Raw genomic sequence first — 115,343 nt, 5'->3', positions numbered from 1 at the left:
TGCCTAACGAAACGGTACAGATGATCCCGAATGAAAGCAGTAATACATCCACTCAACCAACAGCTGATCCTCAAGAAGAAACTCAAACGAACACTCAAGCATTCACTAGAGTGGAAACTCAAACCGACACTCGGGAAGACACTCAGACAGACACTCAGAGAGACACTCAAACAGACACCACTTCAGTCCCATGGAATCTTGCAAAAATTGACGTACCACAAGTCTGGAAGATGGGCTTTGATGGTACGGGAACTGTAGTCGCTATTATCGATACAGGAGTCCAGTGGGATCACCCTGCTTTAAAAGAAAAGTATCGGGGTTACAACCCAGCCAATCCAGATCAACCTGACCATACCTTCAGCTGGTTTGATGCTGTTAATGGGAAGCCGACTCCATATGATGACTCTAAACAAGGTACCCGCGGCACAGGAATCATGGTAGGTTCTGAACCTAATGGTTCAAATCAAATTGGGGTTGCTCCAGGTGCAAAATGGATCGCTGTGAAAGCCACTAAAGGCTATGGTGGTAGCGGAACCCAAGTCGATCTACTGGAAGCCGGAGAATGGATTCTAGCTCCAAAAGATGCTGAGGGCAACCCACATCCAGAAAAAGCACCTGATGTAGTGAACAACTCATGGGGTTCAGTTATAGAAGGAGTCGATGAATGGTTCCGTCCAATGGTGCAAAACTGGCGTGCAGCTGAGATTTTCCCTGTGTTCGCTGCTGGAAATTCAAGCTATAAAGAAGGGTTAATCTGGACCCCAGCCAACTATCCGGAATCGTTTGCTGTTGGGTATACAGATAGTAATAATCTGCGGGGGTTTAACTCAGGACGCGGTCCTTCGACATTTGGAGTAATGAAGCCAGACATTTCCGCTCCAGGTGAGAACATTCGCTCTTCCGACCTAGGTGGCAGCTATTCGACTTTATCTTTCACTATGTGGGGTGCACCACACATTTCTGGAGTCGTTTCCTTGATGAAGCAGGCGAATCCATCTCTTACTGTTGATGAAATTGAAAAAATTTTAAAAGATTCAGCAACACCATTAACTGATTCCACCTATCCAACTTCACCAAACAATGGGTATGGTCATGGACTAGTAAACGCCTATATGGCTGTATCATCCATAACCAGCGGACTTGGCCTCGTTCAAGGACAAGTGGGCTATGAAGGTCAGGATACTGAGAATCCAACTTATGAGCATACCGCTCCAACTGAAAACTTTGCAAATATGACATTACCTCTTACTGTTCAAGTACAAGACAATGTCAGTGTTAGAAGAGTAGAGCTAGAATACCGTGCAAGCGAAACTGCCGAATGGCAAACAGTAGCAGCAACTCGTACCGCAGGTAACTATAAGAGCGGAACGTACCAAGCCGTGATTCCGGCTGATGCCATACAGGTTCCAACCCTTACCTATCGTTGGCACATCACGGACTATGGACAAAACCCGGTTACTTCTGACGATTACAAAGTACCAGTCAAAGCGGGTATTAGCACTGGTTATTATCAAGATTTTGAATCTATACCGAACGGCTGGACTTCTTATGGTACGAAAAACTCTTGGGAATGGGGAGTACCTGCCTACGACAATGGACCAGCAACGGCCGCTTCCGGTGAAAAAGTGTACGGTACCAAGTTAAGTGGTCAATATGACGCTAAAGCCAATATGAGCTTGATGATGCCTCGAATCATCGTGCCTGAAGGAAATACTTATCTGCAGTTTAAAGACTGGTATCAAATTGAAAGCGGTTACGATAATGGTTATGTGCTTGTGTCAACAGACAAACAAAACTGGCAACAGTTGTCCAGCATCACTGGTAACTCTCTTGAATGGACTCAACGCCAAATCGATCTAACCGCATATGCTGGTCAAGAAATCTATATCGCCTTTAACCTCACCACAGACAATTTGGGCCAAAGAGCAGGCTGGTATATCGATGATGTCGCCTTAAGCAATACTGCACTTACTACAGCCAATGTAGAACTAGAAGATGCAGGACAACTGGAAAACTCGGATACCATCAAAACAATAAAAACACAAAACGTGATGGCACCTACCGCCGCGATCACACCGGCAGCAGTCCAACCCATGACCCTGCCACTTGAGGCTACAGTGAGCGTGCTCGAATCAGGACGTTCTGCTATCACCAACCCAGTTGATGGTGGCTTTACCATGAGACATCCTGCTGGTGAGTTCACCTTACGCGCAGAGTCATATGGATATGTCTCTTCCGATCAACGAGTGAAGATTCCTAAAGAGGGTACGTTAGATGCCAACTTTACCTTAAAACCGGCATCGAAAGGAACGGTTAATGGAACGGTCACAAATAAGCAAACAGGTCAGCCGCTAGCTAACGCAACACTCTCTCTGATCGAAGACGCGGTCATTCAACCTGTACAAACAGATGAAAACGGACATTTCACTATCACTGCCTATGAAGGAACCTATACATTACATGTGTCCGCGCCTTTCTTTTTCGCCCAAGATATCACCATCTCCATCCCAGCAAACGGGCAGAGTGAACAAAATGTTGGGTTACCACCATTTGTAGGCTATTCAAGTGAGATAGGCTATGATGATGGGACAGCGGAAAATGCTAAATCTTGGAATGCTCCTGGAAATGCTTGGGCTGTAAAAATTTCTCTACCTGATGGCAAAAAAAGCGCCTTAGTCACTGCAGGTCTCGTCCGCTTCTGGGATAAAGGATGGCCGTCTCCAGGTGGAACAGACTTTAAGCTTGCCATCTATGATAATAGTGGAAATTTAGGTGCTCCTGGCAAACTAATAGCGGGTCCATTTGATTCGACTGCACTAACGAATGGGCAATGGTCGGCTGTCGATTTGTCAAATGAAAGCATCTTCGTAAACGACGACTTCTATTTTGTCTATATTCAAGAAGGCCTCTACCCGTATAGTCCAGGACTTGCTATTGATACAAACAGTAAAAGCGCGGGTCGGAGCTGGGAAATGTTAAGTGGAGTTTGGATACCGTTCTCTCAAGCTCAGGGAAACATTATGATTCGGGCACAGGTACAATATGAAGCGATGACTCCAGTGATTACAACACCAAAAGATGCAGCCATCACCAATCAATCTACTTTCACAGTAGAAGGGCAAGCTTCACCTGCTACCCAAGTTCATCTTTTCAATAAAGGGAAAGAAGAGGCTACCACAACAGCTAGAGAGGATGGCACTTTCTCTGTAGATGTGCCCCTTCAAAAAGGTGAAAACGTGCTGACAGCTATCTCTTCATCTAATCAAGGTAGTACGGATCCGTCCGAGCCAGTGAAGATCACCCTTGACCAGGAAAAACCAGAACTAACCATCACCAAACCTGCTGATGGTTTCAAAACAAATCAGAAGGCAGTTACGATTGAAGGAAAAGTGACCGACCTACATCTATCCGAAGTCACTATAAATGGTCAAAAAGTGAATGTCACAGAAGATGGCTCTTACTCCCTACGCCTGCTACTCAAAAATGGAAAAAATGAATTTACGGTCACAGCAAAGGACCGTGCTGGAAACGAAACTAGCAAAAGAGTCACTATTTACGCCAAGTTTACTCCACCTGCAATCACAAATTTAAAACCAGCTCAAGATGTGGTGATAAATAAGGGTAATAAGTTGACTGTCGAACTAGACAGTGAGCCAGGAATTAGTGGCTCTTTCATTGTTCGCTTACCTTCAACCTATGCAGCCGCAGCCACAACAACAAAAACAACAACAGCAACCGCCACTTCTGTTGAAATACCATTAACAGAGCAAGGAAAAGGTCACTATGTTGGTACCTGGACGGCTCCAAAAGACAAGATTAACGGTGCTGTAATCGAAGTGGTTATGAGAGACGATTACGGAAATGAATCTCGTCAAACAGCTGCTGGTAAAGTGTATGTCAACGTAAAACCTAGGTAAATCATAGATTGATAGATTCAATTTATAAAAGATTTATAAAAATAAAGAAAGTTGGTGGCCATCTACAACAGTTGGTGGCCATCTACAACAATTAAAAATACTGCTCCCTTACGCAAGTCTTAATGCAAGCAGATTTAAGGAGGATTCAAATTGATAAAAAGGAATAAACAAGGCCACGTCACATTTAGTTTTATTTTATGTGCATTATTGTTGATCTCTACTTTTTCACCAAATTTCGCTTTTGCTGAACCCAACTCCAAAGAAAGTATTTCTCTTCAGGAAAGTTCTGATGGAGAATCTAAGAATGTGGAAACAAAGATAGCCAAAAAACTGAACGATCAGTTTAATAAGAATGAAACCGTTACATTTTTATTAGAATTTAAAGATCAAGTGGATACAGAGCAAGTTGCAATCGAAACAGCTAAAAAAGCTAAAGCTCAAAAACAAACAGCAGCCAAAACCGAATTGATGAAACGCTCAGCTATCGTCTCCACTCTCCGAGCGAAAGCCAATGAAACTCAATACTCGGTCAAAACTTATCTAGAACAAGAAAAAGAGAAAGGAAATGTTAAAGAGTTTGAATCTTTCTATATCGTAAACGGCATGGCGGTAACAGGAACAAAACAAGTGATGGAAAAACTTGCTACCTTCCCTGAAGTCGAAGAAATTCTACCTAACGAAAAGGTACAGTTAATCCCATTTGAAAGCAGTAACAAATCCACTCAATCAATAGTTAATTCTCTCGATTCAACCGAATGGAATATGGCAAAAATCGAGGCACCACCAGTTTGGAATATGGGCATTGATGGTACAGGAATTGTAGTTGCTAGTATTGATTCAGGAGTCCAGTGGAATCACCCAGCTTTAAAAACAAAGTATCGGGGTTACGACCCAGCCAATCCAGATCAACCTGATAACACTTACAACTGGTTTGACGCTATTAATGGGAAAGCTGCACCTTATGATGATCATGGTCACGGAACTCACACCGTAGGTACGATGGTTGGTTCTGAGCCAAATGGCACGAACCAAATCGGTGTCGCTCCAGGTGCAAAATGGATTGCTGTAAAAGCCTTTACAACGGCAGGTGCAACCACTGATGATCTACTGGCAGCTGGAGAATGGGTTCTAGCTCCAAAGGATGCCCAGGGCAATCCGCATCCAGAAAAAGCACCAGACGTAGTGAACAACTCTTGGGGTTCCGGCCCTTTTATCGATGATTTTTACCGACAAATGGTGAAAAACTGGCGTGCAGCTGAAATTTTCCCTGCATTCTCTGCTGGAAATTCCGGTCCTGCTGATGGAACCGTCGGCTTGCCAGGCAATTATCCGGAATCGTTTGCTACTGGCGCAACAGATACTAATAATCAGATTGCTGGTTTCTCTTCACGTGGTCCTTCGGCATATGGAGTAATGAAGCCAGATATCTCTGCTCCAGGTGCGGGCATTCGCTCTTCTATACCAGGCAGCAACTATGGATTAATGAGCGGAACTTCGATGGCTTCACCAGCCCTTGCTGGAGTCGTTGCTTTGATGAAGCAGGCGAATAAATCTCTTTCCGTTGATGCTATTGAACAAATATTAATTGAAACGGCAATTCCATTAACTGACTCTAGATATCCAACTTCGCCAAACAATGGTTATGGTCATGGTCTAGTTAACGCCTATAACGCTGTCTCCTCCATTTTAACCGGAGTAGGCGGAGTTCAAGGTCAAGTGGATCATGAAGGTCAAGATACTGAAAATCCAACTTATGAGCATACCGCTCCAAAAGAAACCTATACGAATATGGTATTACCTCTAACTGTTCAAGCACAAGACAATGTCAGCGTAAAAAGTGTAGAGCTACAATACCGAGCAAGCGAAACTGCCGATTGGCAAACAGTAATGGCAACTCGTACTACAGGTAACTATAAAGGCGGAACATACCAAGCTGTAATTCCGGCTGAAGCAGTACAGAACTCAACCCTCACCTATCGTTGGAGCATCACAGATTTTGGTGCACACGTGGTTACATCTGATAATTACAACGTACCTGTCAAAACTGGAATCAGCACCGGATATTTTCAAGATTTTGAATCTACACCGAATGGTTGGATTTCTTATGGTACTCAAAATTCTTGGGAATGGGGAGTACCTACCGCTGGGCCACTAAAGGCCGCTTCTGGTGAAAAAGTGTACGGAACCAAGTTAAATGGTATTGTTGATTTCAATGCCAATATGAACTTGATGATGCCTCCAATCATCTTGCCTGAAGGTAACAGCTATCTTCAGTTTAAAGACTGGTATCAACTTGAAGACAATGGAAGCAAAGACTTTGGTAATGTGTTTGTGTCGACAGACAAACAAAACTGGCAACAGCTGTCTAGCTTTACTGGTAACTCTTCGACATGGACCCAACACCAAATCGATCTATCCGCATATGCTGGTAAACTAATTTATATCACCTTTAACGTCACCACAGACGATAAATTCATGACAACAGGGTGGTATATCGATGATGTCGCATTAAGTAATACAGCACTTACCACAGCAAATATAGATCTAGAAGATGTGCAATTGGAAAACTCGGAAGCAATCAAACCAACAGAAATCCAAGACGTGATGGCACCAACCGCCACGGTAACAGTAACGCCAACAGCAGACAAACCTATGTCCCTGCCACTTGGAGCTACAGTGAGCGTGCTTGAATCAGGACGTTCTGTAGCCACCAACCCAGCGGATGGCAGCTATGTTATGTCGACTCATCCTGCTGGTGAGTTCACCTTACGTGCGGAGTCATATGGATACTCCTCTTCAGATCAACGAGTGAAGATTGCTCCCAATGGGGAAGCAGAAGCCAATTTTACCTTAAAACCGCTTCCGCAAGGAACGATTAACGGAACGATCACGAACAAGCAAACAGGTCAGCCGATAGCTAACGCAACACTCTCTCTGATCGAAGACGCGATTGTTCAACCTGTACAAACAGATGAAAATGGACGCTTCTCTATCACTACCTATGAAGGGGACTATACCTTGCATGTGTCCGCGCCTTTCTATCTGAACCAAGATATCAGGATTATTGTCCCTGCAAACGGAAATATCGAACAAAATGTCTCGTTACAACCATTTGTCGGCTATCCTAGTGAGATAGGCTATGATGATGGGACAGCAGAAGCCCATCGCACATGGGATGCCGTTAATAGTGGTTATGCTGTAAAAATGTTTCTACCTGAAGGCAAAACTAGCGCCTTAGTCACTGCTGGTCTCTTCCGTTTCCAGGATTCATCTACCTCAGGTATAAAACCAGGTGGAACAGAATTTCAGGTTGCCATTTATGATAATAGTGGACCTGGAGTGAATGGTTCTCCTGGTAAAATAGTGGCGGGTCCATTTGATGCAACTGCTGTGCAAAATGGGGAATGGACGGTTGTCGATCTGTCAGACAAAGGAATCGTGGTAAAAGACAGATTCTATATGGTCTATATCCAAAAAAACGTCCGGCCGAATACACCAGCACTTTCATCTGATACAAGTACTACACCTGCGAGACACAGTTGGATACTGTATAATGGAGAGTTTGGACCAGCCCCTTACGAGAACATTATGATTCGGGCACAGGTAAAATATGAAGCAACGGCTCCAGTGATTACAACACCTAAAGATGCAGCCATCACCAATCAATCTACTATCACAGTAGAAGGGCAAGCTTCACCTGCTACCCAAGTTCATCTTTTCAATAAAGGGAAAGAAGAGGCTACCACAACAGCTAGAGAAGATGGCACTTTCTCTGTAGATGTTAACCTACAAAATGGTGAAAACGTACTGACAGCTACCTCTTCAACTGATCGAGGTAGTACGAAACCGTCCGATCCAGTGAAGATCACTCTTGACCAAGAAAAACCAAAACTAACCAACACCAAACCTGCTGATGGTTTTAAGACGAATCAACAAGCAGTTACAATCGAAGGAAAAGCGACCGACCTGCATCTATCCGAAGTCACAATTAATGGTCAAAAAGCAACTGTCACAGAAGATGGCTCCTACTCCTTAGATGTCCTGCTCAATAATGGAGAAAATAAATTTACAGTTGCCGCAAAAGACCGTGCAGGAAACGAAACTAGCAAGGAAGTCACTGTTTACGCCAAGTTTAATCCACCTGCGATCGAAAACTTAAAACCAAGTCAAAATGTGGTGATAAAAACGGGTGGTAAGTTAACCGTCGAACTAGACAGTGAGCCAGGAATGAGTGGTTTCTTCTCGTTCAGCGTGCCTTCTGCCAATGGAACCGAAAAAATAGCCGCCACCTCTTTTGAAATACCATTAAAAGAGCAAGGAAAAGGTCACTATGTTGGTACCTGGACGGCTCCAAAAGACAAGATTAACGGTGCTGTAATCGAAGTGGTTATGAGAGACGATTACGGAAATGAATCTCGTAAAACAGCTGCTGGTAAACTGTATGTCAACGTAAAACCTAGGTAAATCATAGATTGAATGAAGACAATAAAATCATCTTTCAAATACCCTTTTGGTGAAATTAGTACTCTAAAATGAATAAAGCCGGTAATTGGTTGATGGTTTTTTCCATTTACCAATTCCGGTTTTTTTTAATTTGACTTTCCATTCCTTTAATAAAAAAAGTGGTTAATGCTTTTTTTATTCGGTTCAGATACTTAAATCAACAGGGAAGATTAACATAGCTAAAAAATAAAAATAGAATATAGATTCAGAATTATCTTTACATTGTTCTTTTCAGCTAATACGATATAGAAGAATGTGGAAACCATTCAAAAATAATATAAGGAGGAGATACAAATGATGACAAAAATGACGAAAGTTGAAGGATACGAAAGGAATAGACAGGACGTAACCTAGTTGGGGAGGAAAAATAATGAATCAAATGACAAATACAATTTTGATTGAAGAATATCATGAAGGTTTAGCTGTTGGAATTGCAAAAATGTGGAACCTAAGCCGTGATAGCTGGGGTGGAGATACACGTGTCTATACTGAAGAGCAGATTAAATTAAAGGAAGCGAATTCAGGAAACATAGCTTTATACCTTGCTTTAGATGGTACCGAGGTTGTTGGATATTGTGGCTTGTCTGAATATAAAGAGGATACTGGTTCATTATATATCCCGCTACTCAATGTACGGCCTGATTATCATGGGAAGAAAATAGGGAAAATGCTTCTCATGAAAGCATTAAATAAAACAATTGAATTAGGATGGCCTCGCCTAGACTTATATACTTGGCCAGGAAATGTTAAGGCAGTCCCACTATATAAGAAATGTGGATTTTTTTGGGAAGATCGTGATGATACGACTCATTTAATGAATTTCATCCCTGCTGTATTCAATACACCATTATTAAAGCCGTTATTTTCACAGCTTGATTGGTATAATTCAAGTATTAGAGAAATAGAGGTTAAGCCAGATGCGGAAAAAGAGAATGGCTTTACTTTTTATGAGTATGCTTGGGAGAATGATCAAACAAAGGCAAGAGTGAGATTCGAACGGACAGGAAGAGGAATTAGTTTAATAGAAACAGATGATTATTTGCTTGAGCTTCGAATGATGGATCATGAAGTGATTGAAGAAGAAGCACAATTGTATGAGTTTAAGTTTGTAAATAAGACGGATAAACCAGTTTCATTGAAGGTGAAGGGAAATCAACATGAACGAGCAATATTCTCACTGAACGAGGAATTAGTCGTTGATGGTGAAGCAGTTATTACGAATGAGGTTGTCTTTTTGCAAGGTGATGAGCCAAGTGCTTGGAAGACACATCCGTATTTATCATTACATGTAGAAGTGAATGGAATGGAATGTGAATTAAGGCTTGGCGTGTTTCCGAAGCAGCCTGCAAAAATAACTGCAAAAACGAATGGTAAAATAAGTTTTCTAAATAATAAAGAAATAATAGAGCTTGAAATTGAAAATAGTCTGAAGGTAGATGCAGAATTTGAATTGAACTTTCCTGAAAGTGAATATGTTCAATTAATCAATTCCATTCACTATATCTCTTTAAAGAAAAATGAACGGAAATTAATTAAACTGCCTTTTATTGTTATAAAATTTGGCTTTTATCAGCCTACTCTTACTTGTAAAGCGAAAAAGGCGGACGGAGCGGAGCTTTCATTTACCAATCAATTTGTTGGGATTGCCTTAAAAGGCTTCGGTGAAAAATTTGGAGGAGAATCGAAGGAATATTGGCATATCTATAATGGTTTATGCCAAGTAAATATTCGTAAAATGGATTACTTGATGACAGCTGGTAAAGATCAGCTTACAGATCAGCCACTTGCCTTTTTTGTTCCAAAACTTGGGAAGCCATATTCAACAGAATTTTCAAAGCAGAAAGCGGATAATATTGAATGGTATTGTGAAAAAGAGTCCATTACTTTCAAATTAGAATTTACTTCAAAGGATTTTAAAGGTATTTCTATTCGGTTGTATACTTCACTCTATGGAGATGGAATTGTAAAAAAATGGGCTGTGATTAAAAACAATGGTATAGAGTCTTTTAGGCAGTTATACTTAAATCAAGCATTATACCATGAAAAAAGTCATGCCTATTTTCCTATAGATCATCATGTTGTTGAATTTTCAAATACAAAATACTTAGAATTTGGAGATATTCATCAAAGAAGTTTAACAGGTAATTGGTATTTTTCAGAGGATCATAATGGACCGATTGGCTTCTGCTGGCCAAAAGCTTGTACGGCGAATATTGACAGCTGGCAATTTTATTTAGAATACGAACTTGGATTACTTAATCCTGGGGATGAGGTTGAAATAGAACCTTGTATCTTATCAATTGGAGCGTTTCGTAATTGGCAGGAATGGGAAGCGTTTGTCAATTCGCAAACAGACCAGCAATGTTCAAGTTTAATTTCTGAGTTAGATCTTACATTTGAGGGAAAAAGTCCAGTATTTTCAAGTGATAATCAAGCAGCTTTCCAGTTAAAGTCTTTCCGAACCAATTATTTACAAGGTAGTCTCGAACTATTCTTAAATGATAAACGAAATCTTTCTGCCGTAATCTCGGAAAATGAGGAAATAACAACTTATACAAACTCGATTTCTCTTAAAGATGCTTCTGCAATTTCTCTATTAAAAGGGGTATTAAATTCTGGCAGTCAAAACAAAGAGATGCAAAAGATGCTTCTTATTACAAATGGAGCAGTGAAGGCTTATACAGAAGAAACTGATCAAATTACATCATATGTGTTAGAAAATGGTGTAATAAAAATCAAAGCAGCTCCTTCGTTTTATCCAGGATTGTATTCACTTAAATTAGAAAACCGCGAATGGTTCGATCATTCCTTTCCAGAGCGTATTGCTAAGGGCTGGTGGAACCCCTGGGCGGGAGGAATGAAAACGATTCCTTCGAAACTAAATTCCTTCTCATTAATGAAAGGGGAATCCATTGCAGAGTTTATAGATTTAGAGGATAATAGAGGAAATGTGTGGAAGTCTCTTGCCATTCATACAAAAATAATTAATCATGATATATGGAAAGGACTGCAATATACCCAATATTTTGCGATTCTTCCAGGTGTTCCGGTTATGGCTTATTTTGTTCAAGTTAAAGATTCTGGAGGAAAATCTCTTATTGGTGAAACATGGAATACCGATATATTTATTAAAGGGGATTCGTTAAACGATCTTTCAGTAACAACTTCAGAAAATACTGATGCGAAAAAGTATTTTGTAGGAAAGGAAGAGCAATTGCTTTTTATGAAGAAAGGCAGTTATATATCTTCTGAAAACAGACAGGAAAAAATGTACTTGGTCGAAGGGACAGATAGTCAGCATCTTGAGTGCTATATGAATAAAGAAGTTTTTCAAGTGAACAATATTCAGAAATCAACAGAGAAAACAAAGCCAGGATTTATTATATTTGATGAAAGAATCATATCTGAGTCTATACTGCGAGATCTTAGTCAAATTGAATTTTAGTTTTTTTTGAGGAGATTAAATGAAAATTATAGATGCACATATTCATTTTTCAGACATCCAATCATTTCATCAAACGGCCAATGAGCTTTCATTTGTCGACTACTCATACAGTGGTTATGTAAAAGAGTACAATGAAGCGAACGTCGTACTGAGTATTGCAATGGGGGTTACGGAAACGGATGAAATGGGCTTTCCAGATCATCATGCAGCAACTCCAATGGGAATTGATCTAGGTAACCGGATTCCTGATTCTGTTGTCTATTGTCTTGGGATAAATCCATACAACATGGATAGAGAAGCGATAAAGAGGCTAGAAACAGAAATACAAAAACCAAATGTAGTAGGTATAAAAATTTATTTAGGCTATTATCCTTTTTATGCTTACGATGAAGTATATGAGCCAGTCTATCGTTTAGCGGAAGAATACAGCCTTCCCGTTGTCTTCCATACGGGTGATACTTATTCAGAGAGAGGGCTTTTAAAGTATTCACATCCTCTTACAATAGATGAAGTCGCAGTTAAGCATCGAAAGGTCAATTTTATGATGGCTCATTTTGGGGATCCTTGGACATTAACAGGAGCAGAGCTTATTTATAAAAATTCCAATGTGTATGCTGACTTATCAGGATTAATCGTTGGTACCGATAGGGAGCTTAAAAAGCATAGTGAAGGCAGGTTTTTAGATCATTTAAGACATGCGCTTGTCTATAGTAATTCCTATGACAAATTGCTTTTTGGGACCGATTGGCCGCTGGTTCCGGTAGAACCTTACATTCATTTTATTAAAAATTTAATACCAAAAGAGCATCATGAAGATGTATTTTATAATAATGCTGTAAAAGTTTTTCCGAAAATAAAATCTTTTTTACGATAGTTAATTTGAGGAGGCTGTAGTAAAACGACAGTCTCCTTTCAACTATATTCCAATTTTTTAAAATGTAAAATAATTAGGGGGAAATTTTTTTGACAAAAATAGCTTGGGTTATTGATAGTACTGCATATTTAGAGGAAGAAATGATTAGTCATCCCGATGTCTATACGATCCCAATCACAATATTGCTTGATGGTGAAGAATTTTCTGAAGGGGTTGATTTAACTCCGTCACAGTTATACGAACGGTTGAAAACACTGAGTAGTCCACCGAAAACATCACAGCCATCCATTGGCGCATTCAAAGAATTATATGAGAGATTGGGAGAAACATATGATGTGATATTCTCTGTACATATTTCTAGTAAACTAAGCGGAACTGCTTCTTCGAGTGAACAAGCAGCGCAGCTTGTAGAGACTAAGGTAATCACGATAGATTCGAAAATACTAACGTACCCATTAACTCGTATTGCAAAAAAGGGAATGGAATGGGCAGACTCGGGAATGGGTATTGAAGAAATCAGATCGGGATTAAAAGCATTAAGTGATTCAGGCGAAACGTATGTTTTGATTGGAAGCCTTGAACAGCTTCATAGGAGTGGCCGAATGTCAGGAGTTCAATTTTTTCTGGGAAGCATGCTGAATATAAAACCAATTATTTCAATTGAAGATGGTGAATTAAGCGTAAAGGAAAAGGTAAGAAGTGAACGAAAGGCAAAGGATAAGATTTTTCAGCTATTGAGAAATGCACATATGCTAAAGCCAATAAAGGAAGCCTATATATTATACGGTCTACATGATGCAGAAGCGATAAAGTGGAAGGAAGAACTAGTTCAGTTATTCCCAGAAATCGAGTTTCAATGGTATCCACTTGGATCAGCTATTGGCGTTCATGCAGGAGAAAACACAATTGGAATCAGTTGGTTTAATGGTTTAAATTGAATTGAAACATAGAGAATGAAGATCAGATGTGTAGACATTTGGTCTTTTTTTAATTGTTTCATAATAAGGTTACTAGCAAGAAAAGAATTTTTTCGAAATCATTTTTTGTTGATTATGCTAAATACAATGTTTAAAGGATACTATACTAAAAGTTTACAAATAAAACAAAAAATACTATAATAGAATATACGTTCTCTTTTCGGTGTGAAAATGAAACCGACGACATTTTACATAAAAGGTTTTGAATGGATAAACATGATTTGTTTTTGTGAAGAAAGGAAGCGGTGTACGCATATGTTAAAGAATAATGTTCAAGAAGATGTTATTTCCTTGGATTTTTATAAACCAAGCCAAAAATTTGAGTTGGAAAATTATTATTTGCCACAGGAGCAGCTAAAATTCACCTCATTACCGATCGATGCAATCAAGAAATGCGAATTAGAAGTTGATCGATACCCTATCGTGATTCTTCATAATAATAAACCTGCCGGATTTTTCGTTCTTCATGGCTGGGAGGGAGTGAAAGAATATTACGAGAATCAAGACGCCATTCTGTTAAGAGCATATTCTGTTCATTCTGATTTCCAAGGCCGAGGAATAGCTAAAGAGTCGCTGCATTTACTGCCAGTATTTGTGAGAAAACATTTTCCGAATAAGAATGAAATCATATTAGCAGTAAATTATCAGAATAAAGCAGCTCAACAAGTCTATTTAAAGTGCGGTTATGAGGATAAAGGAATTCGCGTAATGGGTAAAAAGGGAGAACTGTTTATTTTTCATATGGATTTATAACTGATAATTTCAGATGAGCTAAGAGATTATAGATACCAAAAAAAGGATACTTTCGGTCTTCATTAGTCGTTAAAAGGAGGCTCTATTATGGGTTCTAATTGGTCAAAAATTGCCTTGAAAATATTATGGGTCTTAGGATTAATTGGATGTACACTTATTAGTTACCATTTCGAACAAACTGTAAAACAAAAAGGTGAAGCTACTTTTGATTTTTTACCTTTATATTGGTTCAAATCCGTTGTACCTATATTATTCGGCGTGTATATTTCTCTACTCTTTGTTAAATGGCGGTCAATGACAATTAATACCCCATTACTACTGTGTGTGTCTATACCATGCCTAATAATTGCCTTATATAATCCTGTAATATATTCTATTGTCGCTAATACAACATCATCCTCATCTTCTTTTAGTGTACCAATCCCGTTTTGGATGATAAAAATAAATTCTCTTGGAATCCCTTCAATTGTTGCAGGAGCAACTTTTTTTCCAAGTTTTTTCGGAAACTCCCCTTCAAAAAATCCCAAATAACAACATGAATTCTAATAAGAGTACTTTAAAGCGAGTGAAAAAGGATTGGAGAGTAAAAGATGTTAAAATTCTTTACTTACAACTGGCAAATAAGAGACGAGTGGTTGGAATGGTGCAGGCAACTAACAGAAGAGGATTTGCTGAAGAATCGAATTGGTGGTGTAGGAAGCTTTTTATATACAATCTTCCATATTATTGATGTGGAATATAGTTGGATTCGTGCTATACAAGGAAAAGATGACGTGATGATAGAATTTAACGATAATAATTCTCTTGAACGGGTGAAATTCCTCTCAGAGACATTTCGGCGTGAAATATCAATATTTTTAGAAACATTACCAGTGGAATTTGGAGATGAGCTGATAACTGTTCCTTGGGATGAAGCTAAGTATACACGAAATGATATTTTACACCATATTATTGCTCATGAAATTCATCATATAGGTCAACTTTCTGTTTGGGCAAGGGAAATGAACTTAAAACCTGTTTCTGTAAATTATATTGGGAGGAAGTTATGAATATAAAAATGGATTTAGAAAATTTCGAGGAATATGATGATCCTAAATTATATGATAAGGAAAATAGCTTTATAGACGAGCTGCCATTTTTATTGAAATGGGCTGATACATCAAACGGAGTTATCATTGAACTAGCCTGTGGGACAGGACGGGTTACCATACCGATCGCGAGTAGAGGCTACAAACTAATTGGTGTTGATTTACATAAGGGTATGTTAGAAGAAGCAAAGAAGAAAGCATTTAATCAAAATGTTAATATTACATGGGTCCAACAGGATTGTACTAAACTTTCATTAAATATTACAAGTAAATTAATCTATATGGTGGGAAATTCATTTCAACATTTTCTTACGAATGGTGCACAGGACAAGCTCTTAACATCAGTGAATAGACATTTAGAAATAGAAGGAATATTCATCTTTGATACAAGATTTCCAAGTAAGGAAGAATTACTTCAGCCGAATACAGAGGAATATTGGAAAACCTATATCGATCATGAAAATGGAAATGCAGTAGATGTATATACAATTAGTAACTATGATTCGCTTAATCAAATTCAGCACTATACAACAATCAGAAGAATGAAAAATAATCAAGGTATCGTTCTTGGAGAAAAAAGTACAAATATTAGTTTGAGATATGTCTTTCCAAAAGAAATGGAACGAATTTTATCTAATAATGGATTTGAGATTATATCTATTTTTCAAGATTGGCAAGAAAATCCTATAACAGCTGATAGCTATGGGATGGTTTATGTATGTAAAAAACTAAAATAGATTATGAATGTGTACAAAAAAATGGAGTAGTTTTGAGTTGGGATTCTTCATATATTAATTAGCTGGAATTAATTTCATCCTTACCAAATGAGTATATTATTTAGCTTGGATCCAAAATAAGTGAGGGGAAATAGAGATTAATTAGGAGGATTCACTAAATGACAAAGAATAAGCAAACGCCTTCATCAGAAGTAGATCAAAAGAAATTACTTAATGACAAAGTTGAAGCTCTTCGAAAGAACAACTTTGAAGACGAGCATGTAAGGAAAGTTACGACAAGCGGTGGCCAAGGTCAGTAAAATATTGAAATTAAAAAACAAAACTTAGAAATGAATTAAGAAACCCTTAATGGGGCTTTACTTCGAAAATGGAGTAAAGCTTTTTTTATTTTCACTTTCATCTCGCTAAATTCCCGAATGAATTACCTCAGCCCATTCGTTGAACGAAATTTTTATCGTACTAAGCTTTTCATGTTAAAATGGATTTTAAGTGTTGAAAGTAGGTGCGTAAGATGTTTGAAAATATTATTCAAAAAACAGAAGCTTTTGTTAAAAATGAACTAGGGTCAGATAGTACTGGACATGATTGGTATCATATTGAACGAGTGAGAAAGAATGCATTATATATAGCACAAACTGAAAAAAAGGGAGACCGTTTTATCATAGAAATGGCGGCTCTGCTTCATGATATTCCAGATGAAAAATTAAATTCATCAAAAGAAGCTGGCGAGAAAAAACTATTAGAATTTTTATATTCTTTAGAGCTAGATCAGGAAGCTCAAAAAAAAATTATTGGAATTATTGAATCGATATCATTTAAGGGCGGAACAAAAACGGATTTAATGAGTATTGAAGCTGAAATCGTGCAGGATGCTGACAGAATTGATGCAATTGGAGCGATCGGAATTGCTAGGGCTTTTGCATATGGAGGCAAAAAAGGGCAGGCATTATATGATCCGGAAATAAAAGTAAGAGAAGAAATGACTGAAGAAGAATACAGAAAAGGAAAATCCTCTTCGATTCACCATTTTTACGAAAAGCTTTTAAAGCTGAAAGCGAGGCTAAATACAGAAACGGCTAAAAATATGGCTGAAAAACGGCATCAATATATGGAAGAATTTCTGGAACAATTTTATCATGAATGGAATGGTCAATCATGAAGATGATTTCAATTGAAAATGTGACGAAAACTTATGGGGAAAAGGAATTATTTAATGATCTTTCCTTTACAATTTCTGAAAGAGATAGGGTTGGACTAATTGGAGTTAATGGAACTGGCAAGTCGTCCTTACTTAAGATAGTGGCTGGAGTTGATTTACCCGATTCTGGAGATATTGTAACGCCAAAGGATTATTCTATTTCCTATTCCGAACAAGAGCCAGAATTAGATCCTACAATGACTGTCCTTGCTCAAGTGTTTGCAGGAGATGCTCCAATTCTTGTATTGCTAAGAGAGTATGAAAAGGTCCTTTTGGAATTGAATAATGATTCCAATAATACCGTTTTGCAAGAAAAGGTTTTTGAACTGCAAAAGAAAATGGATGCAATGAATGCTTGGGAAGCAAACACAAATGCAAAATCAATTTTAACGAAGCTTGGGATTGAGGATTTCGAAAAGAAAATTGGTGAGCTTTCTGGTGGTCAAAAGAAAAGGGTAGCACTTGCTCAAAGCTTAATACAATCACCAGATTTGCTAATTCTTGATGAGCCGACAAATCATCTTGATTTTGATTCTGTCAAATGGCTGGAAGAATATTTAGCTCGTTATCAAGGTGCGCTTTTCCTCGTTACCCATGACCGCTATTTCCTTGATCGTGTGACTAATAGAATATTCGAGCTGGATGGGGGAAATTTGTACAGTTATAAAGGAAATTATGCGGCATTTTTGGAAGCGAAAGCGATCCGCGAAGAAAATGAAGCCGCTACGGTTGAAAAACAGAAAAATCTTTTTAGAAGAGAACTAGAATGGATTCGAAGAGGGGCAAAAGCTCGAACAACGAAGCAAAAGGCAAGAATTCAAAGATTCGAAAATCTTGATAATCAGCTAGCATCTGTAAAAACCTCGGAAAAGCTAGATTTGTCATTAAACGGAAGCAGGCTAGGGAAACAAGTTTTTGAAATGAAATCTGCCTCTAAGAAATACGGAAATCAAGTGATCTTAAATTCTTTTGATTTACTTGTGAAGCCGGGTGATAGAATTGGCATTATCGGGAAAAATGGGACGGGAAAATCAACACTTTTGAATATCCTTGCTGGAAAAATCCCATTAGATTCTGGTGAAATCAATATTGGTCAGACTGTGAAAATCGCTTATTATACCCAAGAAAGCGAAGACATGGATGAGAATAAGCGAATGATTGAATATTTAAAGGAAACAGCACAGGTTGTAGAGACTTCTGACGGAAAGACAATTTCTGCTGCGCAAATGCTGGAGCGATTTCTTTTTCCTCCTTATACCCATGGGACACCTATTCGAAAACTTTCAGGTGGGGAAAAACGCAGACTTTATTTATTGAAAATTTTAATGTCTGAGCCAAATGTGCTGTTACTAGACGAGCCAACGAATAATCTTGATACACAAACATTAACGGTTCTTGAAGATTATCTTGAAGATTTTCCTGGCGTTGTCATTACCGTTTCCCATGATAGGTATTTCCTTGATAAAGTTGCCGATCAGCTTCTTGTTTTAAATGGGTACGGCCAAATCAATACTTTCTTTGGAAACTACTCGGAATACCTTGAAAAGGAAAGTGAAAAGGTCTCTGTCCAAGTAAAATCTGAAGCATCTGTAACGAAAGAACGCGAAAAGCCAAAAAAGAAAAAATTGAGCTATAACGAACAAAGAGAATGGGATGGAATCGAAGATCAAATTGCAGCTGTAGAATCCCGATTAGAGGAAATATCTGATGAGATTGCCAACACAGGCAGCGATTTTGAGAAAGCTCAGAAACTAATGGAAGAGGAAGCACAGTTAAATGAACAATTAGAGCATTTGATTGAGCGCTGGACTTATCTTTCCGAGCTAGTAGAATAAAAAGGAATAACAAAATTTTCAAATTAGCTGATTACCTTTATGGAATGTGTTATTCATCAAACGGGCAAGTTAAGCAGTCTTCATTAACAAAGCCTAGTAAAACATTTTTCGATAAAACGGAGGAGTTAAGTTGAAACAGAACAATCATGGCATGGAAAGTGATCTTCCTGCTGAGTTGGCCAAGCCTGCAAGAAGGGCGCTTGAAGGGGCAGGTTATTTTCGTCTTATGCAGTTAACCAATGTTACGGAAGCCGAGGTCTTGCAATTGCATGGAATGGGTCCGAAGGCAATTGCACAATTGCGTAATGCCCTTGCTTCTCAGAATTTAACCTTTGCAAACGACTCGAATATGCAATAAAATCTATTCCTTATTTTTGTGAGTTTTTTATTGGCCAAAGTAAAGAGTTTCATATTCCAAAAGGAACGTTAAAATGCTTCAAATTCCTTCTCTTTTACTACTATATGATAAAATAGGTTTAGGTTTCTAAGCTGATTATAGTGTAAAGGGTGAATATACCGTGAGAATAAAATCAATTGAACCAACTCCAAGTCCGAATACAATGAAGGTTATTTTGGATGAAGAGCTTCCAATGGGGAAGAGCAATAATTATAAAATGGATAAAAGTGAAGATGCGCCAAAGGTAATTCAAGATATCCTAAATATAGATGGGGTTAAAGGTGTTTATCATGTAGCCGACTTTTTAGCTGTAGAAAGGAATGCTAAATTTGACTGGAAAGACATTTTGCCTCAGGTAAGAATGGCTTTTGGTGAAGATACTGGTGAGGAAAATGAAACTCGCTCCGAGGTGAGTGACCATTTTGGTGAGATCAAAGTTTTTCTTCAAATATATAAAGCTATACCCATGCAAGTAAAGCTTACGGATGGTACAGAAGAAAGGCGTTTTGGGGTGCCTGTTCCTTTCTTGAAAGCATTATCAGAAGCGCAGGATAAAGCGGATAATGTTGTATTAGAACGTAAATGGGTTGAGGCTGGCGTACGTTATGGTGATTTTGAGCAAGTCGGTCAAGATGTTATTGAGGAACTCATAGCAGCATATCCTGAGGATCGTCTACAAATGCTTGTTGATCAGGCGAAGAACCCTGAAAAAGTTCAACAAAAGCAAGCGCTTAAGCGAATAAAGGTTGAACTTGATGATTTGAATAACCCAGATTGGCGTATTCGCTATCAAAAATTAGAACAAATGGATGATCCTGCGATTGAAGATCTACCAGTTTTAGAAAAAGCGCTGCATGATGAAAAGGCATCAATAAGAAGACTTACAACCGTTTATCTTGGCATGATTGAAGACCGTAAAGTTCTTCCACTTTTATATTTGGCCCTTAAGGATAAAACCGTAACCGTTAGGAGAACAGCTGGAGACTGTTTATCAGATTTAGGCTTCAAGGAAGCAATGCCTTACATGATAGAAGCCTTGATGGATGATAGCAAGCTTGTCCGTTGGCGTGCTGCAATGTTCCTTTATGAAGTGGGGGATGAGGCTGCGTTGTCTGCACTTAAAGATGCTGAAAATGATCCGGAATTTGAGGTTAGCCTGCAAATAAAACTCGCGATTGAAAGAATTGAGCAAGGTGAAGAAGCGAAAGGGTCTGTTTGGAAGCAAATGACTGAATCAAGAAAAAAATAATGAATACTAATAATTAAATCATTGATCTTTGCTAGGAAGGCATAGAATATAGTATGCTATCTTTGCAAATGATTTACAGGAGGCGAACTGATATGTCAATGGCATATGAAGAATATATGAAACAAATGGTTAAGCCGATGAGACAGGAACTCGTTCAAGCCGGTTTTAATGAATTGTTGACTGCTGAAGATGTAGAACAATTTATAGAAAACGTGGAAGGGACTACACTTGTCGTTGTTAACTCTGTTTGCGGCTGTGCGGCTGGTCTAGCACGTCCTGCGGCTACGCAAGCAGTGATGAGAACGGATAATAAGCCTGATCATTTAGTAACAGTGTTTGCAGGACAAGAAAAAGATGCAACAGCAAAAATGAGAGAATACTTTGAAGGCTATGAACCATCTTCCCCTTCTATGGCATTATTAAAAGGGAAGGAAGTAGTACACTTTATTCATCGTCATGATATTGAAGATCATTCGATGGAAGGGATCATGGAAAATCTGCTAGCAGCATTTGAAACTAATTGCTAACGATGAAAGAAGGAGAAGGATATCGGAGGATGTCCTTTTCTTTATGCCAGAATTTAAATACGGGTGAACGAAATGATAATTACAACAGCAGGTAGAACAAATGAAACAATGACTGCTCAAGCAATCAATATCTCGAAGGAATTAAATAGCCGTTTTATCGAAAGAAGAAAACGAGCAGTTGAAAGTATTCAAGAACTAGAGAAGGATGATTGTATAGTCGTTGGGAAAGAAAGGCTTGAACTATACCCATATCGTGAGAAGAATCCGTTCTTTTTTCATCCGAATTCCGCTATGTTCCGTATAAAACGAATTTCTAAAGGAGAACATGATCCTTTTATTGAAGCGGCAGGTCTTCAAACAGGAAAAACTCTACTTGATTGTACATTGGGACTAGCATCAGATAGTATTGTTGCAAGCTTCGTCGTAGGAGAAGAAGGGAAAGTAACAGGCGTTGAAGGAAATCCTTTTATTGCCTATATGGTAGAAAAGGGTTTAGCATCATGGGAATCGGGAATCCCAGCTATGAACGAGGCGATGGGAAGAATCAATGTAATAAATGGACTCTCTTTATCCTATTTAAAAGGACTTCCTGATAAAAGCTTTGATTGTGTTTATTTTGACCCGATGTTTGAAGAGAAAATTCTTGAATCTGATGGAATAAAGGCATTGAGCCGATTTGCTGTTTATGAGGACATAATTAATGAATTAATAGAAGAGGCATTAAGAGTTGCAAAGGAACGTGTAGTTTTAAAAGACCATTATCGGAGTTCGCGGTTTGAAATGTATAATTTTGAAGTGTTGATACGGAAAACATCAAAGTTTCATTTCGGTGTTATTAAGAAATAATATGACCCAAAGCAGAAAAAGAAAGGGGTATTTGTACTCGCAAACTTTTTTGCTTTGGGATATTTATTAATAAGATATGTTAAACTTTTCTGTTGATTTCCGCTGCAGGCACTCGCTTTCCGCGGGCGGTCCGAAAGCCTCCTCGTCTCTAATGCTCCTGCGGGGTCTCCCTTTGACTCGCTTCTCCCGCAGGAGTCTCGCGCCTTCCGCTTCAATCAACAACAAAATAGCATTATCAACACTGAGCTTTAACACGCCCATTAAAATAAAATTATAGTTTAGCAATTTTTTTCTTTTAATCCGCAATGGTAAGATAAACAAAATATCCGAGCATAATAAAGGAAATTACTACAATAACAATTGTCCAATCCACTGAGATTACCCCTTTCAAATGATCTTTATTAAGATATATGGATTTTATATCTTACTATTCCCCAAAATTCAAAAATCTATTCAACTAACTGGTAAACAGTGAAATGAAAATAGGTCTTTTTTATCATCTATTTATTTTTATTAAAAAAACGAAACCATTTTTCCATTTTTACGTAAAAGAAAGTATAATAGAATAATAGCATTGATACCGTATATAGTGAGGGAAGTATGATGAAGATCTCAATGGCAGACAGAATGAATTCTTTTCAGGAAAGTATATTCTCTGAGTTAGCCTATTATAAAAAACTAAAGCTAACTTCCGGTGAAGAGGTAGTTGATTTAAGTGTGGGAAGTCCTGATACTCCTCCACCTGCAATAGTGACTGAAACGATTTCTGAATTATCGCTAAACCCTAATTTATACGGCTATTCATTAAAAGGAACTGATGAATTTCATCAAGCAGTTAGTTCTTATTATGCTCGAAGCTTTGGGGTAAAGCTCAACTCAGCAGAAGAAATTTTACTTTTAATGGGGTCTCAGGATGGATTAGTTCATTTACCAATGGTGCTATGTAATCCTGGGGATTATGTGTTAGTTCCGGATCCAGGATATACAGCTTATGAAACCGGGGTACATATGGCTGGAGCTTGTTTATATCCAATGCCTTTAAAATCAGAGAATCAATTTCTCCCTGATTTTTCTGACATCCCAGAGGAAATTTCTAAAAAGGCAAAATTAATGATTTTAAATTTTCCAGGTAATCCTGTTCCTGTAATGGGATCGAAAGCATTTTTTGAAGAAGCAATTGAGTTTGCGAGAAAAAATAATATCATTATTTTGCATGATTTTGCCTATTCTGAGCTGTATTACGAAGAAAAACCAATCAGCTTCCTATCTGTTGAAGGGGCCATGGATGTTGGGATCGAAATGAATTCCTTATCAAAAAGCTTTAATATGGCTGGCTGTCGAATAGCTTATGCTGCAGGAAATCCTACAATTATTTCGATGCTTTCAAAATTCAAATCGAATATTGATTATGGCGTATTTTTTCCAATACAAGCAGCAGCCGCTAAGGCATTAACAAAAGAATCTGATTTTTTAAAGGACTTGCGTGCTATTTATAAGGGCAGAAGGGATGTTCTTGTAGAAGGGCTGCAAGAAATTGGCTGGCAGGTTAGCTTACCTAAGGCTTCAATGTTTATTTGGGCAGAAATTCCTCAAGGCTTTACATCAAAGGATTTTGCGATTGAATTAATAAAGAAGGCGAATGTGGTTGTTACTCCAGGAAATGCATTCGGGTCTTGGGGAGAAGGCTTTGTTCGAATTGCACTCGTTCAGTCTGAGGAAAAATTAAAAAAGGCGATTTACAACATAGAGAAGTCAGGGATATTAAAATCCGTAGTTAAGAAGTAGTAGAAGGAGGGATTTTACATGCCAAAATGGCTTCGAAAATCATTTGTCGTTATGATTTCCATTTTGACATTTGGTTTAGTTACACCTTCACAAGCTTTTCTATATGATCATTCAAATGCAGAGAAGTCACCAAAAAGGGATATTATAGAAACCCCTACAAATAATAAGGCAGAGATAAAAAATTTATCTTCAATCTCTGAAGATGATGGAAATATTAGTAAAGATGATTTTATTAGACAAATGTTGCATGAAGCAGAAATACAATCGTTTACAAAGTTTGGTTCTAAAATAAAACCCGTTATTGAAAATGAATTTTCTGAAGTGATATTACCAAATATTGAAAAGGCAATTCAAACGGTTGCTTCACAGTATCCTGAAGAACAATTAGCGTATTTAACTGTTTCTGAAAGTCCAAAAGGAGGAAATTCAGAAAAAATATTTCATATCAAAAATGAATTAACAAACGATGATATCATTCGTTTTCATGTAAGAAAAGATCATCCTCCTCAACAAGGTTACTGGTTTAATTTCCATTATCATACCCACCATGATCAATTTCAAGCACACCACGAGCTTGGTACGATTTATTGGGATAAAAATACTCCACCAAAGTGGATGAGTTAAAAAATTGAAGAAATTTTTTTGGGTTTTCATGAAACCTTTTTAAAACAACATCGTAAATAATACGTATTCTATTAAACGGAGGTAATAAAAATGGCAGTTAGTTTATCAAAAGGACAAAAAGTAGACTTAACTAAAACTAATCCTGGTTTATCAAAAGTTATCGTAGGTTTAGGTTGGGATGTTAATAAATATGATGGAGGAAATGACTTTGATCTCGACTCCTCTGTTTTTTTACTAGGGGATAACGGAAAAGTTATATCTGATAGTGACTTTGTATTTTATAACAACACAAATGGTGGTAATGGTTCAGTTGTACATACAGGTGACAACCGTACAGGTGATGGAGACGGAGATGATGAGCAAGTTAAAATTAACTTAGCAAATGTCCCTTCTAATATTCAACGTATTTCTTTCACTATTACTATTCACGAAGGTGAAGCACGTAATCAAAACTTTGGCCAAGTTTCAAATGCATATGCCCGTATAATAAGTGAAGATACTGGTGAGGAGCTTATTCGCTATGATTTAGGAGAAGACTTCTCAATTGAAACTGCACTTGTTGTTGGTGAGCTCTATAGACATAATGGAGAATGGAAATTTAGTGCCATTGGCAGTGGATATCAAGGCGGTTTAGCTGCATTAGCAAAAGATTTTGGTTTGCAGGTTGGTTAATAAGAATAAAGTCGTTTGACTTTTTAATTCTAGCACATAATAAAAGACACGTTTTTTCAGGAGGAACATTCACGAATGACGATTATTGAAGGTATTATAAATACCTATGCCCAATTTTTTGATTGGGACATGTGGGTACAAGTTTTAACAGATCCTGTAAGCTGGGGATTGATTGGAACACTTGTCATAATGGAAGGACTATTATCAGCGGATAATGCCCTAGTCCTTGCAGTTATGGTTAAACATTTGCCGGAAAAACAGCGCAAGAAAGCACTGTTCTACGGTTTGCTCGGAGCATATGTATTCCGTTTTATTGCGATTGGTGTCGGTGTATATTTAATTAAATTATGGTGGGTTAAGATTTTAGGAGCGGGCTACCTGGCATGGCTTTCAATTAAATATTTCATGGATAAGAAGAAGGAAGCTGATGCTGATGAAGAAGAAGCTGAAGGAATTAATAAAACTGGCTTATTAATTCGCCTCTTCGGTACTTTCTGGGGAACTGTAGCAGCTGTAGAGCTTATGGATATTGCATTTTCCGTTGATAGTGTATTAGCAGCCTTTGGTATCAGCGAGGAAGTTTGGGTCTTGTTATTAGGAGGAATGCTCGGCGTCTTGATGATGCGTGGAGTTGCCGGTGTTTTCTTAAAGCTAATCGATAGAGTTCCTGAGCTTGAAACTTCTGCGTATATTCTTATTCTAATCATCGCTGTAAAAATGTTGTTGGGTGTATTCGGAATCGAAATCGAACATATTTATTTCTTCATCATATTACTTGTTACTTTTGCAGCAACTTTCGTTGTTCACTTTATGAATAAGAAGAAAGAAGCTGCTGGTGAATAAAGAGAACGATCAAATTAAATGATTTTTTACCAAGGGAACAGACATTAGTCCGCTCCCTTTCTTTTTAGCTAAGTGGAAGTTTACGAATGCTAAGTTTTTCTAAACTTTTTCTATTTTAAATAATTATTGATTAAGGAACGGTGTAATTGTATGAGATTATTTGCAGATCTTCATGATGTAGATTGTGATGAGATTTTCTACAAAAAGCCAACTGAATTTTCGAAGAATTCCAGTAAAGAAATGCTATCGTATGCACTTGGAGCAACACTATATATGCCTGCTACTAGACCAAATATTCATCAGGATTTACTTTCAAAAAAACATTCCGGGTTGACATCAATGGTGATTTGCTTGGAAGATGCAATCGGAGATGAAGAAGTAGAAAGAGCTGAGGCACTACTTGCAGCTGAACTGTATAACTTAAAAGAAGATATGGAAAAAGGTCTTTTAAATGAGAACGATCTTCCTCTTATTTTTATTCGTATTAGGGACTATGACCAGTTAGTACGATTAAAAAAACGAATTGATAAAGGCTTGGAGCTGTTAACTGGCATCGTTATTCCTAAGTTTTGTCCAGAAAAGGGCAGGTTAGTATTGCAGGAAATACAAGCGCTTAATCATAAAGGGTATAAACTATATGCTTTACCAATATTAGAAACGAAAAAAGTCATAGAAAAAGAAACAAGACTTAATGAGCTTGTGGCGATAAAAAAACTTGTTGATCAATTTGAAGACTTTATCTTGAATATACGAATTGGTGCTACTGATTTTTGTGGGCTATATGGAATTCGAAGAAATTCTGATACCACCGTTTATGATATTGCGGTTATTCGTGATTGTATTTCAGATATCGTCAACATATTTCTACGTTCTGATCACCCATATGTTATCTCTGGTCCTGTTTGGGAATATTTCTTTTCAAAGGAAAGAATGTTAAAGCCACAATTAAGGCAAACACCTTTTCGTGAACGTTACGGTCAGGATGGCATTCAATATAGATCAAAATTAATCGATAAACATATGGACGGGTTAATTAGGGAAATTGTGATGGATAAAACGAACGGTTTAACTGGGAAAACGATTATTCATCCGACTCATATCAGACCTGTTCAGGCTTTATATACAGTGACATTTGAAGAATATTTAGATGCTAAAAGCATTGTTGATCAGGCGAATGGAACCATTGGTGTAATGAAAAGTAGTTTCTCCAATAAGATGAATGAAATCAAACCTCATTACTATTGGGCACAAAAGATTCTATTAAAATCAGAAATATACGGGGTGCTAAATGAAGACTATACATACATTGACTTGCTCACCAACGAAGTATATGCTTCCAGTCCTCAACCAGTTAAGAGTTGAAATAGATATATTAGAAAATCCATATAATTTGCCAATAGATCAATTATTTGAAATGGCAGCAAGAATTAATAAGAAAAGATCATTTTTATTTGTAAGCAAAATATTAGGTAAACATATCCCAATTGACCCGAAAACAGGGATTTTGATTGGCTCGCTGTTGGCAAACCGCTATTTAGAGATTGTTCAAGGTGAATATTCTAGTCAAAGGAATGAACTGATCTCCTCGTTTATGAATGAAGCAGTAGACTCCTACTTTGAAGAACCGTTCATAAATAAACAGATCAACCCTGTTATTATCGGATTTGCAGAAACAGCTACTGCTCTTGGACATGCTTTTTATCAAAATTTTCATAATGCGGATTACTTTCATACAACAAGAGAACAGATTGTAGGGCTTGAGTCTGTTATTACATTTGAGGAAGAGCACTCCCATGCTACTTCACACCGGTGCTATGTAGATGAATCTCTCCTAAATAATAATAGAGAGGTAATTCTAGTTGATGATGAAATGACGACAGGAAAAACGACTATCAATATTATTCGATCAATTCAGAGCAGATTTCCAAGAGATATGTATACGGTTGTTTCTATACTAGATTGGCGTTCCGAGGAAAATATTGAACAGTTTAAAGACCTTGAAAGGGAGCTTGGGGTAACAATCCAATCAGTTAATCTCCTAAAGGGAAGGATGAACGTATCGGGTTCTCCTAATATCAAATGCCCGTCTGTTCCAACCGATGTACCTCATGTATCACAAACTATTTCAACGATTATTATCGATGAATTGTTTCCAGAGGAATTAACTCCGATGAACTTTTCGTCAAAATCATCGGAGGGGAAAGTAAAACACGTTCCATATTTAAAAGAGACTGGTAGATTTGGTTTAAATTCGATATTAAACTCTAAGTTGAACCACTCAACAAAGAAAATTGCTGCTTATTTAGCAGAGTTGAGATCTGGAAGGAACACTCTCTGTCTCGGAACAGGAGAATTCATGTATATACCAATGAAGATCTCTTCCTATATGGGTAGTGGGATTTGTTATCAGTCGACTACTAGAAGTCCTATCTATGTCGACAATCATAATCATTACGGAGCAAAATATGGTCTTTCTTTTCCAAATCCAGATGATTGGGAAATCAATCAATTCGTTTATAATATTCCTCCGTATAAATATGATGACCTATTTATTTTCTTTGAAAGAGTGGTTACTGAACAAGAACTTAGTCCATTACTTAACGAATTGAAGAGATCATTCATTAAAGATATAAAAATAGTATTCTTTAATGGAGGTTTAGTAGATGAATGAAATTATAGATGAAATGAAAATTTTCGGTTCATATGCGGAGAAGGATGTCATTTTTCTTTTAAAGGATTTAAGTAATATTCAATTAGAGGGCTCAATTGATAATCGGGAAAAGCAAATCCAGTCTGGCCAGCATTATAGTGAATCATTGCCAATAGAATATTTTCCTCCAGATAATTATATGCAATTATTCCGAGAAACTCTTAATGGATATAAGCATAAAGTAGCATTATGCACCGGTATTGTTTCCGAACAAATTTTTCAAAATAAAGGTGAAGATGCTGTCCTTGTATCATTAGCTCGAGCGGGAACTCCGGTTGGGATTTTGATCAAACGCTATATAACAGCTCGCTACCAAGTGGATTTACCACATTATAGTGTATCCATTATTCGAGACAAAGGACTGGATGAAAATGCAATCCTTTATATATTGAAGCAGCATCCTGGTAAAAAGATTCAGTTTGTTGATGGTTGGACTGGTAAAGGGGCTATTTCGATTGAATTAACAAAAGCTTGTCATCGTTTTCATAAGAGGTATGGAATCATGCTCGATGATACACTTGCTGTGTTAGCAGATCCTGGGCATTGTTCGGGTTTATACGGCACGAGGGAGGACTTTTTAATTCCGAGTGCTTGTTTAAATTCAACCGTATCGGGCTTAGTAAGTAGGACGGTTTTAACGAATGAATTAATTGGACCAGATGATTTTCATGGTGCTAAATATTATGAAGAATTAAAAAGTGCAGATGTTTCTAATGAATTCTTAGAGATCGTCACCAAGGAATTTCCATTTATCATGAATGAAGCATCAAAAGAAGCAGGTTCGAAAATAAATCTTCATGAAGAGGCAACCTTCAAAGGAATGCAGGAAGTGCTTAATATTCAAGCAGAATTTAATATAGAAACGACTCATTATATTAAGCCGGGTGTAGGAGAAACGACACGAGTGTTACTAAGGAGAGTGCCTTGGAGAATTCTTATGAAAGATCCTGAAAGCCCATATGTCAGACATATATTAATGCTCGCAAAGGAAAGAAATGTTGAAATCATACATTATCCAAATATGAGCTATACTTGTTGTGGACTAATTAAAAAGGTTGGAAAAAATCAATGTTAATGTTTGCTTCAGATCTAGACCGCACACTCATTTATTCAGAAAGGGCATTAACAGAATTTAGACAAATAGAAAACGATGATTTAATCGGTGTTGAAAGGAAAGACGAACAGGATGTTGCTTTTATGTCAAAAAAATCCTTTGAATCCTTACTTGAAATCACTAAAAAAATGTTGTTTGTGCCAGTAACGACCAGAACTTCTGTTCAATATAATCGAATTCATATTTTAACAGAAACCATTCCATTAACATATGCAGTAACCTCTAATGGTGCAAATATTTTTCATAATGGTGCACCTCTGCTGGAATGGAACCGACATGTTCGAAAGCGTCTAGAAATAGAGTGTGCTAGTCTTGCAGAAATGACTGCCGTAATAAAGACCTACAATATAGAAGGACTTTTAAAAATAGCTGATAATCTATTCTTTTACTTTCTTCTTGAGAAAGGGATTGACTTGGATACAGTAAAAAGTATCAAGGAAATGGCATCCAAGTATGGCTGGAGGATATCGATACAAGGGAGAAAGCTGTATTTCATGCCAATGCCAATTAGTAAAGGTGAAGCTGTAAAGTTTATCAAAGCGAGAGAAAGCATAAATACTGCCTTTGGAGCGGGAGACTCATTGCTTGATGATGATTTTTTAAGGCAATGTGATTATTCATTTGTTCCTTCACATGGAGAATTGGCTAAAGAAGAGAACATTAACAAGCAATACATAATAACAAAAAAGTGGGGAGTAAAGGCTGGAGAGGAAATCCTTTTAGAAATAAATGAAATGGCAAAGAACAGGATTTATTCCGGCTGATCTCCCAGCCATTTTTTCAAACAGTAAAACAATCCTCCACCAAAGAAATAAGAGCTAAAAAAAATAAGAATTCCCCACAAAATTGAAAAATGGTGTGAAATGGTCATTAAAGTAATGAAAAGAGACCAAAAAAATAAATCAATGAATACAAAATTTCCTGACCCTAATACTTCCTCTACTGGCTCTAAGTCTGAATCACTTAATTGATATTTTGATTTTCTAAATAGCAATCTCATAGTATCTCACCTTTTTATATTGAGTACTTAAACTTATGCAAGGACAAAAAGAAAGGTGAATAGTGAAAATATAGATAAAATTTAAGCACCTTCCATTTAATTTCAATTATTCATGAATCTTTTTTCATAATTATTTCGTATTGTAGAAGGAATCGTTTTAGAAAACTTCTCCATGTATGGTATGATGGTAATACGTTTACATAAAAATTATTTTTTCTGAACAAGGAGTCTATTATTCGTTTCTTTCCTAGTAAAGGAAATGAATATGTTACTACTTGTCTTATTACCATCTTTCGCTCGCAGAGGGGAAGGGATTTTATGATGAATCACTCTTACAGTCAAATGAAAACACAAATTTTGCCCATTACATATGAAAATTGGTTTAGTACGTTACAAAAGCCAATGAAGGAAAGACCGCAATTTATTATTGAACAAGATTCAATTCATATCTCTCAGATTGTTGCTTGTTTTTTAGGTTTACCTCTTGATGAGGACGAGTATTATAACCGCTTATATGATTTAATTCATACTGAACAGTCAGGACTTATTTTGATAAGTGATGATTCACTGGACAAAAAAATTGATAACCATCATTTTCAAGCTATTCAAAAGGTCCTAAATATTAATCGAGAGCAGAAATTATCTATTAACCGTTTTGTTGCATTTCTAGATGGAGAACAGTTACTTTTAAAATCAAAGAACCCCTCCATGCATAGAAAGGTTAGGGAAGCGATGATCTCTATGCTGCAGCAATTTTCATCCAATGAGGTAGATGGGTTAAAAAGTAATGAGTTGCGAAGAGTTCTTGTGGATGTAGTGAAATGGTCATTTAACCATATCGGTGATAATTGGAATATGGTTAATCCAGAGCAGTCTATGCCAAAATTTTTATGGTATGGAGATTCAAACAAAAGCCAGAAATATTTCCTGTATTTTTTACTAGTACTTGGGTGCGACATTATTTATTTTTCACCATCAGGAGACGATATGCTCTCAAGTATTGGAATAGATCAGATTGGAGTATTTGTTTACAGCTATCCTGAGCGGAAACAGGCTGAATCCTTTCCAACAGAAAGGAGAAGAAGATCAGCAACCGTTGCATACAAAGCATCAAGAGAAATTGAGTCTATTTTAAACCATGAAGGTTCCGGTCTTTATAAGCCATGGCAGCTTCGGGATTATACACCAATCTCAGTCACACTTAAAACAACTTATGATGAGCTCTTTATTTTGATCAAAGAAAAGGCAATGATTCGCCCAAATTTTGAAGTTAAGAACGGACAGGTAAAAATCCCTTCGATTTTTGCAAAAATCCAAGGCGTGAGTAAAAATCGGAAGGAGTATTGGGATCGCATACAATTCATTAGTGACAATGAGTATAGTCTATTGATCAGGAGATTTCCTTTCACAAATATTGTAAATAATGATTTCCGTTTTCATTATCGGAATGCACTTGGAAAGGATGGGCTATTAGATCCTCAAAAAATGGTGACTGCACATTATTGGAAGTATCAGCATTTGCCGACTGGTCTTCAAAATGGAATAGCTACAGCTATTCGAAATATTTGTGCAAGGCCATATTTAAAGCCTGCTTATCATGAAAATATAGAAGAGATAAAATCATATCTTTTTGCCCAAGGCATGCAAATACCTGCTAGTGTCTTGCAGTTTATGCAAAAGTTTGACTATTCTCAAGATGTGCCAAAGCTAATTCTCTATAACAATGAACTGAATGGAACGATGACAAGAACAGATGCTGCTCTTCTGTTATTATTAAATCAATTTGGAATTGACATTGTTTTATACAATCCATCCGGCCATAACGATCTAGAAAACTTTATTGAAGAAGGATTGTATGATGCACATTGGCTTGAAGATGTTGTTTTTGAACAGGAATTTAAGGAACCTTCCTTATTTAAAAAGGTTAAAGGGATAATCAAAAATATAAGGAGAGATTAAGTCTATGAATCAAACGCAACAGTCCAATCTAGAACTGACCTTGAACAAAACGCAGGATGATAAGCTTACTGAAGCATCTGCATCCGAAATAAAATTAGCACTTCGTAATGATGCGGAGGTGCAGAATTTAGCACGTTCTATAGATGAAAGAGACCAAATTCAAATTTTAGAATTTGGGAAAGAACCAGCTACACAAATTTCTCGTTTCTCTGATCAAATTTTAGGCAATATGAGAGCTACTAAAGTAGAAGATTCGGGAGAACTATTAAAGCAGCTTGGTAAGATCATGGATAAGTTTGATAAAAAAGATTTTGAAAAGACATCTGGTGGATTATTTGGAAAGCTCTTCAAAAAAGGTGAAAAACTAATCGATAAACTGTTTGGGAAATACCAAACAATGGGAATGGAAATTGATAAAGTCTATGTCGAAATATCAAAGTATCAAAATGAGATGGTCGACTCGACTACAATGCTTGACCAAATGTACGAGCAAAACTATCAATATTATTTAACTCTTGAAAAATATGCTGTTGCAGGCCAAATGAAGGCTGATGAATTAAAGACAAATCAGCTTCCTCAGCTTGAAGCTCGCGTTGCATCAGGAGATCAAATGGCTTCTATGCAGCTCGATACTCTAAGAAATGCAATTGATTTATTAGAGCAAAGAGTTTACGATCTTGAAATGGCAAAGATGGTATCTTTACAAACTGCACCGCAAATTCGACTTTTGCAAAGAGGGAATACAAAGCTAATTGGGAAAATCAATTCAGCTTTTGTCACAACAATCCCAATCTTTAAAAACGGTTTAATTCAAGCAGTTGCTGCGAAAAGACAAAAGCTTGTAGCGGACTCTATGAATGAGCTTGATAGAAGGACGAATGAAATGCTACTGCGAAATGCTCAAAATATTTCATCTCAAAGTGCTGATATTGCTAGACTTGCAGGAGGACCTAGTATAAAGATCGAAACGATTGAAGAATCTTGGAATATTATTATTAAAGGAATGCAGGAAACAAAAGCAATTGAAGAAGATAATAAACGCTTAAGAGAAGAAGGAACAAGAAGATTAGAACAGCTGCAGGACAATTTTAAAAAAATAAAGAATCAAGGGTAATTTTGCCCGTTTAATTCTTATATAAAAATTGATGAGGTGAAAATAATGGCAATTAATTTACAAAAGGGTCAACGTGTTGATTTAACGAAAGGAAATCCAGGTCTATCGAAAATTATGGTTGGGCTTGGCTGGGATCCCGTTCAAAGCAAGGGCGGTGGAGGATTATTCGGATCTTTATTTGGGGGCGGTGGAAGCCCGAATGTTGATTGTGATGCTTCAGTATTATTGCTGGGAGAAAATGAAAAAATTAGAAATAACAGCGATGTCATCTATTTTGGAAATTTAAAGAGCAACGATGGCAGTGTACAGCATACTGGAGATAACTTAACTGGTGATGGAGACGGAGATGATGAGCAAGTCCTAATTGACTTAGATCGGGTACCATCGCAAATTCAAAAGCTTGTTTTCGTTGTAAATATTTATGATTGTTTGAAAAGAAAACAGCATTTCGGTATGATTCAAAATGCCTTCATCCGTATCGTTAATTCAGCCAATAACCAGGAATTAATACATTTTAATTTAACAGATGATTATAGTGGCAAAACTTGCTTAGTTGTAGGGGAAATTTACCGTAACGGTGGAGATTGGAAATTTGCCGCAATTGGAACTGGTACATCCGCTGCAGGATTAGCAGATGTTGTTCGTTCTTATAGTTAATTGAACAAGCTATTAAGAGGCTCTGAAATAATATTAGAGCCTCTTTTTTTATTTCCAAGTTTTCCTAGTTAACGATCATATTTTGAGTTTTTCACGTATGATATAATTTACGTAATCTATCATACTAAAAAATTCTTTTGAAAACATAGATTAGAAGCATCTAAGATTTGCAGAAGGGGCGTTAACAATGAAAAGAATGTTGTCATTATTATTCACCTTGTCAATTTCCCTTCCATTAATGGGGAGTTCGCAGGCTGAAACTGACGGTATCATCCTTAAGGATTATGCAAGTAAATCCCTTCTCAATCAATCACTTGTTCTAAACTCTCCGAATCTATTAGGAAATATTATCATTCTTCCAACTGAACCATTTGATGAGCTAAAAGCTGCTGAAATTATTTCACGGATTGATAATTTACCCTACTCACTTTTGAAGAAAATTGCAAATGAGCATATTAAGGTTAAATTATTTGTAGGTAAATTAACTGATAATCCTACTGCAAGTGATCTAGCAGGAATAATTCCGAGGGGATATAAAAACGGAACGACTTGGGATGATGTTCCTGGAATAGGGGGATCTAAAACAGTTCTTGTAAAGATCGGCAACAGTGAGAAGGGGAAAGGACACAGCTCTGTTAATTTAGAGCTGCATGAGCTTGCCCATTCTATTGATCGTCACGTTTATGATGGAATCCGTTATGATGATAAATTTCTTTCAGCATGGAATAAAGAAAAAACACTGTTATTTCCGAATAATGACTATTTCCTTTCATTTCCTGAAGAATACTTTGCTGAAACATTTGCTATGTATTACCTTGGTGGAAAAGATCGGAGACTACTAAAAGAAAAGGCACCTGAAACATACAAATTTATAAAAAAATTAAATTAGTCTAAAACTGTTTCCTTTGATAAAATAATAACCATGTTGAAAAGAAAAGGTTGTGTGAAAGATGAAACAATATTTAAAACTATGTGAGCATGTGTTAGAACATGGGGTAAAAAAAGAGGATAGAACGGGAACTGGTACGATTAGCACTTTTGGATATCAAATGCGATTTGATCTGCAAAAAGGCTTTCCTCTTTTAACAACTAAGAAATTGCATATACGATCAATCATTCATGAGTTGCTATGGTTCTTGCAAGGAGATACGAATATTAAATATCTTCAAGATAACGGAGTAAGAATTTGGAATGAGTGGGCCGATCAGGATGGTAATTTAGGACCTGTATATGGACATCAATGGAGATCATGGACAGGTGCTGACGGAAAGACAATTGATCAAATCAGTGACTTAATCAAGCAAATAAAAACGAACCCTGATTCAAGAAGAATGATTGTAAATGCATGGAATGTTGGTGATATTGAGAAGATGGCGCTACCACCTTGCCACTGCATGTTCCAATTTTATGTCGCAGAAGGGAAATTATCTTGTCAGCTTTACCAAAGGTCAGCGGATGTATTTCTGGGTGTTCCATTTAATATTGCTTCATATGCATTACTGACTCTAATGATAGCTCAAGTGTGCGATTTAGAGCCTGGGGAATTCATCCATACATTCGGGGATACACATATATATACAAATCATTTAGAACAAATAAAGCTGCAGCTTAGCCGTGACACACGCTCATTGCCGATATTGAAAATAAATCCTGAAGTAAAAGATATTTTCAGCTTTAAGTATGAGGACTTCTCCTTAGAAAACTACGAGCCCCACCCGCATATTAAGGGAGCTGTTAGCGTATGATTTCTCTTATTTGGGCAATGGATGAAAATCGTGTTATTGGCAGAAATAATGAGCTTCCTTGGCATATTCCAGAAGACTTAAAATTTTTTAAAAGAACAACAATGGGGCAACCGATTGCAATGGGAAGAAAAACATGGGATTCTCTCGGGCGCCCTTTACCTGGGAGAGACAATATTGTCGTAACTCGTAATCCATCATTCTCATACGAAGGATGTACCGTACTAAATTCTATTGAAGAATTGATGGAATTTAGTAACCAACGAGACGATGAAATATTTGTCATTGGCGGGGCTGAAATTTTTAAGCTAGTATTGCCATTTACAGATCGATTATATTTAACTCGAATTTATCACCGATTTGAAGGAGATACATATTTTCCTGAAATAAATTTTTCAGAATGGGAGCTTATTTCTAAGGAAAAAGGTCTTAAGGATGAGAAGAATCCATTTGATTATGAATTTGAAATTTATAAAAGAAAATAATTTTGGTGATTTGGATAAAAAATCCATTAATTCTCAATAAAAAAGACTCCAATTGTGGAGTCTTTTTTCGCTAATAATTCGGATTGCTTAAATAATCGCTTAATTTTTTGATCATCGATTGAAACTCAGATGGATCGCAGAATTCTTCAGCACTAAAATTATTATTGACCCATTGGATTAATTCATGGGGAGTATTAAAAAATTCTCCACTAGAATCGCTTTTACGGATCATATACCTTCCATTATCCTCATCCAAAATCACTTCAACAGGCAAAGCACAATCTAGGCTACATAAAGAAAACTCCATTTCCTCCACCTCCGATAAATGTTTAGAAAAACTTGGCGTTCACGGTGACCTTCGGCGAATGCCTTAGTTTTACTTATGCGATCTTTTTAGCAGAAACTTTACTTTTCTGATTAGCTCAAAAAATCAGTTGAAAAATATTTTTCATTAACTTTCGCTTATTATATGATGAATTCCTCCTATGCTATTCAATTAATATTGGAAAAATATAAATTTTGAAAAAATTAGGTTGAAATCATGAAAACAAATGGTATAATGGAAAAATTAAATCGAAAAGAAGTGAGGGTGACAATATGGAACAGAAATTATTGAAAAAAAGGTGGGTGCAGTTGGAGGAGATTTTAATTGCATACCAGCAGCTTAAAGATATCGTCTCCCATACACCTTTACAAAGAAATGAGCGACTTTCTGAAAAATATAATTGTAATGTATTTTTGAAAAGGGAAGATTTACAGCATATCCGTTCTTTTAAGCTTAGAGGTGCGTACTATTCTGTTAAGTCATTAAGTGTTGAGGAAACGAGAAATGGAGTTGTCTGTGCAAGTGCTGGCAATCATGCTCAGGGAGTTGCTTATGCGTGCAGACATTTAGGTGTTCGTGGGAAAATCTTTATGCCCACAACGACCCCAAGGCAAAAGATTAGTCAAGTTGAGATGTTTGGCAGAGAATTTGTTGATATTGTACTTGTTGGTGATACATTTGATGATTCGTATGCTGAAGCTAATAAATGTGCTAAATCAGAACAGAGTACATTTATTCATCCTTTTGATGATGAAAGAGTCATTGCGGGTCAAGGAACAGTTGCAGTTGAAATTTTAAATGACTGTGAGGAGTCTATAGATTATGTCTTCGCAAGTATTGGCGGAGGAGGGTTAATGGCTGGGCTAAGTACATATATTAAAAGTATTTCTCCGCAAACAAAAATGATCGGTGTTGAACCAGCAGGTGCAGCATCTATGAGTATATCTATTAAGAATAAGTGTGTTACCTCATTAGCGGAAATTGATAAATTTATTGATGGAGCAGCCGTCAAAAGTGTTGGAGAGAAGACTTTTGACATTTGCGAGGAGCTTATAGACGATATTTTGCTTGTACCAGAAGGAAAGGTTTGTACGACAATCCTTGAATTATATAATGAACATGCAATTGTCGCTGAACCAGCAGGTGCATTACCAATTGCTTCTCTTGACTTCTATAAAGAAAAAATTAAAGGGAAGAATATCGTATGTGTTATTAGTGGTGGGAATAATGATTTTGGCAGGATGCAAGAGATGAAGGAGAGATCTTTACAATATGAAGGTCTGTTATATTATTTCATTGTAAACTTTCCTCAACGTGCAGGTGCATTAAGGGAGTTCCTTGACGAAGTACTCGGTCCAACAGATGATATTACAAGATTTGAGTATACGAAAAAGAATAATAAAGATAATGGTCCAGCATTAGTAGGGATAGAATTAAAACATAGAGAAGACTACCCTGGTTTAATCCATAGAATGAACAAAAAGGGGTTTGATTATACGGAAATCAACAAAGACAGTAATCTTTTTCATTTGCTTGTTTAAACAACAATTAAATATTATACTTATTATGTAAAGATAATTTTTCATTTTTGTAAAATTGTATTGATCATATTCGTTTTTGTGAACTAAATGTGAATTTTATTCAACTTTTCCCACAAAATTCGATTAAAGGACTATAATGAAAATAGATTAATTAGTAAGTCATTCTGAAGGAGGATGTTTATGTTATCAAACATCGGAGTTCCTGGATTAATATTAATTCTTGTCTTAGCATTAATAATTTTTGGTCCAAAAAAATTACCGGAAATCGGTCGAGCTTTTGGGCAAACACTTAGAGAATTTAAGAAATCAACTCGTGAATTAACAAGTGATGTTATGGAAGAGTTGGAAGACGACGACAAGAAAAAAGCGATTAAATAAGGTGCAAGATTTTTGATCTTGCCCTTTTTTTATCCTAATTGTAAAAGAAAAAAAGGTATAACTTCGCTTTTCTTATTCCAAACATTGATATTGGCAGGAGAAACAAATGGAAGATAAAGAACTGAACTTAGTTGAGCATTTGGATGAATTAAGGAAGAGGCTTATTATTTCTGTAGCTGCTTTTTTAGTTTTTTTTGTAGTAGGTTTCATGTATGTTGAAGAGATTTATAAATGGTTAGTTCGCGATCTTGATGTGAAGTTAATTGTACTTGGACCAAGTGATATAATTTGGGTATACTTTATGATTGCTTCCGTCATTGCGATAGCAGCAACAATCCCTATACTTGCCTTACAAATTTGGTTGTTCGTTAAACCAGCTTTAAAGCCTTTTGAAAAGAAAATATCGCTTTCCTATATTCCAGCACTATTTGTTTTATTTATTGTTGGTCTTTGTTTTGGTTATTTTGTCATCTTACCAACTGTGTTGAACTTTTTAGTTGAACTGGGTGGCGACATGCTGGTAACGAATTTTACGGCTGATAAATATTTCAGATTTATTTTGCATATGACGATCCCATTTGGAGTGTTATTTGAATTACCAGTCGTTGTCATGTTTTTAACCTCCTTAGGGATATTAAATCCATACGCGCTCACAAAAATTAGGAAATTTGCATATTTTGCATTGATTTTGATCGCGATCGTCATTTCTCCACCTGATTTTATGTCAGATTTCCTTGTGGCAATTCCGTTGTTATTTTTGTATGAAATCAGCATTAATTTATCAAAAATTGTATACAAGCGGAAAATGAAAAAGGAAAAGGAATGGCAAAAAAACTCTGAGTTTGAAACGATTGATGAAAACTAGTAAACTTTATAAAATCGAAAAAAGTTTCTACTTAGGGCATAATTAGACATACTTTGCTAGATGTTTCATGTATAATATAGTCAAACGGGTAAAAAAGAGGATTGATAATTTGCTATTGAAAAGCCTAGAGTTCAAAAATGCTGTTGGACAGAAGGTAAAGATTACGGAGATTCCTGTATTAGATAGAAATAGCCCATTTCATTTCATGATTCAAGTCCGTTTGCAAACTTTAATCACTTCCAATTACGGAAGTAATAAAAGAGTTAACAACATTATTTCCTTTAGAGAATATTTAAAAAGAGTTTTAAAATGGTCTGTTTATAGGCAGTTGTATAAGACTCCAGAATTAAAGAATAACGCTTAATATTTTTTGGGTATCAGTGAGAACTGGTACCTTTTTTAATTTCTGTGAAGTTGAATAGAATTAAGCAAAATAAAAACGCCACAACGTGTTCCATGACCATTCTAAACAACCTCAACGTTTACCTTATTGTCATATAACTGTGGAAGCACATCATTGGAATAATGAAAGTGTTCATGTTTTGTTGTAATTTCAAGATTTTAAAGGAATTAAGACCTCCTATGTCGAAAATGATAATAGATTGTTGAGGAAAAGAGGAATTGTGACAAATTATGAAGGATTATATTGATAACTTGCCTATTTCCAGAAAGGTTTTATTTTTCTCTTTTTATATAAGCTTGATTCTAGTTGTTTCTACAGCGGGCATTATCCTAATCCTTCAAACAAAACTAATGGAGAAACAGCTACGATATCGGGTAGTGGAAATGTCATCTCTTTGGAGTACAACAATTGATGCGGGAGATATTTTGAAGTTGAAGGATAATAGGGATACAGATCATCCTTCCTATAAAAACATAACTGAAAAAATTTCTCTCGTGAATGAAAAAGCTCCATACATGGATTCCATCATTCTTACACCTAGTGTAACAACTGAAAATACAATTTACATTCTAGCTACCTCAAAGAGTTATGAAAAATTAGGAATTAAACCCTTTACTTTTTATAGAGCAGAAGAAGCATTTATAGAGGGATTTAACGAAGCACTATCAACTAATGATATTGCCTCTAGTCGCCTGTATTATAAGAATTCTGGTCTCTGGATATCCTCATTTGTTCCAATTAAAGATCATAATGAAAATATTGTAGGGGTTCTAGGCTTTGATATAAGTGCTGAAATTATTAGTGAATATCAAAAAGATATTTCTGTATACTTAATTGGTACTTTTCTAATAATAATGGTTCTCGGGTATTTTGTGCTAAGGAAAGGACTAAAAAATGTATTCGCCCCGATCAATGAGATCATTACAGGCTTTAATGAAGTAAGTAATGGAAATTTCAATGTCAAATTAAAATTTACGAATCAATCCGATCTAGGTGTTTTATCTGAACGATTTAATAATATGACGAACCAGCTTTCATTGCTTTTTGATCGATTATCTGCAACTTCTAAACAATTTGGAACAATGAATAGAAGTGGCGTTTCGTTGCATAGATTCGAGGTAGCCATTGATGAGATGGAACAAATACTACAAAGATCTAAAATTCAGCGTGAGCTGCAAAGAGCAGAAAAAATGAATGCAATTGGTCAATTGGCTGCATCAGTTGCTCATGAAATTAGAAATCCGATGACTGTCGTGAAAGGATTTTTACAAATCTTTTTAGCAAAAGATCAGATGAGTGATGAAGAACGGATGTACATACGACTTATGATTGAGGAAATGAATCGCGCTGAAACGATCATCAATGATTATTTATCTTTAGCAAAGCCAGACCTTGAACAGACCGAAAAGGTAGACGGAGGTGAATTGGCATCAAAGGTACTTGATTTAATAAACTCCTATGCAATGATGTCAAAAAATATATTGCTTGTTCATGATTTACAAGAAGGCGTAATCATTAACGGTAATATAAGCGAAATTAAGCAAGTCCTAATCAATATTTTAAAAAATGGAATAGAAGCAATGAAAGATGGCGGTACTTTAAGCATATTCGTATATAAAGAAGGTCCGTTTGGTGTGTTTAAAATAAGTGATACTGGAATTGGAATGAGCAGTGAAGAGCTTGAAAGATTGGGAACTGCTTTTTATTCTCTCAAAGAAAAGGGAACTGGTATTGGCATGATGGTTTGTTATCAGATTATTGATCGAATGAAGGGGAAAATAGAGGTCCAAAGTCAAAAAGGAAAGGGAACAACTTTCAAAATTTATATACCGTTAATTGACGAAGAAATGTAATGATAAAGTTGTCCTTCTATTTAAATTCTCGGATTTTTTATTGAAAAAATAGTTGAAAAATAATTAATAATTAATGATTGTCACAATTTCGCCATACTTTTTTCTTTCTTCTCTCGTTTACGTCTGCTAGAATAGTTTCGAATATGTAGAGGAGCGGATAGAGAGATGAAATTTCGAATTATTACTATCATTACCATTTTAACAGTATTTGTACTTTCAGCTTGTGGTAAAAGTGAAATAAAAGATGCAAAAAATTGGCCAATTACTGATTTTACATATACAGACAATAATAATGAAACATTCGGTTTAGATGATCTAAAAGGAAAAGTATGGGTTGCAGACTTTATTTATACGAATTGTCCTGATGTTTGTCTACCAATGACGTTTAATATGGCTAAATTGCAAGAGTTGACCAAAAAGGAAAAGATCGAAAACATTGAGTTTGTATCCTTTAGTGTAGATCCTGAACTGGATAGTCCAGAGGTATTAACGAATTACGCAAAGGAATTTAATGTAGATTTTAAGAACTGGCACTTTCTGACTGGCTATAAGCAGGAAGAGATAGAGAAATTCGCAATGGATAATTTTAAAACGATTGTCAAAAAACCTGAAAATGACCCAAATGTTATACATCAAACATATTTTTATTTAGTTAATCAAGATGGGGAAATTATGAAAATGTATTCTGGGGATAAAGAAACTCCATATGATGAAATCATAAAAGATATTAAGACTTTACAATAGACCTTTTTTGGTCTATTTTTTCTGCGAAAAATGGGAATATGTGCAAATGGTACCTTTGATTTAAAAAGAATATGGATGCTCGTGTTATAATATATTACAGAAAAAATATTACCCCCCCCACTACTTAAAGATTACGTTTTATAAGGAGGGTGAATACATGAGAAGTAAATTGCTTATTATCGTTTTAAGTACGGTCATTTTATCCTCATGCAGTACACATTCCACTTCCAATGCAGTAAGCTTTAACCAATCAAAGGAATCGGCGCTCTTGGCTAAGGCAGAACTGCCTAATGATTTTATTCCGCAAAACATTACGATTGTGTCAGCAGGAGATTCCTTAACTGAAGGGGTTGGGGACAGCACAAATCGTGGCGGATATACACATTATCTTAAAGATAAGCTAGAGGAAGATAAGGGGATAAATGAGGCTAATTTCTATAACTTTGGAGTTAAAGGTAATCGATCAGATCAGCTTCTTAAAAGGCTTAACTCGAATAAGGTAAAGACAGCGATTGGTGATGCAGATTTTGTTATCTTGACAATTGGCGGGAATGATATGATGAAGGTTGTTCGAGAGAACTTCTCAAATTTAAATATGCAGGCCTTTCAAAAGCAGAAGCTTATTTATCAAGATAATTTAGAACAAGTGGTCACAACAATTCGAGAGGAAAACCCACGAAGTATGGTTGTTTTAGTAGGATTGTATAATCCATTTTTGAAATGGTTTGCGAATATTACCGAAATTAATCAGATTGTTGACGACTGGAATGAAACAAGTAAAAATGTGCTCGCAAAATTTCCAGAGACTTATTTTGTAGAAATTGATGATCTTTTCGAAAATAATTCGGATGAATTGCTGTACGAGGATTATTTCCATCCAAATGATAAAGGATATGAACTGATTGCTGACCGAATTTACGAAACTTTAAAAGAGGAAGCTTTATTAAAGCTGCCAAATAAATACTAGCAGAGGGAAATGGGGAGAATGAAAGTTGAAAAAACAGAAATGGAAAAATCTTTTTTTCCTTTTACTGGGTATTAATTTATTCATAATTGTTTTATTGTTATTTTTAATCTACAGCCCAATTGAGGAAGATGAATATACATCACCTGACCTGAATACAACTGCTCATGTCCCGTTTAAGATTAAGACAGATAAACAGGATTTAAATCAAGTTATTAATCATTATCTAGAAAAAGAAAGTTTAAACGGGGCGATCGACTATCAAATTTTATTAAATGACGAAGTAGAGCTGAGAGGTGCACTACCTGTATTTAGTCAAGAAATTCAAATGAAGCTAACTTTTGAACCAATTGCATTAGAAAATGGCGATATTCTCCTCGAGCAAAAGTCGATTTCCGTTGGTCAGCTGCAATTGCCGGTTTCATATGTATTAAAATTTGTAAGAGATAAATATAAACTCCCGAATTGGGTTACAATTCAGCCGAATGAAGAAAAAATATATGTTTCATTGCAGAAAATGAAGTTAAAAAGTGATATTCATGTAAAAGTGGATGAGTTTGATTTAAGAAATGATGATATTCGATTCACACTATGGGTACCAGTTAAGTAAAAAGAAAATTGAATGAAGGCATGAAACAAAAGTCTTTTAGTACTTTTGTTTCATGCCTCTTTTTATCGCGAATTAACAGGCAGTTGGTCTCCCACAAATAACGATTCACTTTATCCTTTAATGATGATTGCTTCTAAATTAGGTTCGCCATCTGCTAATCCAATAAGCAGAATAGAATAAGCTCTTTTTGGCTTAAGCTGGATTTGGGATAATGGCAGGACGATATTAGAAGAGCCTGATATTCGCGCTTCCAGATCTACTATCATTGGAGAGAGGCTTAGGTAACTTGTAGATTTGCGGAATGATACATTTGAAAATAAGACATCCCTGTCTTTAACTGCAATATCCAATTCTGGAGAGTCAGGGGAAAGATGGACAAATCTTAATTTGGTTTCTTTGTTAGGTACTCGTGGTTCATCTTCTAATACAATCCACTTTATATTCTTTACATAACCAGTAGGAATAAAAGTATAATGCCTGTCATGTTCAATCTTTATTTTTCTGCTTAGTATAGTGGAGACCATATTTCCTGCAGGATAAATATCGACCTGATGCTTGCCTATGGGGATTGACAAGTAATTACTTATTTCTTTATATGGGAAATCCCTTAGTATTCGTATTCCATTAATATAAATATCTACATTTTTTGTATCCGTAGAAGCATGTACGAAGCGAATTTTTCCAGAATCAGTTATATTTTGATGATTAGACATCATGTTCGATCGTAAATAATGTGTGGCCATATTTATATAATGTAAATGTTTTTGGTAATATGCAATATGCTTATTGGGGTCAGAATATTTATAGTAATTTGCTAGCAAATCGTATTTGCCTGCTTTTTGAAAAAAATCTAAATTATTTCTATTTCTAGACATACCCCTCGCTCCAATCTAGATGGTATATGCCATTAACATATGCATGATTATATAGGGGGGTGTCATGAATGTAGTTCATGTTTTTTAAAAAATTTGTAAATGGTACTTTACTTTTGGATAGCTATTCCATATAATAAAAACAAAGATACGGAAGGTGGGTGAAGTGCAATGTCAATATTATTATTTGTAAATACGTTATTTGTTGATAATTATTGCACAGCCCAATCTATATCTGTTTAATTTAGTAGAAATTTAATTTTTTCTATGCTTATTAAACCATGGGCTGTGTTGCCTATGGTTTTTTTATACTTTTATAAGCATGGAGGAATTAAATTTGAATTTATCTACGATTGGTTTTAATGAATTTTTTGAGAACGAATTTGAGTCATATAAAGAAGAAGGCTATATTGTTGGCAGGGTAGCGCTTGAACATAAAAGAATGTATCGCGTGTGGACTGAGGAAGGAGAGCTTCTTTGTGAAGTGTCAGGGAAGTTTTCCTATTTGGCTGCCTCTAGAGAGGATTTTCCTGCTGTAGGGGATTGGGTTGTGTTAAAAGCACGAACTGGAGAAGATCGTGGAATGATACACGGAGTACTACCTAGGAAAAGTAAGTTCTCCAGAAAAGCTGCTGGTACAAATACCGAGGAGCAAATTGTGGCTACGAATGTAGATACCATATTCCTTGTCAATTCACTTAATGATGATCTTAATTTACGTCGAATTGAAAGATATTTGCTGTTATCCTGGGAAAGTGGTGCTAACCCAGTTATCGTTTTAACTAAGTCAGATTTATGTGATGATTTGGAAAAAAAATTATCCGCTATAGAAGGAATTGCAATGGGCGTACCTGTAGTAACTGTCAGTGTCATTGAAGAAAAGGGGATTTCTGAACTGCAAACATTTCTTTTGCCGGGGAATACAGTTGCACTACTTGGATCCTCTGGTGTAGGAAAATCAACATTGACGAATTATCTTTTAGGAGAGGAAAAGCAGAAGGTACAGGAAATTCGTGAAGTTGATGATAAAGGTCGACATACAACCACTCATCGTGAATTGATACTTCTTCCTGGAGGAACAGTTTTGATCGATACGCCAGGCATGAGGGAGCTTCAGCTTTGGGATAGCAATGATGGTTTAGTCGAAAGCTTTTCTGATATTGAAACGACTGCAGAAGAATGTAAGTTTAGGAACTGTACTCATGAACAGGAGCCGGGCTGTGCAGTTAAACAGGCAATTAAAGACGGCATATTTGACATAGATCGTCTTTTAAGCTATAAAAAACTCCAAAAAGAGCTTGCCTATTTAGAAAGAAAACAAGAAAAACGAGCCCAGGTTGAGGAGAAAAAACGCTGGAAAAGCATTACCATTAGTGTAAAGAATGCAAAAAAGGAAAATTACTAATGAAAGAAATTTTGGACCTCTTTGGAAAAAGGGGTCTATTTTATTTATAATCTGTGCTAAAAAGTTTAGACAGCACTTTTCGATAAAATAGGCAAACACCCGTACAGGTCAAGCACCAACATCATAAGTTAATATGGAAAATGCCCCAAAAAAAGCGAGGAGTGAAAATTATGCAATATGGATATGGATGTGATCCATGCTATCCAGGATATGGATTTCCAGTTGCTGGTGCTGGCATTGGACCTGTAGGTGAGTGTGGATTTCCAGTTGCTGGTGCTGGTATAGGACCTGTAGGTGGTTATGGATTTCCAGTTGCTGGTGTTGGTATAGGACCTGTAGGTGGTTGTGGGTTTGGCGGCTTTGCCTTAATTGTTGTATTGTTTATTCTATTGATTATTATTGGAGCAAGCTGTGTAGGCTTCTGATAAAAAGAAAAGAGGTCATTCTTTGACCAAGAGCAAGATTGTAAATGAATAAGTAAAAAGTTATTGGAATTAATTATCATATCAGGACTGTCTCTTTTATTCAAAGGGGCAGTCATTTTTGTCTAAAAGAAATGTTCAAGATTAATATCGGGCTAAAGTAAATTTTAACTTCCCATTAAGTATCGGCCAATATTGTATTATACATATATTAACTATTTTTATTAAAAAATAATTGTTCTTTTATACTTGCTATAAGTCTGGTAAAATATTGTTATTTTATTAGTAAATAGGGAGAGATCAATATGCTTGCGGGACGGTTAAAACCAGGAGATCAAATTAGGGTAATAGCCCCATCAAGAAGTATGGCGATTTTAAAAGGGAAGCAAATAGAAATTGCGTCAGAGCGGTTGAATCAACTCGGGTTCAATGTTACTTTTGGAAAAAATGTTGAACAGCATGATGATTTTTTTAGTACCTCAATAGAAGAGAGAATCGAGGATTTACACGACGCTTTTCGTGATCCTGATGTAAAAGGAATTCTTACGGTGCTTGGCGGCTATAATGCGAATCAGCTGCTAAAGTATATTGATTTTGACTTAATCCGCGACAACCCAAAGGTATTTTGCGGATATAGTGATATAACGGCGTTAAACGCAGCGATTTACAAAAAAACCGGCTTGATTAATTATTCAGGACCAAATTTCTCAAGCTTTGGAGTAAAATATGGATTTGAGTATACATTAGAATCTTTCATTCAAGCTGTCACAAACGATGCTCCATATGAGATTGAACCATCCTCTCATTGGAGTGATGATGCATGGTATCTTGATCAAGAGGATCGAACATTCATTGAACAGGATGGCTATTTTGTGCTGCAGGAAGGGAAAGCAGAAGGTACTTTAATTGGCGGAAATTTATGTACACTTAATTTATTGCAAGGTACAGAGTTTATGCCTTCACTGAAAAATGCGATCCTCTTTATTGAGGATGATGATGAATCACATGCTCTAACATTTGATCGTGATCTTCAATCACTTCTTCATCTTCCAGATGCTAAAGATATTCAAGCAGTTTTGATTGGTAGATTTCAAAAAGATTCACATATAACAGAAGAAGCTCTTAGAAAAATTATTGCATCAAAGAAGGAATTAGCACATATTCCAATTATAGGTAATGTTAATTTTGGCCATGTTCAGCCGTTCGCAACGATTCCGGTAGGGTCTCATGCAACAGTTTCAGCTACTGGCAATAAAACAGAAATCCTAATAGAGCAAAATTCCATTATAAACCACAAATAAAAGTATCTATTCTAAAGACAGCTAGTAAACGGCTGTCTTTTTTTAGCTCATAGGAAAGTTTAAGTTTATTAGCGTACTAAAGTAAAGTGTGTGTTCAATTAAATATCTGCTAATAAGATCGCATAAGTAAAACTAAGGCCTTCGCCAAAAAGGACTTGGCGAAGGCCAAGTTTTTCTAATTTTCACGATATATATGAAAGATTTAGACAATCATCTCATATAATCTAGTATTGTCTTAATGGTATGAAATCGTTGTAAATGGGATGGAGGAGGCTGGCTTATGCACCAAACAAACTTAATTAAGCCATTGCTGGGTGCTAATTATCCAGTAATCGATTATGGTAAAGGAATTTATTTATACGACAATGAAGGAAAGGAATATTTGGATGCCTCGTCAGGTGCAATTACCGCAAATATCGGTCATGGAGTAAAGGAAATAATAGATGCCATGCTTGAACAGGCAAAACGTGTGTCATTCGTATACCGATCACAGTTTACGAGTGATGCGGCAGAAAAGCTTGCCCAAAAAATTGCTGAACTCACGATAGGTGACTTAAACTGGTGTTTTTTTGTAAATAGCGGCTCTGAAGCAACTGAGACGGCAATGAAAATCGCTATTCAACACTGGCAAGAAAAAGGGATCCACACAAAACAAAAAGTCCTATCGAGATGGATGAGCTATCATGGGATAACATTAGGTGCCTTATCAATGTCTGGCCATACAGGTAGGAGGGCAAGATTCATCCCACTTCTAGAAGATTTTCCTGTCATTCATCCACCCTATTGCTACAGATGTCCATATAATCTGGAAGCTTCAAATTGTGGGCATGTATGCGCACAGGAGCTCGATACAGTCATTAAGAGAATCGGAGCAAATCAAATAGCTGCATTTATCGCGGAACCGATTATCGGTGCATCTGGAGGGGCCATAACACCACCGAAGGGCTACTATAAAGTAATTAAAGAAATATGTGAAAAAAATGACATCCTCTTTATTGCAGATGAAGTCATGACAGGCTTTGGCAGAACAGGAGCGATGCTAGCATGTGAACATTGGGATATAGAGCCGGATATTGTTGCACTTGGTAAAGGAATGGGGGCTGGCTATGCTCCGATTGCTGCTGCTTTAGTAAGTGAACGAGTGATGAAACCTATTTTGGCGGGATCAAAAATTGTAATGAGCGGACATACATTAAGCGCTAATCCACAATCATGTGCAGTTGCGCTTGCCGTTCTTGAATATTTAGAGAAGAACGAAATTATTAAAGAAGTAGATAAAAAAAGTGTGTATTTGATAGAAAAACTAGAAAAGCTCCAAGATAACTTTCCATTTATAGGAGATATCCGAGGGAAAGGGCTCATGATCGGCTTAGAATTTGTTAAGGATAGGGAAGAAAAAACCCCTTTTCCAAGAGAACTTCAATTAACACAAAAACTCATTCAGCTTGCACAGAATTGTGGTCTGCTCATTTATCCAGCTGGAGCAGGAATTGATGGAATCAATGGTGATTCAGTATTAATCGCTCCTCCATTAACTATTACGATTCCTGAAATAGATGAATTAATAAAGAGATTACAAGTGACATTCCAACTTTTTTCGAATAAATATTTGTCAGTCAGGGAGGGAATGGAGTAATGGAAAATTCCTTCAAAAAAATTATTTCTATTGAGGAGGCAATGGAGCATTTTCATGACGGAATGACCATATTGTTTGGCGGCTTTGGTGGAATTGGCTCTCCACCTACGATTATCGATGGTATTCTTGAAAAAGGGATTCGTCATTTAACACTAATTGGGAATGATACAGGATTCCCTCATATAGGGATAGGCAAAATCGTTAGTCAAGGAAGAGCTGGGAAAATCATTGCTTCCCATATTGGCTCAAATCCAGTTGCTGGGCAATTAATGACTGAAGGACAGCTGGAAGTGGAATTTTCTCCTCAAGGTATTCTTGCTGAAAGAATTAGGGCAGGTGGAGTAGGAGTAGCTGGAATCTTATCCGATATCGGTATGGATAATGAGTTGGTTTCAAGCAACAAACAGAAAGTCAATTCTAAGGGTAAAGAGTATTTAGTTGAAACGGCTCTCACAGGAGATGTTTCTATCGTATTTGCGAAAAAAGCTGATTCATATGGGAACCTTATATATGATAAAAGTGCGAGAAATACGAATCCGCTAGTTGCAATGGCAGGAAATATTACAATTGCAGAGGTAGAGGAAATCGTCCCATTAGGCAGCTTAAATCCAGACGAAATTATTACACCTGGAGTGTTTGTTGATTATATTGTTCCTTCTAAAGGGGTGAATTGGAAATGGGTATGGGAATAGAAAGTCGAAATAGAATTGCCAAGCGTGCTGCAGAGGAAATAAAGGAAGGGATGGTCGTGAATCTAGGTATCGGTATTCCTTCCCTCGTTCCAAACTATTTGCCTAAGCAGATTAATGTCCTGTTTCATGCAGAAAATGGGATAACGGGGATGGGGGCAAGTCCTGTTAAAGGAGAAGAAGACGAAAACCTATGCAATGCAGGAGGCTATCCAGTTACAGTTGTCAAAGGGGCTTCCTATTGTGACAGTGCAGTTTCCTTTGGCATGATTCGTCGTGGGAGAATCGATGTGACCATTCTTGGTTCCTTACAGGTGAGTGAAAAAGGAGATCTAGCTAATTGGATTGTACCGGGTAAGAAAGTTCCTGGTATGGGAGGAGCAATGGAATTAGCGCAAAAGGCTAAAAAAGTTATTGTATTAATGAATCATACAGACAAAAGAGGAAATGCAAAAATAGTGAAGGAATGTTCGCTGCCGTTAACTTCTGCTAAATGTGTAAATGTAATCATTACTGAAATGGCTGTTTTTCAAGTATCGGGACATGGATTAATTCTTACTGAATTATTTTCACCTTATACGATTGAAGAAGTAAGAATGAATACCGGTTGTGATTTTCAAATAATTGAAAATCTAGAAATCATAGACTAGTAAGGTTCGGAAATGTAACAGTTTGTTATTCTAAGGAGTGACGGTATGTTGGAAGAAAAAAAAATAAAAAAATGGCTTGCGGAAAACAAAAAAAAAGGAATGAACCTCCTGCAAAGACTTGTTCAGGAAGGAAGTATACGTGGAAATGAAAGCAGTGCACAGGCAATTATTATTGAAAAATGCAGGGAGCTTGGTCTTTCATTAGATATTTGGGAAATTGGAGAGGATGATCTATTCACCCATCCGGTCTTTTGCTCAGATCGAAAAGACTTTTCAGGAAATCCCAATATTGTTGGAGTGCTTAAAGGTGCTGGTGGAGGCAGGTCGATTATACTTAACGGCCACATTGATGTTGTCCCAGCAGGGGATCGAAATGAGTGGAAACATGACCCTTTCAGCGGACATATTGAGGAAGGAAATATCTATGGCCGAGGGTCTACTGATATGAAAGGTGGGACTGTTTCCCTTTTATTAGCAATTGAAGCGATCATAAATTCCGGTATTCAATTAAAAGGGGATGTTATTTTTCAGAGTGTTATTGAAGAAGAGAGTGGTGGGGCTGGCACACTCGCAGCAGTTTTAAGAGGATATAAAGCAGATGGGGCCATTATTCCAGAACCGACAAATATGAAATTGTTTCCAAAGCAGCAAGGTTCAATGTGGTTTCGGATCACTGTAAAAGGACGTTCTGCACATGGTGGAACAAGGTATGAAGGGATAAGTGCAATTGAAAAAGCGATGATAGTTATGACAGGATTGCAGAATTTAGAGAAAAAGAGAAATGAGAAAATTACTGATCCGCTGTATGAAAACATACCGATACCAATTCCTATTAATATAGGGAAAATCCATAGTGGAGAATGGCCATCATCAGTTCCTGATATTGCAGTTATTGAAGGAAGGATGGGGGTGTCACCTGATGAAAAGATGGAAGATGCAGAAAAAGAAATGGAGGCAATGTTAGTTCAAATCTCAGAAGCGGATAATTGGTTATGTTTAAATCCCCCAATAATAGAATGGTTCGGAGGAAGATGGCTTCCAGGAAATCTTGAAGCTAATCATCCATTAATAGAAACGATTTCAGAATGCTTTCAAAAAGTGAAACAGACGAGACCGGTAGTTGAAGCATCGCCATGGGGAACAGACGGTGGGATCCTTTCTACTGTGGCGGACATCCCTGTTGTTGTGTTTGGACCAGGAGTAACAGAGGTAGCGCACGATGTGAATGAGTATATTTCAATTAATGAAGTATTTGTAGCGGCTGAAATAATTGCTTTAACGCTTTTAAAATGGTGTGAAACTAATTAGATTTATTTGGATTAAAGTGCCTTTTCTAATAATTGTTTTGTCCCGTTTTTATCAACCTCGAGGGAAGGCGCTTAGTCTTTTCAATTATGGAGGAAAGAAAAGATGGAAAAAATTACTGATATACAATTAATTCAAACCGATCAATTTTCATTGGAAGTTTATAAAGATTTGTTTAACAAACGAATTCGAGTAGATGATTTATGTGGAAATATACCTGAAGCAATTAAAAAAGCAGAAACGCTCGTAAATAGTCAGCATGCAGAAAAACTAATTATTAAAGGAAGAAAAGAACATTATCTAAGCCTAATTGAACATGGCTATCATTGCGAGGCAATGATTGAGAATTATTTTCTTGGCTCAAATCTTTATTTTTTTTGTAAATATTATACTTCTGAAAGAAGGACAAGCACTCAGTGGCTGAACGAAGATCATATTGTAAAAAATGTTGTTGCATTAGAAAGAAACAGTTACCCAATTCTTCCTCCATCCGAGTATAAACTAAAAAAAATAACCATTGAGGATGCAAAAAGCTTAGCAAACCTTTATGGGAAAGTATTTCAAATCTATCCAACTCCACTCAATGATCCTCAGTATATTGAAAAAACAATACAAGATGGTACTATTTATTATTGCTTCCATCTTAATGGAGAAATTGTCAGCGCGGCATCGGCTGAAGTTAATTCCTTCTACAAAAACGCCGAATTAACCGATTGTGCAACTTTACCTGAACACCGTAAGCATGGCTTAATGAAAATTTTATTAGAGAAGCTTGAAGCTGATTTGAGGGGAAATGGTGTATATTGTGCTTATTCAATTGCAAGATCCTTATCATTTGGTATGAATGCTGCCTTGCACCAGCTAGGATATTACTATCGAGGTAGACTTATCAATAACTGTTATATTTTTGATAAGCTGGAGGATATGAATGTTTGGGTAAAGGATCTTTCAAAATAATTCTGAAGGTGCTTGATCCATTTCTACTGCCAAATTTTCGGCAGAAAGAAGACAATTTTTCGGCTGTTATAACATATATATTTATAAAAAGGGGGGATAGGGATCACTAAATTACATGTAAAATCAAAAGAGGTACTTTCAGCCATTTTAAATGGAATAGATGAAGGGATTCATGTTGTAGATTTAAATGGAAAAACCATCTATTATAATGAAATCGCGGCTAAGCATGATGGAATGAATGTAAACGAAGTATTAGATAGACCACTTTTATCCGCTTTTCCCTCGTTAAATGAACAGACTAGTACGCTCTTAAAAGTGATGAAAACAAATAAACCCATTTATAATCAATCTCAGTCATATGTAAATGCCCACGGACATCAAATTGAAACGATAAATACCACACTCCCAATTAGAGTGAGTGGTAAGACGGTAGGAGCAGTGGAGATTGCGAAGGATTATTCAAGGTTGAAGCTACTTTCTGAAAGATTGCTTGATTTACAGAAAAAGATGGAACTCCCAGTGAAGAAAAAAAAGAAATCCTCAACTAGTACGCAATATACTTTAGATAGTATTTTAACAGTTAGCTCTGACTTAATGGCAGTTAAAGATGAAGCAAAAAAGCTTGCAAAGTCAGATTCCCCTATAATGGTTTTTGGAGAAAGCGGTTGTGGGAAGGAGCTTTTTGTACAAGGTATTCACCATGCCTCTTTACGAGCAGAAGGTCCTTTTATTGCCCAGAACTGTGCAGCAATCCCAGAGACATTACTAGAAAGCATTTTATTTGGAACATCGAAAGGATCCTATACAGGTGCGGTGGACCGGCCAGGCTTATTCGAGCTTGCGGATGGAGGTACCCTTTTTCTTGACGAAATCCATACGATGCCAATTGAGCTGCAGGCGAAGCTTCTTAGAGTTCTGGAGGACGGTCTTGTAAGAAGAGTTGGCAGTACGGAAAGTTTTTTTGTAAATGTACGAATTATTGCGGCAATGAATGTTCATCCACAAATAGCACTTGAAAAGCAGCAGATAAGAGATGATCTTTTTTACCGATTAAATGTTTTGACCTTTAGACTTCTACCGTTAAGGGAAAGGCAGGAGGATATTCCCTTTCTTACAGAACACTTTATTTCTTCTTTTAATTTAGCTTTTAAAAAGAGTGTTATAGGTGTGAATGCTAAGGTAATGACTTACTTTAAAACGTATGGCTGGCCTGGGAATGTAAGAGAATTAAAACACACAATAGAGTATATGATGAATGTATGTGAAGGAGAGTTTTTAACAGAAATAGATTTGCCAGTCATGCTGAAGCAAAATTTTATGCATACAAAAATGGAGAAGAAAATAATAAGTCTATCCTTGAGAAATAATCTACAGCAGTTAGAAAAAGAGTTAATAAAGGATGCCCTTCAACAAACCGATGGAAATATAAATCAGGCAGCACAGCTCCTTGAGATTCCTAGGCAAACATTACAATATAAACTTCAAAAGCTGAAATGAACGAATGCCGAATAGTCGGCATTTTTTTCTTTTGTATAAAGATTTTTATGAAATAAAAATGATCTCTTTATTAAACTAATAAATATTAAATGAGTAATGGCGGACGGTGTAAAGCCTACAGGCATTCGATATATGGATAATTTTGATTTGGCACAATAATTGCATATGTATTATATATAGAAATTCTGAGGAGGATTAAAAATGAAACAATTTTTATACAAACCATCCCGTCATTGGAAGGATATTGAGCTATGGAAGGATGTATCAGAAGAACAATGGAATGATTGGCTTTGGCAGCTGACCAATACCATTCGTTCAGTGAATGACTTAAAGAAGGTTATAAACCTTACTCCTGAAGAGGAGGAAGGTGTAAGGATATCAACGAAAACAATTCCCTTAAATATTACTCCATATTATGCATCTTTGATGAATCAAGATGATCCGCGTTGTCCAGTTCGCATGCAATCAGTACCGATTTCAAAGGAAATTTATAAGACGAAATATGATCTTGAGGACCCGCTACATGAAGATGAGGATTCCCCAGTGCCTGGCCTCACACATCGATATCCAGATCGTGTTCTCTTTCTTGTCACGAATCAATGCTCAATGTATTGCCGCTATTGTACAAGAAGACGTTTTTCTGGGCAGATTGGAATGGGAGTACCGAAGAAACAGCTGGACGCTGCTATCGATTATATAAGAAGTGAACCTCAAATAAGAGACGTTCTTATTTCCGGTGGAGATGGGCTTTTAATAAACGACAATATTTTAGAATATATTTTAAAAAACCTCCGCGAAATTGACCATGTAGAAATTATTCGTATTGGTACAAGAGCACCCGTTGTTTTTCCTCAAAGAATTACCGAAAACCTTTGTAATATCTTAAAAAAGTATCATCCAGTTTGGTTAAATACCCACTTTAATACCTCCATAGAAATTACCGAAGAATCCAAAAAAGCATGTGAGATGCTTGCCAATGCAGGTGTACCAGTTGGGAATCAATCTGTCATTCTAGCAGGAATAAATGACAGTGTCCCGATTATGAAAAGACTAATGCATGATCTCGTAAAAATTAGAGTTAGACCTTATTATATTTATCAATGTGATTTATCAGAGGGAATTGGCCATTTCCGTGCACCTGTTTCAAAAGGGCTAGAAATTATTGAAGGACTCCGTGGGCATACATCAGGATATGCTGTACCAACCTTTGTTGTTGATGCTCCTGGAGGTGGAGGGAAAATCCCCCTGCAACCAAATTATATCCTATCTCAATCTCCTACAAAAACCGTGCTACGTAACTTTGAAGGCGTCATAACTACGTATCCAGAACCAGAGAACTATACCCCTGGTTTTGCGGAGGATTACTTTAAGAAAGTCTATCCTGATGCAGAAGAGAAACGTTCAGATATTGGTATCTCTGGTTTAATGAATGATGCGGAGTTTAACTTAGTGCCAGAAGGTCTAAAGCGTTTGGACCGTCGTACTGAATATGAAATCAATCCTGAACATGCTTCGTTGAAAGATCAACGCGAAAAACGTGATCAATTAAAAGAAAAGAAATTTCAGGCACAGCAAAAAAACACCCAAGCAACAAAGGGAGATGATTGAACATGGAAACTTGTCCATGGTGTGAAGTAGGAAAACTTTCAACGGTAATGGATACGGTCTATTGGGAATTACCAGATGGCTTAAGAGCGGTAGAAATTGATGAAACTCCATCTTTCTATTGTGATAATTGTCATGTGCAATTTCAAAGTGACGAAACGACGAAAGAAATTGAAGATCAATTGTTTTTAATTGATACGAAGCAGTTAGGAAAGCAGACGACGTATGAGGAGTTATTGAAGATGAAGCGGGTGTTGAAGCGGAATTATTTTGATTTTACGTAGGAGACAAGAGCATTATGGTAAAAAAGAAGATCAGCTATTATCATATGGTTGTACCCATGTTGTCATTGAGAGTACAGGAGTTTACTGGAAACCCGTTTATCAGCTTTTGGAGCTGGAACCTTCCATCCAAACATATGTCAATAATGCCCAACACATTAAACAAGTGCCTGGTCGAAAAACAAATGTGAAAGATGCTGAATGGATTGCGGACCTCCTTAAAACTGGTTTGTAAAAACCATGTTATATTCCTAACCGTGATCAACATGAACTTCGTGATTATGTTCGAAATCGCAAGAGCCTTATCGATGAACGTGCTCGAGAATCTAATCGTAAACAAAAAGTCATAGAAGGAGCTAATATTAAACTAGGTTCCGTTGCTAAAGATATTTTGGGTGTTTCAGGCAGGTTAATGATTCGTCAACTCATTGATGGTGAAGCAAATCCAGATTCGATTTGTAAGCAGTGATCAAGAAAAAGCGGTGTATGAAAGAGAAAATAAGATAAAAGGTATAAGAAAGTAATTCTGATAGTATAAAAAAGTTTGAACCCAATAATGAAGGGTTCAAACTTTTGTTTTGATTATTGTTTATTTGCTTCGTTTATGACACTAAGCGAATTGTTAAGTGCAGATTTGCACTTGCTCGCATCAGGGTTTGATGAACGAACTGCTGCTAATACACTGTCAATCGTTCCATCAATTTTAGTCCATGTTGTGCCATCCATGTTTCTAAGCTTAGGTTCTGCTGTGTCCCATTGATGTTCTAAATTGTCAGCACTTTTTTTAGCAGAAGTAAAGTTATTTGAGTTTACATCTTTTAGCATGTCATTTTCAATTTTAATAAAATCTGTTAATTGTCCAGATAATGTAGTTTGTGAAGAATCGGTTTGCGATGCTATATTATTACTGCACCAAACATAACCGCCTATACCAAGAACTAGGAAAATACACAGTACCGCAAAGGTTTGTGTCAAAACATTTTTCTTGCTTCCATTTGTTTGGTTTATTTCTTTTGTTTCACTTTTTGCCGTTGTATCAATTTTTGTAACAGCAAGAAAAATGATGATCGCTAATATAGCTATAAGAAAAATTACACTAGTAACTGTTGCCCCTAAATCTAACCCACCATTAACTTTTGGTTGAGATAGGTAATCTCCTAATGAGGCTCCTAGTGGCCGAGTAAGAATATACGCAACCCAAAACGCTAATACTCCATCAAGTTTCAAAAATTTCCAAGCTAAAAATACACAAGCGATTATAATAACGACTATTATTCCTGTGTTAAGATAACCAAGACCAAGTTGTTCGGAATATAAATCTCCGACTGCTGTTCCAAGTGCAAATGTGAAAAGAATGGTTAGCCAGTAGTAAGCTTCTCTTTTTTTTGTATAAATGGAATGGATTGAGAGTGTTTTTTCACTAAGATACCAAAGAAGAAAAGTTAATCCTAGGAGCACGGAGAAAACTACTGTACTTAACTCAAGTGGTACTCCCATACTGTCTGTCAAATTATCAGTTACCAAAGTTCCAAATACACTTATTAGAACAACAGTTAGCCAATAAATGCCTGGAACATATTTAGTTGCTCTGAATTGAAGATTCAATACAATGAAAAACGCTATTCCCATAATTATGGTAGTGAAAGTTAAACCAAATCCAAGGTTGAAATTTAGGAAATCAGCGAATGTTTCACCGACAGTTGTGCATAAAACTTTGATTATCCAGAAGAAAATAGTGACTTGTGGTACCTTGCTTAACATTATCCTATCTGGCGATTCGTTTCCAGTGGAAGTGTTTATTGTCATAACCTCATCTCCGATTTGTATATATAATCTGAAAGTCTGTGAAAGAATCTTTTAGATATAGTTGGATTGTAATATTTTGTTCTAAATTTTCTATGAAAATTTTCTTAAATATTTCTTAAATCGAAATGATACGTGTATTTAAGAAATATTTAAGATTTGATAAATAAAATATTTAGTTTATGAAGTTACGCTTATTCTCTAACATAAGTAGTTGGATTGGAAAAAGATAATACTTTTCCTGTTTGTTATTATGATGTTCTTTGTTCTTTGTACATATACTAGGATCTAATAGATTTAATAAAAAAGAATTATAAACTAGAAGGCTGTGAAACATGTGTCGATTCGTCTAAGATTATTACTTTCGTACATTGCCATGATTATTATTCCTATATTATTTACTCTGATTGTTGCTATTCTTGTTGCTTTACTATTTAGAGGGGATATAAAAGAAATGAGGGACCTATATTTACCCCCTGAAGAAAACGTAGCTATTTCCCAAAAAGAACAATTAACAATTGATTATTATCGTCAGACTAAAGTTGATCCTGAGCGATTTTTGGATCAGTCATTTTTACATGAGACAAATCAAAAGCTGAGTCAATTTGGTTTTAGACTGGTCGTTAGAAAGGATAATAAACTGATTTATGTACCATCCTCTCTTAAAAATCTGGATAAAGGGGACTTGCAGCCATTTGGCGCAAATAGAGAAGTTAATCAGGTAGAACGGATTGGTGTTAATCAATTTGTATCAATCAAGCAACTTGATTTTTTCTTTTCAGATTATTCGGAAGGTACTTTGTTTTTTATTCAAGATGCCAGCGGGTTTGCAGAAATTATGCGTTCACTTTTTCCAACTATCATTATCTTATTAATTGTCATTTTGGTCGTAACGAATGGTTTGCTTACTTACTATGTGTCCAGGACTATAATAAGGCCAATAAGTAAACTCCAAAAGGCTGTAAGTATGATGAAAGAAGGTAATCTTAATGTAGAGATTAAACCAGAATCACAGGATGAGTTGGGGCAGCTTGCAAAAGGGTTTGAAGAAATGAGAATAAGGTTAAAAGAGTCAATTGATTTACAGTTATCCTATGAAAACAATCGAAAAGTATTAATAGCAAATATTTCTCATGATTTAAAAACACCCATTACCAGTATTATTGGATATGTAGAAGGAATACGTGATGGAGTGGCTAATAGTCCCCAAAAAATGGAACGATATATCAAAACCATCTATACGAAGGCAAGAGATTTAGATCGAATGATTGACCAGCTATTTTTATTTTCTAAATTAGATTTACAAAGACTCCCTTTTCATTTTGAAAGAATAAAATTTGATCATTACCTATCTGACTTTGTAGAAGAACTTCGATTTGATGTAGAGGGAAAGAATGTGGAAGTGAATTTGGATATTGATAAAAATGAGACATATGAAGTGATGGGAGACCGTAAGCATCTTAAACGTGTCATCACAAATATTACAGATAACTCCTTAAAATATAATGATAAAGAAGAAAAGAAGCTAGATTTTCATCTTTCTGCAATGGATTCATATATTCTGTTCAAATTAGAAGATAACGGACCTGGGGTTAATGAAAAAAGTATTCCTTATATCTTTGATCAGTTTTATCGCGCAGATTTGTCTCGGGGAACAAAAAAGGGCGGAAGTGGGCTAGGTTTATCCATTGCCAAAAGGATCATTGAAGAACATCACGGATCCATTTGGGCAGAGAACAACATGAAAGCGGGTATATCGATTTTTATTAAGTTAAAGAGGGTAAATGAAAATGGTGAAAAAATTATTAATTATTGAAGATGATATAAGTATTGCTGAGTTACAACGTGATTATTTAGAAATAGATGGCTTTGAAGTTGACATTGCCTTGACAGGGGAGGATGGTCTACATAAAGCATTACATGATCAAGTGGACTTAATTTTATTGGATTTAATGCTTCCAGAAGTCGATGGATTTCAAATTTGTAAGGCGATCAGAATAGAAAAGAATATTCCTATCATCATGGTTTCGGCAAAAAAAGAAGATATCGATAAGATTCGAGGTCTCGGTTTGGGTGCGGATGACTATATCGTAAAACCATTTAGTCCTAGTGAGTTGGTGGCAAGGGTGAAAGCCCATATTTCACGGTATGAAAGGTTAGTTTCAAGAGAACCTCAAAAAGATACGATTTTTTTTCGAGGACTACGTATGGATAAGGAGTCGAGAAGGGTCTATGTCAATAATTGTGAAGTGATTTTTACTACGAAGGAATTTGATATTTTACTGTTTTTAGCTATGCATCCTGACCATGTTTTTAGTAAGGAACAATTATTTGAGCGGATATGGGGAATTGATTCCTTTGGAGATATTTCAACTGTTACGGTCCATATTAGAAAAATTAGGGAAAAGATTGAAGACGACTCTTCTCACCCACAATATATTGAGACGATATGGGGAGCTGGGTATCGATTTAAAGGGTAAATATCTCTATTCCTTAACCGATTTATATACTTTTGTATATTTCTAAACCTCTTACATGGATACGCATGGATCCATGTTTTTTTTATGTAGCATAAGAATTTACAAAGAGAACCAGGGTGAGAAGTCCTTTATTCCTATTATCTTCTATTAATTAATATTTTTTTAATAATTGGTTAAGGTGTTATTTATTATTTTGATTTATTCTTTTAGTAATCAAAATGGTTGATGAATTTAATACAAGAGACAGCTTCTTTTCAAAAATAATAGATGGGAGTTTCAGCATGAAATTAACAGGACATCTGTTCAGCGCTTTTCTTATAAGTTTGCTTTCGCTTATCGGTTTTAGTTATATCGCGATGTTAATTAATGGTCAGAAAATCGTTCGATTTGATCAATCGGTGATTTCCTTTATTCAAGGCTTTGAGTCGCCAATGCTAACCCAAATCATGAAATTTTTCACATACATCGGGTCATTCCCTTCCGTACTTGTTATTTTTCTTATAGTATCTTTTTTTTTATATTTTGTATTGAAGCATCGTGCAGAGCTCATATTGTTTGGGACTGTAGTTATCGGAACCCCCATTATCAATCAGATTTTAAAACAATTCTTTCATCGAGCTCGCCCAGATCTACATCGATTGATTGAAATAGGAGGATACAGCTTTCCTAGTGGACATGCAATGAATGCATTTGCAGTTTATGGAATCCTTGCTTTTCTGTTATGGCGACATTTGAATACCCGTTTAGGACGTATTACTCTAATTATGATTAGTAGTATATCCATTCTGATGATTGGTACGAGTCGGATTTATCTAGGGGTACACTATCCAAGTGATATTATTGGCGGGTATTTAGCCAGTGGCTTTTGGCTTGCAATTTCTATTTGGTTTTTCCAGAGATATAGAGAGAAGCGGTATGCAAGAAATAGTTTCTCCGAAAGTAAGGGATAAATTATTGGCACAACTTGAAAATATTGTATTAGGTTGTTAGATTCTATCAGGATAAGGAGAGTAATAATGGAAAATTGGATAACGGAAGTCATGAATATGTATGGATATATAGGGATTCTTCTTTTAATAGCTTTAGAGAATATTTTACCCCCTATTCCATCTGAAGTGATTTTAACATTTGGCGGCTTTATGACTACCACATCAAATATGAGTATTATAGGGGTGATTGCCGTTTCAACGGTTGGCTCAGTAATCGGGGCAATTGCTCTCTATGGGATAGGCTTACTTATTGATGTGAATCGATTAGGAAAAATTGTTGATAAGTGGGGATATATCTTGCGCTTAACCTCAAAAGATATTGATAAAGCGAATGCTTGGTTTCATAAGTTTGGTGTTTGGACAGTACTCTTAGGGAGACTTGTTCCCTTGGTTAGAAGCTTAATTTCAATTCCAGCTGGTATGGCCCATATGAACTTTGGCATATTTTTATTGTTTACGACCGTTGGTTCCTTAATTTGGAATAGTGTGCTAGTAACTTTGGGTGCAGCAGTAGGAGCTTCATGGAATACGATTGTCGGGTATATGGACACATATTCTAATACTACCTTACTCGTTTTGGTAGTGATCTTTGTATTATTTATTATTCTATTTTTGAAAAATAGAGTGAAATTGAACAATTAAATATAGATAAAAAAATTAATGGCACAGCCGAGGCTTCTAAAAAGGAATTATTTTGATTTTTAACTGCAAAAAATAGGTATAGTTCACAAATAATTCATGTTTTTTTCACAAACTCTTTTTCCACTATCATTATAATGAGTATTAGGGATACTATTCATTTATAATTGGGAGGAAAAGGGAATGCAGCTAACGCTAATGATTATGCTTGCTGTAGCTATGTTTGGTTTATTTTTTAGCGGGTATTATGCGGGTGTTATTAAAGAGAAGTATGGGAAGAATTGGCTTCAAGCTGTTCCGATTACAGTGGCGATTTTACTGTTTAATATTATTTGGATACTGACTGAATTAGCAAAGTCAGATCGCTATCAGTAATAAATATACGGTTGATACCATTGTTTCATAATGTGAAAAAGCAATCCAGCATTGGATTGCTTTTTCATTTGGACAAAATGCGAATAATTGCTTATAGTATACGATATATTCTTTCATTCTAATGAATTACAGAGCAAAAAATAATCTTAAAATAAAAATGGCTAGGAAGGCGTGTGTATATAATGGCAAAACCATTTTATCATTTTCTACTGAAATATCGGCATCCAACTCCAAAAGATTCAATTAGCCTTTTTGCAAATCATGTCTACCAAGACCACGGTTTTCCAAAAACATCATCAAATTATCATGAGCTTAGCACATATTTAGAATTAAATGGTTCCTATATGGAGAGCATGTCAGTATTTGATGATGTGTGGGAATTGTACAAGTTATATGAAGAACAAAGATAATCTGTGTTTCTATATACGGACCGCATTTAATTGTATTTGCATATACTATCGTAATCAATAATTCACGACTCACACCCGAGAGGATGGAGGAAATGAGCGATAGGAAAAAATCTAAATTTAATATCGGTGATACAGTCGTGATCACTATGTATGGAACGGTTGGTAAGATTACAAATATGAAGTGGCTCGACGGTATGTATGTTTATGAGGTTAATAGAAGTGAAGGCCTATATATGGAATCAAGCTTGGAAATGCTTTCTGATTATAAAGGGGAAATAATGGAAAAGGAACATATTGATATAGAGTATAAGTACTTTTTTGGAGATTTAGTACAAGTAAAGGGCTATGGATCAGACTTGTTCAAAGTCGTTGGGTTTAGAACAGAAATATGGCGTTATAAAGAGGATGCTTGGGAGGATATTATTTACGAACTAACAAGAATTAGTGATGCGGAATGGCTTGAAGCAAATGAAGAGGAATTAATACTTGTAGCAGATGCGGAAAGTGCGGATGCCTTCATTCAAAAGCTGGGACTTCTGTACTTACTGAATAAGAAGGAAAAATTGCCAGAACTAAAAGAGAAAAAGGGAAACTCCTTCCGCAAAGCAGAAAAGGAAATATTAGCAGAAATACGAGAGAAAAAGCTTTTAATTGATGGTTTATTAGATATATTTAATGATTATCGCATTCTCTACGAGATGTTTCATGACGAAGAATATAGACATATAATGCGTGTAATTTTAAGAAAACTGAAGCAGATTTCGAACAATGATGGAAAAAGTACAGTATAATTTCATTTGTTAAACTGAATTAATAAGAACACAATATATGGGATACCAAACCATAGTACGACCTTATACAGACCATTTAAAAACTGGCCGTAAAAATGGATGATCAAACTTTCTTCCTTATTTAAGTCCTCTGAAATTACTGCAGCTAATTTAGAGAATTTAGCCATGTCTTACTCCTCCATTTTATTAACGATTTTCCGTATAATTTTGCGCAAGGCACTTATTTTTCATTTATATGCTTGTCCTTAATAAAAATGTCAGAAAAAAAATGAAGAAAGATTTTTAGTAATGTATTAGAATCATTATCAAAATGCTTGTTATTTGCATGAAAATCAAAAGGACAACATACATTCTCTACAAAGGGGGCGGTGCTATGAAAGAAATGGAAGTGATTATTGATACGGAAGAAATAGCAGAATTTTTCTTTCATGAGCTGACAAGAAGAGGGTTTGTGCCTACTGAAGGTGAATTAGAAGAGCTTGCGGATATTACATTCGAATACCTATTACAAAAATGTATTATTGATGAAGAAATGGAAGAAGATTAGAATAGAAAAAATGACGAGAAAGCTCTCGTCATTTTTCACATTATTTCAATCGACTAACAAGATTTGGTGGAGTTTTTCCTTGTAACGCCAATGTTATATTTTTTGCAGCTAGCTCCCACATTTTTGTACGTGTTTGGATGCTTGCGCTGCCGATATGCGGTAGTGTGACAACATTTGGAAACTGTAAAAGAGGATGATCTAATGGCAGTGGTTCATGTTCATATACATCTAATCCAGCGCCCCAAATAACACCATCAGATAAGGCTTGGATTAAATCAAACTCGTTCACAATTCCTCCTCTTGCTGTATTGATTAAAACGGCTGTATTTTTCATTAATTTTAATTCATTCATTGTTATCAAGTTTTTAGTATCTTTAGTGAATGGTGTAAGAATACATACATAATCTGATGTTTGCAGCAAAGTATGTAAATCAGCATATTCAATATCTAGCTCAGCCTCAAACTCAGGCTTCCGACTACGGCTATAATACATTAACTTCATATTGAAGCCCTTTGCCCTTCTTGCGACAGCTGCACCAATTTCACCAAGACCAATAATGCCAAGTGTTGAGCCGTGAACATCCATACCTGTCATAAACATAGGAGACCATGTTTTCCATTTTCCTTCACGTAAAGCATGAGAAGCCTCAACTAATCTTCTAGAAGCAGCAAGCATTAGTGCGAAGGTAAGATCAGCTGTTGTCTCTGTAAGAACCCCTGGTGTATTGGTTACCATTATGCCTCTAGATATTGCATCTTCTATGTGAATATTATTATAACCAACTGCCAAATTACTGATTACCTTTAGATTCCTTCCTTTGTCCAGCAATTCTTCATCAATGCTTTCGGTGAGTAGGCATAGAAGTCCATCGAATTTATGAATGATATGCAGTAATTCATTTCGTGGAATTTCTATGTCTTCAGAATTCCATATTTCAACTTCAAATAATTTTTGGAGATTATTTAATACATGCTCAGGCGGTTTACGAGTAATAAAGATTTTCTTTTTAATAGAATTCATCCTCCTAACGGTTTATCATTTAAATATATAGAAAAAATACTTATATTTGAAATTGTATCATTCATAATCATGAGTTTTAAGCATCAAGAATACTTGAAAAAAAAGAAATATTTTTTAGATCATGAAACCTTTAAATTGGGCCATTCGTATAGTAATGTGACTTGTGTTTGATTATAAGGAGGAGTTCTTCATGTCATTATTTAACAAAATGCTAGCAAGTGTTGGAATTGGGGCGGCAACAGTTGATACGAAGCTTGAACACGATACGGTCGTTCCAGGGGGAGAAATACGAGGTGTGGTTGAAATTAATGGCGGTAATGTTGAACAAAGAATTGATGATATTTATTTGTCATTAAATACAACATATGTGAAGGAAGTAGATGATAAAAAATATACTGCTTCAGGATTAATTGATCGTTTTCGCCTCACTGATTCATTTACTTTGATGGCAAATGAGCGCAAGGTTATCCCTTTCTCTTATATTATTCCAGCTGATACCCCACTTTCAATTGGTAAAACAAAGGTGTGGATTGCTACAGGACTTGATATTAAAAATGCAGTAGATCCAACAGATAAAGATTTTATTAGAGTTCATCCGAACGAAATTATGGATTCCGTTTTACAGGCTGTAAGCGGCCTAGGATTCCGTTTACGTGAAGCTGAGTGTGAACAAGCTCCGTACAGACTTCAACGCAGGCTTCCATTTATTCAGGAATTTGAATTTGTACCAACATCAGGTCCGTTTCGCGGTCGACTTGATGAATTAGAAGTTACATTTTATCCGGTTTCGAGTTTTGAGACAGAAATATTAATGCAAGTGGATAGAAGAGCTAGAGGTCTTGGCGGTTTCCTTTCTGAAGCATTAAATACGGATGAGTCTCATATTCGCTTTACTGTAAACACTAGTGATATTCCCCATATGCAGCAAAAGATTCAATCTGTTATTCAAAGGTTTTCATGATTGATAGATTTGCAAGTAAATCAGCCTGTACATAGGCTGATTTATTTTTTTGGCTAATAGCTCCTAATCATTTTATAATCATTAATCGACAAAAGTAGTTTTTTTTTGATGAAGGAAACGACAAGAGCGATCCCGAAAAGAGAGGCTAAGTCATTGATGTTGTAATTGATATCGTTTGCGAGAAACTTTTAGGGGGATCGCGATGTTGAAAGAGTTAACAAGGAATAAAAAGAAAAATTATGATGTGACGATATTTCAAACGCCAGAATTTCGCCAAAGTAAAGGGTATCAGCAAGTATATCGACTCATGATTCAAGGATCAGATCATGTTAACTGTATGGATTCCGTTTTTGCTAAATTTAATGTTCCAGATTTAATTCCTGCTGATTTTAAGGGAAGATTTATCTCTACAGGAGATATTTTATCTATTGATGAGGGGCGAAAGGGGCATTATTATTATCAGTTAAGACCAGGTGGATGGAAAGAAATAAACCGTGTTCACATAAGATAGGAATAGGAGAGCACGTACTCTCCTGCTTCTATCTGAAACCTATCTATTTTTTTCGTTTGTTAGCAGCAAATTCTTTTCCATGTGCTTCCTGCTCGGCAATTATGGCTTCTGGTGGGGCATGATTATTTTTTTTTGGTGAATTGATTCGATTTCGATGTTTTTTACCCATTTTTTCCCTCCGAATTACTTATTACTTTTTGTTTTTACTGTTTTAGAAGTATTAGGCTCGGTATTCGATCTTGATGAAGGGTTCGTTTCATTTGCGTGCTGAACCGCTTGTCTTAATTTTTTACTCATTTCCTTAGGCATTGTGGCAACCTCCTTCTAGAAAGCTATAAATAGCGTTCCCGTTTATTTTGAAAACATGCTAAAAGTTGATTGTTTTTAAGCAGGATTGTTTTATGGTATAGTGTTTGAAGGCAGTTCTAATTAAGCTTTGATATTATAGGAGGGTTTTTCAATGAGTATACATATTGGTGCTAAAGAAAATGAAATTGCTGAAACGGTTCTTCTACCTGGGGATCCGCTACGAGCTAAATATATTGCAGAAACATTTTTAGAAAATGCAACATGCTATAACGAAGTCCGTAACATGTTTGGTTACACCGGGACATATAAAGGGCATAGAATTTCTGTTCAAGGGACTGGCATGGGAGTGCCGTCCATTTCGATTTATATAAATGAATTGATGAATAACTATAATGTACAAAATTTGGTGAGAGTTGGTACATGTGGTGCAATTCAGAAAGATGTTAAAGTAAGAGATGTAATTCTTGCTATGTCAGCATCTACTGATTCACAAATGAATCGACTTACTTTTGGAGGAGTAGATTTTGCTCCAACTGCTAATTTTGAGCTATTAAAGCGAGCATATGATGCTGGTCTTGAAAAGGGGCTCAATCTTAAAGTAGGAAATGTATTTACATCAGATATGTTCTATAATGACAATTCTGAATTGGAAAAATGGGCAAAATATCAGATTTTGGCCATTGAAATGGAAACATCAGCTCTATACACACTTGCTGCGAAATTTGACAGAAAGGCATTATCTGTATTAACAGTAAGTGATCATATTCTAACTGGTGAAGAAACAACAGCTGAGGAAAGACAAACAACTTTCAATGATATGATCGAAGTTGCTCTTGAAGCAGTTATTAAAGAATAATAAATTTATCGAGCTGGTTCAATCATTTGAGCCAGTTTTTTCCTTCCATAAATTGGAGCAAAACTTAATTCTGAAATATATTCCCCATTCATGTTAAAATAAATGGCGGTTAAAAGTAATTAGAAACAGGTGAAAAAATGAAAAAAAAACTAGCAATAACAGCTTGTACTTTAATGTTACTTACTGGCTGTAGTACCATTGAGACCTTTTCGGAAAAAGTTCCTTTTCTAAAAAAAGAACAAAACTCCCAAGAACCTTCCGATAGAGAAGATGTATCAAACGAAGGTACTAACAATGAAGAAAGTAAGAAAAGCTCTCAGGAAGTAAAGGAAACTCAGAATGGCGAAATAAAAGAAAAAGAAAATGATATCCCTGCTCTTGAAGCTGCTTTCTTTAACGACATTGAAACAGTAGACGGGAAAAAGATTATTCAAAATCCAACAAACCAATTGGTGCTTGTCAATAAACAATACAGCCTTCCAGATGGCTATGCACCTTCAGATTTAGTACGCCCTAAGGTTCCTTTCTCATTCGGAGATCAGGACATTGAAAAAAGTTATTTGCGTCAACAAGCAGCTACAGCTCTAGAATCAATGTTTTCTGATGCAGAAAAACAAGGCCTTAATTTATTTGCCGTTTCTGGCTATCGTTCTTTCGATAGGCAAACTGCCGTATTTAATGCAGAGGTTAAAAAATATGGGGAAGAGAAAGCCGTTCAAGCTGTTGCAATACCAGGCAGCAGTGAACACCAAACTGGTTTATCGATAGACATTTCAAGCCAAAGTGCGAATTTTGAGCTCTCTGAACAATTTGGTGAAACAATTGAAGGGAAATGGGTTGCCGAAAATGCTCATCGCTTCGGTTTTATTATTCGATATCCAAAAGGAAAAGAAGGGATTACTGGGTATAAATATGAACCTTGGCATTTACGCTATGTAGGTAAGGAAGCAGCAAAAACAATTTATCAAAAACAACTTACACTTGAAGAATATTTTGAAATTGTGAAGAAAATCTAGCAGTCAGACATTGTCTGACTTTTTTTGGGCAAAAGAAAAACTTTATCGCAGATTAACGGGCTGTAAGACCCCCACTTCAAGAAGTTGAGTTAAGAATAAATTTCTAAGTGGGGGATCAACAGCCCGTAAAAGCCCGATTGGTTCAACTAACAATCAGTGGGGGGATGAAGGAAAACCCCCACTGATTGAAGTTTCACTTTATTCTTGTGAAAAAATTTTTTATACTTGTCAGTTTTCTTTTTTCATTTCATGATAAAAATGGTATCCTATTCAATAAAGGTTTTTTGCGGAAAATTTTTCGGGCTTTATTGAAAAGTTTATAATTTTATCATACTTAAATAAATATGAAGTTTTGATATGTCTCTGCTAAAAGTATTGCATAAGAAAGACTAAGGTATTCGCCGGAAGAACGTGGCGATTGCCAAGTCTTTCTAAGCTAAAGGGAAAGGATAAATTTATTAACATTCTTAAGTTAAATTGAAATTTTGATTAAAGTTTCTGCTAAAAATATCGCATAAGAAAGACTAAGGCATTCGCCGGAGGACCGTGGCGATTGCCAAGTCTTTCTAAGCTAAAGGAAAAGGATAAATTTATTAACATTCTTATTAAATTGAAATTTTGATTAAAGTTTCTGCTAAAAATATCGCATAAGAAAGACTAAGGCATTCACAGGAGGAACGTAGCGAATGCCCAAGTCTTTCTAAGCTAAAGGGAAAGGATAAATTTATTAACATTCTTAAGTTAAATTGAAATTTTGACTAAAGTTTCTGCTAAAAATATCGCATAAGAAAGACTAAGGCATTCACAGGAGGAACGTAGTGAATGCCCAAGTCTTTCTAAGATGAAAGTGGTGAGGAGTATGGAAGAAAAAGAAATGAATCAGGAATCAACTCAAAAACAAACAGGATTTGTTCGCATGAAAAAGTTTCCTTTCATCATTCTAATGATCATGATTGTTATTTTATCTGTAAGTATTACTGCGTTAGCACTTACCCTTGGCAATGAAAAGGCCGTAAATTTAAGCAAAAATAGAAGTGATTTTAATAAGTTTTATGATGCTTATGATACACTAACAAGCTCCTATTATCAGGAGGTTGATAATGAAAAATTAATTAACGGTGCCATTAATGGGATGGTGGATGCATTAGAAGATCCGTATTCAGACTATATGACAGTTGATGAGGCTAATAGCTTCCATCAAAGCATTTCTTCATCATTTGAAGGAATTGGTGCAGAAGTCCAAGAACAAAACGGGAATATTGTGATTGTTACACCTATTAAAGGCTCTCCAGCAGAAAAAGCTGGTATAAAGCCTAATGATAAAGTTTTATCAGTAGATGGAAAGAGCTTACAGGGTAAGAGTGCTTCGGAAGCAGTTACATTAATAAGAGGGAAAAAAGGAACAAAAGTAGAGCTGTCTATTCAGAGAGCTGGGATGGACGAAGCGATAAATGTTCCAATCATCAGGGATACGATTCCAATTGAAACGGTTTATGGTGAAATGCTTGAAGATGGAATAGCGAAAGTTCAAATTACCTCTTTTTCAGAAAATACTTCACAGGAATTGATCGAAACCTTAAACGAATTACAAGGAAAAGGAATGAAGGGGTTAATTCTAGATATAAGGCAAAATCCTGGTGGCTTATTAAACCAAGCGGTTGAGATTTCTAGCCTATTTGTTCCAGAAGGGAAAAATATTTTCCAAATTGAGGATCGAAATGGAAATCGAAAGGAAGTCAAATCAGAAGGATCAAAATTTCCTGATATTCCTCTAGTTGTCGTCATTGATAAAGGAAGTGCAAGTGCTTCTGAAATACTTGCAGGTGCGGTTAAAGAATCAGCAGATATTCCATTAGTTGGGGAGAAGTCCTTTGGTAAGGGTACTGTTCAGCGTGCTGAGGATTTTTCAGATGGTTCAAATATGAAATTTACTACTGAAAAATGGTTAACCCCGAATGGGAATTGGATTCACAAAAAAGGAATTAAACCCGACTATGAAGTAGCTTTGCCGGATTATGCTTCCTTGCCGATTATTAATCCTGATCTGGAATTAAAACTTTCCACCTCATCTGCACAGGTTAAATCAGCTCAGCAGATGTTAAAAGCTATCGGATATGATCCAGGCAGGGAGGATGGCTTCTTTGATGAAAAGACAAAGGAAGCTGTAGAAGCATTCCAATCGGCTGAAAAACTTGAGGTAAATGGTATATTAAAAGGTGAATCAACCATTAAACTTATGGAGCGATTAAGAGAAAAACTCGAAAAAAATGATACGCAAATTCAAAAAGCAACTGAAGTTTTAAAGCAAGAAATGGGCTCATAAAGTGAAACTTCCATCAGTGGGGGTTTTCTTTCATCCCCCACTGATGGTTAGTTGAACCAATCGGGCCTTTACGGGCAGTTGATCCCCCACTTAGGTTTCTTTAATTCTCTCGCAACCTTGAAGTGGGGGTCTTACTGCCCGTTTTAATGAATAGTGAATAAAAGGCACTTTCCTCATCATGGAAAGTGCCTTCTATTTTAATCCAGTTGACATTTATTTATGACAAAACACACTGGAAATAGATTATACTACTCTATCCAACAGTAATAATCATGCGAGTTAGTTTTATCCGCTTTTTTCTGTTCATCCATATATTTGTCATCCCTTTTGTTTGAAAGGATTAATAAAATCAGATAAAATGTGTTTTTAGATGACGTGGAGCTCTTACTGCTTGTTAATCTGCAATATGTAGATAAGCAAATAGTCCTAAAACATAACGGAATTTAGCAATGAGGTGATTTTTTTGAAACTAATTGTTCACCTGAATGATCAGATACGAGAAGAGGTAGCTAATATTGAAGCTGAATGTGAACTTCTTGGAAATAAACTTAAACAAATTTTTAAAGAAGACTTTCATAGAATCAATGAAATCGTTGTCATTGAATTGATTCGTGAGAAAAAAGGTAAGCCTGCCTCAAAAGGTGATATATTTAACTCGAGCTATGAGTCGTATATTGAGTTAGGTGTTGAAAAAGAAAATGTGTATTTTCCTAATGCATATATCCCTATTTGGAAATGTAAACAGGAAATGTTCCATACAGTCGGATATTTAATTACATTAAATTTACAAGCTTTAGAGAAAAAAATCAAAAGGATAATTTTAGAGATGTGGGAAGATCACAAGGGAGAGTTAGAAATAAATGAAGAAAACTGAAATATATGTGTTAGCAGGTTTTTTAGGAAGTGGAAAAACAACTTTATTGAAGCAGCTTCTCATAGAGGAAAAGAAGCAAAATCGCAATGTTGCAGTCATGATGAATGAGCTTGGGAAAGTGTCTATAGACTCTGATGCAGTCGATGATGATGTGCCCTTAAAGGAACTTCTTGATGGTTGTATTTGCTGTTCGATTCAGGATAAATTAGAATCCCAGCTTCAGGGGCTGATCATGAACGAGAAGCCTGAAGTTATTTATATCGAAGCAACAGGTGCAGCACATCCAATAGAAGTATTAGACGCAGTTTTATCTCCTCTTTTTGCAGATAAGCTAAATGTAAAAGGGATAATTTCCGTTGTTGATGGAAATCGTTGGCTGAACCGCAAAACATTAAGTCCTCAAGTACAGCAGCTTTTAATTGAACAGGTTCGTCATGCGGATTTAATTTTGTTAAACAAAATAGACATATTAACTGAAGGAGAACAATCTAAACTTACGATTGAAATCCAGGCACTTAATTCTCATGCAACTGCAATCTTGACTTCATTTGCAAAAGTTCCAATGGATGTAGTTAAGAAAATCTCGGTAAATAAAAAGGAAGCATCTGGACAAAGTCACGTATTCAAGGATCTAAAACTTAGTACCTATGTTTATAAGTTCGAAAATCCAGTTAATCAAACAGAATTTGACGCTTTTTTAAGAAACCTGCCAGACACAATTTATCGGATAAAAGGGTATATAAAATTTACTTCTTCAAAATATCCTTTTCTCTTCCAATATTCATATGGAATGCCACTCTTTTTACAAGAAAATATGAATATGCCGTTAAATTTAGTTTTTATTGGTGAAAAAATGGATTGGCATTCTGTAGAAAATAAGCTTCAAAAATTAGAAGGGGATTCATATTAAATCGTTCTTAGTCAAAACACAAATATTTTGAGATGAATACAATAACTGCTTTTTAGGAAAACTTCTAGAAGTAAACTAATAATTTTAGAAATTGAGTGGAGAAAATGAAGGCAGTTATTGTATGTTTCGTATCAATATGTTTGTTTATAAATAGCACGATTGTTTTTGCAAATAATGATCAAATTGGCATTCAGGTTGAAATGATACCCTGGGAGAATGTAAACAATATTTTACCAAAATATAGTAAATTTACTGTTATGGATATTGAAACCGGCAAAAAATTTCAGGTACAGCGGCGAGCAGGAAGTCATCATGCTGACGTACAGCCTTTAAATGCGAAAGAAACAAAAATAATGAAAGAAATATATGGTGGAGAATGGAGCTGGAAGCGCCGAGCCATCATTGTGATACATAATGGCCAATGGATTGCTGCTTCTATGCACGGAATGCCGCATGGTGCTGGGGCTTTGGAAAATAATTTTCCCGGACATTTTTGTATTCATTTCTATGGAAGTACAACTCATCGCACTAACTACATGGATTTATCACATAAATTAATGATATTAAAAGCTGCGGGCATGCTTAAGGAATATGCAGGAAGTGCTGATCCATATGAAGTGATAAGTGCTTATATTGCTGGGATTAAACAGCAGGATGCAAAAATAATTTCGATCTTTTCATTACAAATCATTAATTGGAAAAAATACGTGAAAAGAATAGACAATATTCAATTGAATCGTATGCCGGTTCTTCCTGTAGAGGATTTTATCGGAGATTTAAGTCTAGAAATCCCTGTAGAAATCGAATTAATAATGAAAAATGCAGGGAAAAAATATTTTAAAGGGAAAATATATTTAGTCCGCTTTTCACATGCTGACGCATGGAAAATTGATAGTGTAAGATTTTTACAAGATAATCACTTCATTACTGAAAAAGAATAAAAGGGGTAGTCCCTAAGGTGTCTGGCATCCACTTATAAAACTATATCTAGAATCGCTTTCTCTTATTAAAACTAGATATTGTTCGTGGTGCCTGACACCTTTGCTTTCGGGACAGGCCCTTTATCGCAGATTAACGGGCAGTAAGCCCCCCACTATAAGGTTGCGAGAGAATCAAAGAAACCAAAGTGGGGGATCAACTGCCCGTAAAGGCCCATAAAATGAACACAGACTAAAAGCGCCACATCGTGTGGCAACGTCTGCGTGACCCACTTCCTGTGGGCCGCAACTAACCATCAGTGGGGGATGAAAGCCGACTAAGATCGATACGTCCTGTGGCAACGTCGGCACTAGCACGTCCTGTCCGTCGAAAACCCCCACTGATGGAAGTTTCACTTTATCTTTCTCCAAATTTGATAAATGTTCTTTCATCCTCAATTAATCCACATGCACCGCATTGAACCTTGATTTCTGGTCCTTTATATGCTAGATGAAAAGGGCTTAAGTTTTCACTTGAATATTCCTCAATAATATCTCCTGAAAGAGGATCTAGCTTAACAGACTGTGGAATCTGCCTGATAATATTGAACCTGCTTCTGTTTGTTTTACAATTGGGACAGCAATATGGTGTACTCATATGAAGCTCCTTTCTTGTTCTATTTAAATATTTTTTGCATATCTGAATTTATTTATGTAAAAATGGTTTTATAAGCAAAAAATATAAAAAAGAAAGGCAAGTTGATATGGAGAATATTATTAATTATGAGTATTTAATAAAAGAATATCGTTCACTTTGGAAAAATCGTCTTCTTTCTTCTGACCTTGATGCAAAAAATAGTTTAATCGATGCAATAAGAAGAGAATTAAAGGATGAAAATGCGCATCCTAGAGTGCGTAAAACTTCAATTGAGAAATATTATCTCGCGACAAAACGCATCATGGAATCAAATCTTTCGGAAGGATGCAAAATTTCTTTAATTCAATTACATATAGAGCAAATGAAGGATATATATATAAGTTCATAATCGACTTCATAGTTTAATCACATATAAGAGATATAATAACGGAAAAAAGATTGTTGAGGAGAAAAACGTGCACTATTTAAAGAGAATTCTTTTCATTATTATTGCAGGAGTTTTTCTGTCTTCTTGTTCCAATACTCGATACCCGTCCATTCCAGAGGATATTTCCATTGCGGCTACAGTCAATATTAAGGACATGTCCGTTTCATTCATTAATTTGGATAGTATGGAAAAAATTGCGGATTGGAAGCTTGAAAAGCCCTATACAGGTGCTTTAATATTGCCAGATAATGATACGATTATCCTATATGGTAAGCAGGTCGAAACTGTTGATCTTTATTCTTTAAAATCTGGACGAGCAGTTGGAAGCTGGAATACGGGTAAAGGGATAGTAAATGGAAAGTATCTTCAAACAACTTCACAAATTGCTTTCGTGGATCAGAATTTAAATAAAATTCGATTCTTTGATTTAAATGGAGAAGAAGCTAGTCAAATAAATACAGAGCTTAATCCTCTTACGATTTTGGAATCGGAAAAGAGCAAAATTCTTTATGTACTAAGCTTTAATAAAGAGAAGCTTACAGTCATTGATTTAATCAAAAAAGAAAAAAAGGCTAGTTTTCCTATCCATCCATCCGCTGCTGGTGCATGGCTAAATGAAGACAAAAATGAGCTTTGGATAGGTGGACATGGAGCTGGAGAAGAAGTCGAAAAAGACATACATGTATATGACTCCGTAACAGGCGATTTTAAATATAAAATCCCTGCACCGTCAATGCCTGTCAATTTTTTAGAATCAAATAATAATGTTTTTGTTTTGAGCCATGGTTCAAGCATGCTTTACAAGCTCAATGAAGATGGTGAAGTGTTAGACTCCATGATTGTTGGTGCAAACCCTTTTGAAATGGTATTCACAGATAGGAAGATAATGATAGCTGGTTATGACAGTAATGATGTTCATTTTGTTGATCCAGATAATCTGAAAATCATTAAAACAATTCCTGTTGGAAAAGGTCCTTTTCAAATAGTGTTAAGGGAGAGAGAATAATGGATCAGTTAAACATTTTAATAATAGATGATGAGGAAGATATGAGGCATCTTGTTGAAATGTATCTTGAAAACTCTGGTTTTCACTGCCTTACAGCAGCTAGTGGCAAGGAAGGGTATGAATTAATAAATCGTACTTCTATTAATTTAATTATTCTTGATATTATGATGCCAGAAGAAGATGGTTTTCAAGTATGTGCAAGTATTCGAACGAAATATAATATTCCTGTCATCTTTTTATCTGCCAAAGGAGAAGAGTGGGATAAGGTGAAGGGGCTACAGCTCGGTGGTGATGATTATATTGTAAAGCCCTTTAGTCCCGGCGAGCTAATCGCTAGAATTCAAGCTGTTTTAAGAAGGACTGGCATAATGAAAAATGAGTCCTATTTACATATTGGAAAAATGATGATAGATCGATTAGCGAGAAGTGTAACAGTAGATGGAAAAAGTATCTCTTTGACATTAAAAGAGTTTGAACTTTTAATATTTTTTGTAGACCATCAATCCCAAGCTTTAAGCAGGGAACAGCTGCTTGATCACGTATGGGGTGTCGATTATATCGGAAGCCTGCGGACAGTGGATACTCATATAAAGACGTTAAGAATGAAGCTTGGTGTTGGCGATTATATTCAAACAGTATGGGGAATAGGCTATAAGTTTGAGGTACCAGCAGAATGAGCTTCATTAAGGATAGTCTGGCTAAAAAGCTGTGGCTCACAATAACAGCTGCAATCGTCATTACGATTTTGTATTCATACTTTTTATCTTATCTTTTTTATGAAAAACTATATGTTAAAAATGTTGAAGCTGCATTAATTGAAGAAGGGGCTAGGCTTGCGAGCGAATATGAGGGAGGACCATTATCGCAAGAGTTAAAGGATAAAATTGAATGGTATAGCACAAAATCTGAATCGGAAATTTTTATTGTCAGCAATCCTCGAGAGTTAAGTGCTTGCCTGCCATTCGAAATAGACTATGAATCACTTATCAATGGAGCTGAAAGAGAAGAATTACTTAATGGAAACCCAGTTAAAAAGATAGGGTATGAAGAACGATTTGATCGAAATATTTTGGCTGTAGTATTCCCGCTATTGGATGAAAGCAGGCTAGAAGGAATCATTTATTTATATTTGCCTTTAGCAAAAATTTCAGAGGTGACAACTGATTTTGCTTATTTATGGATGATTGCAGCTTTTCTCTTTTTAATAATTGCTCTTTTCTTTGGAACATATCTTGTTCGCAGGCTGACAAAACCATTACTTGAAATGAAAGAAGCTGCTGAAAGTGTTTCAAGGGGAGACTATTCAATTAAATTAGATAATGCTTCAACAGATGAAATTGGGCAGTTAGCTAATGCCTTTAATCACATGGCAACCTCCATACAAGAGGAAGATGATCGTAAAAAAGACTTTCTTGCAAATGTATCACACGAATTAAGAACTCCTATAAGCTATGTAAAAGGGTATAGTGATGCATTAATTTCAGGTATTGTTAAAAAGGAAGAAAGCAATCGTTATTTAAGTTTAATTCATAGAGAGGCAGTAAGGATGGAAAGACTAGTAGGAGATTTGCTGGATCTTTCTAAATTAGATTCGGATGAATATAAACTCGAAAAAATGCCACTACCTCTTGCTCAGCTTATTGAGGATTCCTTGCAAAAGTATATGCCTATTATGAGAGAAAAGAACTTACAGCTTCAATTTGATTTAGATCCAGACATTATAATTAATGGTGATGAAGGTCGAATAGAGCAAATAATCCAAAATATAATGGATAATTCTATCCGTTATACGAATGAAGGAGGTATATCACTTAAGCTTTATAAAGTGAATGAAGGCTGCTGTATTGAAATAACAGATTCCGGAATAGGTATTCCAGAAGAAGATCTGGGCAAAATTAAACAAAGATTCTTTCGAGTTAATAAGGCAAGAACGAGAAATGATGGGGGTACAGGTTTAGGTCTAGCTATTGCAGAAAAGCTTGTAAATCTTCATAACGGTACTTTAACAATTAAAAGCAAATTAGGAGAAGGTACATCTGTGAAAATAGACCTTCCAGTTATTTTGGAATAAAGCGAACCGAAATGGAAATGAAGGATGATCAAAATCATTTCGTGCATAATGAAAAAGCAGCGAGTTGCTGCTTTTTTCTCAATGTAAACCCCATATTAATTCATTATCTTAAAACCTTCACATATGTAACATCTTCGTAATAAAAGTAAAACAAGTCTTTAGTTTTAAAACCTGTCAACATTGAATTCCTAGTTTAATAATGGAAATTAGCTAATCAGATTTCCAAACGAGGTTTATACAACCATGTCATTCTTATCCAGTACATTCCATTTAAAATCCATATTTGTAAAGGTTTCTAGTAGAAAAATACTTTTTTTCATTCTTCTACTTTTCTAATAGTGACTTTGAATCTATCATTTTGTTAAATCCTTCCGATTTTATTACGAAAACCTTGTGTTATGATGATTGTGCAAGTTAAACAACACAAAAATTATTCGACATCAGGGAGGATTTAATACATGAATAAAAAAATGTTATTTTCAGTCGCAGCAGCAGCTGCTTTATTAGCTTCTAATCCAGTGGTGAATAAGGCAGACGCAGCATCAAATTGTCCAACACCTCAACAAGCTAAGGTATTTTACTCTCAACCTACTAATATTAATATGGATCAAATCAATAGCATTCTTCAAAAATATATGAATAATTCAAACGTTCAATGGAACTTTAACCAAATGTATAATCAGCAACAAGCTCAAAAACCTGTACAACAACAGCCAGTACAACAGGAACCAGCTCAACAAAAGCCGGTTCAACAGCAGCCAGTACAACAAAAGCCAGTACAACAGCAACCAGCACAAAAGCCAGTACAGCAAAAGCCATCAACACCTGCTTCATCATCAGTAAGTGCATATGAGCAAAAGGTAGTGGATTTAACAAACCAAGAACGTGCTAAAAATGGTTTACCAGCATTACAGCTTGATGTAAACTTAAGCAAAGTTGCACGTACAAAGTCAATGGATATGAAAACTAAAGGTTATTTTGACCATAATAGCCCAACTTACGGATCACCGTTCGATATGATGAAGCAATTTGGCATCACATACAGTTCAGCTGGTGAAAACATCGCAATGGGTCAACGTACACCAGAAGAAGTAGTTAATGCATGGATGAACAGTGAGGGACACCGCAAAAACATCTTAAATCCAAGCTTTACAAATATCGGTGTAGGTTATGTAGCTGATGGAAACTACTGGACACAACAATTTATTGGAAAGTAATAATTTAAATAATCATCTAAAAGAGCAGTCTCAAATAAATGGGCTGCTCTTTTTTTTGGCTTATAGAAATGTTTAAGTTTATTAACGTACTAAAGTGAAGTGTGTTTTTTAATTAAATATCTGCTAATAAGTTCGCATAAGAAAAACTAAGGCATTCGCCAAAAAGGACTTGGCGAATGCCAAGTTATTCTAATATTTATTTTTAAAGAATTTCTGAAACGTCTATTTGTGAGTATTGCATATCGATGTTTTTCTGAATTTTTATTTCAAGCATGCCGTCCTTATAATATGCGGAAGCACCTTTTTTTTTCACAATAGCAGGGAGGACAATCGAGTGTTTATCCTCTTTTTCAGGTATATGTTCAATTATCAACTGATTGGATGTATGATAAATTCTCATATCCTTCAACCATTGCTCTTCTTTGATTGGCAATCTTACAAAAACATTATTATGTGTTTCAAAAACGGAGGAAGAGAGAGAAGAATCATTGGGAGTTTCCGGTGTATCGTAATTAAAGTCAGACATAAAGCTTTGTGGATTCATCATTCCCTGCATCTTTTGCATTTGCTGAGGAAACACTTGATTCATTATATCTGTGACATATTTATCAACCTCTTCTGGATTCATCTGGGCCTTTATATTTTTCATATCTTTATGAAACGGAAAAAGATTCCAGGGGAACATAAGGATATCCTCCTTTCGAGCAGTTGTAAAGAGGCTCATCTAATTTTGTATCGAAAAAGACGAAAGTGACATACAATTCGTTTATATGGTTTAAGGTATGCAGGTACATACCCAATCGTTAATAAAATTATAAACACAAGAAATAATGAAGAATATTTTTAGGTTAATTTCTTTTCATTTGCATATCGTTGTAGTTCTAACTAGTATATTTATTATAAAGGATTAAAAAAATGAAAACTGCGAGGTATTTTTGTGAGAGAAAAAACAGCTTTAATTACGGGAGGAGCAACTGGTATAGGCAAAAGAACAGCCTATCAACTTGCTGAAAATGGTGTTCATCTTGTGATTAATTATCGTACAAGCAAGGAGAAAGCTGTTTTATTGGCCGATGAGTTAACTAGAAGATATGGAACTAAGAATATTGCCATAGGTGGCAATATTTCTAATCAGAATGATTGTCAAAGAATTGTAGAAGAATCATTTTCCTTTTTCTCATGTATTGATATATTCATTCATAATGCAGGACCCTATATGCATGAAAGAAAAGTGATGACTGAATACTCATTTGAAGATTGGAATTACATTATTAACGGCAATTTAAATGCATTATTTTATTTAACAAAGCTTTTAATACCAAAAATGAGAGAGAATAGCTGGGGCCGTATTATTACTGTAGGATTTGATCGAGTGGAGACGACTCCTGGCTGGATCTATAGGTCTGCATTTGCTGCAGCCAAAAGTGGTGCAGCATCGTTAACTAGAACGATAGCCATTGAAGAGGCAGAGCATGGAATAACGGCTAACATGGTATGTCCTGGAGATATTACTGGTGCTTGGAAGGAAAGAGACATTATTCAAGCCACAGGAAAGATTGATCAAAATACACCAATTGGCAGGCCGGGAACAGGTGAAGATATTGCAAGGGTCATTTCTTTTTTAATAGATAATAAATCTGACTTCATTACTGGAAGCATTATTCCTGTCACTGGTGGAAAAGATGTGTTAGGAAAGGTATTTAGGAATTAAAAGTGGGGAAAGCAAAATCCTTTCCCCACTTTCTTTATACAGCGTTTTTTTTCTCCATAAAAAGATTTTTCCTCTGTACATGAATAAGCCTGCTTATTAAACAAATTGCCCCTATAGCCAAACCGACAATTAAACCAATCCAGTATCCAAATGCTCCCCAGCTTGTATAATTAGCTAGATAATAACCGAATGGAAGACCAATGATCCAGTAGGAGATCAGAGCCATAATAAATGTGATATTAACATCCTTGTAGCCTCTTAATGCACCCTGAACTGGTGCTTGAATCGCATCTGATAATTGAAAAAAAATCGCATAAATCAAAAATTGAGCTGTAAGCTGAACAACTTCAAGGTCTTTCGTATAGATTGCGGCCACTTCTGTACGCAGCAAAAATAAAATAACTCCACATAGAAATGCCATGATCACAGCTATTGTGATGCCAATCCAGCTATATTGCTTAGCATCCTTATATCGGTTTGCACCAATTTCAAATCCAACAACAATCGTTAATGCCATTGAAATACTTAATGGAATCATATATAAGAATGAAGCGAAATTTAGCGCTGCTTGATGAGCAGCAATCGTTGTTGTGTTGAAATTACTCATAAACAATGTAACAGCAGCAAATATGCTAGTTTCGAAAAAGATTGCGAAGCCAATAGGAATTCCTATTAGAAGAATTTCCTTCCATTTTGATAGTGAAACAAAATAGAGCTTCTGAAATATACCAAAAGTTGAAAAAGAGCTATGTTTATGAATGATAAATATAGCAATCAATGTAATTAGCCAATAAGTAATAGCAGTTGCATATCCTGCACCTACTCCACCTAGCTCAGGAAATCCAAGTTTTCCAAAAATTAATAAATAATTAAAGATAATATTTATCGGTAATGCCAATAAAGTAATCAACATTGTTACTCGAGTTTTACCTAAAGCATCAATAAATGAACGAATAACATTATATATGAATAATGGAATGATACCGTAGCTTAATGCAACTAAGTAATCGTGCGCCTTTTCGTGAACGATCGTTTCCAGCTTCATTGTGCTTAAAATGGGATTAAGGGCTAATCCTCCTGCAATCAAGACAATTATCGCCATGATTATAGCAAGATAGACACCTTGAATGACTGAAAATGCTACTTCCTCACGTTTTCTGCCACCGTAGCTTTGAGCCACAATTGGCGTAACAGCTAACAATATTCCGCTTAATCCAGTGAAGACGGGCATCCATAATGAGGAACCGATAGCAACACCTGCTAAATCTTTTGAACTGTAGTGGCCAGACATCATTGTGTCAAAGAAATTCATCGAAAACATCGCAAGCTGAGTAATTAGTATTGGAATTAGAATAATGAGCAGTTGCTTAATTTTACCTTTTCTTGAAAAAGTTTGATTCATTGTATACTCCTCTTCCTTTTATATTCGAAAATTATATCACAATTTCTTGTAGGAAAGGTTTAAATCAAATTTTAAATAAAGTGAAACTCTCATCAGTGGGGTTTTTTCATCCCTCACTGATGGTTAGTTGAACCAATCACGCTCAAAACGCCACGTCCTGTGGCTTTCGCCTGACTAGGACATCGTGTCCGTCGTCGGGCTTTTACGGGCAGTTGTCCCCCACCTATCTTCCTAACTTCTCTCTCAATCTTAAGGTGGGGGGCTTACTGCTCGTTAAATGCGGGAAAAAAGTTTTATTAGATGGTTATGAGCAAGAATGAGATGCATATAGTTATATGGACAAGGATATGGGAGGGGGAATAGTTATGGCATTTAAGGGATCGAAGGGATGGTATATTCAAAAATTAAAGGAATCAGGCATTAGCAAACATCCTGTTGAATTAAGAAAACTTGAATTGTATAAAACATATATCGTGCGAAATTTATATCTTGAATTAATTAATAAAGAAAATAAATAAGTATAAGCGAAAAGTTCCTTAATTCAAAAGGAGCTTTTTTTATTTGTCATCATTTTGACAAATGGATTTTGCAATTGTGTGAACTTTTAAAAAGTAGGAATGGGAATAAAAAAATTTGTGAAATATATATAATAAAGAATTAACAATCTAAGAAAATTTCCCATAATGAATTTTATTAATCATTCTAAGAAGGAGTGAGAATCATGAACTTTCAATTAAACAGAATCAATCCGAATCAGACACAAGTAATCTTTCATGATGGCCGCTTTGAGACGCTAACGAATGAGGAATTAGAAGAATTGATGGCACAGATGGGAATTAGTGAAGGAACAAATGAATTGGATTCGAATATCACGAATTAGAAAAACTTGGCATTCGCGGGGTCTTTTCGGCGAATGCCTTAGTTTTTCTTATGCGATCTTTTTAACAGGAGCTTTATTGAAGCTTCACAGTTACATTATTGATTAAATTAACTTAAACACTCTAATTAGCTTAAAAAAGAAAAGAGCCAATTTTTTTGATAAAAATTGGCTCTTTTTCTTTTATGCCTCCATTAATTGGGAACTATCTTGCTCTGCTGAAGTTCCATTTCGTAAAACATGAAGGGTATATAAATCCTTTGGTATTTCATATAAATTATAGATTGGACCATTAGAATTTAATTGTTCAAGGATGGACTTTCTTGTTTCATTAGCAGGAACGATATACGGTAGCTTTGTTGCAGCCTTTTGTGATCGAATATTTTCTATTCGAATACGCATGAAAATCGTTTCAATTCCGGTTTCATAAAACAACTCTTCGAAAAAAGCATCCTTTGCTAATTTATTATAGCCTTTGCCATGGTATGGTTTCCCTAACCAAGTTCCTAAAAAACCAGCATTGTCTTGAATATCAAATAAATTAATCGTCCCAATTGGAGAACCCCATTCATCAAGAATAGTGCGTGATATGAGTTCTCCACGTTCTTCAGCTTCGATTGTTTGCTTTGTCATAAAGACAAACTCATCATAGGAATAGGCTTTTTGGCGCACAAAAGGAAAGACATCAGGATGCGTCATTAAATCAAATAAAAAATGGCATTCATGAAAATCACGTTTCTTGAGCATAGGTTATCCCTCCATTATGAGGACAGTCCTACTCCATGCCAAATAGAGTTTACGGTCCACCCTCGAAATTTTTTGTATGTTGCTAAAAAATTTCGGGGTGGGAATCGAACCCACTAGAACCAGTAAACCTGGTGGCGCACCATTTGCCTTCCCTATTTTACTTTTGAGATAATTAAATTTTGTAATGATTTTCAATACATTAAAAAAGTATTTTACTATCGTATAATACTAAAAAAAGTTGAAAAAGGAAATAGGTTTTTTGTTTATTTTTTTCAACAATTTTCAGCAGTAAATTTCAACATTTTCTATTATTCCTTGTAGACAAATTTTCCGTTAATCATCGTCCATTTAGTTTTTGCAAGATAATGAAATGGGTGATGGCTCCAAAGAACTAGATCGGCATCCTTCCCCTCCTCAATACTGCCTAGCTGATTGTCAAGCCTTAAATTTCTGGCTGGGAAAATAGTAATTCCCTCTAAGGCTTTTTGCTCTGGAAGACCTTCACGAACCGCAATTGCAGCGCATAGATTTAAGTATTGAATAGGTGTATAAGGATGGTCAGTCGTAATTGAGACCTCTACACCGTGATTTGTGAGCTCCTGATAAGTTTTCCAAGTCTTATTTTTTAATTCCACTTTTGACCTTCTCGTTAAAGTAGGTCCTACCGAAACTTTTAATCCTAGACCAGACAATTCATCCGCAATTAAATGACCCTCTGTACAATGTTCTATTCGCAAATCAAGATTAAATTCTTCAGCAAACCGAATGGCAGATATGATATCGTCTGCACGATGGGCATGAACCCGAACTGGAATTTCCCGATTTAAGGCTTGGATGATCGGAATTGTTCTTAAAGAATCAGGATCTTTAGTCTTACTTGCTTCATAGAAGGTTTCTCTAAGCTTTCCCATGATTCCCATTCTCGTAATCGAGTCTTTATTGCCTTGGCTATGGATTTGCTTTGGATTTTCACCTAGAGCAATTTTTAATCCAGCTGTTTCTTGGACTATCATCTTTTTAATATTTTTTCCTGAGGTTTTAATTACAGATGTTGTACCTCCGATAACATTAGCGCTGCCCGGCATAATATGAGCAGTCGTTATTCCATATTTTACTGCATCAGAAAACGCTGGATCGAGCGGATATACTCCATCCATCGCTCGAACGTGAGGACTCATTAATTCAGCCGTTTCATTTGCATCATTACCTGCCCAGCCGGTACCTTCATCATATAAACCAAGGTGAGTATGGACATCAATAAATCCTGGAAATAAATAATGATTTTCACACTCTATGATTTGAACGTCAGAATCGGATAAATCTATTTTTCCTGTTTTTTTTATTTTCCCATTTTCCACTAGAACATCGCCATAAAAAGCTGATGTTGTGACAGGGTAAACATTGGCGTTTTTTAACAATATTTTCGTCATAATATTCCTTTCATATTTCCATCAATTCTTATTTTCCTATTTTAACAAGTGCAATCATAATAGGAAATAAATTTTGTAATAAAAATATTTTACAATAAAAGTTTATAAAGCAAATTCGCCGATTGGCGAGCCTTGGAAAGGCGAAGACAGAGGCGTAGTTGAACGTATCGCGCTCACACATGCCACGTCCTCCCAAAAGCTTCTCTTTTGGTCGTGCGAAGTATCTCTGACGAAGCTTTCCTTATCCTGTGGCATTCGCCCGACTAGGACATCCTCGTAAAAGCTACCGCTTTTCCTTCGTGCGATGTGAATGCTATCGAAGCCCTCCTTGTCCTGTCAGTCGTACTTAATTCCTAAGATTGGCAACTATGTCGAATCATCTTCTGCGCTGGCAATTTATTCTTTCTTAACGTGCATAAAAACCCGCATAATTGCGGGCTTTAGGGATGCATTTTTATTTTTTACTATTATAGAATAAGTAAATTGTAACAGATATGGCTGCAAGAATGATAATGGGGAGGAGAAATGGTTGTGAGTATTCTTTGATATCTTTCCAGTGGTCTCCAAGCTCCATTCCTAATAATAAAAATAGAACTGTCCAAGGAATCATGGCGGCAATTGTATATAATGTAAATGTAGATAGCGGCATTTTAGCAATGCCTGCTGGAATCGAAATGGCATGACGGATGACCGGGACAAATCTAGCAGAAAAAATGACACCTGTACCATATTTATCAAACCATTGTTCTGATGCGTCTAAATGAGATTTCTTAATGAATAAAAATTTCCCATATTTATCAAGAACCGGCCTGCCACCGTATACACCTAGCCAATATAAAAAAATTTGGGCTAATGTACCCCCAATTACTCCAGCTATAAGTGCGCCCAAGAAATTAATTTTTCCTGTGCTAATTAAATACCCTCCATAGCTTAGAACAATCTCACTCGGGATTACTTCAATCATTAGTCCGAGTGCAATTCCTAAATAGCCTAGTTGAGATAATAATTCCAAAATTGAATGGATGAATTCTTTCATCATGAATGCTCCCTTATTTACTCAAAGAAGAAAAAATTAAAAGATTCCTGTCATCTGAAGAATTAGTATAAAAATGCCAAGGATCCAAACATAAACAGCGAATATTTTAAGCGATTTTCTTTTGAGGAAATTGATCATCCAGACAACTGCTAAATAGCCAAATAAAGCAGAAGAAAGTGTAGCAATGAAGAGACTATCGAAAGGGATGGATTCCGTTTTACCTGAAAGCATCTCTCCAAATTGTAGAACAATTCCACCTGCAATAGCTGGAATCGATAATAAAAAAGAAAAATAAGCTGCAGTTTCTCTATCTAGCTTTCTAAAAAGCCCTGCTGCAATCGTCAGTCCAGATCTTGATACAGCAGGAAATATAGCAGCTGCTTGAAAGGTTCCTATAAAAAATGCATCTCCATAGCTTATTTTATCCATTTTTTTTGCACCGTTTTTGATGCTATCTGACATCCATAGTATAATGCCTGTAATTAAAAACTCCCATCCAATAGTAATTCCCGTTTTAGAAATGGAGTCGAACATATCACTAAATAGAAATCCAACGATAACAGCAGGGATGGTTCCAATGACAAGCAGCATGGAGAGCTTGCCTAAAGGATTCTTTAAAATTTGTAATAATTCATTTTTGTAGACAACTAGCACAGCTAGTAATGTCCCAACATGGAGCATCGTATCTAGATAAAGTCCAGCCTCGTCTAGCCCGAATAAATGTCGCCCTAAATATAAATGACCTGTACTAGATATTGGAAGAAACTCAGTAAGACCTTGAATTATTCCAAGGACTAACGCTTCCAGCTTAGACATCAAATGGCATCATCCTTTACATAGGTGTTCTATACAAAGTTTATTCATCTTGTCCTAAACAAGAACTGAAAAGTAGCAGAGTTGTCAAATAATAAAAAATCTGTTAAAAAATACGAAACATTTCTTTCAATAAAGCGTAAATAGTATTATAAGGAGACTAATGGTTTGCAATTATTAATCAGAATATTATTATTTGGGGTCTTCCTTTAACAAAAGAAAATGGAGGAATGTTTAATGCCATCTCAGGATGAACGATTACTAGCTACAATGATTTACGTGACAAGCTTTTTTACAAATTTTATTGGTCCGCTCATAATATGGCTCATCAAGAAAGATGAATCATCTTTTATTGATCATCACGGGAAAGAGTATTTCAACTTTATCATTTCATATGCAATTTATTCCATTATAAGTGTACTTTTGATGTTAATCCTGATCGGTTTCATTATGATTTGGATCGTTGGTGTACTCGCATTTGTCTTTACGATTATTGCAGCTGTAAAAGCTTATGAAGGGAAGGAATACCATTTCCCGTTAATATTTAGAATTATTCGCTAATCATTAAGTTAATAAGAATTTTTAAAAAGAAGCCTTTTTTCAAAGAGGCTTCTTTTTTTATTTTTCAATTGTGATGAACGAAAATCCAACCTGTGCGTCTTATTGATGTTAACAATATTTACTCAAAAAGGAGAGATAATCCTATGGAGCTTTTTAACAATATTGATTGGGCAGCTATTATTCCCATTATTGTTCCTATTATCGTAATACAGCTTATTCTTTTGATAATCGCCATTATTGACTTATGTCGGATAGAAAAAACGAATGGGCCAAAGTGGTTATGGGCAATAATCATTCTATTTGTAAACTTAGTTGGCCCTATTCTTTATTTTGTTATTGGAAGGAGAAATCAATAATGTCTGTCGTTGTAACCGTTAGTGGTCTAAGAAAAAGCTTTCAGGATCATGATGTGATCAAAGGATTGGAATTTGCTTTAACGAAAGGAAAATGTATTGCCTTGCTTGGTGCTAATGGGGCTGGAAAAACCACAACTTTACAAATGTTATCTGGACTTATGAGGCAATCAGCTGGAAGTATTGCTTTTGATGGTGTTCAGAAGGGCGAGGATTTTCGGAAATTAATTGGATACCTTCCACAGCACCCTGTATTTTATGAATGGATGAGTGGACGTGAGTTTTTAGAATATACAGGTATGCTTGCAGGTTTGTCGAAAAAGGAATCGAAAGAGAGAGCAGAAGAGTTACTAGAAATGGTTGGTATTTCTGATGCGAAGAATCGCAGAATAGGGAAATATTCAGGAGGAATGAAGCAAAGATTGGGTATTGCTCAGGCTATTATTCATCGTCCCAAATTAGTGATGCTTGATGAACCTGTTTCTGCACTTGATCCTTTTGGTAGAAGAGAGGTTCTTGAGCTTATGGAACGAATGAAAAAGGAAACGACCATTCTTTTTTCAACGCATATTCTTAACGACGCTGAGGAGGTATGCGATGATATTCTTTTTCTTCATAAGGGTGAGATTGTAGAATCAGGCTCAATGAAGGACCTTCGTGACAAATATCAACAATCAAAGATTGACCTTGTTTTCCGAGGGGAAAGTGAACAATATGTTGAAAAGCTATCATCTCTAGCAGTAATTCAATCGATTTCGGTACATGAGAACAAAATTAGTTTATTTGTCCAAAATGTCGATGACGCCAAGCAAGTCTTTCTTCGTGAAATTACGGATAGGAATTGGCCACTCCTTAAATTTGAAATTAGCAAAACGAGTCTAGAAGATGTATTTATGAAGGTGGTAGAAAAATGAATCAGTGGATGGTCCTATTTAATAAAGAATTGGTTGAAATGTCGAGAAATTTCAAATGGATTTGGGTTCCGATCGTTTTTATATTGCTTGCAGTTAAAGAACCGCTTACCTTACATTATATGCCGCAAATTATAGATGCACTAGGAGGTTTACCGGAAGGGGCGGTAATTGAGATTCCAGTTCCTTCAGCTTCAGAAGTATTAATCGCCATTCTTGGCCAATTTAATACTTTAGGTGTATTAATTATCGTGTTAACTTCGATGGGGATCATCGCTGCTGAAAGGAAAAGTGGAGTTGCTGCGATCATATTGGTTAAGCCTGTTTCATATGCATCATTCGTAACCTCTAAGTGGACAGCTGCAATGCTCTTAATGTGGGTATCCTATTTTATTGGCTATGTAGCCTCATGGTATTATGTTGTCATTCTATTTGAAGCTGTTCCTTTTATTGATTTCTTTCAATCCTTTTTATTGAATGGAATTTGGCTTTCTTTTGTTTTAACGATGACGATATTTATTAACTCATTTAATAAATCACCAGGTGTTGTTGGATTTATATCTATTGCAATAATCATCCTATTGAGCTTATTGAGCAGTTTATTCTCACGTTGGATAGAATGGAGTCCTTCCTTGCTGCCAACTTATACGAGTACTTTCCTTTTAAATAATGAAATTCCTGACAATGTATTATCTGCCGTAATTGTTGCGATCATTGGTATGATAATACTCCTCATTTGCAGTATTTCAATTTTTAGAAGAAAAGAACTTGCTTAAATGAAATGCACCACCAGCTGTTAGATTAATGTCTAACAATTGGGGTGCATTTTATATGATTATGTTCCAAATATTTTCATCTTTAGAATGGCTGCATATTCTCGTATATATAGACTAGTTTTTACGACTTTTGGTGTTTCGGCAGCTAAAGGATGTCCTTTTATTCCGACCTTCTCTGCAAGATTAATTGATCGATATAAATGAAAATCATTTGTGACAATAACTGCCTGATCAATATTGTAAAGGTCCTTTGAATATTTCAGATTTTCATATGTAGATGTTGAGAGATCTTCTACTAGTATTTTTTCTTCATCAATTCCATTTTCAAGAAAAAATCTTTTTAGAGCTTCTGCCTCAGTAATATTTTCTCCTTTGCCTTGACCACCAGTTACAACGATAACTGTATTGGGGTTTTCTTCTATATATTCTAGTGCTTTATTTGCTCTGTTAAGCAAGCTGAGAGACATTTCTTCTCCATTCACTTTAGCTCCAAGAACGATTAAATAAGGAATATTAGGTGGAGGAGTTAAGCATGCGGTTTTTTTCATTTGAATATGTAAAAGTGCGATAATGATTATTGAGAAAATTAAAATCAAACCGAATATGATTATGATTTTTTTCATATTTTTCCTCCAAGTATTCATGTTTATGCTTCTCAATTAATAGAATAAAAGTGACTCTATTAATTTAGCATATAAAACTATTATTAGGAAGTATTTTCCTTTTAAGGATGTTAGGGGATTATTATGAAGAATATTCAGCAATTTTATCAAAAAACAGCATCTATTTCCTTAAATTCCAGTCTTGTTGCACTTATTCCTCCATTTTTCCTAATTATATACGGTATTATTGTTGTACCTAATGGCAAAATGGTTGTATTGGTTGTACCATTTTTACTTTATAGTTTTATAAGCTATCAAGCTTATTTAATAAATGATAACAGATCAAAAGAGATTAAGAAAATAGATGAGGGCATTGCAAATCAAGTATCATTTTTATATGAAGAAAATGTCCTTTTGACGTTTCTTCCAGCTCCAACATTAAGATTGCTTGTCTTTAGCACAAATGGTCAGCAAGTTGGAGAAATAAGAGATATCAATTTTATGCCGTTTCGATGGTTCTTACCTTTTCTGTTTGATAAGTTTATTGAAAGAAAATATGGTTTATATGATGCAAATAATAAGCAAATTGGAAGTTTTACTTTTAAGAAGAATCGTATTGAAATAGCGAGTTCAGGAATCGAGATTCATTCAATAAAGATACAGAATACATTAGGAAATGGTATAGCCGTTATTTTTGGGCATGAAAATCGGAGTTTTTTACTAAAGCAATCAAGATTATTTATGGATTTTCAGTTTTTAAAGGGCTGCAAAAATATTGCGAGATTGCGTAAAGGTTGGATGCCGATAGAGTGGGGTAAAAGATTTAAAGATCCGAATACGCCCATACTAATATTTGAACAACAATTGCCCGTGGAGGAAAAGCTACTTGTATATGCACTTTTAGTAAAACTGTTTCAGTCTACAAATCACTAATTTTTCACTTCTATCATTTTAAAGATCAAAAGATGTCTTCAACAATCATGTGCCTCTAGTGCAGAACAATAGCTTCAATTGGTTTGATATAGTATGATTAAATCAATTAAACTTCCTTCTGGATTACATTAATGAGGTGTTTGAATGAAAAAATTCTTGCTGGTAGCGGGAATTATCATCCTTTGCTTATTTATAATTGACAAGACAATCCTTAAAGAAAAAGGTATTGTAAATAATCTTGAACAACCGAAGAAATACGAGAAGATAGAAAATGCTGATCAGCTTCCAGTCGGTTTAGAAGAGGGGAATAGAGCCCCGGATTTTGAATTATTAGACTTGGAAGGTAATACTGTGAAGCTAAGTGATTATAAAGGGAAAACAATCTTATTGAATTTTTGGGCTACTTGGTGTCCGCCATGCAAGGCTGAAATGCCTTATATGGAAAAATTATATAATAAATATAAAAACGAAGGTTTTGAAATTTTAGCGGTTAATGTTACGACTTCTGAGAAAAGCCGTACCAATGTTGATGAGTTCGTAAAAAATAATGAACTAACCTTCACAATCCCGCTTGATGAAATAGGTAGTGCATCTAATGATTATAATATTAGGGTGTATCCAACAAGCTTTTTTATCGACTCAGATGGTGTTATTCGTAAAAAAGTGTTAGGAGCTGTAAATGAAGAAGTAATGGAGCATGAAATCAAACGATTACCATAAAAGTACAGCTAGATATTTCTCTGATTCAAAAAAGTTATACTTTATTCCATAAGGTGTGTTAATGCTCATTGTGGACAATCCTATTTTGTTGTTGATTGGAGCGGAAGGCGCGAGATCCTCGAAAATGCATTCGCATTTCCTTCGTGCGTTGATTATTCTAGGAAGCTTATTCAATGTCCTGCGGGAGAAGCGAGTCAAAGGGAGACCCCGCAGGAGCGCTCTTCGACGAGGAGGCTTCCGGACCGCCCGCGATCGCTAAGTGCCTGCAGCGGAAATCAACAAGTAATTTTAACTTTGTCATTCCATAATTAATGAAAGAAGCTGCAAGGCTATTCATCAGCATTGCAGCTTCTTTCTTTTTCATTTTCTAGTGATAATCGTTCATTAATTTTTCTCTTTCGATAGAGCATCTTTCCTGCTTCAGAAATATCGGTAACCGCAGATCGATTAATGACTGCTCCGAATAAGAGTCCTGCAATAGGAATCATTTGAAACAGCTTTTTCCAACCGATTTGATCCCGATATGTAAAGACTACTTCCCGCCATCCTTGAATTTCCGAGATGACCTCTCTATTTGGACCTTCACTTGGAGAATCAATTATGGATAGCTGCTGTAAGATCGCTTTTTTTCCAACAATATCGGAAGAGACAAATTGCAGAATTTTTACGATGTATAATCTTTCCTTCGTATCATCTGGGTTATATCCGTAGCAAATGGCAATATCCTGTAGAGTTTTCAACTGAATTCCCAGCAACATGGGAATATCGATTGATATAGTAAGAAATCCTCCAAACCCAGTACCAGCCCCTTGAATGGTAGCAAGTTTCTTTCGATTGCCTGTAAGCTTTGCTACCGCATCGTCCATTGTAGATATCGGAAGTGATTTTACATCCTCCAAAGTTGTAACATCCATTTTTGGGTAATATGCTTTTAAGGAGGATACCGAGCTTAAATATCTTCCTCCTGATTGTACATACTGACCTAGTTCATCAATAATCACGCCGATTTTTTTTTGCAAAAAGGCAGGTGTAAACTTGTCTAAAAGCTTGAATGGAAGCCGCCCTAGCTTTTCCCAAAACCAAAGGTCGCTCTGCTCTTTTTCCCACTTTTCACATATTTTAAGCTCATGAAATAATTGTTCTTTTGTTTCAATCACAACACATAAATCCTTCCATTATCAGATGAGTAATATACGATCTTAAAGGCTAATGGTTTCAATTTTTTTTATGCTTTGAGACATACACATTGTTTATTCGGAAACCTCGTGATACTATTTAATTATTCGAATATGATTTCTTCGGGGCTGGGTGAAATTCCCAACCGGCGGTGATGAGGTACTGTCCTCTTAGTCCGTGACCCGGTTTCAATACGTTGAAAACGGTGGATTTGGTGAAACTCCAAAGCCGACAGTTAAAGTCTGGATGGGAGAAGAAATGAATGATTATTTGCGTAAAAAAATCATTTTTTTAACGCTTATTTCGTTATGCGATTATGCCCCGTACATGAGTTGTGTGCGGGGTTTTTTGTTGGAGAATTTTAGTGAAAGGGGGAACTACAAATAAATGCATGATATTGAATATATGGATTTAGCCTTAAAAATGGCTCAAGCTACAAGAGGGCAAACTAGCCCTAATCCAAAGGTTGGAGCAGTAGTTATCAAGAATGGTGAAGTACTTGGACTTGGTGCACACTTAAGAGCAGGAACACCACATGCAGAAGTCCATGCCATCAATGTAGCTGGTGAACAAGCAAGAGGAGCAGATCTATATGTGACTCTTGAACCTTGCAGCCATCATGGTAAAACTCCTCCCTGTGCTGATTTGATAATAAATTCAGGAATCAAAAGGGTAATCGTAGCAGGACTCGATCCAAATCCTCTCGTTGCTGGACAAGGAATCGCCAAACTAAAAGAGGCTGGGATTGAAGTTGAAATTGGCATAGGAAATGAGGAAGCCCATGCCATGAATGAACCATTCTTTCATTTTATTAAAACGAAAACTCCTTTTGTAACAATAAAAGCAGCTGTTTCTTTGGATGGAAAGACAGCGGCAAAAACAGGTGACAGCAAATGGATTACCTCTCCAGAATCCAGATTAGATGTTCACCAATTAAGACATGAACATGATGCAATCTTAACAGGCGTGAATACCATTATTCATGATAATCCACATTTAACCACCAGACTGCCCCGAGGTGGAAGAAATCCCATTCGAGTTGTATTAGACACGTATTTACGGACTCCTCTTGAATCAAATGTGATACAAGATCGAGCGGTAAATACGATTATTTTTACTGGAAATGAGATAGATTTAGAAAAAGTAGCAAACTTTAGAGAATTTGATGTAGAAGTTGTACCATTATCACAGCCAACTATTCTTATTCCGGAAGTGCTAAAAGAGTTAGGAAAAAGAAACATAATGTCGTTATTAGTAGAAGGAGGTTCCGAGATTCATTCCTCCTTTATCGATAATAATGCTTATCAGCAAATCATTTTATATGTTGCACCAAAAATAATTGGCGGAGTAACCGCAATCCCTTTTATTGGTGGACAAGGTATTGAGATTGTCGAGCATGCAAAAAAACTCAAGTTCAAGTCAGTACAAACAATTGGATGTGATCTTAAAATTATAGCTAGGCCTCTAGAGGAGGAAGAATTGTCATGTTTACGGGAATCATAGAAGAGCTTGGAACTGTAAAAAGAGCCATTCAAAATGGAAACACAATTAAATTAACGATTCAAGCTACAAAAATAATAAGAGATATCCAGCTTGGTGATAGCATTTCAGTCAATGGAGTATGTCTAACTGTTACTGAATTCCAACGTGAAGAATTTTCCGCAGATGTGATGCCTGAAACGTTTAAAAGTACCTCCTTATCTTCAGTTAAGGAAGGAACGATGGTTAATTTAGAAAGGGCTATGGCTGCAAATGGGCGTTTTGGGGGGCATTTTGTAACGGGACATGTAGATGGAACTGGAAAAATTCTAAACAAGAGGAAAAAAGAAAATGCCATTTACATTGACATATCTATTCCAGGTTCATTAAATCATCTAGTAATAAACAAGGGATCCATTGCAATTGATGGAACATCTTTAACTATTTTTGGAATAACAGATCAGTCCGTAACAGTATCCATTATTCCACACACAGCAAAGGATACTATCCTGGGAATAAAAAGTGTTGGAGATGTAGTTAATATTGAGTTTGATATGCTTGCCAAATATATGTATTCCTTTATGAAAAAAGAGCAAACAGAATCAAGTCAGGGCAAAGGTATTACTGAAAATTTTTTAAGAAGCAATGGCTTTTTATAAGCTAATAGGAAAGTTTAAGTTTATTAACGTACTAAAGTAAAGTGTTTTTTTAGTTAAATACCTGCTAATAAGATCGCATAAGAAAAACTAAGGCATTCACCAAAAAGGACTTGGCGAACGCCAAGTTTTTCTAATAAATCAAGCGACATAAGGAGGAAGGCACCATGTTTAGTGAGATTACAGCAGCCATTGAGGATTTAAAAGCAGGGAAAGTCATTATTGTTTGTGATGATGAAGATCGGGAAAATGAAGGTGATTTTCTTTCCATTGCTGAGTTCGTAACACCAGAAACAGTAAATTTTATGGCTAAAGAAGGAAGAGGCTTAATTTGTACACCGATTTCTGAAGAATTAGCTGAAAAACTAAAATTGCTTCCTATGGTTGAGAGAAATACAGATAGTCGTGGAACAGCGTTTACTGTTTCGATTGACCATGTAGAAACAACAACGGGAATTAGCGCATTCGAGAGGGCTTTGACTATTGAAAAAATGCTGGATGATGATGCCCGTCCAGAAGAATTTAACCGTCCTGGCCATATTTTTCCTTTAATTGCTAAGAAAGGTGGAGTTTTAAGAAGAGCTGGCCATACGGAAGCTGCAGTTGATCTGGCGCGTATTGCGGGAGCAAAACCAGCTGGAATTATTTGCGAAATTATGAAGGATGACGGAACAATGGCGCGAGTAAAGGATCTTGAGCTCATAGCCAAAAAATTTGATATAAAAATGATTTCGATTCAACAGTTAATCGAATATCGATTAAAACATGACTCATATATAAAGAGAGAAACTGAAATCAAGCTTCCTACAGAATTCGGTTTGTTTAAAGCAGTGGGTTATACGAATACGATGGATGGAAAAGAGCATATTGCTTTAGTAAAAGGAGAGATTACAGAGGACGAGCCTGTGCTGTTAAGAGTCCATTCTGAATGTCTTACCGGAGATGTTTTCGGCTCCAATAGATGTGATTGTGGACCACAATTAGAAGCGGCACTTTCCCAAATAGAAAGTGAGGGAAAGGGAATTCTTCTTTATATGAGGCAAGAGGGAAGAGGTATTGGACTCATTAACAAAATGAAAGCTTATAAGCTTCAAGAAGAAGGATATGACACGGTTGAAGCAAATCATAAACTTGGATTTGGCGATGATTTGCGTGATTATGGGGTAGGCGCTCAAATATTAAGGGATTTAGGTGTAAAGAAAATGCGGCTTTTGACGAACAATCCAAGGAAAATTGCCGGATTAGCGGGTTACGGTTTAGAGGTTGTTGAGCGTGTCCCATTACAAATGCCTATTAAAAATGAGAATGAAGCATACTTAAAAACGAAAAAAGCAAAGCTTGGCCATTTATTAAAATTATAAAAGGGAGAGAAGAAAAATGAAGAAAGTGGTTGAAGGACATTTAGTAGGGACAGGATTAAAAATTGGGATTGTAGTGTCACGTTTTAATGAATTTATTACCGGGAAATTACTAAGTGGGGCTGAAGATGCTTTAAAGCGTCATGGTGTAAAGGATGAAGATGTGACTGTTGTTTGGGTTCCAGGTGCATTCGAAATCCCATTAACTGCCATGAAACTTGCTCAAGCCAGCGACTTTGATGCAATTGTTACGCTTGGAACAGTCATTCGAGGCGCAACACCACATTTTGATTTCGTTAGCAATGAAGTGGCAAAAGGGGTTGCTGCTATAGGAATGCAAAGCGGCATACCGATTATTTTCGGTGTTCTGACAACAGATACTATCGAGCAGGCGATTGAACGTGCTGGAACGAAAGCAGGCAATAAGGGATGGGAAGCTGCAGTTGGGGCAATAGAGATGGGAAATTTGTACAAACAGATGTCCAAATAAATCTTCTAATATACGAAATGAAGGAGCGCTATTTAAGTGCTCCTCTTTTCATGCGCATGATATATTTTTTCAAAAATATAAATTTTTTTCATTTACTACATAATTCGACAACTTTAATTAGTTATGTCGTATAAAATAATTACGATCATACATGCAGAATTTGTCGGAGGGTAATTTATGGAGGTTTTTGTAGCTAGACAGCCCATCTTTAATGCAAATGAAGATGTATACGGATACGAGCTTTTGTATCGAAGAAATCAAAATGAAAATGCATATCCTGATATGGATGGGGATCAAGCGACAACTGAGCTCATCATCAACAGCTTCTTAAATATTGGAATTGACAAGCTTTCAAATGGAAAGCCTTGCTTCATTAATTTTACGGAAAACCTACTTAAACTTAGACTACCAACTTATTTCCGGCCGCGTGATATTGTTGTTGAAATTCTTGAATCTATAGAACCAAGTAAAGAATTAGTACAGATATGTAAAGATTTAAAGGAGCTAGGGTATCAAATTGCACTTGATGATTATGTTTTTAATGAAGAGAATTCATATTCATACGAACTTTTGAAACATATAGATATCGTAAAAGTTGATTTCCTGTTTACACCGAAAGAAATGAGAGACAAAGTAGAAGCCATTGTCAAAAATATGAACTTAAAAATGGTTGCAGAAAAGGTTGAAACGAGAGAGGTATTTGAAGAGGCAAAGAGAAGGGGTTATCATTATTTTCAAGGCTATTTCTTTGCTAAACCAACGGTATTATCAACTCGTGATGTTCCGACATATTTTCAGTCCTATTATGAAATGATACAAAGCTTGTCGACGAACGATCCATGTATAGACCGAATTACCGAATTAATCGAGAGGGATATTTCCTTATCGTATAAATTATTAAAATTAATCAATTCACCTGCATACAGACCAAAACAAAAAATCAATTCGATCAGACAGGCCGTTGTTTTGCTAGGTCTAATAGAGTTAGAAAAATGGATTTATGTGCTCGCAGTACGCGAGTCCACAATTGAGAAAAGAGAGATTTCACAGGAAACCATTCAATTGAGTCTTACGAGAGCAAAAATGTGTGAGGAAATTGAAAAAATAAAAATGAAAAGAAATCCTTCTCCAAGTTATTTTATGACAGGAATGTTTTCAATTATGGATTCGATCTTAAGTATTCCGATGAGTGTGATATTAAAGGATCTTCCCCTTGAAGAAGATATTTGTGATGCTTTAAATGGGAAAGGAAATCCGTTAAAGGAAGTTCTTGATCTTGTTCTCGCTGTCGAAACTGCTCAATGGAATGTAATAAGTGAAAAATGTAAGGATATGAATATTGATGAAAAAGACTTATTTAAACTATATGCAGAATCATTAAATTGGTCGAATGAACTAGTATCCGAGGAAAGATTAATTCATTAATGTAGGACCTGCCTTCATAAAGAGGGCAGGTTTTTATTTCTTAAAATCTCCAATATTGGTCCGAATTTTTGTTTTTCTTTCGCTTCGAAATAAGTATGGAAGGGATTTCCCTTATTGTGAATTCGTTTTATCATTTGTGGTATTTGAAAATTTTCCACCTTTAGATGTTCATTTACTTCTTCCCAATAAAGAGGAGCAGCTACGGTCGCCTCCTTTGTACCCCTTGGTGAATAGGGTGCAATAATGGTTTTTCCTTCTGCATGCTGAATGTAATCGACATAAAGTCGGTTGCCTCTATTCTTTTTCATCCTTTCAATGGTAAAAGAAGCAGGATCCTTTGTTACAAGATATTGTGCGATAAAAGCTGTAAATAATCTTGTTTCATCATAAGTATATGTATTTTCCGGTAATGGTAAATAAATTTGCAGTCCTTTGTTTCCTGACGTTTTAATAAAACTAATCAATTCAAGCTGCTCGAAAATTTCCTTTATTAACAAGGCAGCTTTAATGGCTAGACCAAATGCATCTCTGGATGGCGGATCTAGATCAAATACAATTTCACTCGGTCCTTTACTAAGAGTCGTTTGAAAAGGGATGTGAAATTCGAATGCTAGCTGATTTCCAAGCCAGAGAAGTGTCTTTAATTGATTGCAAATAATATAATTTATCTCGTCTGACATTTCAGTTTCAACAAACTCTGGAGCGTACTCTGGACAATTTTTCTGATAAAAAGGATCTCCAAAAATACCGTGTGGATACCGTATAACAGTTAATAATCGGTTTTTAAGAAAAGGCAACATATAGGGTGAGATTTCTTGTAAATAATGAATATAATCGATTTTTTGAATCGATGGTTCAGCCCACAAAGGTTTATCAGGATGTGTCACATCAATATCAGATGGGAAATTCTTTTGCTTTTGAATGAATTGATGGTAGGTACAATCATTTGGGCTTAAATCAAATCTAAATTGGTGAAAGTGAGGCTCTCGCATCTGCCCTTCATACAGCTCCAAATATTTGACCTCTACGCAGATTGCCGGCTCAACATAAATATATTTATTATCCTCATCTGTTTTATTTGCTTTAATAATTTCAAATAATGCTTTTTTTTCGTCTGGCTTTAAGCCAAAAATGAATTGCCCGATGGATATTACCATATTGTCTTGATAAACACTGACATAAAAGTATCCATTTGTTTTTTCGTATGCAGTGATAAAACACGAAACATATTTCCAATTTTTATATTTTAACCATAATGTTGTTCTTTTTCCTTCTTCCCATTTGTTCGTTTTTTGCTTTGCTACAATTCCTTCTCCGTTGAAAAGAACAACCTTTTCCCAAATTTCATTAAAGTCATTAAAGAAGGGAATATATTGTACAAGCTTTGTATTCATTTCATCAGGCATTAATGGAAGGTTACATTTCTTAAAAAAATCATACAGTGTCTTTTTTCTCGATAGATAATCCTCGTTTTTCAAGGGTTTTCCTTTTATTTTAAGGACATCAAAAATGAGGAGATGACATGGAGATGCCTTTGCCTTCTCAGCGATCCTACTCAAAGATCTCATTCTTCCTCTTACTTGGATTGTAGAAAATTGAGACTTATATGCATTCTCTAAAAAGACGAGCTCTCCATCAAATGTTAAGGGAAGATAAGGTTTGAGCTTTTCTTTATTAGCTTCAAGAAATGAGCATATTTCGGGGAAAATGTTTAATAATGGCTTGCCATTTCTGCTTATTAATGACATTTCATTATGATCCCAATGTAATATTGCACGAAATCCATCATATTTCACTTCGTAGAGCCAGTCATTCCCTTTTGGAACCTCAAATGTTAAACTTGGCAGCATTGGCTTCATATAAGAAAACAACAACCTTTCCAAATGCATTTTCCATATCTATCAAATAGGCAGTCATTATAGATTTTCCATTATCATTTACTGCTACTCAGTTTCCATAAGTTTTTATGTATGCATCCATAGGTTTCACGCAAATTAAAGGTAAAAACATGATTGGAGTAATAATATGCATACAATGTGGAAAGGAAGCATTAGCTTTGGCCTAGTTAATATCCCCATTAAGCTTCATGCTGCTACAGAGGACAAGGATATTAAGCTGAGAAATCTTCATAAAGAATGTCATTCCCCGATTAAATACGAAAAAATGTGCCCTGTATGCAATATGGAAATTAAAAATGAGGATATTGTAAAGGCGTACGAATATACCAAAGGAAAATTTGTTGTCCTAGAGAATGAGGATTTGGAAAAATTAAAAAAGGAAAATGAAGATAAGGCAGTTGAAATAATGGATTTTGTAAAAATGGATCAAATTGACCCGATCTATTATGATCGAACATACTATATGTCTCCTGGCGATGGCGGAGGGAAAGCTTATTCGTTATTACGTAAAGCATTAAAAGAATCAGAAAAAGTGGGATTAGCAAAAATTATTATTCGTTCTAAGGAACAGCTTGCTGTTCTTCGTGTTTATGAGAATACCTTGGTTATGGAGACCATTCATTACCCTGATGAGGTTCGAAAATCTGAAGATGTACCTAATGTTCCAACTGAAGATAAGGTAACGAAAAAAGAAATTGATACAGCCATTCTTTTAATTGACCAATTAACATCAGATTTTGAGCCTGAAAAGTATACAGATGATTATCGTACTGCCTTATTAGAGCTTATTGATTCGAAGCGTACTGGCAAGGAGATTGTTACCCCAGTAGAAAAAGAGCCTACAACGAATGTGACCGATTTAATGGCAGCCCTACAAGCATCCATTGATAAAACGAAACCAAAAAAGAAAGCAGCAAAAAAGAAAAGAACCACTGCAACAAAAGCCAAAAAGGAAGCATAGGTTTTATTCAGAATATTTATTTAAAGGATCTGCCGATTTTGTATAGACAAAATCGGTTTTTTTAACTTTTTTTACCTGAGTCACATCTTCTAGTGGGGGATTCCGATTATGTTATGGACGGTTTTAGCTGTTAAAATAGAAGTATTAATAACTGTATATCTTTTTGGAAGAAAAGAATTTGTAAAAGTGGAATCAACGAATATATCTGCATTATGGAGACTTTACGATTGAATGGGGGAAGGGAAATGGAGAAGTATATTTTATCTTTGGATCAAGGAACAACTAGTTCAAGAGCCATTCTTTTTAACAAAAAAGGTGGCATTACCCATGTAGCCCAAAAGGAGTTTAAGCAATATTTCCCTAAACCAGGCTGGGTTGAACATAATGCCAATGAAATCTGGGGTTCAATTTTATCTGTAATTGCCCAGGTGCTTTCTGAATCTGGTGTTAAACCCGAGCAAATTGCAGGTATAGGAATCACGAATCAGCGTGAAACAACTGTTGTTTGGGATAAAGAAACTGGTAAGCCAGTATACAATGCGATCGTCTGGCAATCGAGACAGACAAGTGAAATATGTGAAAATTTGAAGGGAATGGGAAATAATGACCTTTTTCGTAAAAAAACTGGATTACTAATCGATGCTTATTTTTCGGGTACAAAGGTGAAGTGGATCTTGGATCATGTGGAAGGCGCTCGTGAAAAAGCAGAGGATGGGAAATTATTATTTGGAACGATTGATACATGGTTGATTTGGAAGCTTTCCGGCGGAGAAGCACATGTAACTGATTATTCCAATGCTTCAAGAACGCTTATGTTTAATATTTTTGATTTAAAATGGGATGAAGAGCTGCTGGAAATTTTGGATGTGCCGGCATCTATGCTACCAGAGGTAAGGTCATCTTCAGAAATTTACGGTAATACAGCAGACTATCAATTCTTTGGAAAGGAAATTCCTATTGCTGGGGCTGCAGGAGATCAACAGGCGGCTTTATTCGGTCAAGCATGCTTTGGTGAAGGGATGGCAAAAAATACTTATGGAACAGGCTGCTTTATGCTTATGAACACTGGCAGAAAAGCTGTACGTTCTGAAAATGGACTATTAACAACCATTGCATGGGGTTTAAACGGGAAAGTGGAATATGCCCTTGAAGGAAGTATTTTTGTTGCTGGATCAGCCATTCAATGGCTGCGTGATGGGATGAGAATGCTGCAGAGTGCTCGAGATAGTGAAAGTTATGCTAAGAAAGTAGATTCAACGGATGGTGTATACGTTGTTCCTGCTTTTGTCGGACTAGGGACCCCTTATTGGGATAGTGAAGTAAGAGGTGCGGTATTCGGTCTGACAAGAGGTACATCTAAGGAGCATTTTATTCGCGCAACACTTGAATCACTCGCCTACCAAACGAAGGATGTTTTGTCAGCGATGGAAGCAGATTCAGGTATCGAATTAAAGACACTTCGTGTTGATGGAGGTGCAGTAAAAAATAATTTCCTCATGGATTTTCAAAGCAATATTTTAAACGTCCCTGTTGAGAGACCGACAATAAATGAAACAACAGCTCTTGGTGCTGCGTATTTAGCGGGTCTTGCAGTTGGATTCTGGGCAAACCAAGATGAAATTGCAAGTAAATGGGCAATCGACAAATCGTTTGCACCTACTATGGAATCTAAAATTCGTGATGATTTATATAATGGCTGGAAAAAAGCAGTCCATGCAGCTATGGCATTTAAATAATGTGAAACTTAAATAGTTTGATAAATATTTTCAAACAAAATGAAGTATGTAAAAAAATAAGTTGGGCGCTAAGGGAGGAGAATTGGAAAGACCACAAATTCATTATCATTAATTGATAATGTTATTTGGGTCTTTTTTTACCATTTTCTGTTACAAGGAATAACTTGTAATAGCTAACCTTTCTAAAAAAGGAGGTCACCGAAATGAAATTTTCAAACCATTTTCGAAAAGAAATGATTAATAAACTAAAAACAATAAAATTCGATGTATTAGTAATCGGTGGGGGAATTACTGGTGCCGGTATTGCCCTTGATGCCGCGACGAGAGGTATGAATATAGCTCTTGTTGAGATGCAGGATTTTGCTGCAGGAACTTCAAGCCGTTCAACAAAGCTAGTCCATGGAGGGCTTCGATATTTAAAACAATTTGAAGTACAGGTGGTTGCTGAGGTTGGAAAGGAACGGGCCATTGTTTATGAAAATGGTCCTCATGTAACGACTCCAGAGTGGATGCTCCTCCCTATGCATAAAGGAGGAACCTACGGAATATTTAGTACTTCTATTGGTTTGAGAGTGTATGATTTTTTGGCAGGGGTTAAAAAGTCTGAACGTAGAACCATGCTTGGTGTACAAGAAACCATTAACAAAGAGCCGCTTCTTAAAAAGGATGGATTAAAGGGCGGGGGCTACTATGTAGAATACCGTACGGATGATGCGCGCTTAACAATTGAAGTGATAAAAGCCGCAGCAGAAAATGGTGCAATTCCAATAAATTATACCAAGGTTGACCAACTCCTATATGAGAATGGAAAGGTTATCGGTGTTCGTGTTTCCGATCAGCTTACAGGGGAGAATTATGAAATAAAGGCCGAAAAAATTGTTAATGCAGCGGGTCCATGGGTCGATTCCATTCGTGAAATGGATGGTTCCAAAAAAGGAAAGACATTGCAGTTAACAAAAGGTGTCCATTTAGTAATTGACCAATCAAGATTCCCACTAAGACAGGCCGTTTATTTTGATACGCCTGATAATCGGATGGTATTTGCGATTCCAAGAGAAGGGAAGGCATATGTAGGAACAACAGATACTTTTTACGGAGAAGATCCTGTAAGTCCAAAAATGACGATTGAAGATCGAACTTATATTATTAATGCGATAAATTATATGTTCCCAGAAGTCCAAATCACGGAGAAAGATGTTGAATCCAGCTGGGCAGGAGTTCGTCCACTTATTTTGGAAGAAGGGAAGGATCCATCAGAAATATCTCGTAAGGATGAAATTTGGGATTCTGAGTCAGGTCTCATTACAATTGCTGGCGGAAAACTAACAGGATATCGAAAAATGGCGGAAACAATAGTAGATATTTTAACAAAGAAATTCAAAGAAGAACAAAATAAAAGCTTACCAAGCTGTCAAACGAAATTTTTGCCGATTTCTGGTGGTGATGTAGGTGGATCAAATAATTTTGATGAATTTATTTTAATCCAGTCCCAGAAAGGAATTGCAGCAGGATTAACAAAAGAGGATGCTGTTCAACTTACTTCTATGTATGGTTCAAATGTGCCAATTTTATTTAAAATGATTGAAGAGTATGGAACAAGTGAGGCAGAAAAATATAAATTGCCTATAAAACTTTGGCTTAAATTGAGATATGCTTTGGAACATGAAATGACTGCAACACCAGTAGACTTTTTTATTCGCAGGACAGGTGCCTTATTGTTTAACATTGAAACAGTTAAAAAGTATCAAAACGAAGTAATTGATTATATGGCTGATTACTTTGAATGGAATCGGGATTCCAAGGAGAAATTCGATCAACAATTACAAAAAGAACTACATGATGCGACAATTCCTTTAGATCAGAAATAAACTTATCTTTATTAGGTGTCTGGCATTCACTTAATTCAATAGATTTAGAATCCTGCTCGCTTATTGATTCTAGAAATTGTTCGGTGCCTGACACCTTAGCTTATGGGACAGCCCCTAATTTATTCACAAATTCGATTAATTCCAAACTTCATTTATAGTCTCCCTAAAGAGTTGGTTCAATCGCTCTGTCGGATCTGGAATATGAATATTTAAGCTCTTCGCATATGCCTCTAAATGTACAATTTCGTTGTTTAAGTATTGATTAATGAAATCAATTCTAGGCTCTAAATCTAGCTCCTCACCAGCCATTTTTCGTTTCAGTAAAGTATCGATTTCATCCCTTAGTTCACCTGAAGGTAATATTTCTTCGAGAAGGCTTTGAAATTGAATGGGTGGGATACTGTTGTATTTTTCAATCCATTTAGCTGCAAGTATCGGCCGAAGTACATAGAAATACTTTTTGATTTTTACATCCTCACCTTGAAGAAAATCACGATAATTTCCTTTTGCCATATTGAGGTAATGATAAAGACACGAAGGTGGAGCAAAGATTTCCTCAGCTAAGGTTCTCATTTTGTCTGTCATAGAGAATTCCTCATAATACACAATGTTAGACATTAACCATTCTAATAGTGGCGGATTCGATTTTCTAAAAAGTTTTAAAGCTTTGGTTATTTCCCAGCCACTCACATCTAAAAGGTCATTAATAGGTATAGAAATTGAATCATGCTTCGGAATTTCAATAACATCACGTTTCCGATCAATGGAAAGATACCAATTCTTCTTATGGATATAAATGAAACGCACATCATAGTCACTATCTTTAGAAGGGAAACCCCAAGCACGGCTTCCCGATTCACAAGCATAGAGGATTTTTACATCGTAATCAATTTCAATTTGCTTAATAACCTCTAGAATATGTTCTTTCATAATAAAATTCCCTTTCAAAATTAGTTTTGGAATGGATTTTTAAATTTTAAATAATATTGCAGATTGGGAATAAAACTTCAACTAATTAAATATTCGGTCTAGTATACTTTAAAATGGTTAACTTTTATTATCTCGATCAAATCCTAAAAAACGAGTCCCTTGAAATTTAAGTTTTCCAAAATCACCTTCTACAAGCTGACCATACTCACTTCCACTTACTTGTAACTCCATCCTGTCGCCACTTTCCACTTCAAAAGTAGCATAATAGGAAGTTGTAGAATGGTGGTGGACGTGGTTATCGTGATTGTGTGCGTGTCTGCTTACTTGAGTTCTTTTTGCTACGAGATTGGCAGACACATCTAATACCGGTTGCTTATTATTATAATTCCATTGCTTAATTCCCTGAACAACTTGAAATAGAATAAATCCGAAAACGACTATAAAAAATATAGGAAATATTAAAGTAAAAAAAGAAAACATATCAAATCCTGAACCAAAACTAGTACCATATTCCACTAAGTCTCCTCCTCTCACTGTACTTATTATACGAGGATAAGGTGGAAAATGTTTCAAATAGGAATTAAACAACACAGTCTTGACGATAAGTTTCTTCTATAGTATAATAATAAACGCTGTATTCGAAGTGCTGTGGAAAAGTCGTGAAAATCAGACAAATATTGGAGTTTTTCTCCCTTCAATATATATAGAATACGACTATCGTTTTATTCGATTACTGCTCTTTAGATTAATAGGTGAGCAATGGGTTTGAAATTAAGAGTAATTTGTGGACAACTATTTATGTTGAATTTCTTCTTAAGTCATCTTCTGGAAAACCAGGATTAACCTCGCTTTAAAACTTCAATTTTTTTACTAGCAACGTGAAAAATCTCAAGAGTATCATTTCCGAAATTAATTATTAAAAATTCCTGATTCCCACTGGCACGGCCTAGGAGCCGTAAGGATGGAAGAGAGGCAGGGCTTTCATTGTTTTAGGTGTAAAGCACTCGAATATCCGATTAAACGATCATAAGGTCTTGGCATGAAAAAGATTTGACAAATGGATATTCTCCCCTTATGATTAGGTTAACGCTGTAATGTTCGTTATATATTTTTTGGATAAGTGGTCGTAGCTGCAATCTATTGTGGACGATTTTATTTTTCCTCAATACTGCGGCACGACCTTTTTATGTTTAAGTTTATATAATCAAGACTTATAGTGAACACATTTTTGGAGGTAATAACATGAACACAGGTAAAGTTAAATGGTTTAATGCAGAAAAAGGATTTGGATTTATTGAGTCTTCAGAAGGTCAAGATGTATTCGTACACTTTTCTGCAATTCAAACTGAAGGTTTCAAAACTTTAGAAGAAGGTCAAGAAGTAACTTTCGAAATCGTTGAAGGTAACCGTGGACCTCAAGCTGCTAACGTAGCAAAAGCATAATATGTGAGAAATGAAGTGATGCATGTCATTCATGCATCACTTTTTTACGTTGTTTTTCTCCACTTTGTATTCTTCATTCATTCCTCAAAAGAGAATCCATCCTACATTAACTTTTTTGGAATAAAAGTTTTCCTCTCTTAATTTTTGGAGAAGGGCTAGATGAATTCAATTTTTAAAAATGAAATCTAAATTCTTAATCTAGAAATGTAAAAAAGAGATGCAAACTGGAAAACCTACTAACGTAACGATTGTTTAAAAACTATAAACGAATAAGAAAAATAATTAGAGGTTATTTAAGGAGGAACAAATTTGACAACTTTTTCAGATTTTGGTTTAAGTAATGAATTAATAAAAGCCCTTTCAAATATGGGATTTGAGGAACCTACACCAATTCAATCACAAGCGATCCCAATTGGACTTTCAGGAAAAGACATGATTGGGCAGGCACAAACAGGTACAGGGAAAACAACTGCATTCGGAGTGCCATTATTGGAAAAAATAAATATTAATGATGGAATCCAAGGACTTGTTTTAGCCCCTACGCGTGAACTTGCTGTCCAAGTGGCAGAGGAATTAAACCGTATCGGGCACGTGAAAGGTGTAAAAACATTGCCGATATACGGTGGGCAGGATATCAATCGCCAGATCCGCGCTTTAAAGAATAAACCGCATATCATTGCTGCAACTCCAGGAAGATTGATTGACCATATAGAGAGAAGAACAATACGTCTTGCAAACATAAAAATGGTTGTTTTAGATGAAGCAGATGAAATGCTCAATATGGGCTTTATTGAGGATATTGAACGAATTTTAAGTGAAATAAAAGAAGAGCGTCAGACCCTACTTTTCTCTGCAACAATGCCAAAAAGGATCCAATCACTTGCAGAAAAGTTTATGAGTGATCCGGAATTAGTCAAAATTAAAGCAAAAGAAATGACAGTAAAAAATATAGAGCAGCATTATATGGAAGTTCATGAAAAGCAAAAGTTTGATGTGCTTTGTAGTCTTTTAGATATCCAATCTCCTGAACTTGCCATCGTTTTTGGACGTACAAAAAAACGTGTGGATGAAGTGGTGGAGGGTTTAATCAAACGAGGTTATTCTGCAGAAGGCATACATGGGGACATTCCGCAAGCGAAAAGAGATCAAGTTATCCGCCGATTTAAAGAGCAAACGATTGATATCATGGTTGCTACGGATGTTGCGGCAAGAGGACTTGATATAAGCGGTGTATCACATGTTTATAACTTTGATATCCCGCAAGATCCTGAAAGCTATGTTCACAGAATTGGAAGAACAGGTCGTGCAGGTAATAAGGGATTGGCAGTTACATTCGTTTCACCAAGAGAAATTGATCATTTAAAAATTATTGAGAATGTGACTAAGAGCAAAATGATGAAGAAGCCTGTTCCGTCATTTAAAGATGTTTTAGCAGGTAATCAACAGGCAACAATTAATCGTCTTATGTCCGTTATTGAAAGAAACGATCATAATGATTATAAAAGAGCAGCAGAGTCTCTTCTTGAAGACACGGATTCTGTCACTCTGCTTGCAGCTGCTTTAAAATTATTAACGAAGGATCCAGATGTTACGCCAGTAAAATTAACAGCTGTCGAACCTATTCGTATTAGAAAGCCTCGTGGTGATCGTGGTGGGGACAGAAAACGTTATAATGATCGTGGAAGAAATGCCAGCAGAGAAGGTAGAGAAGGCAGAGAAGGCAGAGATAGAAGAAAAAGAAATAGAGCGCGTAATAAATAATTGAAACTAAATTTATTATGTATTTCTAGAGCCATATTTGGATAAAATCCTAAGTATTACCCATAATAATTGATGCAGGGTAATAATTCTGTCAGTGATTGATATTTAGGAGGATTAAAATGGCAACAGGTAAAGTAAAATGGTTTAACGCAGAAAAAGGTTTTGGATTTATTGAGGTAGAAGGCGGAGAGGATGTTTTCGTTCACTATTCTGCAATCCAAAGCGAAGGCTTCAAAACCCTTGAAGAAGGCCAAGAAGTTAATTTTGACATAGAAGAGGGACAAAGAGGACCTCAAGCTGTAAATGTAACGAAAGCATAAAGCCTTAAAAAAGAGCCCTCAATAGTGGCTCTTTTATTTTGTGTAATGTTTGAAGTATGTCATAATATCTATAATAAAATCATTTTAGAGTAGGGGGAAAGGTCTTTGAAGGAATATACAGTCCATTTTCATAAGGAAGATCAAGTCGAATCAATGAAGGTGCAGAAATTAAGTGAAGCGGATTTTGAAAGATTGACAGAAGGAGGGACAAGACACTTATTCGAATTGGATACAAACATAGGCTTTTTTATTTATTTCGATGCTATTGACGATAATGGGAAGGAATCGTATATGGTTCTTCAATATGAGGAGGATAATGAAGATCCAAGTGCATGCTATGCATTTGAATTGAAAGATTTTTATCAGTTTGCAGCGTTGCATTTGAATGATTTAGAGTTTCAAGAAGAGAATGATGAAAATGATTCTGATGAGGAAGAATATAGTCCTATTCATCATTTAGCACACTTAATGTACCATATTGTTGAAGATGGCAAGGATATTGAAGTGTAAAGAGCAGGGGGTTCCTGCTCTTTTCTTATTCTTCATCAATTTCTGAAAGATGCTCATTGCAAAATTGGGTAATTGTTTTTTCTTCTTCTTCATCTATCGCAAAATCTAAAATTTGCTCAGAGGAAAGGAAATAATAATTCAAAATCCTGCTATCATCTTCATATCTATAAAAAAGAACTCGGAGCTGGACACCGTTTTCTGAGAACAGCTCATCGTCCTCATCCACTTCGAGATCTAAAAAGAATTCAAAGCGATCTCCTATTAAGATTCCTGTAGGGTCTTTTAATTTTTCAACAGTATAGCCTGTGATTTTCATTGCTTTCACCCTTTCATTTTTAAACCATAATCTTGGTCAACGAAAACATTATACACCTTACTCGCAAGAATGTAATAGTATTACTCTTATTGAAATAATTTTCTATATGTATACTACAAATAATTTGCCTAGTGTGAAAATAAGCAATATGTTTTTTGACGGAGTAAGGGATATGTGTTATACTAATAATATTGAATGAATCCCATAATTCACTTGTTATTTAGAGTTGGTATTTTATGTCGCTTTATTTAACGGGTGTTTTTATTTTTTTGGGAAAATAGGGTTCAACTCTTTAGGAGGTGCCTTTAGATGGCAATGGGATTTGGAAGAAAGAATACGGAAGAAATTAAGCTGGAAGAAGTTAAGATTTGGGAATGTACTTCTGAAACGTGTAATTGCTGGATTCGAGACAATTTTAAAAGTAGTCAAAAACCAACTTGCCCAATCTGCAGCAGTGAGATGAAAGAAACGACAAAAGAGCTGCAGGTAGTCAGCAATAATAGTATTTATTCGAATAATTAATATATAATTTTTAACAGGGCGATGTCAATCGCCCTTTTTATTTTTTAAAAGAAATTTAATATCGCTCTTAGCCATGATTTAAGAGATGCAAATGGGCTTGATCGTTTCCAAAGAGCGCTCTATTATGGCCGATGCAGGAGATCCTGAGTATGGAAATTTCCGAAGTACATTACTTTATGGCAATACACCAACAGCAAGTACAGGTGAACTAAGAGTTTTTACAAGAAGCGTTAAGGATGGGAGTATTCAAGATCTCGTAAGGATAAAAGTAGTTTTTTAAATACAACTCCATGCTTTTCCATCTAAAATAAATTTTTATTAACATACAAACGCTGTAATTCACTCCAAAAAAAAGAATAAATTTCACTTTCAAACAAAAAATAAAATGACAATAAAAAGGGAGTGAATGATATGGATGTAAATCGAGTAAAACAAATCCTTTCCTCTTCTGCAGACATCGAGGTTTTGTACAATGGTATGTCAGTATGGATTGATCAAATAAATGAAGATAGCACTACTGCAACAGTACATTTAAGAGGTCCATTAGAAGAAAGGTCTGTTGTTGAAATTTCTGAACTTCAGGAGCATTAACATTTTAACATTTTAGCCACTCTAAAATTAGGGTGGCTGTTATTATTAAAAAATATTGGTTTTACTTCAAATGTTTAATACAATAGCAGTAAAGTTCCATTAGATTGAAGGTGTCATAATGAAAACAATACTTATAGCGGATGATGACCAGCATGTAAGGTATTTAGTTAAAGAATTATTAATGAAAGAAGGCTTCCAAATCGTTGAGGCAGAAAATGGAGAAAAGGCATTGGAAATGCTCGAAAGTAAAATATGTGAATTAGCAATCGTAGATATTATGATGCCTGTTATGGATGGTTATAAATTAACAGAAGAAATTCGAAAGAGTTACGATATTCCAGTTGTTTTATTAACCGCTAAGAGCCAAATAGAAGATAAAGAGAAAGGCTATTTATCAGGGACAGATGATTATTTAGTCAAGCCTTTCGAGCCAAAGGAACTTTTGTTTAGAGTGAATGCTTTGCTTAGAAGATATGGAAAGGTTACCGAAACGAATATTAGAATAGGCTCCATGTTCATTAATAAAAAAAGCTACGAAGTTGAATGGAATGGGAAAACATACATATTGCCTTTAAAGGAATTTGAACTTCTCTATTATTTGGCATCCAGGCCGAATCAAGTATTTAGCAGAGGACAGTTGATTGAAAATGTATGGGGTATGGATTATGAAGGAGATGAGAGAACGGTTGATGTTCATATTAAACGTCTAAGGGAGAGGTTTGCACAAGCTGAGAATGATTTTTCCATTAAGACAATAAGAGGGATTGGCTATTCCCTGGAGGTTTCATAATGAAGTCTCTTTATTCCAAATTTGCAATAACAACGATTTTCATTATGCTTTTAAGTGGAATTATTTCTTTTTTGCTATCAAACATCCATTACCAAAGTACTTTAAAAAAGCAAAATGACGAGAAGATGACTCATATTGCTTTAGAGGTTTCAAAGTTTATTCAATCACATGATGAGGTCAGTTTAAATGAATACTTTGGTCATCTAGGTTTGATAGGGTATCAAATTTTTATCATTGATAATAAGGGGAACCGGCAATTCTTTGGTGCTCCATATAGAGAGCATAATCTACCTAATAAAGCTTTAGAGAAAGTATTGAATGGCGAGGTTTATCATGGGATTGAGAATTTTCCTCATAAAACTTTTGTTACTGGTTTTTTTGCTAATGAATTAATGAATACTGTTGGTGTTCCTTTTGAATACCAGAACGATAAATACGCCTTATTTCTCCGTCCAGATATTAAGCTATTATTTAATGAAATGCATAAAATGTTTGGCTGGCTTCTCATAGGTACGATTTCATTTAGCATAATATTGGTTTTAATTAGTACGAAATTCCTTGTTAACCCTATAACAAAATTGAACAAAGCAACAGCGCTGATAGCTGAAGGGGACTTTGGCATAAAATTAAATATAAAACGAAATGATGAAATAGGGGATCTAGCAGCCAGCTTTCATTCCATGGCAAGTAAGCTTGAAAAAGTAAATGAGATGCGGAAAGAGTTCATCTCAAATATTTCTCATGACATTCAATCACCGCTTTCTAATATTAAGGGATATATGAAGCTATTAAAGAGTAGTCAGCTAACGGAGCAGGATAAGCAGTATATTGAAATCGTTGATTCAGAGGTAAGTCGATTGTCATATATGACGAAGCAGCTTTTGCTATTATCTTCAATAGATAGCAAGAAAGAAATGTTAGAACCGAAAAGATTTAATGTAAGTGAACAGATTAAAAATGTTATTCGTCAATATCAGTGGAATTTAAGTGAAAAAGGAATAATGATAAGTTATTCTCTTCCAGAAACTTATATATATGGCGATTCTTTTTTGTTATATTCCGTATGGGAAAATTTGCTAACGAATGCAATTAAATATAGCGAAGAAGAAGGAGAGATAGATATCAATCTGAATGATGGGGGCGCTGCAATAGAAGTTAGCTTTAAAGACCAAGGAATTGGGATGGAATCTGAGGAGCTTGATAGAATATACGATCGCTTTTATCGAGTGGATTCCTCCAGAACCCGATCAATTGAAGGGACTGGCTTGGGACTATCTATTGTTCAATCCATTATTGAAATGCATAATGGAGAGATTAAGGTAGAGAGTAAAAAAGGGGAAGGGTCCATTTTTACAGTAATTGTACCTAAGGAAAATGATTTCTAAAAAGAGCAGAAGCATGGCTGAGACCATGCTTCTGCTCTTTTTATTATTAATTAAGTATTAAATTTCCAAGCTATTCTAATATCAATGATGACAATATTTTTTAATTCATTATGGAATTCGCAGAAACGAAATCAATCTCAAAGCCGAGGTCAATGAGCATTTGATGATCAGCTGTACTCTCTTGTCCAGCAGTTGTTAAATAATCACCAACAAAAATTGAATTTGCAGGGTAAAGGCCGAGCGGCTGTAGACTTCTTAAATTAACTTCACGACCGCCAGAAATGCGAATTTCCTTAGTAGGATTGATGAAACGCATTATGCATAACACCTTTAAACAGTATCTTGGATTCAATTCATTAGTACCTTCAAGCGGTGTTCCATCTATCGCATG

Annotated in this window: 119 protein-coding genes, 1 pseudogene and 1 riboswitch (2 of these 121 running past the window's edge); of the genes and pseudogenes, 97 read left to right on the top strand and 23 right to left on the bottom strand. The window is 35.9% G+C overall.

Going from position 1 to position 115,343, the window contains the following annotated elements; genetic code table 11:
• The 6 genes from FSZ17_RS14480 to FSZ17_RS14455 form a co-directional block, all read left to right on the top strand.
• Nucleotides 1-3,917, top strand: the 3' portion of a protein-coding gene (locus FSZ17_RS14480) for a S8 family serine peptidase (protein ID WP_228460217.1). 541 nt of this gene lie to the left of the window's left edge; 3,917 of the gene's 4,458 nt are visible here — the last part of the coding sequence; its start codon lies beyond the left edge, outside the window; the stop codon is at nucleotides 3,915-3,917.
• 153 nt (nucleotides 3,918-4,070) lie between these two features.
• Nucleotides 4,071-8,381, top strand: coding sequence for a S8 family serine peptidase (locus tag FSZ17_RS14475; protein ID WP_407643449.1), 4,311 nt, complete (start codon nucleotides 4,071-4,073; stop codon nucleotides 8,379-8,381).
• A gap of 409 nt (nucleotides 8,382-8,790) precedes the next feature.
• A complete protein-coding gene (locus tag FSZ17_RS14470; RefSeq protein WP_057771254.1) occupies nucleotides 8,791-11,865 on the top strand; it encodes a GNAT family N-acetyltransferase in 3,075 nt (1,024 codons plus the stop codon).
• 19 nt (nucleotides 11,866-11,884) lie between these two features.
• Nucleotides 11,885-12,739: an amidohydrolase family protein gene (locus FSZ17_RS14465; RefSeq protein WP_057771252.1), complete on the top strand. Its 855-nt coding sequence runs from the start codon at nucleotides 11,885-11,887 to the stop codon at nucleotides 12,737-12,739.
• Nucleotides 12,740-12,828: 89 nt separating this feature from the next.
• Nucleotides 12,829-13,677, top strand: a complete 849-nt coding sequence (locus FSZ17_RS14460) for a DegV family protein (protein WP_057771250.1) — start codon at nucleotides 12,829-12,831, stop codon at nucleotides 13,675-13,677.
• Nucleotides 13,678-13,971: 294 nt separating this feature from the next.
• A complete protein-coding gene (locus FSZ17_RS14455; protein ID WP_057771248.1) occupies nucleotides 13,972-14,469 on the top strand; it encodes a GNAT family N-acetyltransferase in 498 nt (165 codons plus the stop codon).
• A 161-nt stretch (nucleotides 14,470-14,630) separates the two neighbouring features.
• Here the strand turns inward: FSZ17_RS14455 and FSZ17_RS14450 are convergent, their stop codons facing one another.
• A complete protein-coding gene (locus FSZ17_RS14450; protein WP_057771247.1) occupies nucleotides 14,631-14,996 on the bottom strand; it encodes a hypothetical protein in 366 nt (121 codons plus the stop codon).
• Between the two features lie 63 nt (nucleotides 14,997-15,059).
• On the opposite strand from FSZ17_RS14450, the gene FSZ17_RS14445 reads away from it, so the two are divergent.
• The 17 genes from FSZ17_RS14445 to FSZ17_RS14365 all read left to right on the top strand — a co-directional run bounded on the left by FSZ17_RS14445 (nucleotide 15,060) and on the right by FSZ17_RS14365 (nucleotide 30,858).
• On the top strand, nucleotides 15,060-15,518 hold the full coding sequence (locus FSZ17_RS14445) for a DinB family protein (RefSeq protein WP_057771245.1): 459 nt from the start codon (nucleotides 15,060-15,062) through the stop codon (nucleotides 15,516-15,518).
• Nucleotides 15,515-16,294 (top strand): class I SAM-dependent methyltransferase, encoded by a 780-nt coding sequence (locus tag FSZ17_RS14440; protein WP_057771243.1) that lies wholly within the window; start codon nucleotides 15,515-15,517, stop codon nucleotides 16,292-16,294. Before FSZ17_RS14445 ends, FSZ17_RS14440 begins: the two co-directional genes overlap by 4 nt.
• A 158-nt stretch (nucleotides 16,295-16,452) precedes the next feature.
• Nucleotides 16,453-16,593, top strand: a complete 141-nt coding sequence (locus FSZ17_RS23480) for a hypothetical protein (RefSeq protein ID WP_185150630.1) — start codon at nucleotides 16,453-16,455, stop codon at nucleotides 16,591-16,593.
• A 212-nt stretch (nucleotides 16,594-16,805) separates the two neighbouring features.
• On the top strand, nucleotides 16,806-17,453 hold the full coding sequence (locus tag FSZ17_RS14435) for an HD domain-containing protein (protein WP_057771240.1): 648 nt from the start codon (nucleotides 16,806-16,808) through the stop codon (nucleotides 17,451-17,453).
• Nucleotides 17,450-19,327 carry an ABC-F family ATP-binding cassette domain-containing protein gene (locus FSZ17_RS14430; RefSeq protein ID WP_057771238.1) on the top strand — a complete coding sequence of 626 codons (1,878 nt, stop codon included), beginning with the start codon at nucleotides 17,450-17,452 and terminating at the stop codon, nucleotides 19,325-19,327. The genes FSZ17_RS14435 and FSZ17_RS14430 overlap by 4 nt, the downstream gene beginning before the upstream one ends.
• A 130-nt stretch (nucleotides 19,328-19,457) precedes the next feature.
• Nucleotides 19,458-19,685 carry a helix-hairpin-helix domain-containing protein gene (locus tag FSZ17_RS14425; protein ID WP_228460215.1) on the top strand — a complete coding sequence of 76 codons (228 nt, stop codon included), beginning with the start codon at nucleotides 19,458-19,460 and terminating at the stop codon, nucleotides 19,683-19,685.
• A gap of 160 nt (nucleotides 19,686-19,845) precedes the next feature.
• Nucleotides 19,846-20,973, top strand: a complete 1,128-nt coding sequence (locus FSZ17_RS14420) for a conserved virulence factor C family protein (protein ID WP_057771236.1) — start codon at nucleotides 19,846-19,848, stop codon at nucleotides 20,971-20,973.
• Nucleotides 20,974-21,065: 92 nt separating this feature from the next.
• A complete protein-coding gene (locus tag FSZ17_RS14415; protein ID WP_057771234.1) occupies nucleotides 21,066-21,500 on the top strand; it encodes a BrxA/BrxB family bacilliredoxin in 435 nt (144 codons plus the stop codon).
• Between the two features lie 72 nt (nucleotides 21,501-21,572).
• On the top strand, nucleotides 21,573-22,346 hold the full coding sequence (locus FSZ17_RS14410; protein ID WP_057771232.1) for a class I SAM-dependent methyltransferase: 774 nt from the start codon (nucleotides 21,573-21,575) through the stop codon (nucleotides 22,344-22,346).
• Nucleotides 22,347-22,949: 603 nt separating this feature from the next.
• Nucleotides 22,950-24,131 (top strand): LL-diaminopimelate aminotransferase, encoded by a 1,182-nt coding sequence (locus tag FSZ17_RS14400; RefSeq protein ID WP_057771230.1) that lies wholly within the window; start codon nucleotides 22,950-22,952, stop codon nucleotides 24,129-24,131.
• A gap of 18 nt (nucleotides 24,132-24,149) precedes the next feature.
• Nucleotides 24,150-24,755: a YpjP family protein gene (locus FSZ17_RS14395; RefSeq protein ID WP_057771228.1), complete on the top strand. Its 606-nt coding sequence runs from the start codon at nucleotides 24,150-24,152 to the stop codon at nucleotides 24,753-24,755.
• 90 nt (nucleotides 24,756-24,845) lie between these two features.
• On the top strand, nucleotides 24,846-25,427 hold the full coding sequence (locus tag FSZ17_RS14390) for a TerD family protein (protein WP_057771226.1): 582 nt from the start codon (nucleotides 24,846-24,848) through the stop codon (nucleotides 25,425-25,427).
• Nucleotides 25,428-25,502: 75 nt separating this feature from the next.
• Nucleotides 25,503-26,270, top strand: a complete 768-nt coding sequence (locus tag FSZ17_RS14385) for a TerC family protein (protein ID WP_057771224.1) — start codon at nucleotides 25,503-25,505, stop codon at nucleotides 26,268-26,270.
• A 150-nt stretch (nucleotides 26,271-26,420) separates the two neighbouring features.
• Entirely contained in the window at nucleotides 26,421-27,632 is a 1,212-nt protein-coding gene (locus tag FSZ17_RS14380) for an HpcH/HpaI aldolase/citrate lyase family protein (protein ID WP_057771221.1), read from the top strand.
• On the top strand, nucleotides 27,559-28,941 hold the full coding sequence (locus tag FSZ17_RS14375; protein ID WP_228460214.1) for a phosphoribosyltransferase family protein: 1,383 nt from the start codon (nucleotides 27,559-27,561) through the stop codon (nucleotides 28,939-28,941). Before FSZ17_RS14380 ends, FSZ17_RS14375 begins: the two co-directional genes overlap by 74 nt.
• A complete protein-coding gene (locus FSZ17_RS14370) occupies nucleotides 28,934-30,055 on the top strand; it encodes a cysteine protease StiP family protein (RefSeq protein ID WP_057771219.1) in 1,122 nt (373 codons plus the stop codon). Before FSZ17_RS14375 ends, FSZ17_RS14370 begins: the two co-directional genes overlap by 8 nt.
• Nucleotides 30,049-30,858 (top strand): hypothetical protein, encoded by an 810-nt coding sequence (locus FSZ17_RS14365; protein WP_057771216.1) that lies wholly within the window; start codon nucleotides 30,049-30,051, stop codon nucleotides 30,856-30,858. The genes FSZ17_RS14370 and FSZ17_RS14365 overlap by 7 nt, the downstream gene beginning before the upstream one ends.
• Here the strand turns inward: FSZ17_RS14365 and FSZ17_RS14360 are convergent.
• Entirely contained in the window at nucleotides 30,846-31,094 is a 249-nt protein-coding gene (locus FSZ17_RS14360; RefSeq protein WP_057771214.1) for a hypothetical protein, read from the bottom strand. The two genes, FSZ17_RS14365 and FSZ17_RS14360, sit on opposite strands and share 13 nt — an antisense overlap.
• A 318-nt stretch (nucleotides 31,095-31,412) precedes the next feature.
• Here FSZ17_RS14360 and FSZ17_RS14355 point away from each other — a divergent pair, with 318 nt between their 5' ends.
• The 6 genes from FSZ17_RS14355 (at nucleotide 31,413) to FSZ17_RS14330 (ending at nucleotide 37,051) form a co-directional block, all read left to right on the top strand.
• Nucleotides 31,413-33,053, top strand: a complete 1,641-nt coding sequence (locus tag FSZ17_RS14355; protein WP_322107585.1) for a YceG family protein — start codon at nucleotides 31,413-31,415, stop codon at nucleotides 33,051-33,053.
• Nucleotides 33,054-33,057: 4 nt separating this feature from the next.
• The gene (locus tag FSZ17_RS14350; RefSeq protein WP_057771212.1) at nucleotides 33,058-34,167 is read left to right on the top strand and encodes a toxic anion resistance protein; all 1,110 of its coding nucleotides are present in this window, start codon (nucleotides 33,058-33,060) and stop codon (nucleotides 34,165-34,167) included.
• 45 nt (nucleotides 34,168-34,212) lie between these two features.
• The gene (locus FSZ17_RS14345) at nucleotides 34,213-34,824 is read left to right on the top strand and encodes a TerD family protein (RefSeq protein WP_057771210.1); all 612 of its coding nucleotides are present in this window, start codon (nucleotides 34,213-34,215) and stop codon (nucleotides 34,822-34,824) included.
• A gap of 187 nt (nucleotides 34,825-35,011) precedes the next feature.
• Nucleotides 35,012-35,713: an anthrax toxin lethal factor-related metalloendopeptidase gene (locus tag FSZ17_RS14340; RefSeq protein WP_057771208.1), complete on the top strand. Its 702-nt coding sequence runs from the start codon at nucleotides 35,012-35,014 to the stop codon at nucleotides 35,711-35,713.
• Nucleotides 35,714-35,774: 61 nt separating this feature from the next.
• Nucleotides 35,775-36,569, top strand: coding sequence for a thymidylate synthase (locus tag FSZ17_RS14335; protein ID WP_057771205.1), 795 nt, complete (start codon nucleotides 35,775-35,777; stop codon nucleotides 36,567-36,569).
• The gene (locus FSZ17_RS14330; protein ID WP_057771203.1) at nucleotides 36,566-37,051 is read left to right on the top strand and encodes a dihydrofolate reductase; all 486 of its coding nucleotides are present in this window, start codon (nucleotides 36,566-36,568) and stop codon (nucleotides 37,049-37,051) included. The genes FSZ17_RS14335 and FSZ17_RS14330 overlap by 4 nt, the downstream gene beginning before the upstream one ends.
• A gap of 70 nt (nucleotides 37,052-37,121) precedes the next feature.
• Here FSZ17_RS14330 and FSZ17_RS14325 read toward each other — a convergent pair whose 3' ends face one another.
• On the bottom strand, nucleotides 37,122-37,358 hold the full coding sequence (locus tag FSZ17_RS14325) for a hypothetical protein (RefSeq protein WP_057771200.1): 237 nt from the start codon (nucleotides 37,356-37,358) through the stop codon (nucleotides 37,122-37,124).
• 290 nt (nucleotides 37,359-37,648) lie between these two features.
• Between FSZ17_RS14325 and ilvA the strand changes: the two genes are divergently transcribed.
• The 8 genes from ilvA to FSZ17_RS14285 all read left to right on the top strand — a co-directional run bounded on the left by ilvA (nucleotide 37,649) and on the right by FSZ17_RS14285 (nucleotide 44,734).
• Nucleotides 37,649-38,917, top strand: a complete 1,269-nt coding sequence (gene ilvA, locus FSZ17_RS14320; RefSeq protein WP_057771198.1) for a threonine ammonia-lyase IlvA — start codon at nucleotides 37,649-37,651, stop codon at nucleotides 38,915-38,917.
• A gap of 180 nt (nucleotides 38,918-39,097) precedes the next feature.
• Nucleotides 39,098-39,295: a twin-arginine translocase TatA/TatE family subunit gene (tatA, locus tag FSZ17_RS14315; protein WP_057771196.1), complete on the top strand. Its 198-nt coding sequence runs from the start codon at nucleotides 39,098-39,100 to the stop codon at nucleotides 39,293-39,295.
• A 106-nt stretch (nucleotides 39,296-39,401) separates the two neighbouring features.
• Entirely contained in the window at nucleotides 39,402-40,160 is a 759-nt protein-coding gene (gene tatC, locus FSZ17_RS14310) for a twin-arginine translocase subunit TatC (RefSeq protein ID WP_057771193.1), read from the top strand.
• Nucleotides 40,161-40,269: 109 nt separating this feature from the next.
• Complete coding sequence (locus FSZ17_RS14305) at nucleotides 40,270-40,524, top strand: DUF2535 family protein (protein ID WP_057771191.1); 255 nt, start codon at nucleotides 40,270-40,272, stop codon at nucleotides 40,522-40,524.
• A 269-nt stretch (nucleotides 40,525-40,793) separates the two neighbouring features.
• Nucleotides 40,794-42,416, top strand: a complete 1,623-nt coding sequence (locus tag FSZ17_RS14300; protein ID WP_057771188.1) for a sensor histidine kinase — start codon at nucleotides 40,794-40,796, stop codon at nucleotides 42,414-42,416.
• Nucleotides 42,417-42,581: 165 nt separating this feature from the next.
• Nucleotides 42,582-43,160, top strand: a complete 579-nt coding sequence (locus tag FSZ17_RS14295; protein WP_057771186.1) for an SCO family protein — start codon at nucleotides 42,582-42,584, stop codon at nucleotides 43,158-43,160.
• A gap of 157 nt (nucleotides 43,161-43,317) precedes the next feature.
• Entirely contained in the window at nucleotides 43,318-44,127 is an 810-nt protein-coding gene (locus FSZ17_RS14290) for an SGNH/GDSL hydrolase family protein (protein ID WP_057771184.1), read from the top strand.
• Between the two features lie 25 nt (nucleotides 44,128-44,152).
• The gene (locus FSZ17_RS14285; protein WP_057771181.1) at nucleotides 44,153-44,734 is read left to right on the top strand and encodes a YpmS family protein; all 582 of its coding nucleotides are present in this window, start codon (nucleotides 44,153-44,155) and stop codon (nucleotides 44,732-44,734) included.
• 110 nt (nucleotides 44,735-44,844) lie between these two features.
• Here FSZ17_RS14285 and FSZ17_RS14280 read toward each other — a convergent pair whose 3' ends face one another.
• Nucleotides 44,845-45,609 (bottom strand): DUF4397 domain-containing protein, encoded by a 765-nt coding sequence (locus FSZ17_RS14280; protein WP_057771179.1) that lies wholly within the window; start codon nucleotides 45,607-45,609, stop codon nucleotides 44,845-44,847.
• Nucleotides 45,610-45,928: 319 nt separating this feature from the next.
• On the opposite strand from FSZ17_RS14280, the gene rsgA reads away from it, so the two are divergent.
• The 12 genes and pseudogenes from rsgA to FSZ17_RS23775 form a co-directional block, all read left to right on the top strand.
• Nucleotides 45,929-47,011, top strand: a complete 1,083-nt coding sequence (gene rsgA, locus FSZ17_RS14275; RefSeq protein ID WP_185150629.1) for a ribosome small subunit-dependent GTPase A — start codon at nucleotides 45,929-45,931, stop codon at nucleotides 47,009-47,011.
• 281 nt (nucleotides 47,012-47,292) lie between these two features.
• The gene (locus FSZ17_RS14270; RefSeq protein WP_194295279.1) at nucleotides 47,293-47,436 is read left to right on the top strand and encodes a YjcZ family sporulation protein; all 144 of its coding nucleotides are present in this window, start codon (nucleotides 47,293-47,295) and stop codon (nucleotides 47,434-47,436) included.
• Nucleotides 47,437-47,738: 302 nt separating this feature from the next.
• Nucleotides 47,739-48,734, top strand: a complete 996-nt coding sequence (locus FSZ17_RS14265; RefSeq protein ID WP_057771173.1) for a S66 family peptidase — start codon at nucleotides 47,739-47,741, stop codon at nucleotides 48,732-48,734.
• A 280-nt stretch (nucleotides 48,735-49,014) separates the two neighbouring features.
• On the top strand, nucleotides 49,015-50,370 hold the full coding sequence (locus FSZ17_RS14260) for an aspartate aminotransferase family protein (protein WP_057771171.1): 1,356 nt from the start codon (nucleotides 49,015-49,017) through the stop codon (nucleotides 50,368-50,370).
• Nucleotides 50,370-51,062 carry a CoA transferase subunit A gene (locus FSZ17_RS14255; RefSeq protein WP_057771169.1) on the top strand — a complete coding sequence of 231 codons (693 nt, stop codon included), beginning with the start codon at nucleotides 50,370-50,372 and terminating at the stop codon, nucleotides 51,060-51,062. The genes FSZ17_RS14260 and FSZ17_RS14255 overlap by 1 nt, the downstream gene beginning before the upstream one ends.
• Nucleotides 51,047-51,709 (top strand): 3-oxoacid CoA-transferase subunit B, encoded by a 663-nt coding sequence (locus tag FSZ17_RS14250; RefSeq protein ID WP_057771167.1) that lies wholly within the window; start codon nucleotides 51,047-51,049, stop codon nucleotides 51,707-51,709. The genes FSZ17_RS14255 and FSZ17_RS14250 overlap by 16 nt, the downstream gene beginning before the upstream one ends.
• Nucleotides 51,710-51,754: 45 nt before the next feature.
• Entirely contained in the window at nucleotides 51,755-53,017 is a 1,263-nt protein-coding gene (locus FSZ17_RS14245) for a peptidase (protein WP_057771165.1), read from the top strand.
• A 102-nt stretch (nucleotides 53,018-53,119) separates the two neighbouring features.
• A complete protein-coding gene (gene ablB, locus FSZ17_RS14240; protein WP_057771163.1) occupies nucleotides 53,120-53,971 on the top strand; it encodes a putative beta-lysine N-acetyltransferase in 852 nt (283 codons plus the stop codon).
• Nucleotides 53,972-54,073: 102 nt separating this feature from the next.
• Nucleotides 54,074-55,468 (top strand): sigma-54 interaction domain-containing protein, encoded by a 1,395-nt coding sequence (locus tag FSZ17_RS14235; protein WP_057771161.1) that lies wholly within the window; start codon nucleotides 54,074-54,076, stop codon nucleotides 55,466-55,468.
• Between the two features lie 201 nt (nucleotides 55,469-55,669).
• On the top strand, nucleotides 55,670-57,076 hold the full coding sequence (gene kamA, locus FSZ17_RS14230) for a lysine 2,3-aminomutase (protein ID WP_057771159.1): 1,407 nt from the start codon (nucleotides 55,670-55,672) through the stop codon (nucleotides 57,074-57,076).
• Nucleotides 57,077-57,078: 2 nt separating this feature from the next.
• Nucleotides 57,079-57,357, top strand: a complete 279-nt coding sequence (locus FSZ17_RS14225; RefSeq protein ID WP_057771157.1) for a YokU family protein — start codon at nucleotides 57,079-57,081, stop codon at nucleotides 57,355-57,357.
• Between the two features lie 28 nt (nucleotides 57,358-57,385).
• Nucleotides 57,386-57,811: pseudogene (locus FSZ17_RS23775) on the top strand (IS110 family transposase); the annotation flags it as partial.
• 125 nt (nucleotides 57,812-57,936) lie between these two features.
• Here the strand turns inward: FSZ17_RS23775 and FSZ17_RS14215 are convergent.
• A complete protein-coding gene (locus FSZ17_RS14215) occupies nucleotides 57,937-59,160 on the bottom strand; it encodes a COG4705 family protein (RefSeq protein ID WP_057771153.1) in 1,224 nt (407 codons plus the stop codon).
• Between the two features lie 334 nt (nucleotides 59,161-59,494).
• Between FSZ17_RS14215 and FSZ17_RS14210 the strand changes: the two genes are divergently transcribed.
• The 7 genes from FSZ17_RS14210 (at nucleotide 59,495) to FSZ17_RS14180 (ending at nucleotide 64,841) form a co-directional block, all read left to right on the top strand.
• On the top strand, nucleotides 59,495-60,973 hold the full coding sequence (locus FSZ17_RS14210) for a sensor histidine kinase (RefSeq protein WP_057771151.1): 1,479 nt from the start codon (nucleotides 59,495-59,497) through the stop codon (nucleotides 60,971-60,973).
• A complete protein-coding gene (locus FSZ17_RS14205; RefSeq protein WP_057771149.1) occupies nucleotides 60,942-61,637 on the top strand; it encodes a response regulator transcription factor in 696 nt (231 codons plus the stop codon). The genes FSZ17_RS14210 and FSZ17_RS14205 overlap by 32 nt, the downstream gene beginning before the upstream one ends.
• 281 nt (nucleotides 61,638-61,918) lie before the next feature.
• Entirely contained in the window at nucleotides 61,919-62,587 is a 669-nt protein-coding gene (locus tag FSZ17_RS14200; protein ID WP_057771146.1) for a phosphatase PAP2 family protein, read from the top strand.
• Nucleotides 62,588-62,653: 66 nt separating this feature from the next.
• The gene (locus tag FSZ17_RS14195; protein WP_057771144.1) at nucleotides 62,654-63,268 is read left to right on the top strand and encodes a DedA family protein; all 615 of its coding nucleotides are present in this window, start codon (nucleotides 62,654-62,656) and stop codon (nucleotides 63,266-63,268) included.
• A 180-nt stretch (nucleotides 63,269-63,448) separates the two neighbouring features.
• A complete protein-coding gene (locus FSZ17_RS14190; protein WP_057771142.1) occupies nucleotides 63,449-63,640 on the top strand; it encodes a hypothetical protein in 192 nt (63 codons plus the stop codon).
• 182 nt (nucleotides 63,641-63,822) lie between these two features.
• Nucleotides 63,823-64,050 (top strand): YozE family protein, encoded by a 228-nt coding sequence (locus FSZ17_RS14185; RefSeq protein WP_057771141.1) that lies wholly within the window; start codon nucleotides 63,823-63,825, stop codon nucleotides 64,048-64,050.
• Between the two features lie 92 nt (nucleotides 64,051-64,142).
• Entirely contained in the window at nucleotides 64,143-64,841 is a 699-nt protein-coding gene (locus tag FSZ17_RS14180; protein WP_057771139.1) for a hypothetical protein, read from the top strand.
• 2 nt (nucleotides 64,842-64,843) lie between these two features.
• Here FSZ17_RS14180 and FSZ17_RS23475 read toward each other — a convergent pair whose 3' ends face one another.
• Nucleotides 64,844-65,008 carry a hypothetical protein gene (locus FSZ17_RS23475; protein ID WP_156416235.1) on the bottom strand — a complete coding sequence of 55 codons (165 nt, stop codon included), beginning with the start codon at nucleotides 65,006-65,008 and terminating at the stop codon, nucleotides 64,844-64,846.
• Nucleotides 65,009-65,214: 206 nt separating this feature from the next.
• Between FSZ17_RS23475 and FSZ17_RS14175 the strand changes: the two genes are divergently transcribed.
• Nucleotides 65,215-65,388, top strand: a complete 174-nt coding sequence (locus tag FSZ17_RS14175) for a YozD family protein (protein ID WP_082625225.1) — start codon at nucleotides 65,215-65,217, stop codon at nucleotides 65,386-65,388.
• 40 nt (nucleotides 65,389-65,428) lie between these two features.
• On the opposite strand, the gene FSZ17_RS14170 is transcribed toward FSZ17_RS14175, so the two are convergent.
• A complete protein-coding gene (locus tag FSZ17_RS14170) occupies nucleotides 65,429-66,409 on the bottom strand; it encodes a 2-hydroxyacid dehydrogenase (protein ID WP_322107584.1) in 981 nt (326 codons plus the stop codon).
• A gap of 190 nt (nucleotides 66,410-66,599) precedes the next feature.
• Between FSZ17_RS14170 and FSZ17_RS14165 the strand changes: the two genes are divergently transcribed.
• Both FSZ17_RS14165 and FSZ17_RS14160 read left to right on the top strand, forming a co-directional pair.
• A complete protein-coding gene (locus FSZ17_RS14165) occupies nucleotides 66,600-67,370 on the top strand; it encodes a sporulation protein (RefSeq protein ID WP_057771136.1) in 771 nt (256 codons plus the stop codon).
• 202 nt (nucleotides 67,371-67,572) lie between these two features.
• Nucleotides 67,573-67,881 (top strand): YodL domain-containing protein, encoded by a 309-nt coding sequence (locus tag FSZ17_RS14160; RefSeq protein WP_057771134.1) that lies wholly within the window; start codon nucleotides 67,573-67,575, stop codon nucleotides 67,879-67,881.
• Nucleotides 67,882-67,924: 43 nt separating this feature from the next.
• On the opposite strand, the gene FSZ17_RS23950 is transcribed toward FSZ17_RS14160, so the two are convergent.
• Nucleotides 67,925-68,050 (bottom strand): hypothetical protein, encoded by a 126-nt coding sequence (locus tag FSZ17_RS23950; protein ID WP_267128886.1) that lies wholly within the window; start codon nucleotides 68,048-68,050, stop codon nucleotides 67,925-67,927.
• A 14-nt stretch (nucleotides 68,051-68,064) separates the two neighbouring features.
• Entirely contained in the window at nucleotides 68,065-68,190 is a 126-nt protein-coding gene (locus FSZ17_RS23945; RefSeq protein WP_267128885.1) for a hypothetical protein, read from the bottom strand.
• 151 nt (nucleotides 68,191-68,341) lie between these two features.
• On the opposite strand from FSZ17_RS23945, the gene deoD reads away from it, so the two are divergent.
• The 6 genes from deoD to FSZ17_RS14130 all read left to right on the top strand — a co-directional run bounded on the left by deoD (nucleotide 68,342) and on the right by FSZ17_RS14130 (nucleotide 75,110).
• Entirely contained in the window at nucleotides 68,342-69,046 is a 705-nt protein-coding gene (gene deoD, locus FSZ17_RS14155) for a purine-nucleoside phosphorylase (RefSeq protein WP_057771131.1), read from the top strand.
• A gap of 137 nt (nucleotides 69,047-69,183) precedes the next feature.
• Nucleotides 69,184-70,062: a M15 family metallopeptidase gene (locus FSZ17_RS14150; protein WP_057771129.1), complete on the top strand. Its 879-nt coding sequence runs from the start codon at nucleotides 69,184-69,186 to the stop codon at nucleotides 70,060-70,062.
• Nucleotides 70,063-70,921: 859 nt separating this feature from the next.
• A complete protein-coding gene (locus tag FSZ17_RS14145; RefSeq protein ID WP_146846484.1) occupies nucleotides 70,922-72,385 on the top strand; it encodes a lmo1851 family serine protease in 1,464 nt (487 codons plus the stop codon).
• A 463-nt stretch (nucleotides 72,386-72,848) separates the two neighbouring features.
• Complete coding sequence (locus tag FSZ17_RS14140; protein ID WP_057771128.1) at nucleotides 72,849-73,259, top strand: hypothetical protein; 411 nt, start codon at nucleotides 72,849-72,851, stop codon at nucleotides 73,257-73,259.
• The gene (locus tag FSZ17_RS14135; RefSeq protein ID WP_057771126.1) at nucleotides 73,246-74,169 is read left to right on the top strand and encodes a CobW family GTP-binding protein; all 924 of its coding nucleotides are present in this window, start codon (nucleotides 73,246-73,248) and stop codon (nucleotides 74,167-74,169) included. Before FSZ17_RS14140 ends, FSZ17_RS14135 begins: the two co-directional genes overlap by 14 nt.
• Nucleotides 74,170-74,273: 104 nt before the next feature.
• The gene (locus tag FSZ17_RS14130; protein WP_057771124.1) at nucleotides 74,274-75,110 is read left to right on the top strand and encodes a hypothetical protein; all 837 of its coding nucleotides are present in this window, start codon (nucleotides 74,274-74,276) and stop codon (nucleotides 75,108-75,110) included.
• Between the two features lie 394 nt (nucleotides 75,111-75,504).
• Here FSZ17_RS14130 and FSZ17_RS14125 read toward each other — a convergent pair whose 3' ends face one another.
• Nucleotides 75,505-75,744, bottom strand: coding sequence for a hypothetical protein (locus tag FSZ17_RS14125; protein ID WP_057771123.1), 240 nt, complete (start codon nucleotides 75,742-75,744; stop codon nucleotides 75,505-75,507).
• 106 nt (nucleotides 75,745-75,850) lie between these two features.
• Here FSZ17_RS14125 and FSZ17_RS14120 point away from each other — a divergent pair, with 106 nt between their 5' ends.
• From FSZ17_RS14120 to FSZ17_RS14100, 5 genes are all read left to right on the top strand, one after another.
• Nucleotides 75,851-76,132, top strand: coding sequence for a hypothetical protein (locus FSZ17_RS14120; RefSeq protein WP_057771121.1), 282 nt, complete (start codon nucleotides 75,851-75,853; stop codon nucleotides 76,130-76,132).
• Between the two features lie 67 nt (nucleotides 76,133-76,199).
• Complete coding sequence (locus FSZ17_RS14115; RefSeq protein WP_146846482.1) at nucleotides 76,200-77,177, top strand: YncE family protein; 978 nt, start codon at nucleotides 76,200-76,202, stop codon at nucleotides 77,175-77,177.
• Complete coding sequence (locus tag FSZ17_RS14110; RefSeq protein WP_057771117.1) at nucleotides 77,177-77,854, top strand: response regulator transcription factor; 678 nt, start codon at nucleotides 77,177-77,179, stop codon at nucleotides 77,852-77,854. Before FSZ17_RS14115 ends, FSZ17_RS14110 begins: the two co-directional genes overlap by 1 nt.
• A complete protein-coding gene (locus FSZ17_RS14105) occupies nucleotides 77,851-79,248 on the top strand; it encodes a sensor histidine kinase (protein WP_057771112.1) in 1,398 nt (465 codons plus the stop codon). Before FSZ17_RS14110 ends, FSZ17_RS14105 begins: the two co-directional genes overlap by 4 nt.
• Nucleotides 79,249-79,706: 458 nt before the next feature.
• Complete coding sequence (locus FSZ17_RS14100) at nucleotides 79,707-80,465, top strand: CAP domain-containing protein (RefSeq protein ID WP_057771110.1); 759 nt, start codon at nucleotides 79,707-79,709, stop codon at nucleotides 80,463-80,465.
• 202 nt (nucleotides 80,466-80,667) lie between these two features.
• On the opposite strand, the gene FSZ17_RS14095 is transcribed toward FSZ17_RS14100, so the two are convergent.
• Nucleotides 80,668-81,150, bottom strand: coding sequence for an Hsp20/alpha crystallin family protein (locus tag FSZ17_RS14095; RefSeq protein ID WP_057771108.1), 483 nt, complete (start codon nucleotides 81,148-81,150; stop codon nucleotides 80,668-80,670).
• Between the two features lie 252 nt (nucleotides 81,151-81,402).
• Between FSZ17_RS14095 and FSZ17_RS14090 the strand changes: the two genes are divergently transcribed.
• The gene (locus tag FSZ17_RS14090) at nucleotides 81,403-82,176 is read left to right on the top strand and encodes an SDR family oxidoreductase (RefSeq protein ID WP_057771106.1); all 774 of its coding nucleotides are present in this window, start codon (nucleotides 81,403-81,405) and stop codon (nucleotides 82,174-82,176) included.
• Nucleotides 82,177-82,210: 34 nt separating this feature from the next.
• Here FSZ17_RS14090 and FSZ17_RS14085 read toward each other — a convergent pair whose 3' ends face one another.
• Entirely contained in the window at nucleotides 82,211-83,578 is a 1,368-nt protein-coding gene (locus tag FSZ17_RS14085; RefSeq protein ID WP_057771104.1) for an MATE family efflux transporter, read from the bottom strand.
• Nucleotides 83,579-83,943: 365 nt separating this feature from the next.
• On the opposite strand from FSZ17_RS14085, the gene FSZ17_RS14080 reads away from it, so the two are divergent.
• Both FSZ17_RS14080 and FSZ17_RS23470 read left to right on the top strand, forming a co-directional pair.
• The gene (locus FSZ17_RS14080; protein WP_082625224.1) at nucleotides 83,944-84,096 is read left to right on the top strand and encodes a DUF2639 domain-containing protein; all 153 of its coding nucleotides are present in this window, start codon (nucleotides 83,944-83,946) and stop codon (nucleotides 84,094-84,096) included.
• Between the two features lie 203 nt (nucleotides 84,097-84,299).
• Nucleotides 84,300-84,458 (top strand): hypothetical protein, encoded by a 159-nt coding sequence (locus tag FSZ17_RS23470; RefSeq protein WP_185150628.1) that lies wholly within the window; start codon nucleotides 84,300-84,302, stop codon nucleotides 84,456-84,458.
• A gap of 180 nt (nucleotides 84,459-84,638) precedes the next feature.
• Here the strand turns inward: FSZ17_RS23470 and FSZ17_RS14075 are convergent, their stop codons facing one another.
• The 4 genes from FSZ17_RS14075 to FSZ17_RS14060 all read right to left on the bottom strand — a co-directional run bounded on the left by FSZ17_RS14075 (nucleotide 84,639) and on the right by FSZ17_RS14060 (nucleotide 88,484).
• A complete protein-coding gene (locus FSZ17_RS14075; protein WP_057771102.1) occupies nucleotides 84,639-85,202 on the bottom strand; it encodes a GNAT family N-acetyltransferase in 564 nt (187 codons plus the stop codon).
• Nucleotides 85,203-85,510: 308 nt separating this feature from the next.
• Entirely contained in the window at nucleotides 85,511-86,632 is a 1,122-nt protein-coding gene (locus FSZ17_RS14070) for an amidohydrolase (protein ID WP_057771100.1), read from the bottom strand.
• A 454-nt stretch (nucleotides 86,633-87,086) separates the two neighbouring features.
• The gene (locus FSZ17_RS14065; RefSeq protein WP_057771098.1) at nucleotides 87,087-87,668 is read right to left on the bottom strand and encodes an undecaprenyl phosphate transporter UptA; all 582 of its coding nucleotides are present in this window, start codon (nucleotides 87,666-87,668) and stop codon (nucleotides 87,087-87,089) included.
• Between the two features lie 36 nt (nucleotides 87,669-87,704).
• Nucleotides 87,705-88,484, bottom strand: a complete 780-nt coding sequence (locus FSZ17_RS14060) for an undecaprenyl-diphosphate phosphatase (RefSeq protein ID WP_057771096.1) — start codon at nucleotides 88,482-88,484, stop codon at nucleotides 87,705-87,707.
• A gap of 234 nt (nucleotides 88,485-88,718) precedes the next feature.
• Here FSZ17_RS14060 and FSZ17_RS14055 point away from each other — a divergent pair, with 234 nt between their 5' ends.
• From FSZ17_RS14055 to FSZ17_RS14040, 4 genes are all read left to right on the top strand, one after another.
• Nucleotides 88,719-89,042 carry a DUF4870 domain-containing protein gene (locus FSZ17_RS14055; RefSeq protein ID WP_185150627.1) on the top strand — a complete coding sequence of 108 codons (324 nt, stop codon included), beginning with the start codon at nucleotides 88,719-88,721 and terminating at the stop codon, nucleotides 89,040-89,042.
• 143 nt (nucleotides 89,043-89,185) lie between these two features.
• Entirely contained in the window at nucleotides 89,186-89,398 is a 213-nt protein-coding gene (locus FSZ17_RS14050; RefSeq protein WP_057771092.1) for a PLD nuclease N-terminal domain-containing protein, read from the top strand.
• The gene (locus FSZ17_RS14045) at nucleotides 89,398-90,309 is read left to right on the top strand and encodes an ABC transporter ATP-binding protein (RefSeq protein ID WP_057771090.1); all 912 of its coding nucleotides are present in this window, start codon (nucleotides 89,398-89,400) and stop codon (nucleotides 90,307-90,309) included. Before FSZ17_RS14050 ends, FSZ17_RS14045 begins: the two co-directional genes overlap by 1 nt.
• A complete protein-coding gene (locus FSZ17_RS14040) occupies nucleotides 90,306-91,082 on the top strand; it encodes an ABC transporter permease (protein WP_057771089.1) in 777 nt (258 codons plus the stop codon). Before FSZ17_RS14045 ends, FSZ17_RS14040 begins: the two co-directional genes overlap by 4 nt.
• A gap of 59 nt (nucleotides 91,083-91,141) precedes the next feature.
• Here the strand turns inward: FSZ17_RS14040 and FSZ17_RS14035 are convergent, their stop codons facing one another.
• A complete protein-coding gene (locus FSZ17_RS14035) occupies nucleotides 91,142-91,705 on the bottom strand; it encodes a YdcF family protein (protein ID WP_057771088.1) in 564 nt (187 codons plus the stop codon).
• Nucleotides 91,706-91,828: 123 nt separating this feature from the next.
• On the opposite strand from FSZ17_RS14035, the gene FSZ17_RS14030 reads away from it, so the two are divergent.
• Complete coding sequence (locus tag FSZ17_RS14030; protein ID WP_057771086.1) at nucleotides 91,829-92,617, top strand: hypothetical protein; 789 nt, start codon at nucleotides 91,829-91,831, stop codon at nucleotides 92,615-92,617.
• Nucleotides 92,618-92,761: 144 nt separating this feature from the next.
• Nucleotides 92,762-93,337: a peroxiredoxin family protein gene (locus tag FSZ17_RS14025; protein ID WP_057771084.1), complete on the top strand. Its 576-nt coding sequence runs from the start codon at nucleotides 92,762-92,764 to the stop codon at nucleotides 93,335-93,337.
• Nucleotides 93,338-93,666: 329 nt separating this feature from the next.
• Here FSZ17_RS14025 and FSZ17_RS14020 read toward each other — a convergent pair whose 3' ends face one another.
• Nucleotides 93,667-94,494: an EcsC family protein gene (locus tag FSZ17_RS14020; protein WP_057771082.1), complete on the bottom strand. Its 828-nt coding sequence runs from the start codon at nucleotides 94,492-94,494 to the stop codon at nucleotides 93,667-93,669.
• A gap of 133 nt (nucleotides 94,495-94,627) precedes the next feature.
• A riboswitch (FMN riboswitch) is annotated at nucleotides 94,628-94,775 on the top strand.
• Nucleotides 94,776-94,900: 125 nt separating this feature from the next.
• Here FSZ17_RS14020 and ribD point away from each other — a divergent pair.
• The 5 genes from ribD (at nucleotide 94,901) to FSZ17_RS13995 (ending at nucleotide 99,921) form a co-directional block, all read left to right on the top strand.
• Nucleotides 94,901-96,016, top strand: a complete 1,116-nt coding sequence (ribD, locus tag FSZ17_RS14015; RefSeq protein ID WP_057771080.1) for a bifunctional diaminohydroxyphosphoribosylaminopyrimidine deaminase/5-amino-6-(5-phosphoribosylamino)uracil reductase RibD — start codon at nucleotides 94,901-94,903, stop codon at nucleotides 96,014-96,016.
• Complete coding sequence (gene ribE, locus FSZ17_RS14010) at nucleotides 95,998-96,651, top strand: riboflavin synthase (protein WP_057771078.1); 654 nt, start codon at nucleotides 95,998-96,000, stop codon at nucleotides 96,649-96,651. The genes ribD and ribE overlap by 19 nt, the downstream gene beginning before the upstream one ends.
• 164 nt (nucleotides 96,652-96,815) lie before the next feature.
• Nucleotides 96,816-98,009, top strand: coding sequence for a bifunctional 3,4-dihydroxy-2-butanone-4-phosphate synthase/GTP cyclohydrolase II (locus FSZ17_RS14005; RefSeq protein ID WP_057771076.1), 1,194 nt, complete (start codon nucleotides 96,816-96,818; stop codon nucleotides 98,007-98,009).
• Between the two features lie 16 nt (nucleotides 98,010-98,025).
• A complete protein-coding gene (gene ribH / locus FSZ17_RS14000; protein WP_057771074.1) occupies nucleotides 98,026-98,496 on the top strand; it encodes a 6,7-dimethyl-8-ribityllumazine synthase in 471 nt (156 codons plus the stop codon).
• Nucleotides 98,497-98,673: 177 nt separating this feature from the next.
• On the top strand, nucleotides 98,674-99,921 hold the full coding sequence (locus FSZ17_RS13995) for an EAL and HDOD domain-containing protein (RefSeq protein WP_057771072.1): 1,248 nt from the start codon (nucleotides 98,674-98,676) through the stop codon (nucleotides 99,919-99,921).
• A 14-nt stretch (nucleotides 99,922-99,935) separates the two neighbouring features.
• Here FSZ17_RS13995 and FSZ17_RS13990 read toward each other — a convergent pair whose 3' ends face one another.
• On the bottom strand, nucleotides 99,936-101,780 hold the full coding sequence (locus FSZ17_RS13990) for a DNA ligase D (protein ID WP_057771070.1): 1,845 nt from the start codon (nucleotides 101,778-101,780) through the stop codon (nucleotides 99,936-99,938).
• A 166-nt stretch (nucleotides 101,781-101,946) separates the two neighbouring features.
• Between FSZ17_RS13990 and ku the strand changes: the two genes are divergently transcribed.
• The 4 genes from ku (at nucleotide 101,947) to FSZ17_RS13975 (ending at nucleotide 106,384) form a co-directional block, all read left to right on the top strand.
• A complete protein-coding gene (gene ku / locus FSZ17_RS13985) occupies nucleotides 101,947-102,780 on the top strand; it encodes a non-homologous end joining protein Ku (protein WP_057771068.1) in 834 nt (277 codons plus the stop codon).
• A 108-nt stretch (nucleotides 102,781-102,888) separates the two neighbouring features.
• Nucleotides 102,889-103,011, top strand: a complete 123-nt coding sequence (locus FSZ17_RS23940) for a hypothetical protein (RefSeq protein ID WP_267128884.1) — start codon at nucleotides 102,889-102,891, stop codon at nucleotides 103,009-103,011.
• Between the two features lie 14 nt (nucleotides 103,012-103,025).
• A complete protein-coding gene (glpK, locus tag FSZ17_RS13980; protein ID WP_057771522.1) occupies nucleotides 103,026-104,516 on the top strand; it encodes a glycerol kinase GlpK in 1,491 nt (496 codons plus the stop codon).
• Between the two features lie 203 nt (nucleotides 104,517-104,719).
• Nucleotides 104,720-106,384, top strand: a complete 1,665-nt coding sequence (locus tag FSZ17_RS13975; protein WP_057771066.1) for a glycerol-3-phosphate dehydrogenase/oxidase — start codon at nucleotides 104,720-104,722, stop codon at nucleotides 106,382-106,384.
• Between the two features lie 135 nt (nucleotides 106,385-106,519).
• Here the strand turns inward: FSZ17_RS13975 and FSZ17_RS13970 are convergent, their stop codons facing one another.
• A complete protein-coding gene (locus tag FSZ17_RS13970) occupies nucleotides 106,520-107,314 on the bottom strand; it encodes a nucleotidyltransferase domain-containing protein (RefSeq protein WP_057771064.1) in 795 nt (264 codons plus the stop codon).
• A gap of 117 nt (nucleotides 107,315-107,431) precedes the next feature.
• Nucleotides 107,432-107,830: a DUF2500 domain-containing protein gene (locus tag FSZ17_RS13965; RefSeq protein WP_322107583.1), complete on the bottom strand. Its 399-nt coding sequence runs from the start codon at nucleotides 107,828-107,830 to the stop codon at nucleotides 107,432-107,434.
• Nucleotides 107,831-108,556: 726 nt separating this feature from the next.
• Here FSZ17_RS13965 and FSZ17_RS13960 point away from each other — a divergent pair.
• The 4 genes from FSZ17_RS13960 (at nucleotide 108,557) to FSZ17_RS13945 (ending at nucleotide 111,348) form a co-directional block, all read left to right on the top strand.
• On the top strand, nucleotides 108,557-108,757 hold the full coding sequence (locus tag FSZ17_RS13960) for a cold-shock protein (protein WP_057771062.1): 201 nt from the start codon (nucleotides 108,557-108,559) through the stop codon (nucleotides 108,755-108,757).
• A gap of 309 nt (nucleotides 108,758-109,066) precedes the next feature.
• Entirely contained in the window at nucleotides 109,067-110,518 is a 1,452-nt protein-coding gene (locus tag FSZ17_RS13955; RefSeq protein WP_057771060.1) for a degradosome RNA helicase CshA, read from the top strand.
• 119 nt (nucleotides 110,519-110,637) lie between these two features.
• Nucleotides 110,638-110,838 (top strand): cold-shock protein, encoded by a 201-nt coding sequence (locus FSZ17_RS13950; RefSeq protein ID WP_057771058.1) that lies wholly within the window; start codon nucleotides 110,638-110,640, stop codon nucleotides 110,836-110,838.
• 105 nt (nucleotides 110,839-110,943) lie between these two features.
• Nucleotides 110,944-111,348: a hypothetical protein gene (locus FSZ17_RS13945; RefSeq protein ID WP_057771057.1), complete on the top strand. Its 405-nt coding sequence runs from the start codon at nucleotides 110,944-110,946 to the stop codon at nucleotides 111,346-111,348.
• A gap of 25 nt (nucleotides 111,349-111,373) precedes the next feature.
• Here FSZ17_RS13945 and FSZ17_RS13940 read toward each other — a convergent pair whose 3' ends face one another.
• Nucleotides 111,374-111,664 carry a DUF6509 family protein gene (locus tag FSZ17_RS13940; RefSeq protein ID WP_057771056.1) on the bottom strand — a complete coding sequence of 97 codons (291 nt, stop codon included), beginning with the start codon at nucleotides 111,662-111,664 and terminating at the stop codon, nucleotides 111,374-111,376.
• A gap of 309 nt (nucleotides 111,665-111,973) precedes the next feature.
• On the opposite strand from FSZ17_RS13940, the gene FSZ17_RS13935 reads away from it, so the two are divergent.
• From FSZ17_RS13935 to FSZ17_RS13915, 5 genes are all read left to right on the top strand, one after another.
• Nucleotides 111,974-112,186, top strand: a complete 213-nt coding sequence (locus FSZ17_RS13935; protein WP_057771054.1) for a cold-shock protein — start codon at nucleotides 111,974-111,976, stop codon at nucleotides 112,184-112,186.
• Between the two features lie 91 nt (nucleotides 112,187-112,277).
• On the top strand, nucleotides 112,278-112,466 hold the full coding sequence (locus tag FSZ17_RS13930) for a Gmad2 immunoglobulin-like domain-containing protein (RefSeq protein ID WP_057771052.1): 189 nt from the start codon (nucleotides 112,278-112,280) through the stop codon (nucleotides 112,464-112,466).
• Nucleotides 112,467-112,597: 131 nt separating this feature from the next.
• The gene (locus FSZ17_RS13925) at nucleotides 112,598-112,777 is read left to right on the top strand and encodes an H-type small acid-soluble spore protein (RefSeq protein ID WP_057771050.1); all 180 of its coding nucleotides are present in this window, start codon (nucleotides 112,598-112,600) and stop codon (nucleotides 112,775-112,777) included.
• A gap of 118 nt (nucleotides 112,778-112,895) precedes the next feature.
• Nucleotides 112,896-113,567: a response regulator transcription factor gene (locus FSZ17_RS13920; RefSeq protein ID WP_057771049.1), complete on the top strand. Its 672-nt coding sequence runs from the start codon at nucleotides 112,896-112,898 to the stop codon at nucleotides 113,565-113,567.
• Nucleotides 113,567-114,952, top strand: coding sequence for a sensor histidine kinase (locus FSZ17_RS13915; RefSeq protein WP_057771047.1), 1,386 nt, complete (start codon nucleotides 113,567-113,569; stop codon nucleotides 114,950-114,952). The genes FSZ17_RS13920 and FSZ17_RS13915 overlap by 1 nt, the downstream gene beginning before the upstream one ends.
• Nucleotides 114,953-115,052: 100 nt before the next feature.
• On the opposite strand, the gene bioB is transcribed toward FSZ17_RS13915, so the two are convergent.
• On the bottom strand, nucleotides 115,053-115,343 hold the final stretch of the coding sequence (bioB, locus tag FSZ17_RS13910; RefSeq protein WP_057771045.1) for a biotin synthase BioB. It continues 705 nt past the right edge of the window; only the last 291 of its 996 coding nucleotides appear in the window; the start codon falls outside the window, past its right edge — the gene reads right to left on this strand; it ends in the stop codon at nucleotides 115,053-115,055.

It is taken from the genome of Cytobacillus dafuensis, from assembly GCF_007995155.1.
GTDB classification, from domain to species: Bacteria; Bacillota; Bacilli; order Bacillales; family Cytobacillaceae; genus Cytobacillus; species Cytobacillus dafuensis.
This window is presented reverse-complemented; position numbering and strand designations above follow the sequence as displayed.

Bases quoted from the DNA above. Each gene is read 5' to 3' on its own strand.
- FSZ17_RS14470 (WP_057771254.1), top strand. From the start codon at position 8,791: ATGAATCAAATGACAAATACAATTTTGATTGAAGAATATCATGAAGGT.
- FSZ17_RS14465 (WP_057771252.1), top strand. From the start codon at position 11,885: ATGAAAATTATAGATGCACATATTCATTTTTCAGACATCCAATCATTT.
- FSZ17_RS14455 (WP_057771248.1), top strand. From the start codon at position 13,972: ATGTTAAAGAATAATGTTCAAGAAGATGTTATTTCCTTGGATTTTTAT.
- FSZ17_RS14445 (WP_057771245.1), top strand. From the start codon at position 15,060: ATGTTAAAATTCTTTACTTACAACTGGCAAATAAGAGACGAGTGGTTG.
- FSZ17_RS14440 (WP_057771243.1), top strand. From the start codon at position 15,515: ATGAATATAAAAATGGATTTAGAAAATTTCGAGGAATATGATGATCCT.
- FSZ17_RS23480 (WP_185150630.1), top strand. From the start codon at position 16,453: ATGACAAAGAATAAGCAAACGCCTTCATCAGAAGTAGATCAAAAGAAA.
- FSZ17_RS14435 (WP_057771240.1), top strand. From the start codon at position 16,806: ATGTTTGAAAATATTATTCAAAAAACAGAAGCTTTTGTTAAAAATGAA.
- FSZ17_RS14430 (WP_057771238.1), top strand. From the start codon at position 17,450: ATGAAGATGATTTCAATTGAAAATGTGACGAAAACTTATGGGGAAAAG.
- FSZ17_RS14415 (WP_057771234.1), top strand. From the start codon at position 21,066: ATGTCAATGGCATATGAAGAATATATGAAACAAATGGTTAAGCCGATG.
- FSZ17_RS14410 (WP_057771232.1), top strand. From the start codon at position 21,573: ATGATAATTACAACAGCAGGTAGAACAAATGAAACAATGACTGCTCAA.
- FSZ17_RS14400 (WP_057771230.1), top strand. From the start codon at position 22,950: ATGAAGATCTCAATGGCAGACAGAATGAATTCTTTTCAGGAAAGTATA.
- FSZ17_RS14395 (WP_057771228.1), top strand. From the start codon at position 24,150: ATGCCAAAATGGCTTCGAAAATCATTTGTCGTTATGATTTCCATTTTG.
- FSZ17_RS14390 (WP_057771226.1), top strand. From the start codon at position 24,846: ATGGCAGTTAGTTTATCAAAAGGACAAAAAGTAGACTTAACTAAAACT.
- FSZ17_RS14385 (WP_057771224.1), top strand. From the start codon at position 25,503: ATGACGATTATTGAAGGTATTATAAATACCTATGCCCAATTTTTTGAT.
- FSZ17_RS14380 (WP_057771221.1), top strand. From the start codon at position 26,421: ATGAGATTATTTGCAGATCTTCATGATGTAGATTGTGATGAGATTTTC.
- FSZ17_RS14375 (WP_228460214.1), top strand. From the start codon at position 27,559: ATGAAGACTATACATACATTGACTTGCTCACCAACGAAGTATATGCTT.
- FSZ17_RS14370 (WP_057771219.1), top strand. From the start codon at position 28,934: ATGAATGAAATTATAGATGAAATGAAAATTTTCGGTTCATATGCGGAG.
- FSZ17_RS14365 (WP_057771216.1), top strand. From the start codon at position 30,049: ATGTTAATGTTTGCTTCAGATCTAGACCGCACACTCATTTATTCAGAA.
- FSZ17_RS14360 (WP_057771214.1), bottom strand. From the start codon at position 31,094: ATGAGATTGCTATTTAGAAAATCAAAATATCAATTAAGTGATTCAGAC.
- FSZ17_RS14355 (WP_322107585.1), top strand. From the start codon at position 31,413: ATGATGAATCACTCTTACAGTCAAATGAAAACACAAATTTTGCCCATT.
- FSZ17_RS14350 (WP_057771212.1), top strand. From the start codon at position 33,058: ATGAATCAAACGCAACAGTCCAATCTAGAACTGACCTTGAACAAAACG.
- FSZ17_RS14345 (WP_057771210.1), top strand. From the start codon at position 34,213: ATGGCAATTAATTTACAAAAGGGTCAACGTGTTGATTTAACGAAAGGA.
- FSZ17_RS14340 (WP_057771208.1), top strand. From the start codon at position 35,012: ATGAAAAGAATGTTGTCATTATTATTCACCTTGTCAATTTCCCTTCCA.
- FSZ17_RS14335 (WP_057771205.1), top strand. From the start codon at position 35,775: ATGAAACAATATTTAAAACTATGTGAGCATGTGTTAGAACATGGGGTA.
- FSZ17_RS14330 (WP_057771203.1), top strand. From the start codon at position 36,566: ATGATTTCTCTTATTTGGGCAATGGATGAAAATCGTGTTATTGGCAGA.
- FSZ17_RS14325 (WP_057771200.1), bottom strand. From the start codon at position 37,358: ATGGAGTTTTCTTTATGTAGCCTAGATTGTGCTTTGCCTGTTGAAGTG.
- ilvA (WP_057771198.1), top strand. From the start codon at position 37,649: ATGGAACAGAAATTATTGAAAAAAAGGTGGGTGCAGTTGGAGGAGATT.
- tatA (WP_057771196.1), top strand. From the start codon at position 39,098: ATGTTATCAAACATCGGAGTTCCTGGATTAATATTAATTCTTGTCTTA.
- tatC (WP_057771193.1), top strand. From the start codon at position 39,402: ATGGAAGATAAAGAACTGAACTTAGTTGAGCATTTGGATGAATTAAGG.
- FSZ17_RS14300 (WP_057771188.1), top strand. From the start codon at position 40,794: ATGAAGGATTATATTGATAACTTGCCTATTTCCAGAAAGGTTTTATTT.
- FSZ17_RS14295 (WP_057771186.1), top strand. From the start codon at position 42,582: ATGAAATTTCGAATTATTACTATCATTACCATTTTAACAGTATTTGTA.
- FSZ17_RS14290 (WP_057771184.1), top strand. From the start codon at position 43,318: ATGAGAAGTAAATTGCTTATTATCGTTTTAAGTACGGTCATTTTATCC.
- FSZ17_RS14280 (WP_057771179.1), bottom strand. From the start codon at position 45,609: ATGTCTAGAAATAGAAATAATTTAGATTTTTTTCAAAAAGCAGGCAAA.
- rsgA (WP_185150629.1), top strand. From the start codon at position 45,929: ATGGAGGAATTAAATTTGAATTTATCTACGATTGGTTTTAATGAATTT.
- FSZ17_RS14265 (WP_057771173.1), top strand. From the start codon at position 47,739: ATGCTTGCGGGACGGTTAAAACCAGGAGATCAAATTAGGGTAATAGCC.
- FSZ17_RS14260 (WP_057771171.1), top strand. From the start codon at position 49,015: ATGCACCAAACAAACTTAATTAAGCCATTGCTGGGTGCTAATTATCCA.
- FSZ17_RS14255 (WP_057771169.1), top strand. From the start codon at position 50,370: ATGGAAAATTCCTTCAAAAAAATTATTTCTATTGAGGAGGCAATGGAG.
- FSZ17_RS14250 (WP_057771167.1), top strand. From the start codon at position 51,047: ATGGGTATGGGAATAGAAAGTCGAAATAGAATTGCCAAGCGTGCTGCA.
- FSZ17_RS14245 (WP_057771165.1), top strand. From the start codon at position 51,755: ATGTTGGAAGAAAAAAAAATAAAAAAATGGCTTGCGGAAAACAAAAAA.
- ablB (WP_057771163.1), top strand. From the start codon at position 53,120: ATGGAAAAAATTACTGATATACAATTAATTCAAACCGATCAATTTTCA.
- kamA (WP_057771159.1), top strand. From the start codon at position 55,670: ATGAAACAATTTTTATACAAACCATCCCGTCATTGGAAGGATATTGAG.
- FSZ17_RS14225 (WP_057771157.1), top strand. From the start codon at position 57,079: ATGGAAACTTGTCCATGGTGTGAAGTAGGAAAACTTTCAACGGTAATG.
- FSZ17_RS14215 (WP_057771153.1), bottom strand. From the start codon at position 59,160: ATGACAATAAACACTTCCACTGGAAACGAATCGCCAGATAGGATAATG.
- FSZ17_RS14205 (WP_057771149.1), top strand. From the start codon at position 60,942: ATGAAAATGGTGAAAAAATTATTAATTATTGAAGATGATATAAGTATT.
- FSZ17_RS14200 (WP_057771146.1), top strand. From the start codon at position 61,919: ATGAAATTAACAGGACATCTGTTCAGCGCTTTTCTTATAAGTTTGCTT.
- FSZ17_RS14195 (WP_057771144.1), top strand. From the start codon at position 62,654: ATGGAAAATTGGATAACGGAAGTCATGAATATGTATGGATATATAGGG.
- FSZ17_RS14190 (WP_057771142.1), top strand. From the start codon at position 63,449: ATGCAGCTAACGCTAATGATTATGCTTGCTGTAGCTATGTTTGGTTTA.
- FSZ17_RS14185 (WP_057771141.1), top strand. From the start codon at position 63,823: ATGGCAAAACCATTTTATCATTTTCTACTGAAATATCGGCATCCAACT.
- FSZ17_RS14180 (WP_057771139.1), top strand. From the start codon at position 64,143: ATGAGCGATAGGAAAAAATCTAAATTTAATATCGGTGATACAGTCGTG.
- FSZ17_RS23475 (WP_156416235.1), bottom strand. From the start codon at position 65,008: ATGGCTAAATTCTCTAAATTAGCTGCAGTAATTTCAGAGGACTTAAAT.
- FSZ17_RS14175 (WP_082625225.1), top strand. From the start codon at position 65,215: ATGAAAGAAATGGAAGTGATTATTGATACGGAAGAAATAGCAGAATTT.
- FSZ17_RS14170 (WP_322107584.1), bottom strand. From the start codon at position 66,409: ATGAATTCTATTAAAAAGAAAATCTTTATTACTCGTAAACCGCCTGAG.
- FSZ17_RS14165 (WP_057771136.1), top strand. From the start codon at position 66,600: ATGTCATTATTTAACAAAATGCTAGCAAGTGTTGGAATTGGGGCGGCA.
- FSZ17_RS14160 (WP_057771134.1), top strand. From the start codon at position 67,573: ATGTTGAAAGAGTTAACAAGGAATAAAAAGAAAAATTATGATGTGACG.
- FSZ17_RS23950 (WP_267128886.1), bottom strand. From the start codon at position 68,050: ATGGGTAAAAAACATCGAAATCGAATCAATTCACCAAAAAAAAATAAT.
- FSZ17_RS23945 (WP_267128885.1), bottom strand. From the start codon at position 68,190: ATGCCTAAGGAAATGAGTAAAAAATTAAGACAAGCGGTTCAGCACGCA.
- deoD (WP_057771131.1), top strand. From the start codon at position 68,342: ATGAGTATACATATTGGTGCTAAAGAAAATGAAATTGCTGAAACGGTT.
- FSZ17_RS14150 (WP_057771129.1), top strand. From the start codon at position 69,184: ATGAAAAAAAAACTAGCAATAACAGCTTGTACTTTAATGTTACTTACT.
- FSZ17_RS14145 (WP_146846484.1), top strand. From the start codon at position 70,922: ATGGAAGAAAAAGAAATGAATCAGGAATCAACTCAAAAACAAACAGGA.
- FSZ17_RS14135 (WP_057771126.1), top strand. From the start codon at position 73,246: ATGAAGAAAACTGAAATATATGTGTTAGCAGGTTTTTTAGGAAGTGGA.
- FSZ17_RS14130 (WP_057771124.1), top strand. From the start codon at position 74,274: ATGAAGGCAGTTATTGTATGTTTCGTATCAATATGTTTGTTTATAAAT.
- FSZ17_RS14125 (WP_057771123.1), bottom strand. From the start codon at position 75,744: ATGAGTACACCATATTGCTGTCCCAATTGTAAAACAAACAGAAGCAGG.
- FSZ17_RS14120 (WP_057771121.1), top strand. From the start codon at position 75,851: ATGGAGAATATTATTAATTATGAGTATTTAATAAAAGAATATCGTTCA.
- FSZ17_RS14110 (WP_057771117.1), top strand. From the start codon at position 77,177: ATGGATCAGTTAAACATTTTAATAATAGATGATGAGGAAGATATGAGG.
- FSZ17_RS14105 (WP_057771112.1), top strand. From the start codon at position 77,851: ATGAGCTTCATTAAGGATAGTCTGGCTAAAAAGCTGTGGCTCACAATA.
- FSZ17_RS14100 (WP_057771110.1), top strand. From the start codon at position 79,707: ATGAATAAAAAAATGTTATTTTCAGTCGCAGCAGCAGCTGCTTTATTA.
- FSZ17_RS14095 (WP_057771108.1), bottom strand. From the start codon at position 81,150: ATGTTCCCCTGGAATCTTTTTCCGTTTCATAAAGATATGAAAAATATA.
- FSZ17_RS14085 (WP_057771104.1), bottom strand. From the start codon at position 83,578: ATGAATCAAACTTTTTCAAGAAAAGGTAAAATTAAGCAACTGCTCATT.
- FSZ17_RS14080 (WP_082625224.1), top strand. From the start codon at position 83,944: ATGGCATTTAAGGGATCGAAGGGATGGTATATTCAAAAATTAAAGGAA.
- FSZ17_RS23470 (WP_185150628.1), top strand. From the start codon at position 84,300: ATGAACTTTCAATTAAACAGAATCAATCCGAATCAGACACAAGTAATC.
- FSZ17_RS14075 (WP_057771102.1), bottom strand. From the start codon at position 85,202: ATGCTCAAGAAACGTGATTTTCATGAATGCCATTTTTTATTTGATTTA.
- FSZ17_RS14070 (WP_057771100.1), bottom strand. From the start codon at position 86,632: ATGACGAAAATATTGTTAAAAAACGCCAATGTTTACCCTGTCACAACA.
- FSZ17_RS14065 (WP_057771098.1), bottom strand. From the start codon at position 87,668: ATGAAAGAATTCATCCATTCAATTTTGGAATTATTATCTCAACTAGGC.
- FSZ17_RS14060 (WP_057771096.1), bottom strand. From the start codon at position 88,484: ATGTCTAAGCTGGAAGCGTTAGTCCTTGGAATAATTCAAGGTCTTACT.
- FSZ17_RS14055 (WP_185150627.1), top strand. From the start codon at position 88,719: ATGCCATCTCAGGATGAACGATTACTAGCTACAATGATTTACGTGACA.
- FSZ17_RS14050 (WP_057771092.1), top strand. From the start codon at position 89,186: ATGGAGCTTTTTAACAATATTGATTGGGCAGCTATTATTCCCATTATT.
- FSZ17_RS14045 (WP_057771090.1), top strand. From the start codon at position 89,398: ATGTCTGTCGTTGTAACCGTTAGTGGTCTAAGAAAAAGCTTTCAGGAT.
- FSZ17_RS14040 (WP_057771089.1), top strand. From the start codon at position 90,306: ATGAATCAGTGGATGGTCCTATTTAATAAAGAATTGGTTGAAATGTCG.
- FSZ17_RS14035 (WP_057771088.1), bottom strand. From the start codon at position 91,705: ATGAAAAAAATCATAATCATATTCGGTTTGATTTTAATTTTCTCAATA.
- FSZ17_RS14030 (WP_057771086.1), top strand. From the start codon at position 91,829: ATGAAGAATATTCAGCAATTTTATCAAAAAACAGCATCTATTTCCTTA.
- FSZ17_RS14025 (WP_057771084.1), top strand. From the start codon at position 92,762: ATGAAAAAATTCTTGCTGGTAGCGGGAATTATCATCCTTTGCTTATTT.
- ribD (WP_057771080.1), top strand. From the start codon at position 94,901: ATGCATGATATTGAATATATGGATTTAGCCTTAAAAATGGCTCAAGCT.
- ribE (WP_057771078.1), top strand. From the start codon at position 95,998: ATGTTTACGGGAATCATAGAAGAGCTTGGAACTGTAAAAAGAGCCATT.
- FSZ17_RS14005 (WP_057771076.1), top strand. From the start codon at position 96,816: ATGTTTAGTGAGATTACAGCAGCCATTGAGGATTTAAAAGCAGGGAAA.
- ribH (WP_057771074.1), top strand. From the start codon at position 98,026: ATGAAGAAAGTGGTTGAAGGACATTTAGTAGGGACAGGATTAAAAATT.
- FSZ17_RS13995 (WP_057771072.1), top strand. From the start codon at position 98,674: ATGGAGGTTTTTGTAGCTAGACAGCCCATCTTTAATGCAAATGAAGAT.
- FSZ17_RS13990 (WP_057771070.1), bottom strand. From the start codon at position 101,780: ATGAAGCCAATGCTGCCAAGTTTAACATTTGAGGTTCCAAAAGGGAAT.
- ku (WP_057771068.1), top strand. From the start codon at position 101,947: ATGCATACAATGTGGAAAGGAAGCATTAGCTTTGGCCTAGTTAATATC.
- FSZ17_RS23940 (WP_267128884.1), top strand. From the start codon at position 102,889: ATGTTATGGACGGTTTTAGCTGTTAAAATAGAAGTATTAATAACTGTA.
- glpK (WP_057771522.1), top strand. From the start codon at position 103,026: ATGGAGAAGTATATTTTATCTTTGGATCAAGGAACAACTAGTTCAAGA.
- FSZ17_RS13975 (WP_057771066.1), top strand. From the start codon at position 104,720: ATGAAATTTTCAAACCATTTTCGAAAAGAAATGATTAATAAACTAAAA.
- FSZ17_RS13970 (WP_057771064.1), bottom strand. From the start codon at position 107,314: ATGAAAGAACATATTCTAGAGGTTATTAAGCAAATTGAAATTGATTAC.
- FSZ17_RS13960 (WP_057771062.1), top strand. From the start codon at position 108,557: ATGAACACAGGTAAAGTTAAATGGTTTAATGCAGAAAAAGGATTTGGA.
- FSZ17_RS13950 (WP_057771058.1), top strand. From the start codon at position 110,638: ATGGCAACAGGTAAAGTAAAATGGTTTAACGCAGAAAAAGGTTTTGGA.
- FSZ17_RS13940 (WP_057771056.1), bottom strand. From the start codon at position 111,664: ATGAAAATCACAGGCTATACTGTTGAAAAATTAAAAGACCCTACAGGA.
- FSZ17_RS13935 (WP_057771054.1), top strand. From the start codon at position 111,974: ATGGCAATGGGATTTGGAAGAAAGAATACGGAAGAAATTAAGCTGGAA.
- FSZ17_RS13930 (WP_057771052.1), top strand. From the start codon at position 112,278: ATGGGCTTGATCGTTTCCAAAGAGCGCTCTATTATGGCCGATGCAGGA.
- FSZ17_RS13925 (WP_057771050.1), top strand. From the start codon at position 112,598: ATGGATGTAAATCGAGTAAAACAAATCCTTTCCTCTTCTGCAGACATC.
- FSZ17_RS13920 (WP_057771049.1), top strand. From the start codon at position 112,896: ATGAAAACAATACTTATAGCGGATGATGACCAGCATGTAAGGTATTTA.
- FSZ17_RS13915 (WP_057771047.1), top strand. From the start codon at position 113,567: ATGAAGTCTCTTTATTCCAAATTTGCAATAACAACGATTTTCATTATG.